Below are 115,343 nucleotides of genomic sequence, written 5' to 3' on the forward strand. Positions count from 1 at the left end.
TCGGGGTATCGTATTCAACGTGAGAGGTGTTGATGGTGATACCACGGGCTTTTTCTTCCGGCGCGTTATCGATCTGATCAAATGCGCGCGCAGCGCCACCGTAGGTTTTAGCCAGAACGGTAGTAATTGCTGCGGTCAGCGTTGTTTTACCATGGTCAACGTGGCCGATAGTACCGACGTTAACGTGGGGTTTTGTACGTTCAAATTTTTCTTTAGACACGGCGATATTCCTTACTCTAATGTTCTCTCCCTGTGGAGAGAGCACGGGATTAATGTGTTAAACCCAGATTATTTACCACGGGCTTCAATAACGGCCTGAGCAACGTTGTTCGGCGCATCATCGTACTTCAAAAACTCCATGGAGTAAGATGCACGGCCTTTGGTCAGAGAACGCAGTTGAGTTGCGTATCCGAACATTTCAGACAGTGGAACCTCAGCGTGAATCACAACGCCAGTAACGTTGGACTCCTGACCGCGCAGTAGACCACGACGGCGGCTAAGGTCACCGATAACGTCACCAGTGTTTTCTTCCGGCGTTTCAACTTCAACCTTCATGATCGGCTCAAGCAGAACGGGTTGCGCTTTCTTAAAGCCATCTTTAAAGGCAAGAGAAGCTGCCAGTTTAAACGCCAGTTCAGAGGAGTCAACGTCGTGGTAAGAACCGAAGTGCAGACGCACACCGAGATCAACTACCGGATAACCAGCCAACGGACCCGCTTTCAGCTGTTCCTGGATACCTTTATCAACGGCAGGGATGTATTCGCCAGGAATTACACCACCCTTGATGTCGTTGATGAACTCATAGCCTTTCGGATTTGAGCCCGGTTCCAACGGGTACATGTCAATAACAACATGACCATACTGACCACGACCACCAGACTGCTTGGCGTGTTTACCCTCGATATCGGTAACTTTTGCACGAATCGCTTCACGATATGCAACCTGCGGTTTACCAACGTTGGCTTCAACGTTGAACTCGCGCTTCATACGGTCAACGATGATGTCGAGATGCAGTTCACCCATACCAGCGATAATGGTTTGGTTAGATTCTTCGTCAGTCCATACGCGGAAAGACGGGTCTTCTTTCGCCAGACGGCCCAGAGCCAGACCCATTTTTTCCTGGTCGGCTTTGGTTTTCGGTTCTACCGCGATGGAAATAACCGGCTCCGGGAATTCCATACGTTCCAGAATGATCGGCGATTCTGGATCACACAGGGTATCACCCGTCGTTACGTCTTTCAGACCGATAGCCGCAGCGATATCGCCCGCGCGAACTTCTTTAATCTCTTCACGTTTGTTGGCATGCATCTGAACGATACGACCAAAACGCTCGCGTGCGGATTTCACCGAGTTCAGTATGGTATCACCGGAGTTAACCACGCCAGAGTAGACGCGGAAGAAAGTCAGGTTACCTACAAACGGGTCGGTGGCGATTTTGAACGCCAGTGCAGCGAACGGTTCGTCATCGTTGGCGTGACGCTCGGCCGGTGTATCTTTACCGTCATCCAAAATACCGTTGATCGCAGGTACGTCAGTTGGCGCCGGCAGGTAATCGATTACCGCATCCAGCATCGCCTGCACACCTTTGTTCTTAAACGCGGAACCACAGGTTATCAGGATGATTTCGTTGTTCAGAACGCGCTGACGCAGAGCTTTTTTGATCTCTTCTTCAGTCAGTTCTTCACCGCCGAGGTATTTCTCCATCAGATCTTCTGATGCTTCAGCGGCGGACTCGATCAGGTTCTGGTGCCATTCGTCGGCCAGCTCCTGCATATCAGCCGGAATATCTTCATAGGTGAAGGTAACGCCTTGATCGGCTTCATTCCAGTTGATAGCTTTCATTTTCACCAGATCAACAACACCGGTGAAATTTTCTTCAGCGCCAATAGCTAACTGAAGCGGTACCGGATTTGCGCCCAAACGGGTTTTGATCTGGCCGACCACTTTCAGGAAGTTCGCGCCCATGCGGTCCATTTTGTTAACGAACGCAATGCGCGGCACTTTATATTTGTTCGCCTGACGCCATACGGTTTCAGACTGCGGTTGAACACCACCGACAGCACAGTAAACCATTACTGCACCGTCGAGAACACGCATGGAACGTTCTACTTCGATAGTGAAGTCAACGTGTCCCGGGGTGTCGATGATGTTGATACGATGGGGTTCATACTGCTTGGCCATACCTGACCAGAAAGCAGTTGTCGCAGCAGAAGTGATGGTGATCCCACGCTCCTGCTCCTGCGCCATCCAGTCCATGGTGGCCGCGCCGTCATGAACTTCACCGATTTTATGGTTCACACCGGTATAGAACAGAATACGTTCCGTCGTGGTGGTTTTACCGGCATCGATGTGTGCACTGATACCGATATTGCGGTAGCGTGCAATGGGTGTTGTACGAGCCATTTGTTTCCTCTATATCCTAGGGCGTTCAATTAGTTAACCCAAGCGGGTCGGCTTTCGAAAGCGCCCGCCTGGTTAGCATAACTACAGCGAAGGGATTACCAACGGTAGTGAGCGAACGCCTTGTTGGCTTCAGCCATACGGTGAACGTCTTCACGTTTCTTGACAGCAGTACCTTTGTTTTCTGCTGCATCAGAAAGTTCGTTCGCCAGGCGCAGAGCCATGGATTTATCACCGCGTTTACGAGCAGCTTCAACGATCCAACGCATTGCCAGAGCATTACGACGAACCGGACGGACTTCAACTGGCACCTGATAAGTAGAACCACCAACGCGGCGAGACTTAACTTCGACAGTCGGGCGAACGTTGTCCAGAGCTACTTCAAAAGCTTCCAGATGATCTTTACCAGAACGCTGAGCCAGGGTCTCCAGCGCGGTATAGACAATTGCTTCAGCAGTAGATTTTTTACCATCTACCATCAGGATATTTACAAATTTGGCCAACAGCTCTGATCCGAACTTAGGATCCGGCAGGATTTTACGTTGACCAATGACGCGACGACGTGGCATGGAAATACTCCGTTGTTAATTCAGGATTGTCCAAAACTCTACGAGTTTAGTTTGACATTTAAGTTAAAACGTTTGGCCTTACTTAACGGAGAACCATTAAGCCTTTGGCTTCTTCACGCCGTACTTGGAACGGGATTGCTTACGGTCTTTGACACCTGAGCAGTCCAGCGCGCCGCGAACGGTGTGGTAACGCACACCTGGCAGGTCTTTAACACGACCGCCACGGATCAGGATCACGGAGTGTTCCTGTAGGTTATGACCTTCGCCACCGATGTAGGAGGTCACTTCAAAACCGTTGGTTAAACGAACACGGCATACTTTACGCAGCGCGGAGTTCGGTTTTTTCGGGGTGGTGGTATATACACGGGTACATACGCCACGTTTCTGCGGGCAGGCTTCCAACGCTGGAACGTTGCTTTTAGCAACCTTCAGAGCGCGTGGTTTGCGTACCAGCTGGTTAATTGTTGCCATTCAAAAAGCTCCTGGTTTTTGCTTCGTAAACACGTAATAAATCGTCTCGTACCCGCGCAAGGCAAAGTATGAGGACGCAGAATTTTAGGGCTGGCAGTGGAAGGAGTCAAGAAATATACAAAAATTCAGCGTTACCAAGCCAGCTGTTGCGGATGCCGAACCGTCAATTTAACAAACTCAGTATAGTCAATTAATGAAACATTGGTTGAAATTTGTGCGACCAAGCCGCGGGCATCCACATCATTTTTAAGCGCATACAAAGGGATAGCGGTTTTAAGCAGGCGGTTTAATACCGGGGTATCCGCCAGTGCGGCGATAACGCCGTCCTGCAATAATACCAGTGCGTCCTCCGGCCCCAGACAACGTAACAGCGTGTCCATGTCGCAGTGATAAGGAGAATGAGAAAGGGTGTGCAACATAAATAAAAACGCTCGCCGCTAAAATGAGATGATTGACGGGTAATCCGACAGCTCGCTTTTTAAGGCTTCCGGGCTCAGAAGCTCAACATCCACCACCCAATTGGTATCCAACGCAATACCGCGCTGCCGTAAAGATGTTTCGCACGCATAGCAGCGCTCGATGTCATACAGCGGCAGTACGCCAAAGGTGGAAATATAGTTACGCATCAGGATCTTTTCAGGCTGCTGTCCGGGTAATAACTGCAATACGCCATCACCGATAAAGAACACGCCGATTTCTTCCGTCAACGCCGATACCGCCAACAGGGCATCCAATCCTTCACGGCCGGCCGCGCTACCGTGAGGCGAGTGGGTAAAAACAAACGCAATACGCTTCATGACGCTACCTTAAAGACGCATTAAAACTGCACAACCCGATCGCAGGCCAGAACGGACTGAGCCAGTTCGCCAAGACCGCTTAAGGTAAAGCCATCCTGTAAATTAGCGGCGCCCAATTTAAGGTGTTCGGCCTGCTGCCGGTCAGTAACGCCACGCCGTAAGGCCGCGGCGATGCATACATTGAGCGCCACCTGATGTTCCTGGCCCAAGCGTTGCCAGCCACGCACCAGATCAAATTCATCATTCGCCGGAGAGGTGAGCTGATTGGCATTCAACACGCCCTCGCGATAAAAGAAAACGCAGGCCAACCGATGCCCCTCGGACAATAAAGCCTGAGCGAACTGCAACGCGCTGCTCGCTTGCTGCGTACCATAAGCAGGGCCGGTGACCAGCAGGCAATAGCTTAGCATCCGCGCTCGTGCCCGCTAAAATCGCCGCTTTTAAACTGGCGAATATAGAGATATACGGTGTGTTTGGAGATATTCAGGCGCTCGGCGACCTGGTTGATCGCGTCTTTAATATCAAAGATGCCCTTCTCATACAGGCTCAACACAATCTGTCGGTTTTTCGCATTGTTAGACACATTGCGGTCCGCATTCACTTCTTCAATGGAGAATTCCAGCGTTTGCGCCACCAGATCGTCAACCGACGATGCGAAGTTGACCGATGACGCCACTTCATGGGTTTCTGGTGGAATAAATGTCTGAACGATCTGTGAGAAAGGCACATCCAGGTTCATATTGATGCATAACAATCCAATCACCCGCTGATCGCGGTTACGAATCGCGATCGTCACCGATTTCATCAGCACGCCGCTTTTAGCCCGGGTGAAATAGGCCTTGGAGACGCTGCTGTCTTCTCCGGCCATGTCATGCAGCATACGCAATGCGAGGTCGGTAATCGGCGATCCGATTTTCCTGCCGGTATGTTCCCCATTGGCAATACGCACGGCGGAACATTTAAGATCCTCAAGGGAATGCAGCACAATCTCGCAGTGCTCGCCGATCAACATGGCCAAACCATCAACCACCGCTTCATACGATTTCAGGATCTCATAATCCGTCTGGCTAAACGGACGTTCATCCAGCAAATCAAGGTCATAAGATTCGCCGGATATAAGCGAAGTAGACATGGCAAACACCACCCTCAATGTGATCTATTTGTTGTATTGACAAGAGGCACAGTCTAGCAAATGTCCACTCACTCGTCCCTGAAATTAACAAGCCGCATGATAAGGTTGAATGAATGGAATCCCGCCAGCGACGGCCCCGGGTGACACGGCAACCATTGTTACAAGAGAGAAGCTGCTTGGAGAATCAGTTCCAGATTGGCAGACCTTATTGGAACAGCATAATGTTTGTGCCGATTTTTGCCGACTTTATCACACTTGCTTAAAACATTGCCTGCCGCCGGCAATGGCTATTGATGCCAGATTGACGTTGACGCTCACGTCAAGAGGAAGGTTCAGTCGGAAGCAGGCAAAAAAAACCGCAGGGCTGAACCTGCGGTTTATTATCGCTTGATAGGGATAAATTACTGGGCGCTTTTCTCAGCAGCGGCCGGTTTTTCCGCTTTTGCATCGTCGGCTGCTTTCACATCGGCTTCAGATTTGATATCCAGCAGTTCAACGTCAAAGACCAGCGTGGAGTTGGCAGGAATGCCTGGAACACCGGTTTCACCGTAGGCAAGGGCTGGCGGAATAACCAATTTAATCTTGCCGCCCTTCTTCACCTGTTTTAACCCTTCAGTCCAGCCGGGGATAACGCCGTCCAGACGGAAAGACAACGGCTCGCCGCGTTTGTAGGAGTTATCAAACTCGCTGCCGTCGACCAGCGTACCTTTATAGTTAACCACCACGGTGTCGCTGTCTTTCGGCGCATTGCCGCTGCCGCTTTTCTCAACCTGATACAACAGGCCGGACTCGGTTTTCTTCACGCCTTTTTCTTTGGCGAAAGTATCGCGATATTTGGTGCCTTTATCCGCGTTGTCTTTGGCGTCCTGCTTCATCTTGGTTTCAGCCGCGGCTTTTACCCGGCCTTCAAAGCTTTGCAGCGTCTTTTCAATCTCTTCGTCGCTCAGTTTGCTCTTATCGGCAAACGCGTCCTGAACACCGGCAATCAGCTGATCTTTATCCAGTTTAATACCGAGCTTTTCCTGCTCTTTAAGCGAGTTATCCATGTAACGACCCAGAGATGCGCCTAACGCATACGCCGCGGCCTGTTCATCATTCTTGAATTTGGCTGCCGTAGTACTATCGGACGCCTGCGCCTTATCTGCCGCCAGAGCCTGGCCAGCGTTCAGAGTCAGGGCCATCGTCGTTGCTAACAGCGTTACTTTAAACAGTGATTTCATCCATTTCTCCAGCATCTGGAGCAATACGCCCCAGCCATCATTAAAAATAAATTCGCGACTACTATAACTGCGCGCGTGAAGACAACACAACGACACGCACGACAAACTTTTGATAAAAACGCCCGCAGCGGTTTTTAATCGCCCGATTGGGCCGAGCCGTAAGATCAACCCCTACAGGACGGCTCAACATCCATAGATAGCCTATTGCGTCCTATTCCGACCGTTTTTACTACCAGAAGTTTCCGCTTTCTGACAAACTCACGGGGAACAGGAAGTAAAAGGAAAACCGATGTCACCGTCTTTACTTGAAGAACGGCTCGAATTACTGGAAAGTCGACAGGCCTTTCAGGAACTGACGATAGAAGAGCTGAACCAGACCATTATCCAACACGAGCGGGAAATTAGCCGCTTGCGCGAGCAAATGCGCTTGTTGACGGAAAGATTACGCACCCAGCAGACCTCGTTAGTCGCCCCGCAGTCTGAAGAAACGCCGCCGCCGCATTATTAATTAATGCGTCGACACCGCGGCAACGGCGCTCCGAAAAACCGGCGGCAGATGCCCACCATAAAAAAACCTCAGATCAACAACCGTTGATCTGAGGTTATCTGCAACGCCTGCCTTCCGCCGATAAAATCGGCGTTTATCCGCAATCAGGCTCGGATTAATGGCAACCGCAACCGCCGTTACCGCCGCAGCCGCCTTTACCGTGCTCATGCTCGTGGTCATGACCGTGACCGCCACAGCAGCCATCGCCATGCTCATGGTCGTGCTCGCCGTGAACATGGCCGTGAGCCAGCTCTTCTTCGGTCGCGTCACGGATCGCGATGACCTCAACATTAAAGCTCAGGTTCTGACCCGCCAGCATGTGGTTGCCATCAACCACGACGTGATCGTCTTCAACTTCGGTAATTTCGACCGGCACCGGCCCCTGGTCGGTTTCAGCCAGAAAACGCATACCAACCTGCAACTCGTCTACGCCCATAAAGACATCTTTGGGTACGCGCTGAACCAGGTTTTCGTCATAATTGCCATAAGCGTCGTTGGAAGCGATATTGACATCAAAGCGATCGCCCACGGCGCGGCCTTCCAATGCGTTTTCCAGACCGGAAATCAACGAGCCGTGACCATGCAGATAGTCCAACGGCGCACTCACCGGAGACTCATCAACCAACACACCGTCTTCTGTTCGTACCTGATAGGCCAGACTGACCACCAGATCTTTTGCTACTTTCATGATATCTCCTACCGTTGGAAATCAAACTGGCGCAAATTGTAGCTGAAAAAAATCCCTGTGTACCGTCCGGGATAAAAAAACGTCACGCAGCGACGGCCCGGAGGGTGGCGTACTTGATGCCGCCGGGGCGTCACCCGGAATCCCCCGCTTACTCGGGATGAAAAATGCCGATGATGTTGTCCGCCGGGCGCCCCGCCGTCGTGGCGGACTCATCCGTCCGGCTTTGTTGATAACCGCACTTCACACAGACAACCACTTCCGTCTGGTTTTCATGTCCGACGGCCAATGTATCCTGCGTTTGACATTTAGGGCAGACGGCCCCGGCAATAAAGCGTTTACGCATAGTGTTCCGACCTACTTTCGCTTCAGTATTATCCAATTTCATCCCAGTCGTCCGGCCGGCGGCGCTCATGCTGCATTTCCCGTTGGAAAATATCCTCCAGCTCGCGCCGCGCCTCTTTCACCCGGGATATCTGCGCCACATCGCTCTGTAACTGCGGCATCAACTCCCGCAACATCCGCATATCCAGACGGCGGAAATGCTGCTGGGCACGAAAAGCCTGATGGGGATGCATACCCAACGATATCAGCGATTTGCGACCCAACTCCAGCGCGCTGGAAAAAGTTTCGCGGGAGAAATGCCTGACCCCGGCCTGCAAAAGCTCATGCGCTTCCACCCGCCCACGGGCGCGGGCCAAAATTTCCAGATGAGGAAAATGCTGTTGGCACAGATGCACAATCGCCAGGGTATCTTCCGGCGCATTACAGGTAATGACGATCGATTGCGCCTTTGCCGCACCCGCCGAGCGCAATAGTTCCAGTTCCGTCGCATCACCATAGTATACTTTATAACCATAGCTGCGCATCAGGCTGACCGCGCTGATATCACGTTCCAGCACCGTAATGCGCATCTTATTCGCCATCAACAGGCGGCCAATCACCTGTCCGAAACGCCCAAACCCCACCACAATCACCTGCGGCTCGTCATCGGCGACGTAGGGCTTCTCGTCGGGCGCCTCCTGCATGTTGTAGCGGCGGGCCAGAATGCGGTCGATAAGCTGCATCAACAGCGGCGTCGTCATCATCGACAGCGTTACCGTCACCAACAGCATCGGCAGTTGGTCGCCCTGTAAAACCTTATAGGCTGACGCGGCTGAAAACAGAACAAAGGCAAACTCCCCGCCCTGACTCAATACGCCGGCGAACTGCAAACGTTCCGAGCGGCGCATTCTGTTAATCCGCGCCAGAACATAGAGCACCGTTCCTTTTACGGCGACCAGCACCACAACCGCAATCAATACGTCCACAATATGGGTGTAGAGAATGCCCAGATTGAGCGCCATGCCGACGGAAATGAAGAACAACCCCAGCAGCAATCCTTTAAACGGCTCGATGGCGATTTCCAGCTCATGGCGATATTCGCTCTCCGCCAGCAGCACCCCGGCGATAAACGTGCCCAGTGCCATCGAAAAACCCAGCGCTTCCATAAACAGCGCCGATCCCAACACCAGCAGCAGCGCCGCCGCGGTAAACACTTCACGCACGCCGGAGGCGGCGATAAAGCGAAACAGCGGGCGCACCAGGTAGCGGCCGCCGATCAGCATACCGGCAAAGGCCGCAACCTTGAGCGCCACATGGTTCCAGTCGTCCAGCTCGCCCTGAACGCCGGCCAGAATCGGAATTAATGCCAGAGCGGGAATAACCGCCAAATCCTGAAACAGCAGTACGGAAAAACCCAGTTGCCCGGACTCGCTGCGATTCATCCCCTTTTCGCGCATTAGCTGTAATGCCATCGCCGTGGATGACATCGCCAGCCCCACCCCGCCGATTAATGCGGATTGCCAGGAGAAATCGGTCAGATAAAGCGCCCCGCCCAACACCAGCGCACTTAGCCCGACCTGTGCAGCGCCAACGCCGAAAATGGAGCGACGCAGCGTCCATAATTTTTTCGGATTCAGTTCCAGCCCAATGATGAACATAAGAAAAACGACGCCAAGCTCGGAAAAATGCAAAATAGCGTCGACATCCCGAATAAACCCCAATCCCCAGGGGCCGATGGCGATCCCGGCAATCAAATAGCCCAATACGGCGCCAATGCCTAATCGTGCGGCAATCGGCACGGCGACCACCGCCACAAACAAAAACAGAACGCCGGCGGTAAGCAGTGCAGAACTTTCCATATCAGCGTTCCTCGCGATCGAAAGGGGAAGCCAACCATTGGGCATAGGCCAGCGCATGACTGGACAGCGCATCCGGCGGCAGACGGCGCGCCCAGTAAACAACCATCGGTTTCATCCAGCGCATGCGACATAAAGCGGCGGCCATTTCAAACGGCCGCAGCAGTTCATCCATGGAATAACCGCTGTTGCCGCCGGCCCGATAGGCTTCCTCCGGCTCACCGGTGGTGATCACCGAACGCCAGAGCTTTCCTGCCAGCGCATTTCCCCCGATGCCGTTGGCAAAGCCGCGCGATAACACCCGGTCGAGCCACTCTTTCAGTAAGGCCGGACAGCTGTAGGTATATAACGGATGCTGGAACACAATCACCTGATGCTCGCGCAGCAGCTGTTGCTCATGGTGAATATCAATAAAGAAATCAGGATAGTGCGCGTAAAGGTCGTGCACGGTGACATGATCTAACTGGTGCGCCGGTTGCAGTAAAACCCGGTTCGCCACCGAGTCCTGTGATTCCGGATGGGCATACAGCAGCAAAATCCTGGGTGGCTGCGACATCATTCCCCTCCAAAGCGTCGTCATGGTGGTCGTTTTCCGTTACCATGCAGCGCAACGACTAAAAACAAGACCTGTTGGTCCTGATATCAGGTCCATAATTTAACATACTCTGAACATACGGCGCTTTATGATTGTTTTCTCCTCGCTGCAAATTCGACGTGGTGTACATGTTTTGCTGGATAACGCAACGGCTACCATCAATCCCGGCCAGAAAGTCGGTTTAGTGGGTAAGAACGGCTGCGGTAAATCGACGCTGTTGGCATTGCTGAAAGGTGAAATCAGCGCCGACGCCGGTAGTGCGACCTTCCCTCAAAGCTGGGCGCTCGCCTGGGTCAATCAGGAAACCCCGGCGCTGGATGTCCCGGCGCTTGAGTATGTGATTGACGGCGACCGCGAGTTCCGTCAGTTGGAAGCGGCATTGCACACGGCGAACGAAGAGAACGACGGCCATGCGATCGCCACGCTGCACGGCAAGCTGGACGCCATTCAGGCCTGGACGATTCAGGCCAGAGCCTCAAGCCTGCTCAATGGCCTGGGCTTCTCACAGGAACAGTTGCGGCACCCGGTCAGCGCTTTTTCCGGCGGCTGGCGCATGCGTCTTAATCTGGCCCAGGCGCTGATTTGTCGCTCCGATCTGCTGCTGCTGGATGAACCGACCAACCACCTCGATCTGGATGCGGTTATCTGGCTGGAAAAGTGGCTGAAAAACTACCCGGGCACGCTGGTGCTGATTTCGCACGACCGCGACTTCCTCGATCCTATCGTTAATAAAATAATACACATAGAACAACAAACACTAAACGAATACACCGGCAACTACACCTCGTTCGAACGTCAGCGCGCCACCCGGCTGGCGCAGCAGCAATCATTATACGAACATCAGCAGGAACGCGTCGCCCATCTGCAACACTATATCGACCGCTTCCGGGCCAAGGCGACCAAAGCCAAGCAGGCGCAAAGCCGAATAAAAATGCTGGAACGGATGGAGATGATTGCCCCCGCCCATGTGGACAACCCGTTTCGTTTCAGTTTCCGGGCGCCGGAATCGCTGCCGAATCCCCTGCTCAGAATGGAAAAAGTCAGCGCCGGCTACGGCGATACGCCGATCCTCGAGTCGATTAAGCTGAATCTGGTGCCCGGCTCGCGCATTGGCCTGCTGGGCCATAACGGCGCGGGGAAATCGACGCTGATCAAGCTATTGGCCGGTACGCTGGCGCCGATGCAGGGTGAAATCGGCCTGTCCAAAGGCGTGAAACTGGGTTATTTCGCCCAGCATCAGTTGGAGTTTCTGCGCGCCGACGAATCGCCGCTACAGCATATGGTGCGGTTAGCCGAACGGGAAACCGAGCAGCAACTGCGCGATTACCTCGGCGGCTTCGGCTTCCGCGGCGACAAGGTGACGGAAATTACCGAACGCTTTTCCGGGGGTGAGAAAGCACGGCTGGTGCTGGCGCTGGTCGTCTGGCAACGTCCGAATCTGTTACTGCTCGATGAACCCACCAACCATTTGGATCTTGATATGCGACAGGCGCTGACCGAAGCGCTGATCGATTTTGAAGGCGCGCTGGTGGTGGTATCGCACGACAGACACCTGATCCGTTCCACCACCGACGATCTCTATCTGGTGCATGACCGGAAAGTCGAGCCGTTTGATGGCGATCTGGAGGATTACCAACAGTGGCTGCTCGACAGACAACGTCAGGATGGCGACGGCGATGAGACGCCGAAGGAAAACGCCGTCAACAGCGCGCAGGCCAGAAAAGACCAAAAGCGGCGCGAGGCCGAGCTAAGAACCCAGACGCAGCCTTTGCGCAAGCTGATCGCCAGGCACGAACAGCAGATGGAAAAGCTGGGCGTCGAGCTGGAAGCCATTGAGGCACGGCTGGCGGATAGCGCACTGTATGATCTCAGCCGCAAAGCCGAGCTTACCGAGTGTTTACAGCAGCAGATAAAAGTAAAAGCGGAACTGGAAGCATCAGAAATGGCCTGGCTGGATGCGCAAGAGCAGTTAGAGCAGATGAATCAGTCGCTGTCATAATTGACGCCGGCAGCGAGCGGATAAAACGCTTATCCGCTCGCCATAACAGGCCGTCAGTGCCAAATCAGCAACACACAGGCCGCCGTCAGCATGCCCATCGATACATTGAAGATAATCCAGGCTTTTTTACTGCGCAGCAGTCGGCCGATCAGCGTGCCGAACCCCAGCCATATCACGCCGGAAACCAGATTCACCAGCACGATGCCGACGCTTATCGCCACCACCGAATGATTGTATTTATCGCCCGCCAGACTGAAGCTGGCCACCGCGCCCAGCGCCATCAGCCAGGCTTTGGGATTCAGAAACTGTAGCAACCAGCCCTGATAAAGCCGGATAGGCCGCGGGGGGGCAATTTTTGTCTCAAGCTTTTCATAGGCCGCCGTGGCAATTTTCCATGCCAGCCACAGCAGATACAAACTGCCGAGGACTTTGAGAATGAAGTGCAGCGAAGGGTAGATCAGGATCAGACCGCCAATCCCAAACGCCACCAGCAGTAAAATACTCTGCATGCCCAACATGATACCGAGCATCAGCCACAGAGAGCGATAAAAACCGAAGTTGGCGCCCGACGTGGTCAGTAACATATTATTCGGACCCGGGGTAATCGCCGCCACCCACAGAAAACCCAGCATTGACAGAAACAGGCTCAATTCCATGTAATGGGTGCTCCTCACCCTGACGCATTTTTACGATATAGTTGATAATGAGTATCGAATTGCTGGTTAACCAACGGTATTGAAGCTAACAGTGTGATATTGATCGCACAAGATCCGGCAACAAGATTTTTATTCCTATCGGGACAACCTTTTTCTGGACAATCATCGTGATCATTCCCTGGCAACAACTCGATCCTGAAACAGTGGACAATCTCATCGAATCTTTCGTACTCCGGGAAGGAACGGATTACGGTGAACAAGAACGTACGCTGTCGCAAAAGGTCGCCGACGTTCGCCGGCAACTGGAATCAGGCGACGTGGTTTTGGTATGGTCGGAGCTGCATGAAACGATCAACATCATGCCGCGCAGTCAGTTTAATGCCGGCGAGTACCACCCTCGCTAAACGCGTGAAAAGTCATCAGAGAAGATGTATCTGTCTTATTAAACATGCTAACAATGATAAAAATATAAGCATCCGATCGGTGCCACTATTACGGAGTAAATCGTCTTATGTCGCATAAGCATCCGATTATTGCGGTTACCGGCTCCAGCGGAGCGGGAACCACCACCACCAGCCTGGCATTCCATAAGATTTTCCAGCAATTAAAAATGCGGCCGGCCCAGCTTGAAGGCGATAGTTTCCACCGCTATACCCGTCCGGAAATGGATATGGAAATTCGTAAAGCGCGGGATCTGGGTCGCCATATCAGTTATTTTGGCCCGGAAGCCAACGATTTCAGCCTGTTGGAACAATCCTTTATCGAATATGGCCGGCATGGGCGCGGTCTGACGCGTAAATACCTTCATACCTACGATGAAGCGATTCCCTATAATCAGGTGCCCGGTACGTTCACGCCGTGGGAACCCATGCCTGAACCCACGGATATCTTGTTTTATGAAGGGCTGCATGGCGGGGTCGTCACCGATCAGCACAATGTGGCGAAACACGTCGATTTACTGGTCGGCGTCGTGCCCATCGTCAACCTGGAATGGATTCAAAAACTGATCCGCGATGTCAATGAACGCGGGCACTCGCGTGAAGCGGTGATGGATTCGGTCGTCCGATCCATGGAGGATTACATCACCTATATTACGCCGCAGTTTTCACGCACGCATATCAACTTCCAGCGCGTTCCGACCGTGGATACCTCAAACCCGTTCGCCGCCCGATCCATCCCTTCATTGGACGAAAGCTTTGTGGTGATCCACTTCCAGGGGCTGGATAATATTGATTACCCTTATCTGCTGGCCATGTTGCAGGGGTCGTTTATTTCGCATATCAACACGCTGGTGGTGCCCGGCGGGAAAATGGGGCTGGCGATGGAGTTGATTATGGCGCCGCTGGTGCAGCGATTGCTGGAAGGGAAAAAAATCGAGTAGCCGGCGGCTAAAACCAGCCCGGCAGCCATACTCCGGGCGATACCGCCCAGGCTATGGCAATACTCTGACTTCATGGCTGTAAGTGACCTTGACCGTTTTATTCAGCATCAGCGCCACCGAGCAATATTTTTCCGCAGACAGTTCCACCGCGCGCGCGACCGCCTGCTCGGCCAATCCTTTGCCCGTCACGGTAAAATGCAGATTAATATGGGTAAACAAACGCGGCGCTTCCGTTCTCCGCTCCGAGGTCAGTTTAACTTCGCAATCCGCGACGTCATTACGCCCTTTCTGCAAGATCGACACCACATCAATCGCGCTACAACTGCCAATCGACATCAGCACCATTTCCATGGGACTTGGCGCTTTATCGCCCGAATTTCCATCCATCACCACCTGATGTCCGGAAGCTGATTCGCCCAGAAATGTTAAGTTTTCAACCCACTTCACCCGAGCCTGCATGCCGCCTCCGCTAAAAAATTTTTTAATATTTATATCGTTATTATACAAAAACAACCTATAACCACAGCTTTATCATGCTGACGCGAGACAACACAAGACACTTCCTCCAAGCTGTGTTAAAAATGAGAACAGAAGCTGTCTTTTCTGGACAAACTCAGATCGCGGGAAGATGATAACGTCGCCAGACAGAAGCTCCAGTATATTCCCTGACGGCCTACACGTAATTTGAATTTTTAGCAGTAAACACGCCGTACAGGGAACTCTGAGCCCTGTGATTTGCGCAGTGAATTACAACAGAGGATAATAGCGAATGGTTCTCGGCAAACCGCAAACAGACCCAACTCTCGAATGGTTCCTTTCTCATTGCCATATCCACAAGTATCCATCGAAGAGTACGCTGATTCACCAAGGTGAAAAAGCAGAAACGCTTTACTACATCGTGAAAGGCTCTGTCGCAGTGCTAATCAAAGATGAAGAAGGCAAAGAAATGATCCTCTCTTATCTCAATCAGGGAGATTTTATTGGCGAGCTTGGCTTGTTTGAAGAAGGCCAGGAGCGTAGCGCCTGGGTACGGGCGAAAACGGCTTGTGAAGTTGCTGAAATTTCCTATAAAAAATTCCGGCAGTTGATTCAGGTCAATCCCGATATTCTGATGCGTCTGTCCGCGCAGATGGCAAGCAGGCTGCAAGTGACCTCAGAGAAAGTCGGTAATCTGGCATTCCTTGATGTAACCGGTCGCATTGCCCAAACATTATTGAACCTGGCAAAACAACCCGATGCCATGACGCACCCAGATGGCATGCAAATAAAAATCACCCGCCAGGAAATTGGGCAAATCGTTGGCTGTTCACGCGAAACCGTGGGCCGCATTCTTAAAATGTTGGAAGATCAGAACCTCATTTCCGCACATGGTAAAACGATCGTGGTTTACGGTACGCGTTAAACCCGGCGATTACCCTACGACAAAAAAGCGTGAAGTCTCTTTCACGCTTTTTTTATAGCCATATAACACCGTAGCAAGGCGTATCAGGGCAGAACTTTGGCTGACTGGATCACGATCGGTTTGGTGGGCACATTTTGGTAAGGGCCGACGTTTTCGGTCTGCACCTGAGCGATTTTATCCGCCACGTCCATACCTTTTACCACTTTACCGAATACCGCATAGCCAAAATCACGCTGTCCGTGATCGAGGAAAGCGTTATCAGCCACATTGATGAAGAATTGACTGGTGGCGCTGTCTTTTTCCGCAGTCCGCGCCATGGAAATGGTGCCGCGCAGGTTGCGTAAGCCATTGTCCGCTTCATTTTTGATCGCCGGGTTGGTCGCTTTCTGCTTCATGTCGTCGGTAAAACCGCCGCCCTGAATCATAAAGCCGGGGATGACCCGATGAAACGTCGTGCCGTTATAAAAACCGTTATTCACGTACTCAACGAAGTTATTCACCGAAACCGGTGCTTTTTGGTTGTCCAATGCCAGCTCAATGTTTCCCGCCGAGGTCGTCAGCAAAACATGCGTTGTGCCGGAGGTAGCGAACACCGGAGAAAAAGCCGTAAGTGAAATAAAAGCCGCCGCAGCAGCCAGAGTACGTTTAAGCATGATAATTCCTTGTTGAAGAAACCGACCACTGAAAGCGTAATGATTGTAAATACCCACACCCGCCAACGCCACCCATTTACCTTTTTTTACGTATTATAAAAAGGCTGACGTTAAAGTCAGCCCAGACCATTGACAAAGCCCGTTATTAGGGAGAGCGTGGCGAGGGGCCGTAGCGGCGTAAGCCGCCGGAGCGCCCCTCGGTACGGTAGGCCCGGGTATCTCAGGCTTACAGACGACTTTGTCAGTAACCTCAGGCTGACGTTAAAGTCAGCACCCGCTTATTATCTGTCGCCGCACAGAACCTTAGCCCATACGCTCCGAACGCACCGCAAGGTCGCGGCTATACTGGCGGCTGGCCTCCACCAGCATGGTGGTATAGGCGTTCTTCGGCGTATCGCGGGTTAAGTCGCCGATATTCAGCGTTTCCAGTATCCGGCCATACTGCATCACCGCGACTTTATGACACAGATGGGAAATTACCCCCAGATCGTGCGTCACCAGCAGGTAGGTTAATTTCTCCTGCTGTTGCAGTTCAGCCAGCAGATTAAGAATTTCCGCCTGCACGGAAACGTCCAGCGCCGAGGTCGGCTCATCGAGCAACAGCACTCTGGGCTCCAGAATCAGCGCGCGGGCGATCGCCACGCGCTGGCGCTGGCCTCCCGAAAGCTGATGCGGATAGCGGCGGCGGAAGTGCGTGCCCAGCCCGACTTTCCCCAGCAGCGTATCGATACGGTCGTCACGATCGTTAAAACGGTGGATGGACAGCGGTTCTTCCAGAATCGACTCCACCGTGTGACGGGGATGCAGCGAACCATAGGGATCCTGAAAAATCATCTGCACTCGTCGGCAGCGCGCCTGATCGATACGATGCGCCAGTTGCTGGCCGTCAATCAGCAAGCTTCCCTGCCAGTGATTAAACAACCCGGCCAGACATTTCAGTACGGTGGTTTTACCCGAACCGGACTCGCCGACCAGACCGAAAATCTCACCGTCGTCCACGGTAAGGTTCACGTCATACAAAACCTGATTCTGCGTGCTTCCCTGACCAAACGACAGATTAAGATTGTTCACTTCAATCATGGATCGGTTCATATTCATAGATTCGCTCATCGGAAGGGTTGCCGTCGCCATACGTGCTCCTTACTCATTAATCCAGGCCGGATCGCGATTCATCACCGGCAGATGCGAACGCGGACGATCGATATCCGGTAACGAGTTCAGTAATCCGCGGGTGTAAGGATGCCGCGCATTATCCAGATCGGCGGCGGCAATCGACTCCACCACCCGTCCGGCGTACATCACCAGTACCCGATCGCAGAAACTGCGCACCAGATTGATGTCGTGGCTGATGAAAATCAGCCCCAATCCACGTTCACCCACCAGATCGTCGAGCATCGCCAACACCTGCAAGCGCACCGAAACATCCAGCGCCGAGGTCGGTTCATCGGCAATCACCACTTCAGGCTCGGTAATCAGCATCATCGCAATCATGATGCGCTGCCCCTGCCCGCCTGAAATTTCGTGGGGATACAGGCCGTATACCCGTTCCGGCTGGCGAATACGCACCACATCCAGCATCGCCATCACTTTTTCCTTCGCTACGCGCGCCGAAACGCGATGGTGAGCCAGATAGGCTTCTGCAATCTGATCGCCGACGCAGACCACCGGATTCAATGAGTATTTGGGATCCTGCATAATCATTGAGATGCGTTTGCCGCGGATCTGACGCATCCGCGCTTCGTCCGCCGTTAACAAATCGGTGTCGCCAAAACGCAGACGATCCGCCGTAATACGCGCGCTGTGCGGGTGTAAGCGCAGCAAGGCGCGCCCCACCGTGGATTTACCGGAGCCTGATTCGCCGACAATCGCCAGCTTTTCACACCCCAGCGTGAAGGAGACGCCGCGCACGGCATCGGTCACCACGCCGCCGTTGACGAAACTGACCCGCAGATCCGCGACATCCATCAACGGTGCGTTCTGCGGCGTACGGTGAGAAAGATTATTCAGTTCTGGGATCGAGGATGTCACGTAGGCCGTCTCCAAGGAAATTGAACGCCAGGCTGTTGATCAAAATCGCCAGCCCCGGAATAGTCACTAACCACCAGCACTCCATCATGTAACGGCGACCGGCTGAAATCATCGCGCCCCATTCAGGATCGGGCGGCTGCGCCCCCAACCCCAGGAACCCCAGCCCGGCCGCGGTCAGAATAATGCCCGCCATGTTCATGGTGATACGAATAATCACCGACGGCAGACACAGCGGCACAATGTGGTGCAGCAGGATGCGGATCGATGATGCGCCTTGCAGTTTCACGGCGGAAACAAAGTCGGCATGGCGCAATGACAGCGTTTCGGCCCTTGCCAGACGCGCAATCGGCGGCCAGGCGGTCAAGGTAATCGCGATCACCACATGCTCCAGCCCCGGGCCAAGCGCCGCCACGAACGCCAACGCCAGCACCAGACTGGGGAAAGAGATGAAAATATCGGTGATGCGCATCAGAATGGTATCGACGATGCCGCCGTAGTAGCCCGCCACCACACCCAGCAACAGACCGATCGGCCCGACGGTTACCGACACCAGCGCCACGATATACAGCGTGATGCGGGAGCCATAGACCAGTCGGCTAAAGACATCGCGGCCAAACTCATCGGTTCCGAACCAATGGGCCGCGCCCGGCGCCTGCAATGCATTGCCCAGATCCTGCGCCAGCGGGTCGTGCGTCGCGATCCAGGGGGCAAAAATGGCGACCAGCATCAGCATCAGGACGATGGCCGAACCAATGGCGGTCAATGGATTACGCATCATCAGCAGCAGAAAACCAGCGATACGCGCGCCGCGCAGCTTCAGGCGCCCCACCCGCTTTTCCGGTGACGTTCGCAGTACCGGTTCAGAGGAAATGTTCATGCGTTCGTCCTCGGATCAAAGATTTGATACAACATGTCCGACAACAGATTGAGGGTGACGAAGATCAGCCCTACCAGCAGGACACAGCCCATAACCGCGTTCATATCCCCCAGCAGCAAACTGCCGGTGAGATAGGAGCCGAACCCCGGCCAGGAGAACACCGTTTCGATCAGCACCGCCCCTTCCAGCAGCGAACCGTAAGCCAGCGCGACCACCGTCAGCAATTGCACCAGAATGTTACGAAACGCGTGCGCCCACACCACCCGGAATTCAGACAGCCCCTTGACGCGCGCGGTAATGATGTACTCCTGCGACAGCTGCGCCAGCATAAAGCTGCGCGTCATACGGCTGATATAAGCCAGAGAATGAAAACCCAAAATGGTGGCGGGCAACAGCAGGTGATTCAGCGCGCTGCGGAACACCTCCCAGTTGCCTTCCAGCATCGCGTCAAGCAACAGCAGCCCGGTGCGGTTCTCCACCAGGCCGTCATAGGCCATGTCCACCCGTCCGGCGCCGCCCACCCAGTTGAGCCAGGCATAGAACACCAGCAGCCCCATCATGCCGACCCAGAATATCGGGGTGGAATAGCCCGCCAGACTGATAAAACGCACCACGTAATCCGCCCATTTGCCGCGTCTTGCCGCCGCCAGAACGCCCAGCGGCACGCCCAGACCGGCGCCGACGATAATCGCCATCGTGGCGAGCTCTATGGTGGCGGGAAAGACACGGATGATATCGTCGACGACCGGACGTCCGGTCAGAAGCGCGTTGCCCAAATCGCCCTGCATAAGAGAGTTGAAGTAAATAAAAAACTGCGCATACAGCGGCTTATCCAGCCCCAACTGCTGATAAACCTGTTGATAGGTACTTTGATCGGCATCCTGTCCGACAATCGCCAGGACGGGGTCGATCGGCATCACGCGGCCGATCACGAATGTCAGGATCAGTAATCCGAACAGCGTGACCACGACCTGAAACAGACGTTTCGCCAACCGACGCAACACTCCCCCCGGTTTGATCCAATCAGAGAAAACCATGTTCTTTCTCCTGCTACTCCGGTTAGCGGCGACGTCAAACCGCCACTAACGCGGCTATTTCGTTTTTAACGTTCCAGGCGGGATGATTCGCCGGACACACATCGGCCAATCATCCGCTGAACGTGTGAAAACTAGCGCTGTTTAGAGACGTCCCGCAGTTGCGTCGTGGAAGACGGATGCGGCACATAACCTTTCACGTCTTTACGCAACACCACGGAGTCGATCATCTGCGACACCGGAATAATCGCCGGGAACAGTTCTTCATAACGATTCTGTACGTCGATATACATCTGCTTCTGTTGCTGGGGATCTTTCTCCAATAACGCCCGATCGATCATCTCGTTCAATGACTTATCGTAGAAAGAGGTGCGCCAGCCCTGGAAGTTGGTCAGTTTGGCTTCGTCGCTGTTATCGGGGTTATAGGCCACGGATCGCAGGCTGGAATGGGGATGCGGATCGACGCCGCCGCCGCCGCGGCCAACCAGCATATCGAATTTACGATCGCGCATGGCGCCATATACCTGATTGCCGGTGCCGGAAATAATCTTGGCTTTGATGCCGGCCTGCGCCAGCGTTGACTGCACGGAAGTCGCCAGATTGAGGAACGGTTGATCCGACAACACGCGCAGCGTGGTTTCAAAGCCATTCGGATAACCCGCTTCCGCCAGCAATGACTTGGCTCGGGCCACATCCAGCTTATAGCCCGGATTCGGCAACGTGGCATCCATCCCGGATTGAATCGGGCGTTGGTGATAGAAGCCGTAGCCAGGCATGACGGTTTTATTTACGCCATCATAATCAATGAGATAGCGAACCGCTTCACGCACTTTGGGTTGCGCGAAGTATTCATTTTTCAGACTCATGGCGACGTAATACAGCGTGCCCTTTTTCACCTCATCCACGACGACGTTCGGGTCGCGTTTCAGGGCGTTGATATCCGGCACCGACATGCCGGAGGCGACATCAATATCGCCTTTTTCAATCATCAGGCGCAGCGCCTGCGACTCGGTCATGTGGCGGAAAATGACGCGCCTCATTTTGGCGTCGCCGTGCCAGTTGCCCTCAACCCGACTGATGCGCAGCACATCTTTCGCCTGCCACACATCCAGCTTGAACGGGCCGGAGCCTGCCTCATTGGTCGTCAGCCAGCCGTTGCCCCAGTCGCCGTTTTTCTCGTGCTGCAAGACCGTTTTGCTATCCAGCACCGATCCGCTGCCCAAGGTCGCCAGCGAATAGATAATCAGTTTGGGATCGTTCGGCTTGGGCAGTTCGATTTCAATCGTGTGGGCATCTTTGGCGCGGATCATTTTCTCCACATTGTCCGCCGTGAAACCATAGGATTTCCAGGTGGTGGCCTGCGCCATATTGAGGTTAAGCAGGCGTTTCATCGACCAGGCGAAATCCTGCGCCGTAACCGGATTTCCTGAATGGAACGTCGCGTTGTCCACCAGATTGAAGGTAATGACCTTACCGTCTTCGCTCACGCTCCAGCTTTTCGCCAGAGACGGCAGGACGTTGCTCAGGTTTGCCGGATCGAGCACCACCAGCGAATCATACAGATTGACGATAATGCCCACTACTTCATTACCGGTCATCGCCGCCGGATCGAGCGACAACATGTTGTTCATATTCATCCCGACAATCAGCTGATCGTCAGGCGTTTTGGCGGACAGCATGGCGGGGGTCGCCGCCATGCAGAGGGTACTTAACAGTAGGGTACGGAGTATTGCGCGTGCTTTCATTATTCTTCTCCAGGTGTGGAAGTATGGAAGACGACAACTTTTTATTTTTTAAGTATTTTCTTTCAGACTGACGTTCTATTCTTTGCTTAAGGCATGCTCCTCAATCCAGTCAAAATTGATATCCTCGCCCAACCCCGGACGCTGCGGCAGATGCACGAAGCCTTCGCCGTCCATCGGATCGACGATGGAATTCAGGTAGGCGGCGGGTTCATCATAATCAAGGAAGGGATGCAGCAAGCCGCGTTCATACCAGCGGCAGTTCTTGATAGCGCCCACCACCGCCAGATTGGGGGCGCCATTGCCATGAATCTCGCAATCCATACCAAAGGCTTCGGCCAGACCGGCCACTTTCATACACGGCGAGAGACCGCCGACGCCCTGTACGCCAGCGCGCAAAATATCGCACGCGCCTTCTTTCACCCAGTCGGCCCGGCTGAAGTATTTGCCTGATAGACTTTCCGGCCCGATGACATCAATATCCAGGCTTTTGGTCAGCCAGCTATAGGAGGCCATGCTCTGTTCTTCCATCGGCTCTTCAAACCAGGTGAAATCCAGCTTCTGGAGTTCCCGGCCGATGTACAGCGCGTCGCTACGGCTATACCAGTGATAGCCATCCAGCATCAGGCAGATATCCGGCCCGACCGCTTCACGCACGGCGGCACAGGCTTTCACATCCATTTTCGGGCTGGGAGCAAAAGAAACCGGCGGCATCCAGGTGTGCAGTTTGATGGCTTTATAGCCGCGCTGAACCAGTTTTTCGGCGAACTGACCGTACTCTTCCGGCGTGGATAAACCGCCGGCCAGTTCGTCGCCGCACATGGTGCTGCCGTAGGCCGGCACTTTTTCCCGGTAACCGCCCAACAGCTTGTGGACGGGCATATTCAACATGCGCCCCTGTAGATCCCACAGCGCCGATTCAACAATCGATAGCGCGCGATCCGTCAGTTGGTTGGCGCTACCGCGCTGCCAGTGCACCAGATCCTGCCACAGACGCTCGCGATCAAACGGGTTTTGCCCGATCAGAACTTTACGGAAAAACGCATTCACGATATGCGGGCGAATCACTTCCGGCGGCGCGAACGCATAGCCTTTATGCCCCTCGTCGGTACTGATGGTTAACAGAGCCATTTTGGCCTGATTTTCCGCGCCTGGATGTGAATGCCCTGCGCTGTCAGACACCCGGCGCGTGGGATAAGTAAACACGGTGACATCAATTGATTCTATTTTCACGTTGTTACCTGCCTTGATGTTTAACACAACTCATGTACACGATTTACAGTTGGAAACTGCATGTATTAAAGGAACAATTTTGTATGCGTCGTCATTCTGTATAAGGGAAAAAGCAGATATATCTACCCGTTTTCTCTTACAGAGAGATCGGCATCACAAAAAAGGAATAATGTGTTAATTAAAAAAAAATAGCGTTTTATTTTTAATTATTAAGGTTGTTCCTGCGTTAGTCATTAGGCAATTTCTTTCATCTAAAAAGATTATGCGGCGGATAATTGTGCAATTGCCCATAACTTTGTGAGCATTATCACCAGAAAAATCGCATACCCTTCCCTTGACAAGGGAAATAGCGTGTTTTCAATCGCCGATGAGAAAGCCATACGCTCGAATTCCGGGCGCAAGATTAATGATGGTTTCCCGGCCGAGCGTCAAGGTGAGCGATGGGTCGCCAGCGCATTGAAAAAACAGCATTTTCACCTGTATGATGGCCCCTGCCTGGAAGACGAAACCCAATCCGCCGCGATAGACGGCATTCAGGTTCCCGATGGTAATGGGCAAATTGAATATTTATCCCGCCGTTGAGGGCATAATTGCCGTTGATGACGCGCCATCACTGATATAACGCTACGCCGCCTGCCTCACTGGCGGACGGCTTCTATTGACCTGAATTTATTAAGAGGCAACACATGGATTACCTGCCAATATTTTGCCAGTTACGCGACAAACCTTGCTTATTGGTCGGGGGAGGAGAAATCGCCGAGCGTAAAGCCAGGCTATTACTGGATGCCGGAGCGATTCTCACGGTGAATGCCCTCAGCTTTAATGAACAATTTATTGGCTGGCAAAAAGACGCGCGGGTCACCCTGGTACAGGGTCGGTTTAATTCAGACTTGCTGAACGGCGCATGGCTGGCGATTGCCGCGACTGACGATCGGGAAATCAACAGGCAGGTTTACGAAAGCGCCAGCAAACAACGGATTTTCTGCAACACCGTAGACGATGCCCGGAACACAAGCTGCATTATGCCTTCCATTATCGACCGATCTCCTATTATGGTCGCCATCTCATCCGGGGGAACCGCGCCGGTGCTGGCGCGTATACTGCGTGAGAAACTGGAAAGCATCCTGCCGCAGCATCTTGGCAAGCTGGCGGCTTTTGCCGGCGAACTACGCCAGCGCGTGAAAGGCCGCTTCAAAAATATGGGCGCCCGTCGCCGCTTTTGGGAAAAACTGTTTATTCACGACCGGCTGGCTCAATCGCTGGCGAATAACGACACCGCCAGCGTACAGCAGCTTACCGAGCAACTCTTCTCCGCGCCGTTGGATGACCGGGGTGAAGTCGTCCTGGTGGGCGCGGGGCCGGGAGATGCGGGATTATTAACGCTAAAAGGCCTACAGCAACTGCAACAGGCCGATATCGTGATCTACGATCGTCTGGTTTCAGAAGAGGTGCTTAACCTGGTAAGGCGCGATGCCGAACGTATTTTTGTCGGCAAGCAGTCTGGTCATTACTGTATTCCCCAGGAACAGATTAACCAGCTATTACAGGAAAAAGCGCTGGCGGGGAAACGGGTGGTGCGGTTAAAAGGCGGCGATCCCTTTATCTTCGGGCGCGGCGGCGAGGAATTGGAGCATCTGCAACAGGCGGGAATTCCTTTTTCCGTCGTGCCCGGCATTACCGCCGCCTCCGGCTGCTCCGCCTATGGCGGCATTCCCTTAACGCATCGCAATCATGCCCAAGGCGTGAGGCTAATCACCGGACATGTCCAACATGACGCCGAACTCGACTGGGCCAGCCTGGCGGCCGAAAAGCAAACGCTGGTGTTCTATATGGGGCTCCAGCAGGCTGATTATATTCAGAGCAAACTGATCGAACAGAAGCTTCCGGCCACCGTCCCTGTCGCGTTGATTGAAAATGGCACATCCACGGCGCAGAGGGTATTAACCGGACAGCTTTCCCAGCTTGATGAACTGGCGAAACAGGCTGTCAGCCCGAGCCTGATCATCATCGGCAGCGTCGTCAACCTGCGAAAAAAACTGAACTGGTTTATCCAGCGACCAGACTAACGACCATACCGTTCTTCTTTTATCGACGGCGGCCGGCGGAGGGATCATTCCGCCGGATCGCCGCCCGACAAATGCACCAATATAGTGCTTGGCACCAAATGGAAGCACCGCAATGCACTACTTTGTCACAATTCCTTCTAAAACATTATTTTGATGCTTTACCCGCTATGCGACCTGCCTTATGTTGGCTAATCTAATAGCGATTAATAAGCAATATATATGAATAAATAGTCAATTTAGGCACGGGTAAAATCTGGCCTGAATATTGCTTAGCATCCTAAGCACTTCGGTGCGAGCGAAGCTATACCTCTACATCGTCGTTCCCGAACAGGGTGTGCGGTTCTCCGATCACAAAAAACAGTTCTGCTCACGACATCATTAGAAGGCGGAACAATAAGCAGTTGGGAGCTATTTGTGGAAGAAGTGACTTTCTGGCAACTCATCAGTTTTGGTGAAAATGGCTGGGGGAAATTATTATTGCTCGGCGCTGGCATGACGATCGCGCTGGCAACCTGCGGGTTCCTGCTCGGCGCGCTCATCGGCACTGTCGGCGCCTGGTCAAAAATTTGCGGTAACCGTCCCGTACGTTATCTCGCTGACGCCTATACCACCATCATCCGCGGCATACCCGACCTGCTCATCATTTACCTGCTGTACTTTGGCGGAAGCTCGGCGTTAACCATGCTGGCCAGACTTTTCGGCAATGATGGCTTTGTCGGTTTTCCTGGCTTTCTGGCCGGGGTATTTGCCGTTGGCATCTCTTCAGGCGCACAGCAGACGGAAGTTTTCCGCGGCGCGTTTTACGCGGTTTCCACCGGTGAAATTGAAGCCGCCAAAGCCTGCGGTATGCCCACGATGCTCCGCCTGCGGCGTATTATCATGCCGCTCCTGCTGCGCCATGCCATCCCGGCATTAGGCAATGTCTGGCAACTGGTGTTAAAAACCTCCGCACTGGTATCGGTCACCGGCGTCGCAGAGTTGATGACCCAGTCTCAAACCGGCTCGGGTTCAACCGGCAAACCGTTTGATTTCTTTATGGCGGCGGCGATGCTTTACCTGGTTATCTCTATCTGTTCCGGCTGGATTATGCGTAGAACAGAGTCATATTATTCCCGGGGTGTGAAACGCTGATGGATTTTCCTTTTATTTATGCCACGTTTCTGGAAATCATTCCCGGCATTCCCCTGACGCTTCAGTTAGCCATCGGTTCTGTTTTTTTAGGGTTCTTTCTGGCTCTGGGGCTGGCGTTAATGCAGATATCCGGAAACCCGCTGCTAAATTCGATTGCCCGGACCTATGTGCTGTTTTTCCGCGGCACGCCGCTGCTGGTGCAACTGTTTTTAATCTACTACGGGCTGGGACAATTTCCCTGGATCCGGGAAAGTTTCCTGTGGCCGATGCTGCGCGAACCCTATTGGTGCGCCCTGCTGTCTCTCAGCCTGTGTACCGCCGCCTATGCCAGTGAAATCATCCGGGGCGGATTGCAATCCGTGCCTGCCGGACAGATAGAGGCCGCACGCGCCTGTGGCATGCCGTCCCTGATGATTTTTAAACGCATTATTTTCCCATTGGCTATTCGTCAGGCGCTGCCAGCCTACGGTAATGAATTGATCTCAATGATCAAATCAACCTCACTGGCTTCCATTATCACCTTGATGGAAATTACCGGTATTGCCGCCCGAATTATTGCGGAAACCTACCGGGCGCTTGAAGTCTTCATGGTTGCCGGCGCGATCTATCTGTTTATCAACCTTATTCTGACGCGTCTGTTGATATGGGCGGAGTTCACCGTCACCCCGCATTTACGGGCGCCCGGCGCCCCGTCGGCAGCAAAGAACATCAAGAAACTGGGAGACCTTAAATGACCACGCCAGCGATCTGCCTGCGCAATATTCACAAAAGCTTTGGCTCTCTGGAAGTGCTGAAAGGTATCTCTTTTGAAGCCAGTCAGGGCGAAGTTGTCTCGATCCTCGGATCATCCGGTTCAGGAAAATCCACCCTGCTGCGTTGTATCAATATGCTGGAACTCCCCGATCGAGGAGAAATTATCGTCGCGGGCGAATCCATTGAAATGAAACCAAACCGCAAGGGACAAAACCGCCCTTCCAATCCCAGGCAAATCGATCGGATACGCACTCAGCTAGGCATGGTGTTTCAGAGCTTCAATCTGTGGTCGCACAAAACGGTGCTGGAAAACGTTATTGAAGCACCGGTACATGTTTTAAAACGTTCTCATGCAGAAAGTGTGGAGCATGCCGAGCAGCTATTGGAAAAAGTCGGGCTGGCGGATAAACGACATTACTACCCTTCCCATCTTTCAGGCGGTCAGCAACAACGTGCGGCGATCGCCCGCGCATTGGCGATGGCGCCGAAAGTTATGCTGTTCGACGAGCCGACATCGGCGCTTGACCCTGAATTGGTCGGTGAAGTATTACGCGTGATGCGAACACTGGCGGACGAAGGAATGACTATGCTGGTCGTCACGCATGAGATGGATTTCGCCCGCGAAGTCTCGAACCGGGTGGTCTTTCTGCATCAAGGCGAGATTGAAGAACAGGGTACGCCAGAGCAGGTTTTCACCGCCAGTCAATCCGCCCGCTTCCGGCAATTCATTGCCAGCTGGTAAGTCACTATTAATGATTAATCAATAAAATAACACCGGGGAAATAGCCTTATGATGAAATCAAAATTAAAAATGATCGCCTGTTCGCTGTGTCTGGTAAGCACGCTGGCCGCGGCTTTCACCGCGTCGGCTGAAGAGAAAAAATGGTCGACGATACGTATCGCCACCGAAGGCAACTATCATCCTTACAACTTCACCAAGCCTGACGGTACGCTGGATGGTTTTGAAATCGATATGTACAAAGTCCTGTGCGAGAGCATGCAGGTTAAATGCGACATCATAGTACAGCCGTTTACCAGCACCATTCCGGCGCTGAACGCCGGCAAGTTTGACGCCATCATCTCTGGTATGTCAGCCACGGAGAAACGCCGTCAGGTTATTGATTTCAGCCAACCTTACACCCAGTCAGGGCAGACTTTCGCCGTGTTGAAATCCAGCCCGCTGGCGAAAGAACTGCCTGATGCAGGCAAACGCTTCTCCATCAATCCGGCTGATGAAGCCGTCGCATTAGAAGAAATCGAAAAATTAAAACCCCTACTGCAAGGCAAAACCATCGGCGTTCAGTCCGCCTCCATTGCCAGCGCGTTTCTGGATAAATACCTCAAGGGCGTCATGACCATTCGTGAATATAAAACCACACAGGAACACGATCTTGACCTGAAAGCCGGACGCGTGGATCTGGTCATTGCTTCCGCGCCTTACCTGAAAGGCATTACCGAAAAACCGGGCAATACCGACATCGTAACCCCGGGCCCGCAGTTCATCGGCGGCATTCTGGGCAGCGGTTCATCCGTCGGTCTGCGTAAAACCGATCCTGAACTGAAGGCCATGTTCAACACCGCCATTGAGCAAGCCAAGAACGACGGTACATTGAAGAAATTGAGTGAAAAATGGTTTGGCATGGATACCTCACCGCTCTGATTCACGATTGAGCTAGCCGGGGCGACGATGGCGTGAGGCATCCCTGTGGAAACCTCATCACCGTCTCCCCTCATATCGGACTTTGTCAGCGGTCTGTACCGTTTTTATCAGACAGCACGAGAATTTATCGCACATGAATGCAACACAAACTGAAGACACGTTGCCCGCCGTCGATCGTCAGACCGTAGAAGAAATCTGCGCGCTGATTGCGAACAAGCGCCAGCAGTTCTTCACCCTGAGCGACGGCATCTGGGATACCCCGGAGCTGAATTATGAAGAATACCGTTCGGCAGCCCAGCATGAGGCCATACTCAAAGCGGAAGGTTTCCGCCTGACAAAGGGCATCGCCGGCATGCCGACGGCATTATTGGGCGAATTTGGCGCGGGTTCGCCGGTCATCGCCATCCTTGGCGAATACGACGCCCTGCCGGGCTTGAGCCAGCAGGCAAACGTGACCGAACCCAAACCGTTGGAAAACGGCGGCAACGGGCACGGCTGTGGTCATAATCTGCTTGGCACCGCCGCCTTGCAGGCCGCGACAGCGGTAAAGGATTATCTGCAAAAACATGCCATTGCGGGGACGATCCGTTTCTATGGCTGCCCGGCGGAAGAAGGCGGCTCATCAAAAGGCTTTATGGTAAAAGCCGGCGTTTTTGATGATGTGGATATCGCTATCTGCTGGCACCCGGCCACCTTTACCGGGGTCAACAGCCCGGTATCACTGGCCTGTAATGAGCTGAACTTCTACTTTAAAGGCCGGGCCGCTCATGCGGCAAGTAGCCCGCATCTGGGACGCAGCGCCCTTGATGCCGTCGAATTAATGAACGTGGGCGTCAACTACATGCGTGAGCATATGCCTTCTTCCGCCCGCGTTCACTACGCCATTACCGACAGCGGCGGTCATGCGCCCAATGTGGTACAGGCCAATGCCACCGTGCGCTATCTGGTGCGCGCCAGACAGTTGCCGGAGCTGCACCAGTTGGTCACACGGGTGAAAAAAATTGCCGAAGGCGCCGCACTGATGACCGAAACCCAAGTCAGTTGTGAAGTGCTTAGCGGTGATGCCAACCTGCTGGGTAATCAACCATTGGAGCAACGGATGCATGAGCATCTGCTGACGCTGGGCCCCATTGAGTTCGATGAAAACGATCGCCAACTGGCGGCAAAATTTCAGACCGCGCTGACGGCCGAGGACATTGCCGAATCCTACGCCCGGTTTGGCGTCACGCCACGTCCGGGTTTAGCGCTGCATGACGGCATTTATCCGCTCTACAGTCCCAATGAGGCGTTTATCGGCTCAACGGACGTAGGCACCGTAAGCTGGGTGGTGCCGACCGTGCAGATCCGCAGCGCCACTTACGCTATCGGTACGCCGGCCCACTCATGGCAGTTGGTCGCTCAGGGCAAAACGCAGGCCGCTCACAAAGGCATGGAATATGCCGCAAAAGCGATGGCTTCGCTGGCTGTCGATTTACTGCTAACGCCCGATCTGGTCGCCCAGGCGCAAGCCGATCTTCAGGCTAAATTGCAGCAAACGCCTTTTGAAAACCCGATTCCGGACGATGTTTTTCCGCCGCTGCCGCAGTGATTAACGTTATAGGAAAGAAGTGAAAGACAGGTCATCAGGAGGAACCCCTCCTGATGACTTATAACACTCATGGACGGGAAACAAACCCAACGGCCTGGTACACTTTTTTCAGCGTTTCCTGCGCACGGGCGCTGGCTTTCTCGGCGCCGTCGCGCATCACCTGCTGCAAGAAAGCCTCGTCATTACGGAAACGATGATAGCGTTCCTGTAATTCCGTCAACATGCCGGATACGGCATCGGCAACGGCGCCTTTCAGGTGACCATACATCTGGCCGCTGAATTCCTGCTCCAGTTCGGCAATGGTTTTCCCGGTGACGGCAGACAGAATATCCAATAGGTTGGAGACCCCGGCTTTATTCACTAGGTCATAACGAACGACAGGCGGCTCATCAGAATCCGTCACCGCACGTTTGATCTTCTTCACCACCGACTTCGGATCTTCCAGCAGGCCAATCACGTTATTGCGGTTATCATCAGACTTGGACATCTTCCTGCTCGGATCCAGCAAAGACATCACCCGGGCGCCGGACTTTGGAATAAACGGCTCTGGCACCTTGAAAATATCCCCGTACAGCGTATTGAAACGCTGGGCGATATCGCGGCTCAATTCCAGATGCTGTTTCTGATCTTCACCCACCGGCACCTGGGTGGTCTGATATAACAGAATATCCGCCGCCATCAGCACCGGATAATCAAACAAACCGGCATTGATATTTTCTTCATAACGCGCTGATTTATCTTTAAATTGCGTCATGCGGCTCAGTTCGCCGAAATAGGCGTAGCAGTTCAGCACCCAGCTTAGCTGGGTATGTTCAGGGACATGCGACTGAACGAAGATAGTGCTCTTCTTCGGATCGATCCCGCAGGCCAGATACAGCGCCAGCGTATCCAGCGTCGCTTTTCTCAGCTGTTGGGCATCCTGACGCACCGTAATGGCATGCAGATCGACGATACAGTAGATGCAATCGTAGTCATCCTGCATATTCACCCACTGACGTAACGCACCCATGTAGTTACCAATGGTCAATTCACCAGACGGTTGTGCACCGCTAAATACAATGGGCTTACTCATACTAATGTTTCCTGATTTTTTGAAGATGACGGCCCGACGATGGGCAACAGGTCGGCAAAACGATCCAGCACAATATCCGGATGACTGAGTTCAACCGCTTCACCATAGTTATATCCGTAGGTCATGCCGACGCAGGGGCAACCGGCGGCCTGGGATGCTTGAATATCGTTACGCGAATCCCCCACGAACAGCAACTCGTTCGCCCGCAGGCCTAACTTGCCCAGCACCAGATACAGGGGAGCCGGATGCGGTTTCTTGGCGATGACATCATCACCGCCGATAATGAGGGAAAAATAGGCGTCAATGCCCAGCGACGCCAGCAAAGGCGCAACAAACGGCGTCGGTTTATTGGTCACCACCGCCATGGGAAATCCCTGGCGGGCCAGATGCGCCAGCGTCTCTTTTACCTGAGGAAACAGCCGGCTGCCGCCGTCAACCGTTTGCGCATAGTCGAGATCAAACTGCTTGCGGGTGTCGCGGATCCGCTGTGGCGTTGGCTCGACGCCGGCCCAGCGCAGCGCGCGCTCAACCAGAACATCGGCGCCGTTGCCAATCCAGGTGGCGACCTGCGCCTCGCCCGCGGCCGGCAGAGATTGCGCCTGTAACGCTAAATCTATCGCGGCGGCCAGCCCGGGCAAACTGTTAATCAGCGTGCCATCTAAATCAAACGCCAGCCCACGAATCAACGCCATGTCAGTCATGCGCCACCTTCGCCACTTCGCCGCGCATCTGCTCAATGACCGAGCGATAATCAGGCTGGCTGAAAATTGCCGATCCCGCCACAAACATATCGGCCCCCGCCGCGGCAATGGCGCCGATATTGTCGACCTTGACGCCGCCGTCCACTTCCAGACGAATATCATAGCCGCTGTCGTCAATCCGCTTGCGCACCTGCCGCAGCTTGTCCAGCGTGGACGGAATAAACGATTGCCCGCCAAAACCGGGATTGACCGACATCAGTAAAATAATATCCAGCTTATCCATGACGTAATCAAGATAGCTGAGAGGCGTTGCCGGGTTGAAAACCAGACCGGCCTTGCAACCGTGATCTTTGATCAGTTGCAGGGAGCGATCGATATGTTCCGAGGCTTCCGGATGAAAAGTAATGAAACTGGCGCCCGCCTGCGCAAAATCGGGAATAATGCGATCAACCGGCTTGACCATCAAATGAACATCAATCGGCGCAGTGATGCCATAGTCCCGCAAGGATTTCAACACCAGCGGGCCGATGGTCAGATTAGGCACATAGTGGTTATCCATCACATCAAAGTGAACCACATCGGCGCCGGCCGCCAGTACGTTAGCGGTATCTTCACCCAGTCGGGCAAAGTCAGCCGACAGGATAGACGGGGCGATTAAAAACGGTTTCATTCGGTTCTCCAAACGATAAGGTCTGAATTCCTGCTGTCGGGATGTTCTGGTCCGTCACCCGATAAGCGTTCGGTTGCTGAGCAACGCTAACTTCCAATCAATCATATTCATCTTGTGGCCGCACTGCCCTGCTTGTCATCCCATATCCGTTCACATGGCCGGTGCGGTTTATCAAACCGGATCAGGCATACAGCGCCAGAAGTTCGTTTACTTTACTACGACCCAGAATATTACGGCTAATCGTCCGGCGCGCTTTTACCACATAAAGTGAGGCGTCCTGATACCACTCGCGGGTCAACACCGTATCGTGATTCGAAATCAACACCGGGATCCGGTTTTCCACCGACAAACGATAGGCCAGCCTGGCCAGATCTTGCTGGTCGACGCTATTAAAATTGTTGGTGTGGTACGCCGTAAAATTAGCGGTCGCCGATAACGGCGCATAGGGAGGATCGCAATAAACCACCGATCCGGGCGCCGCTTTAATCAACGTCTGCTGATAATGTTCACAAACAAATGTTGCGTTCCGGGCTTTAAAAGCGAACCAGCGGATTTCTTCTTCCGGGAAATAGGGTTTTTTATAACGTCCGAACGGCACATTGAATTCGCCACGCATGTTATAACGGCACAGGCCGTTATAACAATGACGGTTCAGATACAGAAACAATACCGCCCGCCGATAGGCATCGGTGCAAAGATTAAACTCTTCGCGCAGCAGATAGAAAACCTCTGAAGTATTCACTTCGTCCGTAAAAAGCTTGCGGGAGTCGCGGACAAAATCGTCGGTATTCGACTTAACGATATTGTAAAGATTGATGAGGTCGCTATTAATATCAGCCAATATATAGTTGTCGTACTCTGTATTCAGAAATACAGAACCCGCACCGACAAAAGGTTCGATAAGGCAGTCTCCTGCGGGTAAATAGCGACGAATTTCTTCTACCAGCGGATATTTACCACCAGCCCATTTTAAAAAAGCGCGGTTTTTCTTCATGCCGTCGTTAGTTACTCATACTTTATCAGAGCCGCGGATTGTACTCTGTGTCAGACAGCACATCAGGGCTAAAATTGGTGTTACTTATTCAAGTCCTGCTTCACCTGACGGATCGGCTTAACCCATGGTTTTTTCGCTTGCACATCAGCAGGCAGCGTTGCAACCGCCCGCCTTGCTTCTGAAGAAGAAGCATAGACTCCACTCACTAATACATACCAAGGTTTTCCATCGCGTTTGGTTTCATACACCCATGAATGAGTCAGATTATGCTGCTTAGCGTAAGCTTGCAGCGTATCTGAACGGGAAGCGCTGCTCAGTTGCAAGGTAAAATGGCTGGCTGGCGCGCTTTGTATTGAACTGCTTTGACCGGCGGACGCATTTGCCGCAGGTTTGCCCGCAGCGGCTTTCTGAGTATTCGTCGCCGATGGTCTGGCGCCGCTGTGCGCCGAATTATTGTGCGTAGACCTCTCCGCGGGACGGGGCGCCGGTGTTCTGGTCGTTGGCGCCACCGTGGCCGGCGCGGTCGGCAGCGTAGAGCTACCTATCGCGCCTTGAGAAAATTCGTTAACGCGGCCCTGCTGCTGAGAAAGCGCGTCGGTAATATTACCTGGCAACTCGATACGTTGCTGGCCGCTAACCTGCGGTTGAACCTGTGCTTCCGTCGGCGTGCCGGCGATAGGCGGCGCGCTCAGCGTTTGCGGCGACTGTCCGGCGACGGCGGGAGAGGCCTCAACCGGCGCGGCGGTCTCTGTTTGCGTCATTGGCGATGATGAAGAAAGATCGATACTCTTTTCACCACCGGTTTGGCTCTGGGGCTGAGAAGTCTGCGGATGAGATGGCGCCTGTAAAGCAGAACCAATACCAATAATAATCAACAGCAATACCAATATCCCGATGGCGATCATCAGGTGCTGTTTGGAAAGCGCGATTTTCGGTACGGAAAAATGACTGCTTCTTTTTTGCTGACGTGTTGGTCGACGGTCACTGGCATCAGGCTTCAGCTCATCTTCCGGCTTAAACTCATCCATTTAAAACCCCCCAACTGAAAGGTTAAAATTCGCAACGTTATCCCCACAGCGAATTATTAAATCATAACGCATTGTATTTTATTAACCATAAACCATCAGAGCTTATCTGTCGTTAACGCATTTGTCGTTAACAAAACGGTAAAGCGCTTAGGCAAGACAATCAGCTATCGACGCGAGCACAATATCACGGGCTACGCCACCACGGACTTCGGAATGACCAATAGATGTCGGCAGCACAAGACGTAACTCACCGGCCAGCACTTTCTTATCACGCATCATGTGGGGAAGGTAAGATTCCGGCGCCATCTGTTCCGGCCCGTCAACAGGCAAACCGGCCCGAACGAATAGAGACTTGATACGTTCGATATCATCAGCGGAAAACTGCCCGAGACGCCGGGCGGTATGGGCGGCCATCACCATACCCGCCGCAATCGCTTCGCCATGCAGCCAGTTACCGTATCCCATTTCCGCTTCAATCGCATGGCCGTAGGTGTGCCCGAGATTAAGCAATGCGCGCATGCCGCTTTCGCGTTCATCCGCAGCAACAACCGCCGCTTTCAGTTCACAGCAGCGGCGGATACAGTAAGCCAACGCGTCATGCTGTAATCCGCGCACCGCCTCAATATTTTCTTCCAGCCAGTGAAAGAAATCGCGATCCAGAATAATACCGTACTTGATCACTTCGGCCAGTCCAGATGAAAGCTCCCGCGCTGGTAAGGTTTTCAGGCAATCCAAATCGACAACCACTGACGCCGGTTGATAGAAAGCGCCGATCATATTCTTGCCCAGCGGATGATTCACTGCGGTTTTACCGCCAACGGAAGAATCAACCTGCGCCAGTAGCGTAGTCGGCACCTGAATGAAACGAACGCCGCGCTGGTAGCTGGCGGCGGCGAAACCGGCCAGATCGCCAATCACGCCGCCGCCCAACGCAACAATCGTCGTATCGCGGCCGTGCGGTTTAGCCAGCAGCGCGGTAAAGACCTGATCCAGTACCGTCAGGGATTTATATTTCTCCCCATCCGGCAATATCACCTGATCGACATGCACACCGCTTTGCTCAAGCACGCGGCGGACATGGTCAAGGTAGAGGGGAGCCAAGGTCTGGTTGGTCACCAGCATGGCCTGTTCCCCGGCTTTCAACGGCATAAAAGAGGCCGAATCATTAAACAATCCGGCGGCTATCGTAATAGGATAACTACGTTCCGCTAATGTTACGGTAATTCTTTCCATGCTCGTTCAATAACCTGTTCAAAACCCGCATAACGCAGATGATGTATTACACTCAGTTACTTTCCAGCATATTGATAATCTGGTTAGCAACTACCTTGGCGCTTTGTTCATCGGTCCGGATAGTGACATCAGCGATTTCCTCGTACAGCGGATTCCGCTCTCTCGCCAACTCTTCCAGAACTTCACGCGGAGGCGTTTCAACCTGAAGCAACGGACGCTTCTTATCGCGCTGCGTGCGGGCGAGCTGCTTCTCAATCGTCGTTTCCAGATAAACGACGACCCCACGCGCGGAAAGACGATTGCGTGTCTCACGTGATTTGACCGAACCGCCGCCTGTCGCCAGCACGATACCTTGTTTTTCCGTCAATTCATTAATGACTTTCTCTTCGCGATCGCGGAAGCCTTCTTCGCCTTCCACATCGAATACCCAGCCCACATCAGCCCCGGTGCGTCGCTCAATTTCTTGATCGGAGTCGAAAAACTCCATATTGAGTTGCTGAGCTAACTGACGGCCAATAGTGCTTTTGCCGGCACCCATAGGCCCAACCAGAAAGATATTGCGTTTCTCTGCCATGTTTTTTGGTATTACTAAGACAATTCGTTAATGATAACCCGCCCCGCCAATCAACCCAGCGACGGGACCTAAACTGAAACCTCATGAGCGATAGTGCGAGAATCAGACAAAAAATTATCTCAATACTCAGGGTAGTTTGGCAACCGAATAAAATGCCACACGACATACAGGTGGTAATATCGTGTGTTTTATCGACATTTTCGGAGGAACAACACTTCTGTGCTCAATTCGCTAACCCTTGTAAGCTAAATCCGCCGCAGCGTCAAACTTAGAAGACATGAATCAATCAAAATGTTGCGCCATTTGCATGAAAACATCACGTTCCTTATTACTTATAAAGAGGGAATTAACGTCGGCGTGATAAAAATGACCAACTCCCGCCGGGTATGCTGCTGCGTGTTGTTTTTGAACAAATATCCCAGCAGGGGAATATTGCCTAAAGCCGGTATCTGGCTGCCGCCGTTTTTTTTCTGCTGCTGAAAAATACCCCCCAGAACGATGGTTTCACCATCGGCAACCGTAACCTGCGTTTGTATTTCCTGTTTATCGATCGCCAGCGCGTCGCCATTTTCGCCCTGTTTTATCACCTGCCCCGGCATATTCTGGCTGATTTTCAGATTCAGCGTAATCCGACCGGCGCGCAGAATGCTGGGGGTCACCTCCATTCCCAACACCGCTTCCTTGAATTCAATGGATGTCGATCCGCTGGCGCCGCTGGAAACCTGGTAGGGAATTTCCGTACCCTGTTTGATACTGGCGGTTTGCTGATGGGCGGTGAACAACCGCGGGCTGGCGATGATCTCAACCTGATTTTCCTGCTCTAACGCCATCAGCTCCAAATCAAGCAGACGCCCATTCAGCCGCGCCAAATGAAAGCCGGCGTTTATCGCTGGCGTCGTGACCGGCAAACTGATGTTGAAGTTATTCAACCGCGGGGCTTTATTGGCCGTGTCGCCGGCTCCCAGCCCCCAGTCGACGCCCAACGCCTGTAGGTGTTCACTGCTGATCGTCACAATATGCGCGGCCAGTCGCACCTGCGACAGCGGTAAATCCAGTTCGCTCACCCACGGTTCAAGCTGCGCCAGCGCCTCTTGCGTATCACGGATCAGTAAGGTATTGGTTCGCTTATCCACGGTCACGCTGCCCCGATCGGTCAGGAGCGCGCCGCGTTGCGCCTGCACACTGGCGGCCACCTCCGCGACATCAGCGTGCCGCAAGGTGACTGACAGATTGTGCAATGGTTGCTTTTGCGCCTGTCGGGCAAGATGCTCTTCTTTTTGTCGCTGCAATTCATCAAGGCGTCCGGCGGGATATATCAGTAAAACATTACCGTCCCGCTCCATCGTAAGCTGCCCCATATGTAAAACAATATCCAATGCCTGCTGCCAGGGAACCTCCGCCAACCGCAGGCTGATCGTCCCCTCAACGCCCGGCGCAACAACCAGATTTAGCCGCTGATGGTCGGCCAACGCCTGTAATATCCGCGATATGGGCGAGTCTTCAAACGCGATAGACACCGGCGCTTCACCTCTTGCCGGCCCCGACGCGGCGGCAAGAAGCAGTAAAGCCAGAACAAACATTTTCTGAAGCGATGGAAACGTCATAACCTTCCTTGTCGTAAAGAGTAGATAAAAGCCGTTTATGAAAGTGGAATTTCAGGTGGCATGACCGGTTTAGTAATAAAGGGAGATACCAGAGCAACGTCCGCCGGCGCGCCGTCACAAACGTCGGCCTGGTCTGTGGGCGTCAGGATAGCGCCGGATCTGTCCAGATGGCTGACCCGCCAGTTTCCCGGCGGAATCGCCTCCCCGCGAGTCAGCTTTAACCACTCGCCTTCCGATTGCGTCAGCCATCCCACCCATTTTTCACCGGAACCCATGACGCCTTTTAATTGCCATTTCTGCACGGAATAACGCTGGCTACAGCGTTGCGCAGAGACGGGACGAAAAGGATCGCGGCCGGCTTCCGCCGCCTCTGCCGGCCCGATGCTGAATAAAGCGATAACCAGCGATACGCGGGAGGTTCGCGCAATAATCCTATTCACCCTCTTCTCTCCGCTCAGCCATCGGTTTCACCCATGTCATGTCAATGTGTAAAGCCCCCTCCGTAGACTTCATGGCGAGGTGCTCAATCTTTAAAATATGCGGCTGCGCGATAAATTTACGCAACATACGCAGCAGCGCCGGGTAGTCGGCGCTAAAAGTTAACTGCCAGGCTTCGCGGTTAGCGGAAACCGGATTAAGGTCGGGTCGCCAGGAAAGCAATGACGCGCCGGATTGCGACAACAGCGCCGAGAGCCGTTGCGCCGGCATATCGGCATGAAAAGGCGCGGTTTCCGTCGCTACCCCGGCTAGCTGTTCCGTCAAAACGGTCAATGCGGGCATCGTCCCCAATTGTTGCTGAATATGCCGGATTGCGGCGTACTGCTTATCGATCTGCTGTTTCAGCGCCTCGGCTCGCTGTTGTCCGCCACTCAGCGCCAACACGATCCCCAGCCACGAAAAAATGACCATCGGCACAAGTTGCGCGCTTGCCAGTACCCACAGCGGCTTACTTATCCACACCGGCCAGTTAAGCATCGAATGAGTCACCGATGTTCCCCCTCGTCCGTCGACCCCGTTGCCGTGGCTCCCCAATCCGCCTGAAGAGAAAAACGCAATAACGACCGCGCGCTCTGCTGTCTTAACGCCTGAAGAACCTGTACTCGCCCCAGCGCCGGATGGCGGCCTAACGCACGATGTAAATCCACAATATCGGTATAATTCTCGCTGATTCCGGAAATCAACACATGTTCGCCGCGATCGACGATATCCGTCAGCCAGAGACGCCGGGGCATCATCGACGGCACCTGCTCCAGCAGGCGCAAATAGCGCTGGTTATGACGCATCCCTGCGGCATCGGCGTCACGCTGGGCCTGATAATGCCGCCACCTGCTCCACATCTGGCGGGTTTGCTGATATTGCATCGTCAATTGCCGCAACTGCGCCGATATGTCGCTCAGTTCGCGCTGCGACATTAGCCGTTGCTGATGCCGATGCGCAGAGATCCCAGCGAGCGTCGCCGCGACCAGCGCCAGTTGCAGCAGCAATGCCAGCAGCCAGTTACGCGCTCGCCGGCGTAAGCGCCGTTTACGCCAGGGCAAAAGATTAACCCGCGGCATGTTCAGCAATCCCCTGGGCGCACCGCCAGGCCGCCCGCGATAACAAAGGCCGATGGAAAATCAGGTAAGGGCGGCTGCATCTGGTTGAAAGCGGTCAGCGGAGACCACGGTTTCAGCACGTCGGCGGCACTGTTGGCTAAATCAGGTAACGTGCTGCTGTAATAGGCCGTATTATCAACATCTGGTAGATAGCGGGCGCTTACCAATGACAGAACGTTGGCGTCGGAAATCACCTCGTCAGGATCGATAACCCCAAACTGAAAAGGATGATTCAGCGGAGAGATCCATAGCCAACCGTCCGCCAGCCGATGCAGGAATAACCGGTTATATTCAAGTCCCGCCGCATCCGCCATACAACGAATCGCGCTGGTTGAAACATCGACCACTTCGGGATGTAAATCCGCACTACGCAGACAATCAAGCCAATGATTTAATTCACTTCGCCGCGCCGCCGTAATCACTAAAGATCCCGGCGAGTGCGGATCTTCACGATAGTCTATCGCTAACGAATCACTGCTGACCGGCAGCTTGCGGGCAGCCATATTTTCGATGTACCAACCGCGTTCAGGCTCTTGCAGCCGGCTGTCCGGCGCCGGCAGGCGTTGCTGTAATATCAGCTGCGCCGGAAACCCCACCCGCAGCGAAATATGACGGGGTAAGAGTCGGCGCCATTTCAGTAAGGTCTCACAAAGCGCTTCAGTATGGTGTAGACTACCTGCGCGTAAGGTGTCGCCCGGCAGCGGAAACTGCCACCAGTGACGAAGCTGCCAGCCGTAACGCCGGCGTTGTACCGCCAGCGCACGCATAAAGCCGTTTTGTATATCTAATCCAACCCGCCAGATGTGATAAGCCATGTTCAAATCGATCTCCTTATCTATTGCAAAGAACGCATCCACAGTTAAAAGAACGTATCCACAGTACTGGCTTACCTTTATACTAGCGCGCGATTGTTTATAAACTGTCCAAACGCTACTGAATGGAAAATCTCAGGTGAAGTTCGTAAAGTATTTACTCATCCTTGCAGTGACTTGCATCCTGCTGGGAGCAGCCTCGATATATGGTCTGTACCGCTATATCGAACCCCAGTTGCCCGATGTCACCACATTGAAAGACATCCGGCTGCAAACGCCCATGCAGGTATACAGCGCCGATGGCGAACTGATCGCCCAGTTCGGTGAAAAACGCCGTATCCCACTGAAGCTGGAACAGATCCCGCCGGTGCTGGTGCATGCCTTTATCGCCACGGAAGACAGCCGTTTCTATGAGCACCATGGCGTCGATCCGGTGGGGATCATCCGTGCCGCCTCGATTGCGTTAAGCTCCGGTCATGCTTCCCAGGGCGCCAGCACCATTACGCAGCAACTTGCCAGAAACTTTTTCCTCAGCCCGGAACGCACCCTGATTCGTAAGATCAAGGAAGTCTTTCTGGCCATCCGCATTGAGCAACTGCTCACTAAAGATGAAATTCTTGAGCTATACCTGAATAAAATCTACCTCGGATACCGCGCTTACGGCGTCGGCGCGGCCGCACATGTTTACTTTGGTCGTCCTGTCGATCAGCTTACGCTGAGCGAGATGGCGATGATTGCCGGTTTACCGAAAGCGCCGTCCACCTTTAATCCGCTTTATTCCTATGACCGCGCCATTGCGCGGCGTAACGTGGTTCTGGCGCGCATGAGAGATGAGAACTACATCACTCAGGCGCAATATGATGAAGCGCGGAATGAAAAGCTGGTGGCTGACTATCACGCGCCGCGGATTGCGTTTTCCGCGCCTTATGTGGCGGAAATGGTGCGTCAGGAAATGGTCAAGCGTTATGGCGATGATGCCTATAACGACGGCTATAAGGTCTACACCACCATCACCAGAAAACGCCAGTTGGCCGCGCAAGACGCGCTGCGCAATAACGTCCTCGCCTATGACATGCGCCACGGCTATCGCGGCCCGACAAAAGTGCTGTGGAAAATTGGCGAAAGCGCCTGGGATCAGGACAAGATCGTCGCCACGCTGAAAAGCCTGCCGGTTTACGGCCCGTTATTCCCGGCCGTCGTCACCGCGACGCAGGCCGACAGCGCGGTTGCCGTGATGTCCGACGGCAGTCACATCTCTTTGCCGATGGCCGGTATGCGCTGGGCGCGTCCTTATCGTTCCGATACGCAACAAGGCCCGACCCCCAGACGCGTGACCGACGTGGTGCAAGCCGGTCAGCAGGTGTGGGTGCGCAAAGTGGACAACGATTGGTGGCTTGCTCAGGTGCCGGATGTGAATTCGGCGCTGGTGTCGCTCAACCCGAACAATGGCGCCATTGAAGCGCTGGTGGGGGGATTTGACTTTAACCAAAGCAAGTTTAACCGCGCGACGCAGGCGTTGCGTCAGATTGGCTCCAACATCAAGCCGTTCCTTTATACCGCCGCGATGGACAAAGGCCTGACGCTCGCCACGATCCTGAATGATGTGCCGATTACGCGTTGGGACGCGGGCGCGGGTTCGGACTGGCGGCCGAAAAATTCACCCGCAACCTATGACGGCCCCATCCGTTTGCGTCAGGGACTGGGACAATCCAAAAACGTGGTGATGGTACGCGCCATGCGGGCAATGGGCGTGGATTACGCCGCAGAATACTTGCAGCGTTTCGGCTTCCCGAAACAGAACATTGTCTATACCGAATCGCTGGCGCTGGGCGCCCCCTCGTTTACGCCGCTACAGGTGGTTCGCGGCTATGCGGTGATGGCGAACGGCGGTTATCTGGTCGATCCCTATCTGATTACCAAAATAGAGAGCGAGGCGGGCGGCGCCGTCTTTACCGCCACGCCGAAAGTGGTCTGCGATACCTGTAATTTACCGTTGGTTTACGGTGAAACGCAGCGGGCCGCGACGCTGTCTGCGGATAGTATGGAAAATGTGGCGACGTCCAGAGAAAACCGGAACGCCTTACCCATGCCGCAACTGGAGCCGGTTACGCCGCAAGAAGCGCTGCAAAAGACCGCACCGCCTTATGCGCCGCATGTGATCAGCACGCCGCTGGCTTTCCTGATCAAGGATGCTCTGAACAGCAATGTGTTTGGCGAGCCGGGCTGGACGGGTACGGGGTGGCGCGCCGGCCGTGAACTGAACCGTCGTGATATTGGCGGAAAAACGGGGACGACCAACAGTTCCAAAGACGCCTGGTTTTCGGGCTATGGCCCAGACCTTGTCACCTCCGTGTGGATCGGCTTTGACGACCATCGCCGTACTTTAGGCACCAGCAGCGCGTCTGGCGCGATCAAAGATCAAATATCGGGTTATGAAGGCGGCGCGAAAACGGCGCAGCCCGCCTGGGATGATTTTATGAAAGCCGCGCTGGATGGGGTTCCCGAGCAGCCGCTGACTCCGCCGCCGGGCATCGTCAGCGTGTCTATCGATCGCAGCAGCGGCAAACTGTCCAACGGCGGCGGCAACAGTCGCGCCGAGTTCTTTATTGAAGGAACGCAGCCGACGGAATATGAAGTCCATGAAGTCGGCACGACCTTGATGGATAACGGACAGAGCGAAGAGCTGTTCTGATCGCTGTGGCGGAGTTGCCTACACAACAGGCGCTGAATACGGCGCCTTTTTTATTTTTGCCTGTCCGCAATAAGTTTACTGCCGGCCTAACCAATCCTGCGTTAAAAACAGCGCGCTGACATTACGCGCTTCCCGAAAATCCGGATCCTGTAGCAGCAACATCATATCGCTTATCGGCCAGCGCACTTTCGGCATCGGTTCCGGCTCATCACCCTCACGACTTTGCGGATACAGCCCGCGCGCGACGACAATGTTCATCTGGCTGGAAAAATAGGACGGCGCCATCGTCAATGTGGCTAACAAATCCATTTTTTCCGCACCAAATCCCGCCTCCTCCATCAGTTCCCGGTTGGCCGCTTCGAATACCGTCTCGCCCGGATCGATCAATCCTTTAGGAAACCCAAGTTCATATTGTTCAATCCCCACCGCATACTCACGGATCAACAGCAGTTCATCATCAATGATCGGCACAATCATCACCGCTTCCCGGCCGCTTGGCCGCATCCGCTCATAAACCCGTCGAGCGCCATTACTGAATTCCAGATCGATGGATTCAACATTGAACAAACGCGATCGCGCAACTGTTTCTACTTTGAGGATTTTAGGTTTTTGCAGGTTATGACTCATAATGGCCCCATAGAGAAATTACGACCGGAACGACACTTTCGCCCACCCCGAACGACGGTTTATGTTACCCTCACCATAGTTGCCGGCGTGTCGCAGAATGAAACGAAATCGTTAATATTCTTTTTTGATCTTGCTCACATTGTGCGTTAACAATGGCCTTCGCTGCAACTCTCATGAACATGAATGTACTTTTTCATAACATGAGGTAAACATCGCCGTTGAAGTAAAAATAAAAAGTCAATGACCTGTCAAAAAATCAGACTTTCCTCATTTCAGATGTTCCTGCTGAGAGTTACTATCATCGCCTTGCGTGGACAATTTCCGTTATTTTTTAATTAGTAATCTAATAAAACAAGACCATACGGGTTACCATCGATTGTATAAGTTTGTTAAAATTCGACACAAACAAGGAGCTAGCCGCTTTGGGATGGAGATGACATGAGCACAATATTTATCCTATTGGCTATATTGTTTGCCTGTCTGCTCGCCGTCGGAAGTTTCATTGGCTACCGTATGCGCCGACGCCTGCCATTCGCCAATCCCTTGCCGGTAACGCCATCGTTGCCCCGTCAACTGACACCGGAAGAACGCATTGCCGTTGAGCATTACCTTGCTCAGGAAAATAGTCAGACAACCACGCCGCTCGACACGCCGACCGACCAACCCAAGCTCCCCCGTTCATTACAAAGCAATCGGGTCTATCCGATCACGCATACCATTACGCGTTACGGCCTGAGCACCGACGCGCAAACGAAATGGCGCTACTATATCGATACGCAGGAGATTCATCTGCCCCCCAATTGGGAGCAGTATATTACCGAAAATAACACCGTCGAATTGATTAAAACCCGTTCAATCCCCCTGGTTATTTCCCTGAACGGGCACTCATTGGCGGAATGCGTCGATAACCGTCAGGTGATGCCCGCCCCTGAAATTCCGATGCCCAATGCCTCCATTCGTCAGGAAGAACATGAACACGCCGAGCTGGTGACCATTCGTAAGGAAACCAGAGAAGAGCATGCCATCCATCACTCCGCGGGGCTGAAAGAAGCCGGGGTTCTCTGTCTGGCATTCCTGTTGTTGCTCATCAGTCTTAACAGCCCGATAGCGCTGCTTCCCTGGCTGACCGGCTCCGCGGCGCTGCTCGCCGCCTGGAGTGTCTGGCAGCTCTTCCGCTCCCCCTCAGAGCAGGAACTGCGTGACGTCCACTGCCTGCATGGCACGCCGCAAAGTCTCGGGCTTTTTGGCGAATCCAACCAGGGGCAGTTCGGTAATATTTCATTGGGTAACATCGACCTTATTTATCCCCCCCACTGGCAACCCTATATCTCGCTGGATTTAGGCAGGAAAACCGATGTCGATATTTATCTTAACCGGCAGGTCGTCCGTCAGGGGGAACACCTTTCGTTGCATGACGAAGTAAAAAACTTTCCCCTGCAACGGTGGGGGAAAAATCTGCTGCTGGCGGCCGGATCGCTGTTCAGCCTGATCCTCTTATTGACCTACGTTCCCCTTGAACTGCCGTTAAAGCTCAGTATGGCCTGGATACAAGGCGCGCAACATATTCAGGTGACTCAGGTTGATGAACTGGAAAAAATACCGCTTAAAATCGGCGATGCCCTGAACGTTCAGGGCTCCGGAATGTGTTATGTCCCGTCCGGGATCCATCCCGCAAGCAGCAACTCTCCGCCCCATGCCTTTACGCCTTTTGACTGTTCCGCGATTTACTGGAATAAGGCCGACCCTTTACCCTTGCCGGAATCCGATATCATTGAAAAAACCTCGGCGCTGCTTAACGCGGTGAATAGTCAGTTACATCCCCAGACCGATAACGAAGGCCAGGTTAACTCGCAGCTTGCCACCGCCATTCAAAAATCCGGCATGATCCTGCTGAACGATTTTTCAGAGATTGTGCTGAAAACACAGGAACTCTGCGAGCAGGAGAGAGACTGTACCCGGCTGAAAAATGCATTGATTAATCTGGGCAACGTGAAGAACTGGGATACGCTGGTAAAACAGGCTAGATCGGGATCGCTGAAAGGCATGAACGTTCTGCTGCGCCCGGTAAGCGCGGAGACGCTGGAATCGCTCGTCAACAGCTCAACTGACTTTTTCTTCTATCAGGAAATCAATAACGCCGCTGATTTACTCAATAGCCCTCCTCCGGGCGGCTTTTTAATTCGCAGCGATGAAGGACGCCAATTCGTCAGTCACCCTTTGCCGCTCATGCCGCTGCATGAATACCGCCCCTCAGACCAATGGCAAGAACTCCAGCGGTTATCAGCCATGTTATTACACACGCCGTTTAATGCATCGGGCGTCATCACTCACCTCAGCACCGATGCCAATGGCACCCAGCATATTGGCCTGCACAGTGAACCCGATGTCATTACGCTGTGGCGTTATCTTGGCAGTTGTCTGCTGTTGCTGATCTTTTCCGCGACATTGATCGCCAACGCCGTGCTGTTGGGCATAAAAGTCCGTAAGAGTCGGCAGCGGGTAACCCATATTCAGCATTACTATGCCCAACGCTTTGGCCCCGCCGCCTCGCCGCCGCCCTTGCTCGACAACCGCATGGCCCAGCCCTGAACGTCGCGACGCGCAGCGCTGTTATGTTATTCTGATAGCGCTGCCGCCGACATCTCCCCCGCCAACGTTCAGGAATCGTTCGCTATCTGGAGTTATTTATGAGCCCCCCTATTAACTGGCAAGAAATTGATACCGTCATACTGGATATGGATGGCACGCTGCTTGATCTGGCGTTTGATAGCTATTTCTGGTTGCAACTGGTGCCGCAGTCGCTCAGTGAAAAACGCGGCATCAGTCTGGAACAGGCGCAACAGTTTATCGCAACGGAGTACCAGGCGGTGCAGAATACGCTCAACTGGTACAGTTTCGATTACTGGAGCGAGAAGCTGGGGCTGGACATCTATCAGATGACGACGGATATCGGCGCCCGCGTCCGTCTGCGCTCAGACACGACACCGTTCCTGTCGGCGCTGCGCGACAGCCGAAAACGAACTATTCTACTGACTAATGCCCACCCGCACAGCCTGGCGGTCAAGATTGAACACACCGGGTTGGATCAGCACCTTGATTTATTGCTTTCCACCCACACTTATGGGTATCCGAAAGAGAATCAGCGGTTATGGCAGGCCGTGCAGCGGCAAACCGGTTTCAATCCGGCCAGAACGCTGTTTGTTGATGACAGCGAACCGATTCTGGACGCCGCCAAAACGTTCGGCATACGCTATTGTCTGGGCGTCAGTAATCCCGATTCCAGCCAGCAGGAAAAATCATTCCGGCAGCATCCGGCACTGAATGATTATCTTGGGCTATTACCGTCGTTGCTGCGCTCGGTAAACCCCGGTAATCAGGAGAGTTCATGATGAAAGCAACCGAGAATGCCGACGAAGCCATCCGTCTGGATAAATGGTTGTGGGCCGCCCGTTTCTATAAAACCCGGGCTATTGCGCGTGAAATGGTTGACGGCGGCAAAGTCCACTACAACGGACAACGCAGCAAGCCCAGTAAGCTGGTTGAGCTGAATGCCGAGATCAAGTTACGGCAGGGAAACGACGAGCGTACGGTGATTGTTCGCGCGCTCAGCGGTCAACGCCGAACCGCCACTGAAGCCCAGTCGCTGTATCAGGAAACCACAGCCAGCATTGAAAAACGGGAAAAGCTGGCGCTGGCGCGAAAAATGAATGCGCTGACCATGCCGCACCCGGATCGTCGCCCTGATAAGAAAGAACGGCGGGATCTGATTAAATTTAAATACAGCGATCAGGAATAAACCCAATATGGCCACCCATGACCAACTACACCGTTACCTGTTTGAAAATTATGCCGTTCGTGGCGAATTGGCGACGGTAAGCGATACCTATAGGCACATTCTGACCAATCATGACTACCCTGCCGCGGTGCAAACGCTGCTGGGAGAAATGCTGGTCGCCACCAGTCTGTTAACGGCAACCTTAAAGTTCAACGGAGATATCACCGTGCAGCTTCAGGGAGACGGCCCGCTGAAGCTGGCGGTGATTAACGGCGACCATCGACAGCAAATGCGTGGCGTGGCGCGCCTGCAAGGCGAAATCGCGCCGGATAGCTCACTCAAAGACATGGTCGGTAACGGCTATCTGGTGATTACCATTACGCCGACGGAAGGCGAACGCTATCAGGGCGTCGTTGGCCTTGAGGGTGAAACGCTCGCCGATTGTCTGGAAAACTACTTCCTGCAATCCGAACAGCTTCCCACCCGGTTATTTATCCGCACCGGACGGCATGAAGGCCGCATGGCCGCCGCCGGTATGTTGTTACAGGTGCTGCCGGCGCAAAACGCCGGCCGTGATGATTTCGATCATCTGGCACAGCTAACAGCCACGGTCAAAGCCGATGAATTATTTACGCTTTCCGCCAACGATGTGCTTTACCGCCTCTACCATCAGGAACAGGTCACGGTATATGAGCCGCAGACGGTATCTTTCCAATGCCATTGTTCGCGCGATCGCTGCGCCGATGCATTAATGACGCTTTCCGACCAGGACATGGCCGACATGCTGGAGCAGGACGGCGAGATCGACATGCACTGCGACTATTGCGGTAGTCACTACCGCTTCAGTGCCGAAGAGATACAGGCGCTCAAACAGAATCCATCAGATAATCTTTTGCATTAATCCTTTCACGGGTACGTCAGGTACCCGTTTTATTCTCTTTATTAACAAAGCGATAAATTAACCTGTTCAATTTTACAACATATTGAATAAGCAAAGTAATTAACGAATTTATTCAATTTTATGATTGCTATCGCGGTTAAAATAAGCTTACTGCTTACAATGGTTCTCAGTATGACTATAACTATTGAGGAGTAGCGACATGCAGATCAAAGGTATGACACCACAAGCTCTCGCGGCTTATGGAATCCAAAATGTCCGCGGTATTGTCTACAACCCCAGCTATGAATTACTTTTTAAAGAAGAACTCGACCCAACCCTACAAGGCTATGAACGCGGCATAGAAACCAAACTGGGCGCCGTCGCCGTCGACACCGGCATTTTTACCGGCCGTTCCCCGAAAGACAAATACATCGTTCGCGATGACGTCACCCGCGACAGCGTGTGGTGGTCGGATCAAGGGAAAGGTAAAAATGATAACCACCCCCTGAGTCAGGAAACCTGGACACACCTGAAACAGCTGGTGACCACGCAATTATCGGGCAAGCGCCTGTTTATCGTCGACGCTTTCTGCGGCGCCAACCCGGATAGCCGCCTGAAGGTTCGCTTCATTACCGAAGTGGCCTGGCAGGCGCACTTCGTTAAAAACATGTTTATTCGCCCGAGTGATGAAGAACTACAGGATTTCGAGCCTGATTTCATCGTCATGAACGGCGCCAAATGCACCAACCCGCAATGGCAGGAACAGGGGCTGAACTCCGAAAACTTCATCGCCTTTAATCTGACGGAACGTATTCAGTTGATTGGCGGCACCTGGTACGGCGGCGAAATGAAGAAAGGGATGTTCTCCATCATGAACTACCTGTTGCCGCTAAAAGGCATCGCCTCCATGCACTGCTCGGCCAACGTCGGCGAACAAGGCGATGTGGCGATCTTCTTCGGCCTTTCCGGCACGGGTAAAACCACCCTGTCCACCGACCCTAAACGCCAGTTGATCGGCGATGATGAGCACGGCTGGGATGATGACGGCGTCTTCAACTTTGAGGGCGGTTGCTACGCCAAAACCATTAAACTGTCCAAAGAAGCGGAGCCGGATATTTATGGCGCCATCAAGCGGGACGCGCTACTGGAAAACGTCACCGTGCTGGCGGACGGCAGCGTCGATTTCAACGACGGTTCAAAAACCGAGAATACCCGCGTTTCCTATCCGATCTACCACATTCACAACATTGTGAAACCGGTCTCCAAAGCCGGGCATGCCACCAAGGTGATTTTCCTGACGGCGGATGCGTTCGGCGTATTGCCGCCGGTGTCCCGGCTGACGTCAGACCAGACCCAGTACCACTTCCTGTCTGGCTTCACCGCCAAACTGGCGGGCACCGAACGCGGCGTGACGGAACCGACGCCGACGTTCTCCGCCTGCTTCGGCGCCGCCTTCCTGTCGCTGCATCCCACGCAGTACGCAGAGGTGCTGGTCAAACGCATGAAAGCCTCCGGCGCTCAGGCGTACCTGGTGAATACCGGCTGGAACGGCACCGGGAAACGTATTTCCATCAAAGATACGCGCGGCATTATCGACGCCATCCTCAATGGCAGCATTGACGATGCGGAAATGCGGACGCTGCCGATCTTCAATCTGGCGATCCCAACCTCATTGCCGGGCGTTGATCCTGACATTCTCGATCCGCGCGATACCTACGCGGATCTGGCGCAATGGCAGGAAAAAGCGGAAGATCTGGCGCAACGGTTTATCGCCAACTTTGATAAATACACCGACGCGCCCGCCGGCGCCGCTTTGGTTACCGCCGGCCCTAAGCTGTAACCGGACGATAACGGGGAGAGGCAACAAAGGCGCGGGGTCCGCGCCTTTTACTTATCATGCCAGCTAGTCTTTATCCGTACTGCTCTCGGCGCTTACCCTATCAAACAGCAGCGGCAAATAAGCCCGGACGTACAGTCCGCCGCGCTCGTTGGCGCCCACGTCAAGTACGCCGTGATGCGCATCAATAATTCGCTGCACGATCGCCAGCCCCAGACCCGTTCCGCTGGTGCTGCGGGCGCTGTCGCCGCGGACAAAAGGTTGGAACAGGTGCTTAAGCTGCTCCGGATCGATGCCGGCGCCATCATCCTCAACCTGAAACCAGGCGCGCTGCAATTCACGGCCGGTGCTGACCTTGATCCAGCCGTTGCCATAACGGGCCGCGTTTACCACCAGATTCAGCGCCGCGCGTTTAATTGACAAAGGACTGACGCGAACCATCAATTCGCCTGAGGAAAAATCGCTGTCAATCTGGCGTTCATAGCCGCTTTCTGCCGCCACCACTTCGCCCATAATGGCGTTAAGATCCGCCACTTCGGTTTGCATTTCCTGACCGGTACGCAGGTAGTCGATGAACTGCTCGATGATCGCATTGCACTCTTCAATATCTTTATTGATCGACTCCGCCAGATAGTCGTCATCCTTGCTCATCATTTCCGTTGCCAGACGAATACGCGTCAGCGGGGTGCGTAAATCGTGACTGACGCCCGCCATCAGCAGAGTACGATCGTCCGCCAGCAGCTTCACGCCCGAGGCCATCTGGTTAAACGCCCGGGTCACCGAGCGCACCTCCGAGGCGCCATACTCACGCAACGGCGGCGGAATAATGCCTTTACCGACCTGTAAGGCCGCATGTTCCAGTTCGACAAGCGGACGATTCTGCACCCGAATAAACAGCCACGCGCCGCCAATCACCAAGAGCATAATCGCCAGCGTGTAGCGAAATAGCGGGGAAAAATCCCCCTGATGAATTTCGGTTAACGGCACCCGCACCCAGATATCCGGCGATAGCCAGGTTTTCAGCCACACCACCGGGGTATTTTTGTTCACCTCAACCCGCACGTCCGTCGGGCCGCCCAACTGTTGCGCCATCTGCTGGCTCAGAAACTTATAGTGCTGAGCCCACCGCAGGCCGCTCTCCTCCGCCGCCGCATTGGTATATAACGATATACCCAGCTCACGGTAAATCTCACGCCGGAACGCAGGCGGCACCTCCAGGGTGGTGCCGTCCTCCAGTTGCAGGCTGTCGGTCATCAGCATTCTTACTTCATAGGCCAGCACTTTATTAAACTGCTGTAAACTCGGCAAAATAGCGAAGTTCAGCACCACCAGATAGGTGGTGACCAGACTGACGAACAACAGCGTGACAATCAGCAACAATGTCCGGGCAAATGAGCTACGCGGAGAAAAGCGCCATCGCATCATGCCTTACTGCCGTCCGGCACAAAGACGTAACCCAGGCCCCAAACGGTTTGGATATAGCGCGGGTGCGCCGGATCCTCTTCCACCATGCGCCGCAGACGGGAAATCTGTACGTCGATGGAACGTTCCATGGCGCTGTATTCGCGGCCGCGCGCCAGATTCATCAGTTTGTCGCGCGACAGTGGCTCCCGCGGATGGCTGACCAGCGCTTTGAGCACGGCAAACTCACCGCTGGTTAACGGCATAGGCTCATCATCGCGGAACATTTCGCGTGTGCCCAGATTCAGTTTGAATTTACCAAAGGCGATAATCGCCTCTTCCTGCGACGGCGCGCCCGGCAGCTCATTTGCCTGACGGCGCAGCACCGCACGAATACGGGCCAACAGCTCACGTGGATTAAACGGTTTGGGAATATAGTCATCCGCGCCGATTTCCAGGCCGACGATACGGTCGACCTCTTCCCCTTTCGCCGTCACCATGATGATTGGCATGGGATTACTCTGGCTGCGCAAACGACGGCAGATGGACAGACCGTCTTCACCCGGCAGCATCAGATCCAACACCATCAGGTGAAATGACTCACGGGTCAGTAAACGATCCATCTGTTCAGCATTGGCAACGCTGCGTACCTGAAAACCCTGCTCGGTCAGATAACGTTCCAGCAGCGCGCGTAAACGCATATCGTCATCCACAACCAGAATTTTATAGTTCTCTTGCATTCTCTTTCTCCAAAGGCGCAATAGCCGCCGATGCCGCTATTGTTCAGAAACATTCGAATTACTGACAGTCGTTTCTGGTATACATTCTAGGCAAAATTGTTACAAAGCATATTAAAATACGCTTAATCAACCGTTTCCTTGCGTTAGTGATCGCTACCTTGCCATAAACCGACCGCCGTTCGCTATGCCAACGCATGGCGTTGGGCGTTAAAGCACACAATAGGTAATGGAATTCGCCGAAAGCGCATTTTATAAGCCCCAAAGGGATGCCGCACCGCCTCAGAAATACTTGATATAATGCCGGCCAATATCCCCAATAGCATGAGATTGAAAGCGAGTGAAAACCAAGCTGATCACCCGGGAAGGATACAACAAGCTCAAAGCGGAACACGACCATCTCTGGAATGTGAAACGACCCGAGATAACCCGGATCGTGTCATGGGCCGCCAGTCTGGGGGACAGATCTGAAAACGCCGATTATACCTATAATAAGCGTTTGCTACGCCAGATTGACCGCCGCGTCCGCTACTTGAGAAAGTGTCTGACCGAGCTACAGATCGTCGACTATTCCCCGCAACAGGACGGCAAGGTCTTTTTTGGCGCCTGGGTCGAAATTGAAAACGAAGAAGGCCGGACAAGACGCTTTCGCATCGTCGGGCCTGATGAAATTTATGGCGACGCTAAAGATTACATCTCCATTGACTCGCCGATGGCGCGGGCATTACTGAAAAAAGAGGTCGATCAGGCCTTCACCGTCACCACCCCGGAAGGCGCCAAAGAATGGTACGTCAATGCGATCGAATACATCACGCGCCAAAGCGAATAACCGGAAATTTTTTCGCTATCAAACGTTATGCTTCATTCAGCCGGGAAACATAATCCCGGCGCGGTTCGCCGATATAAATCTGCCGCGGACGATAAATCTTGATGTCCTGCTGATTGTGCATTTCATTCCAGTGCGCAATCCACCCGATGGTGCGGCCGACGGCGGAAATCACCGGAAACATCGAGGACGGCAGCCCCATCGCTTTGAGGATCACCGCGGTGTAAAAATCGGCGCTGGGATACAATTTGTTTTCCAGGAAATAGGGATCGGTGATGGCAATATGCTCCAGCTCGATGGCGACCTGAAGCAGGCTGTCTTCCATCCCCAGTTCACTGAGGACGTCGTAACAGGTTTTACGCAGGATGGCGGCACGCGGATCGAAATGTTGATAGATCGAATTGCCAAATCCCATCAGCCGCAGCGAGTCGCCCTGATCTTTTGCTCGCTTCAAAAACGCCGGAATACGATCGACCGTTTTAATCTCTTCCAGCATGCGCATGCAGGCTTCGTTGGCGCCGCCATGCAACGGCCCCCACATTGAAGCCAGCCCTGCGGCAATACAGGCAAACGGGTTGGCCCCGGATGAACCGGAAGCCCTGACCGCCATGGTGGACGGACACTGGCCGTGGTCGGCGTGCAGGATCAGAATCCGGTTCATCGCGTTTTCCAGCACCGGATTCACCTCATACTTTTCCGCCGGAATAGAAAACAGCATATGCAGGAGATTGCCGGTATAGGAAAGCGAATTGCGAGGATAAACGGCGGGCTGTTCGATAGAGTATTTGTAACACATCGCCGCCAGCGTCGGCATTTTCGACAACAGCCGGACGGCGGCCAATTCGCGATGTTCGGGATTGTTAATATCCAGCACGTCATGATAGAACGCCGCCAGCGCCCCGACGACCGCACACATCAGCGCCATAGGATGCGCATCGCGGCGAAAGCCGCTGAACATACGGCTGATCTGCTCATGCACCAGGGTATGGCGGGTAATGGTGTTGGCAAATCTGGCGTATTCGTCCTTTGAAGGCGCCTCGCCGTGCAGCAGGATAAAGCAGACTTCGGTAAAATCACAGTTATCCGCCAGTTGCTCGACAGGAAACCCCCGATGCAGCAACACGCTGTTGGCGGCGTCAATGTAGGTAATTTCAGATTCACACCCTGCCGTATTGGCAAAACCGGGATCGTAACTGCATAACCCCCGAGTGCCGAGCGGGCGAATATCCACGGCATCCCTTCCCATCACGCCGGAACGAATGTCCAGCGTGATATTTTCCTGCCCGTCTACAATCAGGGTGGACTTGCTTACTGTCATTGAACTCTCTCCTGCACGGATTGGTCATCGCGGTTGCTATAAACGGCCTTGACTATTTAATACGCTAAAAACGCCGCGCGGTTATAACAATCTTACGCAATATTGATTTAGATAAAGTTTACCTTACCCTCTACCTTGGGTTTTTACCATGCCGTAAACACGCCGCCGCCGCGATCGCGGTTTTCCCCGGCGGGTACGGCTGGCATTTTTGGTTATCAATCCGTATAACTGTCCTCCAGCTGTTTAACCCATTACTTGATGACTATTGATATCAGACCTATGAATGATTCGTTAAGCCAGATTATCGCCGGCGAATTGCAGGCGCGTACCGAGCAAGTGGACGCGGCCGTCCGTCTGCTGGACGAAGGAAACACCGTCCCTTTTATCGCCCGTTACCGTAAAGAAGTGACCGGCGGGCTGGATGATACCCAACTGCGTCAGTTGGAAACCCGTCTGAGTTACCTGCGAGAACTGGAAGATCGGCGCCAGACAATTCTGAAATCCATCGACGAGCAGGGAAAACTGACCGAACAACTCGCCAACGCGATCGGCGTCACGCTGAGCAAGACCGAACTGGAAGATCTCTATCTGCCGTACAAGCCTAAGCGCCGCACTCGCGGGCAGATCGCCATCGAAGCCGGGCTGGAGCCGTTGGCGGACAGTCTGTGGCAGGAGCCGTCTCAGGAGCCGGAGCAAACCGCTCAGGCTTACGTCAACGCCGAGCTGGGCGTAGCAGACGCCAAAGCCGCGCTGGATGGCGCGCGCTACATTCTGATGGAGCGCTTCGCGGAAGACGCCGCGCTGCTGGCCAAGGTGCGTCACTACCTGTGGAAAAACGCCCATCTGGTTTCCCGCGTGGTGGAGGGGAAAGAGGAACAAGGCGCGAAATTCCGCGACTATTTCGACCACCACGAGCCGATTGCCCAGGTGCCCTCTCACCGCGCGCTGGCGATGTTCCGCGGCCGCAATGAAGGGATTTTGCAACTGTCGCTGAATGCCGATCCGCAGTTTGAAGAAACGCCGCGCGAAAGCCATTGCGAACAGATTATTATCGATCATCTGAATCTGCGGCTGGGTAATGCGGCCGCGGACAGTTGGCGGCGCGCGGTCGTCAACTGGACCTGGCGCATCAAAGTGCTGCTGCATCTCGAAACCGAACTGATGGGCAGCGTGCGTGAAAAAGCGGAAGACGAAGCGATCAATGTCTTCGCCCGCAACATGCACGATCTGTTGATGGCGGCCCCGGCCGGCATGCGCGCCACCATGGGGCTGGACCCGGGTTTACGCACCGGGGTGAAAGTCGCGGTGGTCGATGCCACCGGCAAGCTGGTCGCCACCGACACCATTTATCCGCATACCGGTCAGGCGGCCAAAGCCGCCGCCATCGTTGCCGCCCTGTGCATCAAACATCAGGTCGAACTGGTGGCGATTGGCAACGGCACCGCCTCACGGGAAACCGAACGTTTCTTCCTGGATACGCAAAAACAGTTCCCGGATATCCGCGCGCAGAAAGTCATCGTCAGTGAGGCCGGCGCGTCCGTGTACTCAGCGTCGGAATTGGCCGCGCAGGAATTCCCCGACCTGGACGTTTCCCTGCGCGGCGCCGTTTCTATCGCCCGTCGTTTGCAGGACCCACTGGCCGAACTGGTGAAAATCGACCCGAAATCCATCGGCGTCGGCCAGTATCAGCACGATGTCAGCCAGAGCCTGCTGGCGAAAAAACTCGATGCCGTGGTGGAAGACTGCGTCAACGCCGTCGGCGTCGATCTGAATACCGCCTCTGTCGCCCTGCTGACCCGCGTGGCGGGCCTCACGCGAATGATGGCGCAGAACGTGGTCGCCTGGCGCGATGAAAACGGCCGTTTCCGCAACCGGGAACAGCTACTGAAAGTCAGCCGGCTGGGGCCGAAAGCGTTTGAACAGTGTGCCGGCTTCCTGCGCATCAATCACGGCGATAATCCGCTGGATGCGTCTACCGTTCACCCGGAAGCCTACCCGGTCGTGGAGCGCATTCTGGCGGCGACCGAACAGGCGATCCAGGATTTAATGGGCAATCCCGGCGCGCTGCGCAATCTGAAAGCGGCTGATTTTACCGACGCGCGTTTTGGCGTGCCGACCGTGACCGACATCATCAAAGAGCTGGAGAAACCGGGACGCGACCCACGTCCCGAGTTTAAAACCGCCAGCTTTGCCGACGGGGTGGAAACCATGAACGACCTGCTGCCCGGCATGATTCTGGAAGGCGCGGTCACCAACGTGACCAACTTCGGGGCTTTCGTGGATATCGGCGTCCATCAGGACGGACTGGTGCATATCTCCTCCCTCGCCGATCGCTTCGTTGAGGATCCGCATACCGTGGTTAAGGCCGGGGATATCGTCAAGGTGAAAGTGATGGAAGTCGATCTGCAACGCAAGCGTATCGCGCTGACCATGCGGCTGGACGAACAGCCGGGTGAAACCGCCGCGCGCCGCGGGGGCAATGGCGGCGCTCGCGACACTCCGGCTTCGCCGCGTCAGCCGTCAGGCAAGCCACGCTCTCGTCCGGCGGGCAACGCTGCCACGGCGGGCAACAGCGCCATGAGCGATGCGCTGGCGGCGGCGTTTAAGAAGCGCTGATCCGGTTGACCCCGGCCCCGCCGTTGGGACTGGAGAATCCCCACAAATTTGGGGAAGAATTTCTGTCAGTGCAGTGAACGTTTCGTGCGCACTAACCTCAGTCGATTGCTGCGACCGTCTCAGCCGCGCCCGGCACGTGGCGGCTCAATCACCGCCGCCCCGTGTCCCCAGGCATTTCGCGGAAAATGATGAACCCCGTTGGGGGTCACCCTACGGCTAACGCAAGCGTTGTTCCATTTTGCGTTGCAAAGTTGCAAAACGGTGTCGTCGCTATGCGATGCTTTCGGCGTTCGTGACCGCTGACCGGGAGAGAGAAAACCTCACCCTCACTCCCCGCGCAGCGCGGCGGCCGGCGACTGCCGGTAAGCCAGCATCGCGGGAACGGTCAACAGCATCGCGGCGACCAACAGCAGAATCAGCACAAAGGCAACGTCATCCTGTTCCAGCGTCACCGGCAGCACAAAGCCGCTTTTCTCGCTCATCGCCTGCGCAATGACCTGTGCGGCGGCATAGCCGATGCCGATACCCAGCAGCACGCCGGCGCTAACCAGCGACATCAAACCACACCAGACAAGCGCGAAAACGCCATAGCGCGGCGCGCCGAACGCCCGCAACGCCCCGATCTGTTTTTGTCGCTGCCGCAGGTGAACCACCGCCACCATCGCCACGGCGACGCCGACCAGCCCTTGCGTGCCCAGTGAGATATAAATCAACAACTGCCGAATATCCCCCAATAGGGAATAGAGCTTCACCAGCACTTCGCCGGGGAAGACGGCCTGCGTCGCGTGGGTGCGATATAACGAACGAAGCTGATAAGCCCCGGCAATGCTCTTGGGCTTCACCACAATCGCCGGCACGCCCGCCTGATGCGCATGATCGCCCGCGTCCCGCTCAGCGTGTTCGTCGTGCGAGTGCCCCTCATCCTGCGCGTCATCCGCAGGTGGCGGCTGCACGCCATGCACCCGCCACACCGCGCTTATCGGCACCAGAATCGCCTTATCCCATGCGCTGCCGTCGGCGGGCAGGATCCCCACCACGGTGTAATTGACCTCTTCATGCGCATGTGCGCCCTCTTGCCCCACCTGACCGTGAATCGGGCTGAACGTATCCCCCAACGCCAGGCCGGTATGCGCGCCCACCACCGCTTCGAAATCCGCGTTAAACACCCGACCGGCCAGCAATCGCCGCTTGCCGTTATCGGTCGCCAGCGGCGCAGTGGTGCCGACTATCGGCATGTCCTGATAAAAATCGCCGAACGCTACCGGCGCCGCCCAGGCCACCAGCGGATTTTTCGTCAGATCGTCCACGATATGCGCGGGGATCAGCGTCAACGCCGACGGTTGCAGGAAAACCGACGATAGCACCAGTTGCGTTTCGCTGCCCGGCGCGCCGACGATCAAATCAAAACGATCCGCCGCTTTCGCGCTTCCCATACGCAGCGCTCTTTCCTGTAGGCTGACGGCAATACTTAGCGCGGTAGCCGTCGCAATCAGCAACACCACCACCACGACCCCCGGCCATAAACGCCGCCAGTCAACCCAGATAAGACGCCACGGGATCATGGTGCAACCTCCTGTTGAGCGCTGTCGGCTATCAGCCGCCCTTTCTCCAATCGCAGACAACGCGTCATCCGTGACACCAGAAGCCGATCGTGGGTAATGGCAATCAACGTGGCGTTATTTTGCCGCGCCAGAGTCGCCAGCAGTTCGGCGATTTGCGCGCCGCTGTGCGCATCCAGACTGGCCGTCGGTTCATCCGCCACGATAATATCCGGCGATCCCAGCAACGCTCTGGCGACGGCGACTCGTTGCTTTTCCCCGCGCGACAGCATCTCAACCGGGCGATTACCGACATCCAGCCCGACCTGCGCCAGCAGATCGGCGGCGCGCTGTTTTAATGATGCCGGCAAGCGCCAGTGATGAAAGTTCGCCGGTAATAGCACGTTTTCCCGAGCGCTCAAGCCGGGAAAGAGATGGAAATCCTGCATTACCAACCCCACATGCCGCGCCCGCCAGCGATCCCGTTCGGTTTCATTTAACCGCCTGATGTCCTGCTGCGCCCAGTTCACGCTGCCCGTTCCCCGCGAATCCAGGCCGCTAATCGCATTGACCAGCGTGGTTTTGCCCGAGCCGGACGGCCCCATTACCGCCACCTGCGAACCGGCGGCGATGCGCAACGCCGGAATAGCCAGCACCGCATCCGGCGTATCGGGGAAAGTGACGCTCAGATCTTGAATCAATAACTCCACCATCAGTGCTCCTACAGGGTATCGAACGTCGCATCACGCAGCCGCAGCAGACTGACGAAACCGGTTTCCGCGTCGGTCCACGATCCGTGCTCCAGTACGCCTTTCACTTCAATAATGGTGTTGTTCTGGACGAAGGTTTGCCGTTTAGCCAGATAGACCACCACGATATCTTCCGGCCAGTCGGCATCGGAGGAACAGAAAGGACACAACGCCATCGGCATTTTGGTCAGCACGAAGAATTGGGCTTCCGCTTTCAGCGGCGGCGCCATAAAGCCGCGCATCGTCACCCGCTTGCCGGATAATGTTTTGACGTCATCGGAGAATGCCAGTCCCAGCACGCCGTAAGACGCATAAAGTTTGTCGAAAGACAGTTCAGGCGGCGCGGCTTTCGCTGGCGCGACGCACAATAGCGCAAGCACAATCGGCGCCGCGTTCAACCAGACAGAAAGCGGGGTTGCCCCCGCCGGGTTACATTTCGCGTTATTCATACCGGCCAATTATCTCTTGTCCTGCGGTTTTAGCGCCAACGCATCGACAATCACCCGGAACAGCGCCGTATTTTCCATATAACCCCGGATTCGCTCGGCCCCCGGCCCGCTGGCCTGGATCACCATATCGTCCACCGCGTGCACGCCGGTATCGGAAGAACGCGGCAGGATCCCTTCGCGGAATACCGCCCCCGGCACCGCCTCATAGGCTTTATTCGCCACGTATTCATCCTTTTCATTTTTCACCGCCGGCACAAAGCGCCCGTCCAGCTTCGGCCGGAAGGTTTCGTAATAGTCAGGGAAGTTGTTGAAGAACACCGCCAGACGTTTGGAGACATTCACCTCGTCGGGATAACCATCTTTATTGGCGTCCCGATAGTTCGGGTAGCCGGCGTCTTCATACACGCCGACTTTCTCGCGCATGTCGGCGCCCGGTTTTTCATCGTCCACCGTGCCGATAATGGAGAGACCGTGGGTATGGTCGCCGGTAACGACGATCAAGGTATCCGGGTGCCGCTCGGCGAATGTTTTCGCCAGCGCCACCGACTGATCCAGCATGATGGTGTTATAAAACGCGCGCTCCCAGTCCAGCGGATGCGAGGCTTTGTCGATCAGCGCGGATTCCACCATCAGGAAGAAACCATCCTGATTTTTGGACAGGACATCCAGCGCCGCCTGCGTCATTTCGGTCAGATCGGGCTGGTGGGGGAATTTTTTGGCGACGTCGTTTTTCAGGAAACGGCGATCCAGCACATCATCCATGTTGCCGGTATGGAACAGGCCCAGCAGTTTGGTGGCCTGAGCCGCATTTTCCTTCAGCGTTTGGGCATCGGTAGCCAGCGTGTAACCCGCCTGCTGGAATTTTTCGATATAGTTGTTTTCATCTTTGCGTTTTGAGCCCGGCGTGCTCTGCGGCAGGAAATAAGCTGAGCCGCCGCCCAGGATCACGCTGGGCTGCACGTTGTAGAACATCTCGACGATTTCCGCTTTATCCGCCCGACGGCGGGTATGGGCCACCACGGCCGCCGGGGTCGCGTCTTCAATTTCAGCATCGCTGACCACGCCGACCGCCATATTGGTTGAACGGGTAATCAGCTCGCCGAGCGTTTCCTGTTTCGGATGCTCCAGCGAGTTTTTACTGCGGCTGACGTAGACGCCCAGCGCGTTTACGCCGGATTTATGCCCGGTCATATAGGCGCTCATGGTATTGGCGCTGTCCGCCGCAATCGAGTCGGTACTGGAGGTGCCGGCAAACGCCATGTATTGCAGATCGTCAATCGCCAGACGGCCGTCCGCCTTTCCTTCGGTTATCCCTTTGGACAGAATACGGGCGCCGGTGCGGTGAGCGACGGACAACCCGTCGCCGATAAACAAAATAACGTTTTTGGCTTTGCGGGTATCCGGCGTCTGATAGACGTCCCAGGTTACCCGCGTCGTTTTCCCTTTGGCCTGCGCTTCCACGGCGTATTGACCGGCGGCGGGCAGATGCGCATCCCGCACCCACACGGTAGACGCCCCGGCGCCGTCTTCACGTTCGACGAACGTGGCCGATTTTCCCAACACCTGTTGATAATCTTTGCCGTTGATCAGGATACGGATCTCTTCCGGCTTGAGTACCTCGTCAAACTCGACTTTAAAATCGAATTTTCCCCCCGCCAGCATGGTCGCGCGGTCGATGGGATAAATAGCCTGTGCCTGAACCAGGCCCGGCAGTACGCCGGCCAACGCTAAAGGCAATAACCAATAAGCTTTCATCGTGATGTCCTTGATTGCGGAATGAACAGGACATAACGTAGTTATCTTTTCTTACAGTTTGATGAACATGGATATCAATTCCGAGCGGGGTTCACGCCCGCTCGGCCACGTCCGGCCGTTGGCTAAACGCCGTCAGTTGCGCAACAACCGTATCCGGATGGGAAATAAAGGGCGCATGCGCCGCTTTCGGGATCACCAACGATGAAGACCGCGGCCACTGTTCATCCAGCAAACCGGCCACTTTACGCGGCACCAATCCGTCCAACGCGCCATAGAGACGCAAAAACGGCAGCGGCAATGACGTCAGCGCCGGCCGTAAATCCGTCTGACGCAGAATTTCCAGACCGCCGTTCAGCACCTCGACGGAGGGCATGGGTTGCTCCAGCACCACGCGCTTCAGTAATCGGGCATCCTGTCGCGCGCTATCGGTTCCCAGCGTTTGCAGCGCCAGAAAACGTTCGACGGTGCGCTGGAAATCATCGCTGAGCTGCTGCTGGAACCCGTGCAACACATCGGATTTAATACCCGGCCAGCCCTCCCGCGCGCTAAAGCACGGCGACGACGCCAGCGTGATCAGCCCGCTCACCCGCTGCGGCGCGTTTAATGCAATCTGACTGGTCACCAACCCGCCCAGCGACCAGCCCAGCCAGACGGCGCGTTCAGGGGCCTGCGCCAGCACCGTCGCCGCCATGTCCTCCAGCGACATCGCGCCGAACCCCTGGCTTCGGCCATAGCCGGGCAAATCCACCAGATGCAGGCGAAAATGCGCGGCCAGTCGCGATGAAATGCCATGCCATACCTGCGCATTCAGTCCCCAGCCGTGCAGCAGCACAAGTTCCGTTTTTCCTGCGCCTTCAGTCTGCCAATACAACGGTTTCATAAGTTATCGTCCGCCTTAGAGAAATCCACTCTGTTCACTTCAGGGAAAAGCCTATGTTAACCATCGCCGCCCTGTGCTGGCTATGCCGGTCGCCGCTTTATCGCAGCCAGCAGGGAATTTGCTCCTATTGCCAGCGCCGCCTGTCGCCGACGCCGGTATGCTGCCCACGCTGCGGCTTGCCGACCGGCGATCCGACGCGGCAGTGCGGGCGCTGTCTGAAAAATCCGCCGCCCTGGCAATCGATAACGTTTGTCGGTGACTATGTTCCACCGCTCAACGCCTTAATCAAACAATTTAAATTTAACGGTAAAACGGAACTGGCCCCGGTGCTTGCCCGGCAACTCTTATTACGCTGGTTGGCCGCCTATCGCGAACAGGCGTTGCTGACGCCGCGCCGCCTGTTCCGGCCCGACCGGATAGTTACGGTGCCCCTGCACCAACGGCGTCACTGGTCGCGCGGATTCAACCAGACCGAATTGTTAGCCCGCCCTTTGGCGCATTGGCTGGGATGTGATTATGAACCTCGCGCCATACGGCGTATCCGCCGGACGCCTCTTCAGCAAAAGCTCAGCGCCAGCGCACGGCGCGGCAATCTGCGAGGCGCGTTTCGCTGTCACGCCTCGCTGCCGGGCAAACAGGTGGTATTGCTGGATGATGTGGTGACCACCGGCAGCACCGCGGCGGAAATCAGCCGGCTTCTGCTGGCGCAAGGGGCGGCGGGCGTTCAGGTATGGTGTTTGTGCCGAACCTTGTAGTTCAAGGGAGGATGGGCGTATTATAACCGATAAGCGTAGTCAACCATTGAGTTTAACATTATGATCCATATTACTGACGCTGCTCAGGAACACTTCCTGAAACTGCTGGCAAAACAGGAAGAAGGCACGCAAATTCGTGTTTTCGTCATCAATCCCGGCACACCCAATGCGGAGTGCGGCGTTTCTTATTGCCCCCCGGATGCAGTGGAAGCCAGCGACACCGAACTGAAATTTGAAAAAATTTCAGCCTATGTGGACGAACTTAGTGCGCCGTATCTGGAAGATGCTGAAATCGATTTCGTCACCGACCAACTGGGTTCTCAGCTTACGCTGAAAGCGCCCAACGCCAAGATGCGTAAAGTGGATGACGACGCGCCGTTGATTGAACGCGTGGAATATGTACTGCAATCGCAGATCAACCCACAGTTGGCAGGCCACGGCGGCCGCGTCACGCTGATGGAAATCACCGATGATAATCTGGCGATCCTGCAATTCGGCGGCGGTTGCAACGGCTGTTCGATGGTCGACTACACGTTGAAAGAAGGGATTGAGAAAGAATTGTTGCAAAAGTTCCCAGAGCTGAAAGGCGTGAGGGATCTCACCGAGCATCAGCGCGGTGAGCATTCCTATTATTAATGTCCTGATGATTAGGCCGGGTCATTGCACCCGGCATCCTCCTCGCAGACAGTCGCGGGCAACGGCGCGCCGCGGCGCAGATCGATGTCGCGAATCAGACGTTCAAGATAACGATCGGCAAAGATGGATTCCAGCGTGCGGCTAAGTTTCCGCCGCCAGTTCGGGTATTCCCGGCTCGTTCCGGGAACGTTCACCGGCGTCGCCATATCCAGCCAGTCTTCCAGTTGAAACCCGACCAACGCGCTGGCGCTGTCGGCCATATAACGTTGAACGCCCCGGTTAAGCGGTACGCCCATTGTCGTCAACGATGAATTCCTCCCCACCCGCTGCGGCAACAACCCGTGCTGATGTAATGCGTTCAACAAACCCTGTTTGGATTTTTCACGCAGCTGAATCTGCTGTTGCAATAACACGTCATCCGGGTACAAACCCAAATCCCTGCCCAACGACAAATCCACCGCCTGCCAGTACCCGCGCAGCGTGGGGAGATCGTGTGTGGTGATGGTGGCCATCGCCTGACGCGGATACCTGCCGGGTGAGCGGAAGCGATGCTGCTCGTCCTTTTCAAAAAACAGCACCTTATAGGAATAGACGCCGAAGTCATGCAGTTTGCTGACGATCTCCGGCGGCACCGTGCCCAAATCCTCGCCTATCACCAGGCAGCGATGACGCTGACTTTCCAGCGCCAGCACCGCCAACAGATCGTCCAGCGGATAGTGGACATAGGCACCGTCAACAGCCGATTCGGCTTTGGGTATCCACCATAAACGCAGGAGCGCCATCACATGGTCGATACGCAGCGCGCCGCAATTCGCCATGTTGCTGCGCAACACGTCGATAAACGGCTGATAGCCGCGCTGCCGCATCATGTTGGGATTCATCGGCGATAAGTGCCAGTTTTGCCCCAGCGGCCCCAGCGGATCCGGGGGCGCGCCGATGGAGGCATCCAGACAATAAAGCTGACGCTCATCCCAGGTTTCCGCGCCCCCCTGCGCGACGCCTACGGCCAAATCGCGATACAGACCAATAGGCAGACCGAGCTGCCTACTGCGCGCAAAGCATTCCGCCAGTTGCTCGTAAGCCAGCCATTGCAGCCAGCAATAAAAATTAATTTCATCCGCATGTTCCTGGCGAAACGACTTCACCGCCTCGCCGTGAACATCATGATAGCGGGTCGGCCACTGCAACCAGTCCGCGTAATTTTCTCCCTGACGTTTCAGGTAAGCCTGCAACGCATCGAATGTTGCCTGCAATTGCAGACTTTGCCCGCCATTGACCACAAACTGGCGAAAAGCGCTGATACGCGGGTCCAGCGCGCTGCGGGTGTTGAAATAGCCAAAGGCCAGCCGCAACGCGCTCAGCTTGAGGGTGGTGACCGATTCATAATCGACCCAACGTCCCGCCCGCAGCGCCGATACCGCTTGCTGCGTCTCCTCCAGCAGCCACCATTGTTGCGCCTCCGAACTCTGCTGAAAATCATCCACCTGATTGACGTCAATATAAATCACGTTCAGCCAATGGCGGGAAGAGGGACTGTACGGACTTGCCGCCTCCGGAACCGCCGGGTACAGCGAGTGCAGCGGATTCAGCCCCACAAACGCCCCGCCGCGGCGGGCTATCTGTTCCACCAACTGGCGCAAATCGCCGAAGTCGCCCACCCCCCAGTTATTTTGCGAACGCAGGGTGTAAAGCTGAACGGTCACTCCCCACCAGCGTTTGCCCTGCAACAGGGCTTCAGGCTCGTAACAACGGGGCGGCGCCACGGTTATCCGACAGTTCCAGCGCTGCTCGGCCTGCGTTAGCGTAAGATGATGATATCCCAAAGGAAGTGCTGCGGGGAGCGTCAGATTCGTACCGCCGGTCACCTGTCCCTGAACCTGTCCGCCGTTTTCATACATCAGCGTCCAGTGAAATTCGCCATTGCCGGCCAGCGCAATGACGGCGTCCCGTCCCTGAAGAAAAACTTTTACCGGAGGCAGGGGAGCGCCATCACTGCCTGAGATATCCATCATCGCCAGCAGTCGTTCTCTGATCGACGCATCAATCGTATGCTTATTGCCATAAGCATCCGTATATGTTTCCGCTATACCCATCTGTTGAATTGCCGAGTTACCCGCCTTGAATGCCATCTTCCTTTTCCTTAACGACGCACTTGCCAAATACGCTTCTGGTAATCATGAATCGCCCTGTCCGAGCTAAACATCCCCATTCTGGCCGTATTAAGTACACAACGACGCGTCCATTCCTCCGGTTCACGATATTGCGCATCCACCTGCTGCTGCACCTCACAGTAAGGTGCGAAATCAGCCATCAACAAATAGGGATCGCCCTCTTCCAGCAAACTGTTCAACAGCGGCGCAAACGCTTGCTTGTCCCCGTGACTAAAAGCGCCGCTGGCTAGTTCATCCAATATCTCGCGTAGCAAAGGCGTATCGGTAATGTAGTCCGACGGCGCATATCCCTGCGCCTGCAAGGCTTTTACCTGCTCAACCGTATGACCGAAAATGAACAGGTTTTCGGCGCCGACCTGTTGAGCCATCTCGACATTGGCCCCATCCCATGTTCCCACCGTCAGCGCGCCATTCAGCGCCAGCTTCATATTGCCCGTTCCGGAAGCTTCTTTGCCCGCCGTCGAGATTTGCTCGGACACATCGGTAGCGGGGATCATCCGTTCGGCCAGCGATACGCGGTAATCGGGAAGAAAGACCACCTTGAGACGATCGTTGCAGCGGCGATCCCGATTAATCTTTTCCGCCACCTGATTAATGGCATAGATAATATTTTTGGCCAGCGCATAACCCGGCGCGGCCTTGGCGCCAAACAAAAAGACGCGCGGAACTATATCCAGATGCGGGTTATCACGCAATTGCCGATAGAGAGAAAGGATATGCAGCAGATTCAGGTGTTGACGCTTATATTCGTGCAGCCGCTTGATTTGCACGTCAAACAGCGCCAGCGGATCGAGACTCACCCCATAATCACGTTGCAGGTGTTCCGCCAGACGCACCTTGTTGTCTTGTTTAATCCGCCGGTAACGCTCGCGGAATCCGGCATCGTCGGCATAGGGTTCCAGCCCTTGCAAGGCAGGTAAGTCATTCACCCATTCGATGTGTAATGTTTCATCAATCAGCGACGACAGCGCCGGATTACACTGCTTCAGCCAGCGGCGCGGCGTAATACCGTTGGTCACGTTGTGAAATTTGTTCGGCCATAGCCGGTGATACTCAGGGAACAGATCTTTCACCACCAGTTCCGAATGCAGCGCCGCTACGCCGTTTACCGCAAAGCAGCTCACCACGCACAGATTCGCCATGCGGATTTGCCGCCGGTGACGCACCGCCAGTTTCGCCCACACCTGACGATCGCCGGGCCAGTGTCGCTCCACCTGGATGTTAAAATGCGCGTCGATCTGCTTGATGATGGAAAGATGACGGGGAAGCAGACGGGCGAACAGCCTTTCGTCCCAGCGTTCCAGCGCTTCCGGCATCAACGTATGGTTGGTATAGGCAAAGGTGCGCCCGGTAATCGACCAGGCATCATCCCAGCTCATCCGGTGGTCATCCAACAATATGCGCAACATTTCAGGGATCGCCAGCGTCGGGTGCGTGTCATTAAGCTGGATCACTTCATAATCCGGCAACTCGGACAGCGCCCGTCCGGCCGCCAGATGCCGACGCAGAATATCGGCCACCGAGCAGGCACACTGGAAATATTGCTGCATCAGCCGCAGCCGTTTACCCGCGGCGTGGTTATCATTCGGATACAGCACTTTGGTCAGGCTGGCCGCCGCCACGCCGGCCTGCTCGGCCTTGAGATAGCGCCCCTCATTAAACAGCGTCAGATCAAACGGGTGACGATGGGTCGCCTGCCACAGGCGCAGCGGTTGAGTGATGCCGTTGCGATAACCAATCACCGGTAAATCACAGGCTTCGCCCCGCAGGCTAAAATCAGGCAGCCACACCTCACTGCCGTCAGCCTGCTGCTGCAACCGGCCGCCAAACCCGACATCCACGGCCAGCTCAGGCCGTTGAAAAAACCACGGATAGCCATCCCGGTGCCAATCATCGGGGGTTTCCTGCTGCTGTCCCTGCGTAAAATGCTGGCGAAACAGACCGTATTGATAATTGAGGCCATAGCCGGTCGCCGGCTGCCCGACCGTGGCCATCGAATCCAGAAAACAGGCGGCCAGCCGACCCAGACCGCCATTGCCCAAACCGGGATCGGTTTCCTGCTCCAGCACATCGCTCAGGTTAATCCGTTGTTGCGCCAATACCTCGGCGACGGCGTTGTACCATCCCAGATTCAACAGGTTGTTGCCGGTCAGACGGCCGGGGAGAAACTCCATGGAAAGGTAATTCACATGGCGTTGTTCCGACCGGCCATGCGTTTTATTCGGCGCAACGGCAAAGGCGGGCTGCGCCGCCAGTTGTTCGGCCAGCGCCAGACTGACAGAGCGCCAGCATTGCGTCGGCGTCATCTGTTGCAGAGAAGCAACGCCGTAGTAGCGCTGCTGGCGAAGCAGCGCGGCGGCGAACTGCGACGGATTGAATGCAAGCGATGGGTGCTCTGAAAACGATTGGTTATCTGGAAACCCTGACATGGCGCCTCTCTCCCCCTGTGATCCGTCGCGGAAAAAGGCACGTCTGGCTCAGCACAACTCCAACTGCACCTTATGTTGTTCAATGATTTTTAGCACGCCGGGCGGTGGCAATTGATCGGTAAAAAGATAGTCAATCAAATCCATGTTGCCCAGATTAACCATGGCGTTGCGGCCAAATTTGGAATGATCCGTCACCAGCATGACACAACGGGAATTTTCAATGATTGCCCGTTTGGTTCGCACTTCATGGTAGTCAAACTCCAGCAATGAGCCGTCCATGTCAATGCCGCTAATACCCAAGATACCGAAATCCAGACGAAACTGAGAGATAAAATCCAGCGTGGCCTCTCCCATAATGCCGCCGTCGCGGGTACGCACTTCACCGCCCGCCAGAATTAAACGGAAGTCTTCCTTTGCCGTCAGCAACGTCGCCACATTCAGGTTATTGGTCACAACGCGTAAATTCTTATGCTGCATCAGCGCATAGGCCACGGCTTCCGGCGTGGTGCCGATATCAATAAACAGCGTGGCGCCGTCCGGGATCTGGCTGGCGACCTTGCGCGCAATGCGCGCTTTCTCCTCGGACCACATCATCTTACGGTCATTATAGGCAGTGTTAACCGAGCTTGAAGGCAATGCCGCGCCGCCATGATGACGGTGGATCTTATTCTGTTCGGCCAAGTCGTTCAGATCGCGGCGAATGGTTTGCGGACTGACCGCAAAATGATCCACCAGTTCCTCCGTACTGACATAACCCTGACGACGCACCAGTTCAATAATGGCCTCATGTCGTTGTGTTTGCTTCACGTTCATCCCCTAGCATGTCCGGATTTACCGGGAGTTCGTTTTATTATAAGTATCCCAAAAGGCCATTAATATCCCTGCGACCAGCCCCGCCGCATGCGCGGCATTGGCTATCGACATCCCTAAAATATCGAAATATCCGGCTATCAGCCACAGTAAAGCAAACGCCATCAGGCTCCGCGGCATAAATAAATTGCCATTGGGTTCTCTTTCGCCACGCAGCCAGACATACCCCATCAGCGCATAAACGACGCCAGACAATCCGCCAAAGTAGATACCGCTAAACCAGGACTGCGCCCAACCGCTCACCAGCGATGAAATCAGGGTAATCATCAGCAGCTTACGGGTGCCCAGCACTTTCTCGACCGGCCCGCCCAGATACCACCACCACATCAGATTGAACAAAATATGCAAGACGGAAAAATGCAACAAGGCATGACTGAACCAACGCCAGAGCTGCCATTGCTGCCCGGCCTCGGGATAAGACAACCAGGCCATCACCCGATCGGCGCCCGATACCTGCATCAGTAAAAAGACCACCACGGCGACGACCATGATCGACAACGTCAACGGCCCTGCTTTCTGTTGCAGCGTTTGCCAATAGGAAAAGCGATGATATTGGATGCCCGAGTCCGTCGATCCCGACTGCCAGCTTGCCGCCTGATAGCGGGGATTCAGCGGATCGCGCAGAAAAATCTCCAGCGCCTGTTGTACTTTATCCAGTTGCTCGTCGTCAGCCAGCCACAGCTCGGCTTCTTGTCCGGTGGCGCGTATTTCCAGACCGACGTTCTGCGTCTGCATATAATCCACAAACGCCTGCGCCAGACGTGGATTGGATAGAGAGATAACGCGAATTGCCATAAAAAATTAATCACATCGTAGTGGGCGGATTGCGCGTAAAAATATCACATATCCCCAAAAGACGTGCGCGAGAATCTCTTTTCAACGCCAGAACCTTATCGTTTTTCCGACCTCCATTCCCCTCGACTCCGGCGATCCCCGCCCTTTTGATAACATAGTTATTTATTTTTGTTTACTTCCGTTTCACCTTATTTCCTATGACATCAGTCACTTTTTAATCAACAGGACTCTTTTACTCTCCCAGTATGTAGAGAGGTGATTATGTTTCTCGAAGAAAGGCGACATCAGATCCTGACCTATCTGGACAGACACGGGCGGGCAAGCGTGGAATTTCTGGCGAAGGAGTTTTCCGTGACCAGAGAAACCATCCGCAGTGATTTGAACGCGCTGGCGCGCATGAACCTGGTTCAACGCTGCCACGGCGGCGCTATCGTCATCCGTCGAAGTTTACAGTCCGAACTCATCACCTCCGGCCGGGAGAACATTGAGGCGCTGCTGAAACGGCTGGAAAAACACCCGCGGTATCAAACCATGAAAAACAGGGGAGGCAGAATGAGCGGTAAGGTCTGTATTCTGGGATCGTTTAACGTCGATATCGTCGCGAAAGTGGAGCGTTTTCCCAAAGGCGGGGAATCCTTGCTGGCGTTGGGCAGCGCGCTCGGCCCGGGAGGGAAAGGCGCGAATCAGGCCATGGCAGCCAGCCACGCGGGAGCCAACGTGCATTTTGTTTCCAAGGTCGGCAAAGATCAATTCAGCCAGTTTGCCTATGATCATCTTTCCGCCTCGGCAATACACTCTTTCAAACTTTACCAGTCAGAAACAGAACCGACCGGCAACGCGATTATTTATGTGTCGCAGCAAGATGGCGAGAATATGATCGCCATTTATTCCGGCGCGAATAAAACCATTACCGATGACGAGATCGCGGAGATGATGCCCGAGCTGTCCGACTCGGACGTATTATTGCTGCAACTGGAGAACAACTTCCCCGCCACATTAAACGCCATCAAGTTGGCTAACGCATTGAATATCCGCGTAGTGCTGAACCCGGCCCCCTATTCCCGCGACGTTCTGGACTGTCTGGAATATATCGACGTCATCACGCCGAATGAAACGGAAGCTTCTTTGCTCTCCGGCGTTGAAGTGCGCGATTTGGACAGCGCCAAGGACGCGGCGCAAAAAATCGTCGCGCTCGGCGCCCGACGGGTCATTATCACCATGGGTTCGCGCGGGGCGCTGCTCTTTGATAACCAGCAATTTCAATATATTCCGGCGTTTCCGGCGCTGAGCGTGGATACCACGGGCGCCGGCGATGCCTTCAACGGCGCGTTCGCCGCCGCGATTGCCACCGGACAGAATCTGGTGCAGGCCGCGACCTACGCCTCCGCCTTCGCATCGCTGGCCGTAGAACGGGAAGGCGCGGCGAATATGCCGGATCATCAGCAGGTTAAGGTCAGACTGTCCCAACGCTGATCCCTGAATTTACCCATACTGTAATTCCGCCAGGAGTGAACCATGAAAAAAATCGACGGCATTGTCCCGGTCATGCTGACCCCATTTACCGAACAAAACGCTATTGATTATCCCGGGCTGGCAAAACTGATTGACTGGTATCTTGAAAAAGGCGTCGATGCGCTATTCGCCGTCTGCCAGTCCAGTGAAATGCAATTCCTGAGCCTGCAAGAGCGTGTCGACCTGGCGCGTTTTGTGGTCGAAAAAGTCGCCGGCCGCATCCCGGTGATCGCTTCAGGGCATATCAGCGATGGTCTGAACGATCAGATCGCCGAGCTTGGCGCCATGGCGGCGACCGGCATCGACGCGCTGGTGCTGGTCACCAACCATCTGGATCCCAAAGATCAGGGCAGCGAGGTGTTTTATGCCACGCTGAACGCGCTGCTGGCCGCGCTGCCCGCGTCCATGCCGCTGGGGCTGTATGAGTGCCCGGCGCCTTATCGCCGTTTGCTGAGCGATGATGAACTGAGTTACTGCGCCAATAGCGGACGCTTTGTGGTGCTGAAAGACGTGAGCTGCGATCTGCCGACGGTGGCACGCCGGGTCAAACGGGTTGCCGACACGCCGTTGAACATCATCAACGCCAATGCGGCGATTGCCTTCGATGCCATGAAAGCGGGTTCAAAAGGTTTCAGCGGCGTGTTCACCAATTTCCATCCAGAACTCTATAGCTGGCTTTACCATCACCATTCCAGTAACCCGGAACTGGCGCAGGAGTTGGCGACGTTTCTTTCCCTCGCCGCCGTGACGGAAACCCTGGGTTATCCCAAAAACGCAAAAATTTATCACCAACGCCAGGGCACTTTCGGCAGTGCTTACTGCCGGGTCAATAAAGACAACGTGCTGGAAAAATACTGGGGATTGACGGTGATCCTCGAGCAAATCCGCAGCGGCACAGAGCATTACCAAAACAAAATAAATCGCATTAACTAGTCTCCCTTTTTCCTCATACCTCTACGAGAAGGAAGCACCGATTATGAAACTTATCCGGTTGACGGCGTTAAGTACCCTCTTACTCTCCTGCTCCGCCTTCGCAGCGTGGCCGGAAAAACCGATTACCATTATCGTCCCCTGGGGCGCGGGCGGAAATACCGACACCGTGGCCCGGCTGGTGGCCCAGGGTCTGCAAAAAGAGCTGGGCGTGAACGTCAACGTGGTCAACCGCACCGGCGGTAGCGGCGTCGTCGGCCATGATGCGATCCATCGCGCCAAACCCGATGGCTATACGCTGGGTATTGTGACGGTGGAAATCGCCATGATGCACCACCAGAAAATGACCACCCTCAGCTATCAGGATTACACCCCTATCAGCCGGCTGGCGGTGATTTATGGCGGGTTACAGGTCGCCAAGGATTCGCCCTATCAGGATGCCAACCAGTTAATCGAGGCCATCAAGCAGCAGCCTGGCAAATTGCGCGCCTCGGGCAGCGGTCTGAAATCCGTCTGGCACCTCAATACGCTGGGGATGCTGAAAAGCGCCAATCTGCCGGATAGCGCCGTTCGCTATATTCCCTCGCAGGGCGCCAGCGCCGCGCTGCAAGAGCTGGTTTCCGGCGGGGTGGACTTCGTGACCTCTTCGCCCGGCGAAGCCAAGAGCATGGTAGACGCCGGTATGGTGCGCCACCTGGCCATCATGTCCAATCAGGCCTCCGATCTCTATGCCGATATCCCGATCTTCAATCAGGCGACGCCGTATAACTGGTCGCTGACCACCTGGAACGTGCTGTCGGCCCCGAAAGGCCTCTCTACGGAGATTACCGACAAGCTGACCGCCGCGATGAAAAAGGTTTATGACTCTGGAGAACTACAGAAATTCGCCAACAATCAAGGATTCGAAGTCAGCGCGTTGTACGATGACGAACTTTATCAATTTATGAAAGAAGAAGATGCTCAGTTTGGGAGCCTACTTTCCGCAGATAAATAAAACAGGCGGGCGCCATGCAAATGGCGCCTGAACAACAATGCCGAAGTTATCCTTATTACTCCCGCTGCTTTTCCTGCTGTTCGGCGCCGGCATTGCCGCCTATGCCTTTATTCAGCTTGGCGATGTGGCCTCGTTTGGCGCGGGATTTATGCCCGCCATCGTCGGCTGCCTGATGGTATTGCTCTCCGTTCTGGATCTGATAACCGTGCGGTTAACAAAAGCGCATCGCCAGCCGGCGAATAGCGGGAAACGTGACCTCATAAGCGTCGGTATGGTCGCGATCACCGTCGTTTTCTATATTTATTGCGTTGAATTTCTTGGGTTTATCCTGACCACCAGCATCATTATGGCCGGCCTGCTGGTGCTTTTCCTGCCGAAAAACAAAGCCATTGCCGCTGTTGCCGCCGTGGGGCTTTCGACCGGCATTTATTACCTGTTTTCAAAAGTATTATTGGTGCCTCTCCCTTCCGGCAGCATTTTTTAAGGACCACCGACGATGGATATCCTGATCAACGCCAGTGAATACATTACCCTGAACGCCATCATCGCCATCTTTGCCGCCGGGCTGTTCGGCCTGTTTATCGGCGCGATACCCGGTCTGACCGCAACCATGGCCGTCGCCCTGCTGGTTCCTTTCACCTTTTTTATGGATCCCATCCCCGCGCTGGCGATGATGATCTCGGTCGGCGCTTCCACCATCTATGCCGGGGATATCCCGGGCGTACTGTTGCGCATTCCCGGCACCCCCGCCTCGGCCGCCTACGTGGACGACAGCTATGCGCTGAGCCAACAGGGGAAAACCAATCACGTCCTCGGCCTCGGCCTGAGCACCTCGGTCATCGGCGGCATCATTGGCGCCATTGTGCTCAGCTTCGCCTCACCGTTGCTGGCCTCATTCGCCATGAAATTCAGCTCGTTTGAGTACACCTGGCTGGCGCTGCTGGGGCTGAGTTGCTCAACGCTGATTTCAGGACAATATGTGGTCAAAAGCCTGATGGCGTTGTTGTTGGGGCTTGCTTTAGCCACCATCGGTTATGATGAGTTCACCGGGCAGCCGCGTTTCACTTTCGGTCAGGTCGCGCTATTGGAAGGGATCAGTTTTATCCCGGCGATGATTGGGATGTTCGCTATCGCCAACGCGATTGAATATTACGCCGGCCGCCACCGTGACCGCGTTAAGCCGGCAAACGCCGCGCCGCCGCCGGTGGAAAAATCGTCGTTAAATATCCTTGCCGGCATATGTCCGGCATTGAAAAAAAACCGGCTCGGCATTGCGCGCAGCAGCGCCATCGGCACCTTGATTGGGGTACTGCCCGGGGCGGGCGCCGATATCGCCGCCTGGATCTCCTACGCGGTGGCGAAAAAGTTCTCCCGCGAGCCAGAGAAATACGGCAAAGGTTCGGAAGAGGCCGTGATTAACGCCTCATCCAGCAATAATGCCAGCCTGGCGGGAAGCTACATCCCCACGCTGGTGTTTGGCATCCCCGGAGACTCCGTGGCCGCCATTGTGATCGGCGTACTCTATATGAAAGATATGCAGCCGGGGCCGTCCCTGTTTATCTTCCACCCGGAAAAGCTCTACGCCATTTTCATGCTGTTCTTTATCGCCAACCTCGCGTTGCTGCCGCTGGCGCTGATCGTGGTTAACTTCTTGAAGCGCCTGATTTCGGTAAATAAAGATATCGTGTATCCGGTGGTGATCGTATTCAGCATCGTCGGGGCATTCGCCATGAATAACTCCATGGCGTCGGTGGTGGTGATGCTGGTAATGGGGATTGCGGGTTATTTCCTACAGAAACATCACTACCCGATTGCGCCGGTGATTCTGGGCATGGTGCTGGGGCCGATGTTCGAGAAAAGCCTGCTGTCTTCGCTGCTGAAATCGGATGGCAACCTGATTGCCTTTGTGGAACGCCCGATCTCCGCTTTCCTTGCCGTGCTGTTTTTAATCGTGGTCATCATGCAGGCCAAAAGCATCATTCAGGTGTTCAAAAACAGCCGCGGGTAAAACCGCCACACCCTCATCGGGCCGGTATGACGCAGGCCCGATCAGTCGACGGATTCAGCATCCTGCGGATAGCGGTTTTGCCAGGCTTCAAAACCGCCGTCAATGCTGTATACCGACTCAAAGCCCAGGCTGATCAGGTACTGCGCCGCATTGCGGCTGCTGATCCCGTGATAGCACATCACCATGACCGGCGTATCCAAGTCCGCGCCACGCACAAAATCCGCCAACGTCTCGTTGGTCAAATGCGTGGCGCCGGGTACGTGGGCAACGGCAAAACTCTGCCCATCGCGGATATCGACGACGATGCCCCCCTGTTGCCAGCGGGAATAGGCTTTTTCTATGTCAATCGCTTCAAATTGTTCCATTAAGAGTTACAACCTTGTTAACCACAAAGAACATTATTGTAACCCTTAGAACGCCGGATAAAACCCAGCAAATGATATGGAATTAGTGAAAGCGCGGCGGTTTTCTTTCACCGTTAAAGCAACGCGCGCCGCTTGAAGTATGACGGGTATAGAGTCCCGCTTATTACAGTAACTTCCGCTGGCAGTAGCATGCCTATACCATCCACCGATGATCTCGCATCGGCTCTACTTAAGATCGTAGATCGGCCTCACCCTGCGGCGTTTTACCGCCCGTCCAACGTTGTACCGGGGAACTGGATAACAATCGCAACCGTAACTCGTTGATTGATGTGTCCCCTTGCGCAAAGCCGCTACACCAAAATCACCTCTACGTTCTGGCCGCGCAGTTGCGCCACGATCTGCGCATTCGCCTGTTTGCCGGTAATGACGACGTCAATCTGCTCCACCCGGCTGAACAGCATCCCGGCGCGTTGGCCGATCTTGCTGCTGTCCACCACCACCGCCAGCTTACCGACATAGTTAAGCATCTTTTGCTCCGCCATCGCCGTCAGCATATCGGTTTTATACAGCCCTTCCGCCGTCAGCCCCTTGCCGCTGGTAAACATCCAGTGCCCGGCATACAGGCTGGCATCCCCTTCCTGCGGCGCCAGCGTAATGGACTGACTTTTATTGTACTGCCCTCCCATGATGACGACGCTTTCATGTTCCTGCTCAATCAGGTAATTCGCCAGCGGAAGATAGTTGGTGATCACCTGAACGTCTTTGCCGCATATTTCCTGCCCCAGCAAAAAGGCGGTAGAGCCGCAGTTAATCACCACGCTTTCGCCCGGACGGCACAGTTGCGCGGCGGCTTTGGCAATGCGCATTTTCTCGTCCAGGTTTTGCGCCTGATAAATATTGAGCGGCGACCAGGCGGGACGCGGAACGCTCACCGCTTCGGCGCCATTGCGAACTTTCCGCAACTTGCCTGACTCATCAAGCTTGTTGATATCACGCCTTGCCGTGGCGGGCGAGACATCAAAGTGCTCGATAAGATCGGCAACGGTAAGCTGCTTTTGTCGTTGCAGAAAATCAATGATGGCGTTATGGCGCTGAGATTCAGTCATATTGGCCCCGTTAAATGGATTCTACTCACCGATTATAAGGAGCGCTTACGGTAATTTGAATCATAACTTGTCAAAAGTACGCACGGGATATCGTCCACGGATAAGAGCGCGATTGCAAAGCGAATGCTGGAAAGGGCGGCCCACGCCGCCCCGTGGTTTTACAGGAAAGATTTAAACGGCAAATCCGGTTCGATGGTGAAGCAATCGTCAAATCCGCGCGGATAGTGATATTCCAGATTATCTTTGTCCTGCGGCCAGGTGAACTTGCCGCCGACCTGCCAGATAAACGGTTTAAAACCATACTTCAGACGATCTTTTTTCATTTCCCACAACACGCGAATTTCCTGCGGATCGGCCTGAAAATTCGACCAGATATCATGGTGGAAAGGAATGACCACTTTGGTGTTCAGCGCCTCGGCCATACGCAGCATGTCGGAACTGGTCATTTTATCGGTGATGCCGCGCGGGTTTTCGCCATAGGAGCCCAGCGCCACATCGATCTGATGCTCGTTGCCATGTTTGGCGTAATAATTTGAATAATGCGAGTCCCCGCTGTGATAAAGATTGCCGCCCGGCGTTTTGAATAAATAGTTCACCGCCCGCCTATCCATGCCATCCGGCAGCACGCCCGCCGCTTTCTCCTCTGGCGGCAGCGTTATCAACGCCGTGCGGTCGAACGCATCCAGCGCATGAATTTCAACATCCTTGATAGAGATCACATCGCCCGGTTTGACCACGATACAGCGTTCACGCGGCACCCCCCAGCCAATCCACAGATTCACGCAGCTTTCCGGGCCAATAAACGGCACGTCGGCGTCGCAGTTTTTCATCACGGCGGCGGCCACATTCACATCGATATGATCGTTATGGTCATGCGTGGCGAGCACGGCATCAATTTGTCGAATGGCGAAGGGATCCAGAACGAATGGCGTGGTGCGTAAATTAGGCTGTAGTTTTTTCACCCCGGCCATGCGCTGCATTTGATGGCCGGATTTCATCAGCGGATTACCGTGGCTCTGTTTGCCCGTGCCGCACCAGAAATCCACACAAATGTTCGCCCCCTCTTCCGACTTCAACCAGATGCCGGTACAGCCCAGCCACCACATGGCAAACGAGCCGGGCGCCACCTGCTCTTGTTCTATCTCTTCATTCAGCCAGGTTCCCCATTCCGGAAAGGTATTCAGGATCCATGACTCACGGGTAATGCTCTCGATTTTACTCATAGTGTGAACCTCATCAGCGATCGGCGTGGTGCGTTATTGAACGTTACAATCATAAGAAATCATAAAATGAAAACAAGTGATTTTATTTTGCGAATCTATCACCATTTTTTTATGCCCGCAATCGACTATTGCGTGCGGCGATTTTTTATATGCTGCTGAAAAATCGGTTATAAATTGTGACATTGATTCAAATAAATACATAATCACATGAAAAATAACGACAAAAAAATAATGCCAAATTTTATGCGCTGAAAATGACGTCGGTAAAAAGGATAATTGCGAAGCTAATCACAAATAATCAATTAATGTCTTTTTATGATTATTTATGATTGCTAAAGTGTTCGTGCCTTACAAAAAAAGACCTGCCCGCGCCAAGGCAATTCGGACGTGGCGCGTAACAGAATGACCAAAGCCAGAACGGAGTGCTTATGGAAACCCTCTATAAAATCTTTACGATTTTCTTTAATCAGGTCATGACCAACGCCCCGCTGCTGCTGGGGATTGTCACGTTCATCGGTTATTTACTGCTGCGTAAAAGCGCCACTGTCATTATTAAAGGCACCATCAAAACGATCATTGGTTTTATGCTGTTACAGGCAGGTTCCGGCATTCTGACCAGCACGTTCAAACCGGTTGTCGCCAAAATGTCCGACGTTTACGGCATCAGCGGCGCCATCTCGGATACCTACGCGTCCATGATGGCGACCGTCGAACGCATGGGCGATGCCTACAGTTGGGTCGGCTATGCCGTATTGCTGGCGCTGGCGCTGAATATCGTTTACGTGCTGCTGCGCCGGATCACCGGCATCCGCACCATCATGCTGACCGGCCACATCATGTTTCAGCAGGCCGGGTTGCTCGCCGTGTTCTTCTATATTCTCGGCTACCCGATGTGGACCACCATCATCTGTAGCGCCGTGTTGGTTTCCCTCTACTGGGGCATTACGTCCAACATGATGTATAAACCCACGCAGGCGGTGACCGACGGCTGCGGTTTCTCCATCGGCCACCAGCAGCAGTTTGCCTCCTGGCTTGCCTATAAGATCGCCCCTTATCTGGGGAAAAAAGAAGAGAGCGTGGAAGATCTGAAGCTTCCGGGCTGGCTGAATATCTTCCACGACAATATTGTCTCCACCGCCATCGTCATGACGGTATTCTTTGGCGCGATCCTGCTCTCCTTCGGCCTGGACACCGTGCAGCAAATGGCTGGGAAAACACACTGGACGATTTATATCCTGCAAACCGGCTTCCAGTTTGCCGTCGCCATTTTCATCATCGTACAAGGCGTACGGATGTTCGTAGCCGAACTCTCCGAAGCGTTTAACGGCATATCCCAACGTTTAATCCCCGGCGCGGTGCTTGCCATCGACTGCGCGGCGATTTACAGCTTCGCTCCCAATGCGGTGGTGTGGGGATTTATGTGGGGCACCATCGGTCAGTTGATCGCCGTCGGCATTCTGATCGGCATCGGTTCCCCCATCATGATCATCCCCGGCTTTATTCCGATGTTCTTCTCTAACGCCACCATCGGCGTGTTCGCCAACCACTTTGGCGGCTGGCGCGCGGCGATGAAGATCTGTCTGGTGATGGGCGTGATCGAAATATTCGGCTGCGTATGGGCGATAAAACTGACCGGTCTGAGCGCGTGGATGGGCATGGCGGACTGGTCGATTCTGGCGCCGCCGCTGATGCAGGGGTTAACGCTTGGCCTGTGGTTTATGAGCGTCGTTATCGTGATTGCCTTGGTTTATATGGTCTTTGCCAGCCGCACATTGCGGGCTGAAGAAGATGCTGAAAAGAAACTCGCTGAGTCCATACCCTAAATGATTCGAGTTACAGAGCGCAGTCAAAACACATGCAACTTGCAGTATGACGGGTATACCACGAACGCATTCAGGAGAAATCATTATGACCGTACGAATTCTGGCCGTATGCGGCTGCGGGCAAGGAAGTTCCATGATCATGAAAATGAAAGTCGGCCAATTTTTAACCGAGCAGGGGATCGACCATAGCCTGAATAGCTGCGCAGTGGGCGAATACAAGGCCGAACTAAGCGGTGCAGACATCATCATTGCCTCTACGCACGTTGCCGATGAAATCACCGTCAGCGGCAACAAATATGTGGTCGGCGTACGCAATATGCTCTCGGCCGCCGACTTTGGCCCAAAGCTGCTGGATGTCATCAAAGCGCATTTCCCGGCGGACTTAAAGCAATAGGGAGCTTTTATGAAACTACGTGATTCACTGGCGGAAAATCGTTCCATTCGTTTGCAGGCGGAAGCCGGTAGCTGGCAGGAGGCGGTAAAAATCGGGGTTGATCTGCTGGTCGCCGCCGACGTCGTCGAACCCCGCTACTACCAGGCGATTCTGGATGGCGTAAAACAGTTCGGCCCCTACTTTGTGATTGCGCCAGGACTTGCCATGCCCCATGGCCGCCCGGAGGAAGGGGTGAAAAAAACCGGCTTTGCGCTGGTGACGTTGAAAACGCCGCTGATTTTCAACCACGAAGATAATGACCCGGTCGATATTCTGATCACCATGGCGGCCGTTGATGCCCATACCCATCAGGAGGTGGGCATCATGCAAATCGTGCAGCTTTTTGAAGACGAAGCCAATTTTGACCGCCTGCGCGCCTGTCGCACCGAGCAGGATGTACTGGATTTGATTGACCAGACCGCTACGGCGGCATGCTGATTAAGGAGCTTACCGATGTCTCATTTACCGATGTTACAGGTCGCGCTGGATAACCAAACGCTGGCCGATGCCTACCAAACCACCCGACTGATTGCCGAAGAAGTGGATATTATTGAAGTCGGCACCATTCTGTGTGTCGGCGAGGGGGTGCGCGCGGTGCGCGATCTGAAATCCCTTTATCCGCACAAGATTGTGCTGGCCGACGCCAAAATTGCCGACGCCGGGAAAATTTTGTCACGCATGTGCTTTGCCGCCAATGCAGACTGGGTGACCGTTATTTGCTGCGCAGACATTAATACCGCCGCCGGCGCGCTGGAGATCGCCCGCGAGTTTAAGGGAGACGTTCAGATCGAACTGACGGGCTTCTGGACCTGGGAACAGGCGCAAGCCTGGCGTGATATTGGCATTCAACAGGTGGTGTATCACCGCAGCAGAGATGCGCAGGCCGCGGGGATCGCCTGGAGCGAGACCGATATCAGCGCCATCAAGCGGCTGGCGGATATGGGCTTCAACGTGACCGTTACCGGCGGTCTGGCGCTGGCGGATCTGCCGTTGTTCGAAGGCATTCCCATCCATGTGTTTATCGCCGGCCGCAGTATTCGCGACGCGGCGGATCCAGTGGAAGCCGCGCGCGAGTTCAAGCGCCGCATCGCCCAACTCTGGGGCTAAGGTGATCTCATGCTCATGAAGGCTGTTCCTCTCGGTATTTATGAAAAAGCACTGCCGCCGGATGAAAGCTGGCTGGCGCGTCTGCAACTGGCGAAAGCGCTGGGTTTTGATTTTGTCGAAATGTCGGTGGATGAGAGTGACGGCCGACTGGCACGGCTTGACTGGAGCCCTGAGCAACGTCTGGAACTGGTCAGCGCGATTTCCGCCAGCGGCATCCGTGTCCCGTCCATGTGTCTGAGCGCTCATCGGCGTTTCCCGCTCGGCTGCGAAGATGACGACATCCGTAATCAGGGGCTGGAGATTATGCGCAAAGCGATCCGCCTTGCGCAGGATGTCGGTATTCGCGTTATCCAGCTCGCCGGTTACGACGTCTACTATCAACAGGCTAACGACCTTACCCGCGAGCGTTTTCGCCACGGTTTGCAACTGGCGGTGGAAATGGCCAGTCGGGCTCAGGTCACGCTGGCGATGGAAATCATGGACTACCCGTTAATGAACTCCATCAGCAAAGCGCTGGGCTATGCCAATTACCTCAATAATCCGTGGTTTCAGCTTTACCCGGATATCGGCAACCTGTCGGCGTGGGATAACGATGTTCAAATGGAGCTTAAAGCAGGGAAAGGCCATATCGTGGCCGTGCATGTTAAAGATACGCGGCCGGGCATTTTCAAAAACGTGCCCTTTGGCACCGGCGTGGTCGATTTTGCGCGTTGTTTCACCACCCTCAGAGAGAGCGGCTACTGCGGCCCCTATCTGATTGAAATGTGGAGCGAAACATCGCCCAATCCGCTAAAGGAAATCACCGCCGCGCGCGACTGGGTTAAACAGCGGATGGCCCAGGCCGGTTTGCTGGTGGAGGAAGTCGCATGACAGAACAGCTAAAACAGCAGGTTTTTGAGGCGAATATGGCGCTTCCGCGTCATGGTCTGGTGACCTATACCTGGGGCAACGTCAGCGCCATCGATCGGCAACGGCAGCTCATCGTCATCAAACCCAGCGGAGTGGCGTATGACGTTATGCAGGCCGACGATATGGTGACGGTGGATATGCAGGGCAACGTACTGGAAGGCAAATATCGCCCTTCCTCCGATACGGCCACCCATCTGGAACTCTATCGCCGCTATCCGCAAATCGGCGGGATCGTCCATACCCATTCCACCCACGCCACCGCCTGGGCGCAGGCCGGGGTGGCGATCCCCGCGCTGGGCACCACGCATGCCGACTACTTTTATGGCGATATCCCCTGTACCCGCCCCTTAACGTCGCAGGAGGTGGAAGCGGAATATGAGAAAAATACCGGCGTGGTGATTGCCCAAACGCTTGGCGACGCTAACCCGCTGCATACGCCGGGCATCATCGTTTACCAGCATGGACCCTTTTGTTGGGGTAAAGACGCGGATGAAGCGGTGCACAATGCGGTGGTGATGGAGGAAGTGGCGAAAATGGCGTGGCTCACCGGCTCGATTAATCCACAACGGCACCCGATTGACGGCTATCTGATGAATAAGCACTTCAGCCGTAAACACGGCCCTAACGCCTATTATGGGCAGCGGTAGTATAATCCCCGTTTATGCCCGCGAAAGCGGGCATCTCATGCACTGCGCCGTCAGGCAACGCAAATCTCCGTCAGCGCAAAAACAGCGGAAATAAGTCTTCTGTTACTGCGCCGCTCCTAAAGCCCGCCGCTGTCTTATGCTTTTATCGCGCTTAATACCCATTATTTTAATGTGACAATTATCATCAAATTGTTAGCTACATCACGCATAAATGTTTTTATTCGGTTAAGTGTTAGCTGTATTGTTTGTTTTCGATTATTATAATGCTCGAAAACGAACATTTTTTGCTTTTATTTTAATGGTGGAGGAAAAAACGTGGAAACCAAAGATCTAATTGTGATCGGCGGCGGCATTAACGGTGCAGGCATAGCCGCGGATGCGGCCGGGCGCGGCTTATCCGTGCTGCTGCTGGAAGCGCAGGATCTGGCCTGCGCCACCTCCTCCGCCAGCTCTAAATTGATTCACGGCGGCTTACGCTATCTGGAACATTATGAGTTTCGTCTGGTCAGCGAAGCGCTCTCCGAACGTGAAACTCTGCTGAAAATGGCTCCCCATATTATTTTCCCCATGCGTTTCCGCTTACCGCATCAACCACACCTGCGTCCGGCATGGATGATCCGTATCGGTTTGTTTATGTATGACAATATTGGCAAACGCGTCAGTCTACCGGCCAGTAAAGGGGTGAAATTCGGCGCCGAATCAGTCTTAAATCCTCAACTGACCCGCGGTTTTGAGTATTCAGACTGTTGGGTGGATGATGCGCGTTTGGTGGTGCTGAATGCGCAGGAAGTCACCAAGCGCGGCGGCGAAGTGCGCACCCGCACCAAGGTCGTCAGCGCCCGTCGCGAACAAGGCTTGTGGGTAGTTGAAGCGATTGACTCACTCAGCGGCGAAACGCTCACCTGGCGTGCCAAAGGTCTGGTAAACGCCACCGGCCCGTGGGTGAAAGCGTTCTTTGATGATGGCTTGCATCTGAAATCCCCATATGGCATCCGCCTGATCAAAGGCAGCCATATTGTCGTGCCGCGCGTACACGATCAGCCTCAGGCTTATATCTTGCAGAACAAAGATCACCGCATTGTGTTTGTGATCCCCTGGCAGGATGAATTTTCGATCATCGGTACTACCGATGTGGAATACCAGGGCGAACCACATAATGTGCAGATCGACGACAACGAGATTAGCTATCTGTTGGACGTATATAACGATCACTTCAAAAAACAGCTCACCAAAGAAGATATCGTCTGGACCTATTCCGGCGTGCGCCCGCTGTGCGATGACGAATCGGATTCGCCACAGGCTATCACCCGTGATTACACGCTGTCGGTGGATGATGAGCACGGTCAGGCTCCGCTGCTGTCCGTATTCGGCGGTAAGCTGACCACTTACCGTAAACTGGCGGAACACGCACTGGATAAACTGCAAAAATATTACCCGCAGGCCGGCAAAGCCTGGACTAAAAATGCCGTTTTACCCGGAGGCGATATCGCAGGCACGCGGGATGACTACGCCGCGACGCTGCGCCGCCGCTTTAACCTGCCGGAAGCGCTGGCGCGCCGCTATAGCCGGACATATGGTTCAAACAGCGAGCTGATTCTTGCTAATGCGCAAGGCCTTGCTTCCCTGGGCGAGCATTTCGGTCATGACCTGTATGAAGCAGAGCTTCGTTATCTGGTTGAAAAAGAGTGGGCGGTAACGTTGGATGATGTTATCTGGCGGCGCACCAAACTCGGTATGTGGTTAACTGAAGCGCAGCAACAGCATATCAGCGAATGGCTGGACGCTTATCGTCATCAGGTAGCAAAAGTCAGCTAATCCTCCTTTGCAGAACGTTTACATTTTGGTAAACGTTCTGTATCTTCGAAAAACATCAAATCATTCCCAGGGTTATTTTTCTGGCTGAAAACCACGTTTTGAACCAGAATCTCCCCAAAACCGTATGTATATCATTTTCAACCCATCGTCTTAATTCTGTATATTTCGGCATAAATCAAAAATACCGATATTCGGTATTATTCAGATATAACATTTCACCTGATAAATTAACCTCGCCAGAAATAAACCATAGATAATCATTCTTAATCATTATTATATTTATTTATGGTTTAAAAATACGCATTGATATCTCATTATGAAATTATCAAATAATAATAAGAATCAATAACAACAATTATATTTAAAATAAATAATTTATACGACATTAATCACAGAATAAAAAATAACCTAACCACATTATTTATATGGTTAACGAGCTGTATAAAAATGACCTATAGCGAACAGATTGAAAAATCGTGAAATTAAAGAGGATGGCGCAATCGTTATTTGTTTTTTATATAACGCTATTCAATGCCGCTTCTCATTCTATTTTCCACTAAATTGCCTTTGATGTTTTGCTATGGGTTGGGTATGCGGGGGATAAGAATTAAATGCCTAATCAGGTTGAACGTCCTTTATTAGATCTGGGGTTAACAAGACTGGAGTTCCTGCGTATTTCAGGCAAAGGCCTGGCGGGGATCACCATCGCGCCGGCATTGCTTTCTTTGCTGGGGTGCAGACAGGAAGAGATTAACAGCGGCGCCATCGGGCTGACGACCACGCCGAAAGGGGTGCTAGTGACCAAGAGAGCCCGCTGCACAGGCTGTCACCGCTGCGAAACCTCCTGTACAACCTATAACGACGGCAGCGTCGGCTCTTTCTTCTCACGGGTGAAAATCCACCGCCATTTTTATTACGGCGATGGCGGCATAGGTTCCGGCGGCGGGCTGTATGGCGATCTGAATTTTACTACCGACACCTGTCGGCAATGTAAAGATCCCGAATGTATGAAAGTCTGCCCGATAAACGTGATCGCCTATAACGAGGAGCGCGGCTGTATTACGGTGGACGCCCGGCGCTGTATCGGCTGCGCCGCCTGTACCACCGCCTGCCCGTGGATGATGGCGACGGTAAACCCGCAGATCGAAAAATCCGGTAAGTGTAATTTATGTGGCGAATGCGCTACCGCTTGCCCTACAGGTGCATTGAGTATCATCGACTGGGAAGAGATTACGGTCTGAGCAGCCGGACGTTATCCCTATCTATTTATCCATGTCGATGCTTCACACTCGGGAAAATAAATTATGATCAACGGTTGGACGGGCAATATATTACGCATCAACTTAAGCACCGGCGCGATCGCTAAAGAAGATTCCAGCAAATATAAGCCGTTTATTGGTGGAATGGGCTTTGGTTATAAAATCATGTACGACGAAGTGGCGCCGGGAACCAAACCTTTTGACGAAGCCAATAAGGTGGTATTTGCCGTCGGGCCATTAACCGGTTCCGGCGCCCCCTGCAGCTCACGGGTTAATATCACCACGCTGTCTACTTTTACCCGCGGTAATTTAGTCATTGACGCGCATATGGGCGGTTTCTTTGCCGCTTATATGAAATATGCCGGTTATGACGCCATCATTATTGAGGGGAAATCGGCCACGCCGGTGTGGATTAATATTCAGGACGATAAAGTCAGCATTGAAAATGCCGCTTTCCTGTGGGGGAAAGGAACCCGCGCCACCACCGAAGAGATCTGCCGCGCCACCAATGTGGAAGCCTGCGTCGCCGCTATCGGTCCGGCGGGGGAAAATCTGGTTCCTTTGTCCGGTATTCTGAACAGCCGCAACCATAGCGGCGGCGCCGGTACGGGCGCGGTACTCGGCTCGAAGAATCTTAAAGCCATCGCCGTCATCGGCACCCGGGGCGTCAACGTCTCGAATCGGGAAGCGCTGAAAAACCTCAACGATTACATGATGACGCAGTTAATCGGCGCGAATAATAACCATGTGGTGCCGAGCACGCCGCAGGCCTGGGCCGAATATTCCAATCCGCGCTCCCGCTGGACGGCGCGCAAAGGGTTGTACTGGAAAGCCGCCGAAGGCGGCCCGATTGAAACCGGCGAAATTCCCCCCGGCGACCAGAATACCGTTGGCTTCCGTACCATGAAATCGGTATTCGACCTGGGGCCGGCGGCTGAAAAATATACCGTGAAAATGGGCGGATGCCACTCCTGCCCCATCCGCTGTTCGGCGCAGTTGAAAGTCCCGCAGGCCGGCGAATACGGCGTGCCGACCACCGGAGGCAACACCTGTGTCGCTCAAACCGCGCATAGCTCGATGTACCCGAACGGCCCCAAAGATTTTGAGGAAAAAGGGGACGGCAAGGTTATCGCCAATTTTGTGGCGTTAAACGTGTTTGACGACATGGGGCTGTGGTGTAACTACGCCCAGTTACAACGCGATTTTGTTTACTGCTATTCACACAATGTGTTCAAACGCGTACTGCCTGCGGAGGAATACGCTTCAATCCGTTGGGATCTGCTGGAAGCGGGCGATCCGGCGTTTATCAAAGATCTCTACCTGCGTCTGGCGCACCGGCAGGGTGAAATCAGCCACCTGGCCGACGGATCTTATCTGCTGGCGCAAAGGTGGGATCTGGGCGAGGAATACTGGGCGGCCGCCAAAAACAAACTGTGGTCGCCGATGGGCTTTCCGGTGCATCACGCCAATGAAGCCTCGGCCCAGGTCGGCGCGCTCGTCAACTGCATGTTCAACCGCGATGCCATGACGCATACCCATATCAACTACATCGGCAGCGGGTTGCCGTTAAAACTGCAAAGAGAGGTCGCCGCGGAGCTGTTCGGTTCGGCGGATGCCTATGACGAAACCAAGAACTATACACCGATCAATCCGTACAAAATCAAATACGCCAAATGGTCAATCCTTAAAAGTTGTCTGCATGACGCGGTGACGCTGTGTAACTGGGTCTGGCCGATGACCGTCTCGCCCTTGAAAAGCCGTAACTATCGCGGCGACCTGGCGCTGGAAGCCAAATTCTTCGCGGCGGTGACGGGCGAAACCACCACGGAAACGAGTCTGGATCTGGCGGCGGAGCGTATCTTCACGCTGCACCGCGCCTACACCGTAAAGCTGATGAACACCACAGACATGCGTCATGAGCACGACCAAATCTGTTCGTGGGTATTTGATAAAGACCCAGACATCCCGGTGTTTACCGAAGGCACCGACAAGATGGAGCGGGAAGACATGCAAAAAGCGCTGACCCTGTTCTATACGGAAATGGGCTGGGATCCTGAACTGGGCTGTCCGACCAGAGCAACGCTGGCCAGGCTGGGTATGGAAGACGTCGCCGACGATCTGGCGTCACGGGATTTGCTCCCGGCATAAGCGGTATTGATTATGAATACGACACCATCATTTACATCAGGGCCATCATCCGAGCCAGAAGCACGGCATGACGCCCAGCCGGATTTAACCAAAAGACGACTGCTGCTGCCGTTATCCCGTCAGGCGGCAGATAACGATGTCACGGCTGATGAGCCCGCCGAACAAAAAGCGCCGTATTTAGTCGTGGCGGGTTATATCCGCCAGCGTTCGGCGGCGGGCGAACTGGTTGACGCGCGGAACTTTCAGGCAGCCCCCTACTCGCTGGATGCGGAAACCCTCGACCGGCTGTTTGAACAGATTAATCACAGTCAGGATTGTGCGGACCTTCTCTCCATCAGTAACGATGAAGCGCGGTATTACTACTCCGATCGACATATGAGCCATAACTACGCCCGGCTCCTGGTTTTCACGCACCAACAGGATATCTGCAAAACCATTGCGGACACCGTTCGTTTCGAGTGCCAGACCTATCCGCGGCCTTACAAGGTGCAGATGCTGCGATTGCCGCCCTATGCTTTGACACAGGAAAAAATTGACGGCGCAATGCGCTTTTTCGAACAGTCCGATGCGTTTCAGGATATTCGCCTCGTCGCGGCGTCTAACGGCGCGTCCTATTTATTCAGTGAACGTTTCATGAGTTACGGCAAAGCCAGGGGGCTATGTGAGTGGATTGAGGTCGAACAGTATGAAAACCCTTAACCCTTTTCCCGGCAACGCACGACAAAAAGAACAGCCGCCTCGTGCCGCCGGGGAACTGATGAAAAAACGCGCTTTGACGCCGCGGATAACACCGACTTTGAACGACTTTTGTTCCGGGAGGCAAGGAAAATGACATGCTCACGCCGTAAATTTGTCCTCGGCATGGGATCGGTGATTTTTTTCAGCGCCCCGCTGTTCTCCGCTTTGGGCGGAACCGATAAAAACAAACCCGGGCGCTACGCCATGATCCACGATGAAGTGCTGTGTAACGGCTGCAATATTTGCACCGTGGCCTGCCATAAAGTGAACAAAGTCCCGGTCGGCGCGGCGCGCATGAGTATCGCTCACATTGCGATGACGCCCCCCGAGCAGGGGAATAGCTATCACTTTTTTCGCCATTCCTGCCAGCAGTGTGAAGATGCTCCGTGCATCGCCGTGTGCCCGACCGGCTCCTCTTATCGGGATGAAAACAACGGTATCGTGCGGGTGAACCAGGCGAAATGCATCGGCTGTAGCTACTGTATTTCCGCCTGTCCCTATCAGGTGCGCTACCTCAATCCGCGCACCCGCGTGGCCGATAAATGCGATTTTTGTCTGGAATCGCGGCTGCAAAAAGGCTTCGCGCCGATCTGCGTCAGCGCCTGTCCGCAAAATGCGCTTATTTTCGGACCTGAGGACAGCGAACCGGTTCAGACCTGGCTGAAAACGCATGAGTATTACCAGTATCAACTCCCCAATGTCGGTAAGCCGTATCTTTATCGTCGCCCTGGCCCCTACGATATCGAAAAGGTGACTGTATGAATATTATGCCGAATGCCGAGCAGTTTCAGGCTCAGCTTTATCAATATGTTTATATCTATACGCCCGATTTCTGGCCGGTATGGCTTATTCTGGCCGGGGTGTTATTGGTCGGTATGCTGGGCGTACTCACGCTGCATGGGCTACTGCGTTACAAATTCGCGTCGCCGCACGCCGTTTCACATGAAGAGAAGGTATACCTCTATTCACGGGCCATCCGTTGCTGGCACTGGAGCAACGCGCTGCTGTTTATTTTGCTGCTCGGCAGCGGCTTGCTGAATCACTTTGCCATTGGCTCGGTCAACGACACCGTTACGCTGGCGGCGCTGCATGAACTGTGCGGCTACCTGCTGTTGGTAAGCTGGGTCGCGTTTGTCCTGATCAACGCGTTTGGCGGTAACGGCAAGCACTACATTATCGACCGTAAAAGCTGGGGGCAGCGCGCCTTTCTACAGGTGCGTTTCTACCTGTACGGCATCATCAAAGGGGAAGACCATCCGTTCCCGGCAACGCCGCGCGCCAAGTTTAATCCGCTGCAACAGGCGGCTTATCTTGGCGTGATGTACGCGCTGCTGCCGGCGTTGCTGGCGACGGGGGTGCTGTTAAGCAACCCGCTGTGGCTCCCGGCCGATTTTGTGCTGGTCAAAGCCTGGCTGCTGCCGCTGCACCTGGCGCTGGCCGTCGCCAGCCTGTTCTTCCTTTGCGGGCATATCTATCTGTGCACCACGGGGCGTACGCCCACCCAAACGTTCCGCTGCATGATCGATGGTTATCACCGGCACTGAGCGGGAAAATAAGCGACGCGGATATCAGGCGAGAATGAACAAAATTACCCGGCAGCAATTACATTCATTACAGGTCAGCCCGCGGATTTATCGCTGGTTTCTGCGCCGTTTCCCGCAGGGCGGGGATTATCAGGATATTCACTATGCCCTGATGTGCGACGGGTACGTTGAATGGCTGGAAAGCCTGGTGGAGTACGGCTATTCATTGGGCTTCGACTCGCCGCAGTTTATCCGGCAGGAAACCAAGGCCACGCGGGCGATGATTGATCGACTGACCACCGGCCACGCCGGGATCATACAGGTCACGCCCCGTTATCGCTCGGTAAAACATACGCCGGAAATCCCCGATGAGGTGCAGTTAGCCACCGGCGACCAGGCGCTAGATATCGGCTGCATCGGCCTGCAAAGCAAAGTCGCGACGTCAGGCGCCTATAACTTTATCGGTCATTCAGGCGAAAACAGCGCCATCGCCAGCGTCGGCTACGCCTGCCAACTGGTCAGTTCCGGCTTTGCCGTCAAGATCAGCAATACGGGTCAGCACTGTCGAATCGGCAGTCTGGGCGGGCGGGCGCGCATCAGCAACAGTGGAAACTCCGCGAAAATCAGCGGAGCGGGCCGGGGAACGCATATCGCCAACAGCGGCATGCGCAGCTATATCAGCGGCACGGGCGAAGCAACGAACATCGCCAACGCCGGCGATATGTGCAAAATCGGCCTTGCCGCGCATGAAAGCCGAATCGCCAATACGGGCGACAACGTCGCCATCAGGGTAACGGGCGAAAACGCCGTAGTCGTCTCGTCGGGTAGTCTGCATACGCTGGTTCTAGGGAAAGGCGGCTGCGCCGCATTGACCTATCACGATGGCGCCCGCACTCGCTTTCTGGTGGTATATGAGGGTGAGAATGGCATCACGGCGGGAGTAAAATATCGCCTTAACGCCCGGTTTCAGTTGGAAGCGTTCGAATGATGCCGCGCGCAGCGGCGCAAGTCCCCCCTCCGGGCCTCTCCCTTGTTAAGGAGAGGCCCGGAGGGGGATTACAAACGGCTATAGCCGTATCGGTTTGATATTCCAGATTTCTTCCGCGTATTCAGCGATCGTTCTGTCCGACGAAAAGTAGCCCATATTGGCAATGTTATGCACGGTGCAGCGCGTCCATTCGTCTTCATTGCGGTACAGTTCATCCACCCGGTCCTGCGTATCCACATAGCTGCGGTAGTCCGCCAGCAGTTGATAGTAGTCGCCAAAGTTCACCAGCGAATCAAACAGGTCGCTGTAGCGTCGGGTGTCCTCCGGGCTGAAGATCCCCGTCGCGATCTGCGTCAGCACCCGATGCAACTCATCATCGTTATTGTAGTATTCACGCGGGTTGTAACCATTTTGCCGCAGATCTTCCACTTCATCCGCCGTGTTGCCGAAGATAAACATGTTTTCTTCACCAATATGCTCCAGCATTTCAACGTTCGCGCCATCCAGCGTGCCGATGGTCAAGGCGCCATTCAAGGCGAACTTCATGTTGCTGGTGCCGGACGCCTCGGTTCCCGCCAGCGAAATCTGCTCGGAGAGATCCGCCGCCGGAATAATGATCTGCGCCAGGCTGACGCCGTAGTTGGGAATAAACACCACTTTCAGACGATCGTGCAAAGCCGGATCGTTGTTGATCACCTTCGCCACGTCGTTGATCAGATTGATAATATGCTTCGCCATGTAATAGGCCGACGCCGCTTTGCCGGCGAAAATCGCCACCCGCGGCACCCGATCAAGTTCCGGATCGTCCTTGATGCGGTTGTAGAGCGTGATAATGTGCAACACGTTCAGCAGTTGCCGTTTGTACTCATGAATGCGCTTAATTTGCACGTCAAACAGCGCTTCCGGGTTGACGACAATATTCAGGTTTTCCGCAATGTAGTCAGCCAGACGTTCTTTATTCTCCAGTTTGGCCTGACGGACTTTCTGCACAAAAGCCGGGTAATCAATATGCTGCTTAAGCTCGCTTAGTTGACTCAGGTCGGTACGCCAGTTATGCCCGATGGTCTCGTCCAGCAGTTTAGATAACGGACGATTCGCCAACGCCAGCCAGCGTCTGGGAGTTACGCCGTTGGTTTTATTACAGAAGCGGTTGGGGAACAGTTTGGCGAAGTCGGCAAACAGCGACTGCACCATCAGATCTGAATGCAACTCCGACACCCCATTCACTTTGTGACATGCCACCACCGCCAGCCAGGCCATGCGGACTTTACGCCCGTTGGTTTCTTCAATAATGGAAACCCGCGCCAGCATATCGTTGTCGCCGGGAAACTGCTGTTGGACGAAGGCCAGAAAATGCTCGTTAATCTCGAAAATCAATTGCAGATGGCGCGGCAGAATCTTGCCCAGCATATCCACCGGCCAGGTTTCCAGCGCTTCCTGCATCAGGGTATGGTTGGTATAGGAAAAGACCTGAATAACCACGTCCCAGGCGTCCTGCCATTTGAACTTATGCTCATCAATCAGCAGGCGCATCAATTCAGGGATCGCCAGCACCGGGTGGGTATCATTCAGGTGGATGGCGAATTTCTCCGCCAGATTGTCGTAGGTTTTATGCATCATCCAGTGGCGGTTGAGAATATCCTGCACCGTGGCGGAAACCAGGAAATATTCCTGACGCAGGCGCAGCTCGCGCCCTGAATAGGTTGAATCATCAGGATAAAGCACCCGGGATACGTTTTCCGAATGGTTTTTATCTTCAACCGCCGCGAAATAGTCGCCCTGATTGAATTTACCCAGATTGATTTCATTACTGGCCTGCGCGCTCCACAAACGCAGCGTATTGGTGGCATCGGTGTCAAAACCGGGAATAATCTGGTCGTAAGCGCAGGCGATGACCTCTTCGGTTTCCAGCCAGCGGGCTTTGGTGCCCTCCTGTTGAATACGCCCGCCGAAGCGCACTTTGTAACGCGTGCTGTGACGGGGGAATTCCCACGAATTGCCATATTCCAGCCAGTAATCCGGCGACTCCGCCTGCTGCCCGTTAATGATATTCTGCTTGAACATGCCGTATTCATAACGGATACCGTAGCCGCGCCCCGGCAGCGCCATAGTGGCTAACGAATCCAGAAAACAGGCCGCCAGCCGCCCAAGGCCGCCATTGCCTAAGCCGGGATCGTTCTCTTCCTGTAAAAGCTCATCCAGCTCCAGCCCCATACCATCCAGCGCGGCTTTTAAATCGTCGTACAACCCCATCGCCAGTAACGCATTGGATAACGTGCGCCCCAGCAAAAACTCCATGGAAAGGTAATAGACCTGGCGGACATCCTGCGACAGTTGCGCCCGGTTAGAGCGTAGCCAGCGCTCAACCATGCGATCGCGCACCGCCAGCAAAGTGGCATTCAGCCAGTCATGCTTGGTAGCGATGGCCGGATCTTTACCCACGGCGAACATGAGTTTGTAAGCGATAGAGTGTTTCAACGCTTCCACACTGAGCGTTGGTGAAGCATAAATAAACGGCGTGTTCATAATATTCATTCCCCAGTGAGTGTCACGATACCCGCCTTCGTTCAAGCCGACGCACTCCGGCGTCTTGAAAGCCATCAGGTATATAAGCGTTGATACAGCGTACGATAAGCCTGCGCGGCCACCTGCCAACTGAAGTCCATCGCCATCGCCTGACGCTGTACGTAGCGCCAGAGCGTCGGACGGGCCCACAGTACAAATACGCGACGAATTGCCCGGGATAGCGATCCAACGTTGCAATCGTTAAACACAAAACCACTCGCCAGACCGTCCGCCAAATTTTCCAGCGAGCAGTCCGCCACCGTGTCCGCCAGACCGCCGGTACGGCGCACCAGCGGCAACGTGCCATATTTCAGTCCATACAGCTGCGTTAACCCACAGGGTTCAAACCGACTGGGCACCATGATGACATCCGCCCCGCCGATAATTCGGTGAGAAAATGCTTCGTGATAACCAATCTGCACCCCGACCTGACCATGATATTTTGCGGCGGCGGCCAGAAACCCTTCCTGTAAAGCCGCATCCCCCGCCCCCAGCACCACCAGTTGTCCGCCCTGATCCAGCAAATCAGGAACCGCGCTCAATGCGACATCCAGCCCTTTCTGGCTGGTAAGACGACTGACGATGGCGAACACCGGCGCTTTGTCATCCACTTTAAGCCCCATCGCCGTTTGCAGATGCCGCTTATTTTCCGCCTTGTTTGCCAGCACATCCCGGCTGTAATGGCTGGTCAATAAGGGATCGTGCGCCGGATCCCAGATGGCGCCATCAACCCCGTTGAGAATGCCGGATAAACGCCCTTCCTCTTCACGGGTTTTCAATAGCCCTTCCATGCCGTAACCGTATGCCGGCAAGGTGATTTCATGTGCATAGGTCGGGCTGACCGTGGTGATGTGATCGGCGTAATACAGCCCCGCTTTGAGATACGAAATCTGCCCATAGAACTCCAGCCCATAGACCTGAAAGAAATCCGGCGGCAGTTGCAGCTCAGCCATATGGCGGGCATTAAACAACCCCTGATAGGCTAGATTATGGACGGTAAATACCGATTTTGCCGGATGATTGCGGGCCGCCAGATAGGCGCAGGTCAACCCGGCGTGCCAGTCATGGGCATGTACCACGTCAGGCCGCCAGTAATGATCCAGCCCGCAGGCTATTTCACTCCCCATCCAGCCCAGCAGCGCAAAACGTAAATAGTTGTCCGCATAGGCGTACAACGCAGGATCGTGATAAGGGCTGCCCGCGCGCTGGTACAGCGCCGGCGCATCAATCAGATAGATACCGACGCCGTTAAAATGACCGTACAGCAGGGTGACTCGCCCGGCGAACGTGTCCAGCTCACGCACCACCTGCGTATTGGCGATCCCTTTTTTCAGATCGGGAAACGCCGGCAATATGACCCGGACATCCATGCCGGCCTCAATCTGCGCCGCCGGCAACGCCCCGGTCACATCCGCCAGTCCCCCGGTTTTCAATAGCGGAAACAACTCTGAACAAACGTGTAATACCTGCATTATCACTCCTGTTTTAACCGATGGTTTTGCGCGGAGAAGACGACGTGAAGACGCATGTCCGGTTGCCCATTACTGGTTTTCCAGCATCGCCCTCGTCACCAGCACAATCCCCTCTTCCGAGCGATAAAACCGACGTTTATCTTCTTCTGCATTTTCACCAATGACCGTGCCTTCCGGGAGTTGGCAGGCACGGTCGATGACACAGCGGCGTAAACGACAGGAGCGCCCGACGGTGACGTCCGGTAACAACACCGTTGAATCAATGCTGCAAAACGAATTCACCCGCACCCGGGGAAACAACACCGAATGCGTCACCACCGAGCCGGAAACAATGCTGCCGCCGGAAACCAGCGAGTTCATGGTCATACCGTGGCTGCCGGAATGATCCTGCACGAACTTCGCCGGCGGCAACGACTCAATCGCCGAGCGAATCGGCCAGGTACGGTCATACATATCCAGTTCCGGCGTCACCGACGCCAAATCAAGATTGGCCTGCCAATAGGCTTCCAGCGTACCGACATCCCGCCAGTAAGGTCGCCCGCTCTCGCCCGACGTCACGCAGGACAGGGTGAACGGATGTGCCCAGGCCGAACGCTGCGCGACAATTTTCGGGATCAGATCCTGACCAAAATCGTGATTGGAATCTGACGCGTTGAGATCCTCTTCCAGCAGGCGATACAGGTAGTCCGCATTAAAAACATAGATCCCCATGCTTGCCAGCGCCATCTCCGGGTTATCCGGCATCGGCATCGGTTGCTCCGGTTTTTCCGCGAAATCGAGGATACGGTGCTGTTTGTCGACGCTCATGACGCCAAAGGCGCTGGCCTCTCGCAGCGGTACGGGCAGGCAGGCCACGGTGCACTCCGCCCCTTTTTCGACGTGGTCGATCAGCATGCGTGAATAATCCATCTTGTAGATATGATCGCCTGCCAGTATCACCACGTATTCCGCCTGATAACGGCGGATAATATCCAGATTCTGACACACCGCATCGGCGGTGCCGCGATACCAGTGTTCGGTGGCGTTACGCTGCTGCGCCGGCAGCAGATCGATAAACTCATTCATTTCCACATTCAGGAAAGACCAGCCGCGCTGAATATGTTGCACCAGCGTATGCGACTGATACTGCGTAATCACGCCGATACGCCGTATGCCGGAATTGAGGCAATTGGACAGGGCAAAATCGATAATGCGGAATTTGCCGCCAAAATGAACGGCGGGTTTGGCTCTCAACGCCGTCAAACCTTTTAAACGTGTTCCCCGGCCGCCGGCCAAAATTAACGCCACCGACTTCAGCGGTAATTGTCTTGCCAGCATCAGGGGATCGTTCTTGTCGTTATTCACCATGGCTAACTCCTTTTTATTTATCTTGTAAGGATACAGACCGCTTGTGCATTCCCTTGCCATATCCCATCGCTGATATGATGCTCTTGCTCATCAAACGGTGGCGATACCTCCCACTGTCCCGCCGGCAGGGTGAAATCTCCCGGGCGCACGCTGGCGTTAATCACCAATAGCCAGCGCTCGGACAGCAGAATCTGTAGCTGGCGTTCCCCCTGCTCCCACTGCCGCGGGGTCAGCGGTTGACCGTTGATATCCAGCCATTGCACGGCGTTATCGCCCTCCCGCCACCATTCTTCCTGCCGCAACGCCGGTATCGCGCGGCGCAGCCGGATTAACCCGGCGGTAAAGCGGCTCAGGGCCTGGTCGGCGTCATCCCAGTGCAGCCAGGTCAGTTCGTTGTCCTGACAATAGGCGTTGTTGTTGCCCCGCTGGCTATGCCCCAGCTCATCCCCGGCCAGCAGCATGGGGGTTCCCTGGGATAACAACAGCGTCGTCAGCAACGCCCGCTGGCTGGCGCGACGGCGCCGTTGCGTCTCTTCATCGGCGTCCGGCCCTTCCGTGCCGTGGTTATGACTGAAATTACCGTCAGTGCCGTCGCGGTTATCCTCGCCGTTCGCCTCATTGTGTTTATGGTTAAAACTGACCAAGTCGCGCAGGGTGAAACCATCATGGGCGGTCAGTTTGTTGACCGAGGCGTAAGGCAGACGCTGGCGATGCTGGAAGATGTCGCTGGAGGCGGCAAAACGGCGGGCAAAAACGCCCAGCGGGATATCGCCGTGCAGCCAGAAGCGGCGCATGTCATCACGATAGCGGTCGCTCCATTCGGCAAACGGCGCGGGGAATTGCCCCAGTTGATAGCCGCCGTGGCCCAGATCCCACGGCTCGGCGATCAGCTTACAGCCCTGAAGCCGCCGATCGTTTTGCATTGCGGCGAATAACGGCGCGGAAGCGGTGAAATCAGGGGTGCGCCCCAACACTGTCGCCAGATCGAAACGGAAACCGTCAACGTGGCAGACGTCGCGCCAGAAGCGCAGACAGTCCATCACCCAGTCGATAACCGCCGGATGATTAAGCCGCAGCGTGTTGCCGCAGCCCGTCCAGTTGTGATACTCGCCCTGCTCGTTCAGCCAGTAATAGCTGCGGTTATCAATGCCGCGCAGGGAAAGCGTCGGCCCTTCCACATCCAGCTCGGCGCTGTGGTTGAACACCACATCCAGAATGACTTCGATACCGGCTTTGTGCAGGGCTTTTACCGCGTCCCTGAATTCGTTCAGGGCGTCTTCACCGGCGGCCAGACCGTTATCCGCCGCAAACGGCAGCAATACGTTATAGCCCCAGTAATTACGCAACCCCAGCCGTTGTAGCCGCGGTTCGTCGACATGTTGCTGGACGGGAAGCAACTCCAGCGCGGTAATGCCCAACGTTTTCAAATAATCGATAATCGCCGGGTGGCCCAGCGCGACATAGCTGCCGCGCATCGCCTCCGGGATATCGGGATGCAGTTGGGTCAGCCCACGCACGTGAGCTTCGTAAATGACGGTCTGTTGCCAGGGGGTCTGCGGGTAGCTGTCGTCCTGCCAGTCGTAATCCTCATTGGCGACGACGCACTTGGCCATCACCTCCGCGCTGTCGCGCTCATCACGCCGATCGACGCCGCCTTGCAGGCATTCGTCATCGACGACCCAGCCATCCAACTGACGGGCGCAAGGGTCAAGCAACAGTTTGTGCGGATTAAAACGTAAGCCGCGCGCCGGCTCAAAAGGGCCGTCCACCCGGAAGCCATAGCGTAATCCCGGCTGCCCGCCGGGCAGATAGCCATGCCAGATGTCGCCGCTGCGCGCGGTCAATTCCAGCCGTTGCTCCTGCTGGCGTTCATCAAACAGGCAGAGTTCAACCCGCTCGGCATCCGCCGAAAACAGCGCAAAATTGACGCCTTCGCCATCAAAGTGCGATCCCAGCGGAATAGGGCCGCCCGCCTGCAATACCGTCATTCATACCTCCCTCTCCAGATACAACGTCGCCAATGGAGGAATGGTCAGCACCAGCGATTGCGGCCGCTGATGACTACCGATATCTTCGCTGTGCACCGAACCGCCATTACCCAGATTGCTGCCGTGGTAGTACTCGGAGTCTGTATTGACGATCTCCCGCCAGCAGCCGGGCTGATTTATACCGATGCGATAGCCGTAGCGCGGCACCGGAGTAAAGTTGCTGACCACCAGAATTTCATTGCCCTGCTCGTCACGGCGCACAAAGGCGAACACCGAGTTTTCGCTGTCGTCCACCACCAGCCACTCGAACCCCTGCGGCTGGAAATCCAGCTGATACAAGGGCGGCTGCCGGCGATAGCAGTGATTGAGATCGCGCACCAGATGCTGAACGCCGCGGTGCCAGCCTTCCGGTTCGTCCAGCAGATGCCAATCCAGGCTGGCGTCGTAATTCCATTCGCGCCCTTGCGCAAACTCACATCCCATAAACAACAGCTTTTTACCGGGATAAGCCCACATAAAGCCGTAGTAAGCCCGCAGATTGGCGAATTTCTGCCAGGCGTCGCCGGGCATTCGGTCAAGCAGCGAACGCTTGCCGTGCACCACCTCATCGTGCGAGATCGGCAAAACGAAATTTTCGCTGTAGGAATACAGCATGCCGAACGTCAGCAGATGATGGTGATATTTGCGATGAACCGGATCGAGCTGCATATAAGACAGGGTGTCGTGCATCCAGCCCATGTTCCACTTGTAGTGAAAACCCAGGCCGTTGCAGTCGGGCGGCAACGTGACCCCGGGATAGTCCGTCGACTCTTCCGCGACGGTAATCGCGCCGGGAGAGGCATGACCCAGCATCTGATTGGTATAACGCAGGAAAGCAATCGCTTCGAGGTTCTCTCTGCCGCCATAGTAGTTCGGCACCCACTGCCCTTCATTGCGGCTATAGTCGCGGTAAATCATCGATGCGACGGCATCCACCCGCAGCCCGTCGATGCCATAGTGCTCCATCCAGAACAGGGCGTTGCCTGCCAGATAGTTACGCACCTCATGGCGACCATAGTTGTAAATCAGGGTGTTCCAGTCCTGATGATAGCCTTCACGCGGGTCGGCGTACTCATACAGCGCCGTGCCGTCAAACTGCGCCAGACCATACTCATCGCCGGGGAAATGCCCCGGCACCCAGTCCAGCAGGACGTTAATGCCCGCGTCATGAAAGGCGTCGATGAATTTTCTAAACTCTTGCGGCGTGCCAAAGCGGCGCGTCGGCGCATACAGACCGAGCGGCTGATAACCCCAACTGCCGTCAAACGGATGCTCATTGATCGGCATCAGCTCGATATGGGTAAACCCCATCTCTTTCACATAGGCGATAAGCTGTTCCGCCAGCTCCTGATAGCTGAGCCAGAAATTGTTATCCGTATGCCGCCGCCAGGAGCCGAGATGCACTTCATAAATGGAAATCGGCGCCTGTAGCCCGTTCGCCTGACGGCGCGCGTCATCAACCGGCACTTTCTCCGGCAAAGGCGCGATCAGGGAGGCGGTATCAGGACGCATTTGCGCTTCAAAAGCATAGGGGTCGGCTTTCAGACGAACGTTGCCGTGGCAATCGATCATCTCATATTTATACAGTTGCCCGGCGGTCACGGCGGGAAGGAACAACTCCCAGACACCGTTTTCTCTTCTAAACCGCATGGGATGACGGCGCCCGTCCCAGAAATTGAACTGCCCGACGACGGAAACACGTTGGGCATTCGGCGCCCAGACGGCAAAACGCGTCCCTTGCACGCCATCCAGCGTGGTCAGATGCGCCCCTAAACGCTCGTAGGGACGTAAATGCGTGCCTTCCGCCAACAGCCAGATATCCAGGTCCTGCAACAGCGGGCCAAAGCGATAGGGATCTTCAATCAGCCAGGTCTGCTGCTGCCAGGTGACTTCAAGCTGGTAGCGAAAGGTCTTTTTGCGACGGGGCAACACGGCATAAAAAAACCCCCGCTCATCATAGCGCTCCAACTGCGCCACCTTACGGCCATTACCGCTCTCAACCACCCACACGTCCTGAGCATCGGGCAACAAGGCCCTCACTTCGATTCCCTGTGTGGTTTGGTGCATTCCCAAAAGCGAAAATGGATCAGCGTAATGCCCGTCAATAAGTGAATTAATCGCATCGGAAAAATCTGGCATGGTATCCATCCTCTGATTAACCATTTGAATTAAATAAATATGTTATATAAAAAAGTCATGACGATGCGATTACACCCCCCGGTACAATTAAAAAAATCAATAAAAAACAGAAAGATAGAAAAACAACCAATCATTGAATTTGTAAAAAAATAATTTACAGCGTGAAATAAATCATTTAATAACAACCTACTATTTAGCGTAGCCAAAGAATGATGAAATATCTGAGACGCCGCCAAATTTTTTCCGTTTATATTTATACAAATAAGTTATGGAAAAATATTTTGGCCTATATTGCGCCGGTTCAATTCGCCACAAACGGAAAAACGCTATCTTCCTGACATAATTGAGCCGATGCCCTGGTAAATGATTGGGGAGCTAATGCCTCGCCTCATGCTGCAACTTCAGGCAAGAAGGGTATAATCCGCCGGAGTAAATATAATTAAGAGTGATTCCCCATGGTCAGCCAGGTCGATCTGATTCTTTCGTTACTGCAACAGATGTGCGTTTATCTGGTTATCGCCTATCTATTAAGTAAAACTCCGTTATTCATTCCTTTGATGCAGGTCACTATCCGCTTGCCCCATAAGCTGGTGTGCTATCTGGTTTTCTCCATGTTCTGCATCATGGGCACCTATTTCGGTCTGCATATTGATGACTCCATCGCCAATACCCGGGCCACCGGCGCGGTGTTGGGCGGGATGCTCGGCGGCCCGTCGGTCGGCTTTCTGGTCGGGCTGACCGGCGGACTGCATCGCTACTCCATGGGGGGGATGACGGCGCTGGCCTGTATGCTGTCGACGATTGTCGAAGGCCTGATTGGCGGGCTGCTGCATCGCTATCTGGTGCGACGCAATCGCATTGACCTGCTGTTTCAGCCGATGGTGGTCGGGTTGACCGCGCTGGTGGCTGAAATACTGCAAATGGTTATTATCCTGCTGGTGTCGCGCCCATTCGGCGACGCCGTGGAACTGGTGAAAGACATCGCTCTGCCGATGATGATCACCAATACTATCGGCTCCGCCATGTTTATGCGTATTCTGCTCGACAGACGCGCTATTTTTGAAAAATATACGTCCGCCTTTTCCGCCAAGGCATTGCAAATCGCCGCCCGGGCCGAAGGGGCGCTGCGCCAGGGCTTTAACGCGCAAAACAGCATGCGCGTCGCCCGTATTTTGTATGAAGAGCTGGGCGTGGGGGCCGTCGCCATTACCGATCGCGAAAAACTGCTGGCGTTTATCGGACTAGGCGACGACCATCATAAGGTCGACTCCCCAATCACCTCCCGCCATACCCATCGGGCCATTGAAAAGAATCAGGTGGTCTATGCCGATGGCAATGAAGTGCCATACACCTGTTCGATTTCTCCCCATTGCAAACTGGGTTCGACGCTGGTTATTCCGTTACGCGGTGAAGAACAACGCGTTATCGGCACGATTAAGCTGTATGAACCCAAAAACAAACTGTTTTCCAGCATCAACCGGACGCTGGGGGAAGGGATCGCCCACCTGCTCTCCGCGCAGATTCTGGCCGGACGGTTCGAAGGACAAAAACAGCTGCTGGTGCAATCGGAAATCAAGCTGTTACACGCTCAGGTTAACCCGCATTTCCTGTTTAACGCGCTCAACACCTTATCCGCGGTGATTCGCCGCAACCCTGACCATGCCCGGCAGTTGGTGCTATCCCTGTCGACATTCTTCCGCAAGAACCTAAAACGCAGCAATGATGAAGTGTCGCTCAGCGACGAACTGGAACACGTCAATTCTTATCTGGAAATCGAGAAAGCGCGTTTCGCCGATCATCTGACCGTGGAAATCACGCTGCCAGACGAACTGCTGGAAGCGCGATTACCGGCGTTTTCCCTGCAACCGATTGTCGAAAACGCCATCAAGCATGGTATTTCACAAATGCTCGAATGCGGTCATATCCATATCAACGGGCGCCTGCACGCCAATACGCTGGAGTTGACGGTGGAAGACAATGCGGGCGCCTATCAGCCCCACAGCGGCGGCGACGGACTGGGCATGAACCTGGTGGATCGACGGATTAAAGCCCGCTACGGCAACCGCTATGGCATTACGGTGGTCTGCGAAGCCGATAAATTCACCCGGGTCGAGGTACGCGTACCGTTGATTTCACCGCGCAAGGCGCTGGCGGATAGTGAAAAAGCGGCCTGATGTCATTGCCCCATTAAAAACAATCTGAACATAACCGAAGAGAGCCGAGCGACGATTTAATCGCCGCCGGCTCCCTGCTTATCCAGCACGTCACGCAAAAAATCGCCCAGATAGTTGAAGGCGGCCACCACCAGCACAATGGCGAGTCCGGCAGGCAGCATGTGTTCCGGGTGCGTCAGCATCACGTCTTTCGCTTCGCCCAGCATCGCGCCCCACTCCGGCGTCGGCGGCTGAACGCCAAGTCCGATAAAAGACAGCGCCGACAGCAGCAGGATCACCGCGCCGCTGTCGGTGGTCGCCAGCACCGTCATTTCGGCGGCGGTGACCGGCAGCACATGCCGCAGGATGATATGCCGCGATGGCCCGCCGATAATTTTAGCGTAATGAATATAATGCTTATCGCTATATTGCAGCACGATGCCGCGGATCATCCGGGCGTACCAGGCCCATTTCACCAATAATACAGCCAGAATAATATTCTCCAGCCCCGGCCCCAGGATCCCCACCAACGCAAAGATCATCACTTCGCCGGGAAAGGACAGCATCACATCGGACAAGCGCATCAGAGCCGTATCAACGCGCCCGCGAAAATAGCCCGCCAGCATGCCAATCAACATGCCGAGCGCCAGCGTAACCGCCATCGCCAGCAGCGATACCCACACCGTGGCGCGAATACCGTATAACAGGCGGGAAAACACGCACCGTCCCAGACGGTCGGCGCCCAGCGGATAATACCAGCTGATGGCATGATATTTATCACGCCATGACACCAGCAAAGGATCGTGCGGGGCAATCCACGGCGCCAGCAGCCCCGCCAGCAGAATTACGGCGAGAAAAATCAGACACGCCAGCGCCAGTCGATCCCGCTTCAGCCGCAACCAGAGATGCCGCGTCATCCGGCGATACCGTGACGCAGACGTGGATCGAGCCACATTTGCAGGATATCAATCAGGAAATTCGCCGCCACAAACAGCAGCGCCATTAACAGCACATAGGCCTGAATCACCGGGTAATCACGGTTGAAAATAGCGCTGACGCACAGACGCCCCAGACCGGGCCAGGAAAAGAGGTTTTCGATAATCAGCGTGCCGGCCAGCAGCCTGGGAATACTCATGCCAAGCGCCGCCAGCGGCGAGTAGAGCGCGTTAATCAGCACATGCCGCCACAGGATACGCCACGCCGTCAACCCGCGGGTATTGGCATAATCGACATAAGGCTGGTTAAGCTGCCCCAGCATATTGTTGCGTAGCAGACGAACATAAGTGCCGATATATCCCAGCGCCAGCGTGAGCGCCGGTAATATCACCGCGCCGGGTTGCTGAATACCGCCGGCGGGCAGCCAATCCAGCCTGACCGCCAGCAGCCAGATAAGCAGCAGACCAATCCAGTAATTCGGCATGGCGGTGAGTAAAAAAAGCAGGCTGCGCAGCAGCTTATCCGGCCAGCGCCCTCGGGTTGCCACACACAGCATAGCCAGAGACAGCGACGACAGCAGGATCATGACCAGCGCAGCGGTCGCCAGCCGTAGCGTGGCCGGCAATGCTTGCATTAGCTCGCGCCCTACGCTGGCGCGGGTGACGAACGACGTGCCGAAATCCAGATGCAGGCTGCGTTGCAGCCAGGAAACGTATTGTCGCCAGAGCGGTCGATCCAGACCTAGCTCATGGCGCATCGCGGCAATGGCTTCATCGGTGGGCACGATCATATTCACCCGCAGCGCGACTTCGGCGGGATCGGACGGAGAAAGTTGAATCAGCGCAAACGCAACCCATGATATCGCCAGCAACAGCGGCACCATCATCAGCAGCCGGCGGAGGATATAGCGCGTCATCACCTCTCCCCTAACCTAACGCAACGACATCTTTTCAAATGGAATTTCATACTGCGAGGGATTGAACGTCACGCCTTGCAAATGGGGACTGAATACCGCTTTGGTACGGAAATAGGTCAAAGGAATGTAGACCCCTTCCTGCGCCAGCGTGAGCAATATCCGCCGGTAAAGCGCCCGGCGTTGCGCGTCATCCGGCGTAATCAACACCCTGCCAATCAGCGCATCCAGCTCAGCCTTGTTCGCCAGCCCCTTTTGCCCCTGATAGTCGGCATGGGCGGGTATACGAAACGAGGAAACGTAAGACTGCGGATCGTAAGGTTTTCCCCAGGACAAGGAATATTGCAGATCGAAATCGCCGGATTTTTGCCGATCGAGATAAGCCTGCTTTTCCTCGCCGATCGGCGTGACATCCACCCCGATCCGCCGAAAATCGCTTTGCACCACCTCGGCGATCTGCCGCTCGCCGGCGTTACTGGTGTTGTAAGAGAACACCAGCCGCAGAGGCCGTCCCTGCTTCTCACGGATCGTCCTGCCCGCGGGCAACCGCCATCCCGCCTCGTCCAACAGCGCGCCGGCCTTCGCCATGTCGTAGCGATAGACAGGCAGGTCGGCGATGTCGGCATAAGGAACATTACGGGACAGCAGCGTGTCCGCCACGCTCTCACCGCCCGCCATCACCCCTTCCGCAATCGCCTGCTTGTCCACCGCGTACTGCAAAGCGAGGCGCACCCGGCGATCGGCGGTGATTTCCCGACTGCTGTTCAGTATCAGCGCGCGTGAGGCGACCGGTTCGCTGATGGCGGAATGAAATTTGCCCGCCGCCTGCAACGCCGCAAAATTATCGCTGTCGATCATGTCGCCATCTGCGCCGAAAATCAGCTGAATATCGCCCTTTTCCAGGGCCAGCAACATACTTTGTCGATCCGGGATCGTTTTCCAGACCACGCTTTTCAACTGCGGCGGCGTTCCCCAGTAATGCGGATTGGCGTTAAACACCGCATACTGATTTTTCACCTGTTCCGCCAATAGCCACGGCCCCGTGCCGGCATAGCCGCTAACGCCGTTTTTAGTCTGACCATCGATAAAATTTTTAGGCGAGATAAATCGGAAAGGACGCGTCAACCCCAACTCCACCAGTGTGGGATAATAAGGGTTTTTCAGGTGTACGACGAAAGTGCCGTCATCCACCACCTCCGTTCGTTCAATCTGCCGCACCAGTTCCAACCAGGCATGACGCTGATAGTTCGCCAGGATGGCGTCAAAATTCTGCTTCACCGCCTGCGCATCGAATTTCTCACCGTCGCTGAACGTTACGCCCTGACGCAGATGAAAAATATACCGCTTACCGTCCGGCGATATTTCCCAGCGTTGCGCCAGCCACGGCTGAACGCCCTGCTCGGTATTGACGACCAGCGGCTCAAACACCATATTTTGCGCCGCCATCTCACCGCTGTAGAGGTGCGGATTAATATCGCGAATATCTTTGGTGCTGGCATAGTTCAGCGTGTTATCCGCGGCTAATGCCCCGCAGGCCATTAAACCAAGCAGCATGCAACATCCGGCTTGCACACACTGGAAAAAGGCCGCACGCCAAACGGTTCGAATGCCTATCATCTCTTTCCCCGCGGCTATTTCTCCGCACACACCAGAAACATCGGCGTCGAGGCGTAATTCACTTTTTCCGTCTCGTCCCACAGTTCATCGCCCACGCGGGTATCCAGCATAATCTTGCGGTAGCCGCACTCGAGCAATGCCTGCGTATCCCACTGCGGACGGCGTTCACGGCTGAGCGGCAACTGGCGGGCGATATTTTCCATCGCGGTGGTATCGGTGTCGACATAGTGATCGTCCAGCCCCAGATAGCGCGCATTGGCACGGTCTTGCAGATAGCCAAGCCGACTCGTCTCATCAAACAGTTGCCGATACCAGTTGGCGTCAAAGTTCACCAACCGTCCCCCGGCGGCCAGCACCCGGTGCCATTCCTGATAGGCGCATTGCGGATCGTCCAGATTCCAGGTCACATTGCGCGTGACGATCAGATCAAAGCTCTCATCCGCAAACGGCAGCGCATGCACATCCGACAACACCAGGTTCACCTCGACGCCGTACTGCGCCGCGTTCTCGCCGGCCTGATCCAACATCGCCTGCGTGATATCCACCGCCGTCACCTGATGCCCGGCCAACGCCAGCGTGATGGCAAAGAACCCCGGCCCGGTTCCCATATCCAGCACTTTCAACACCGGTTTATCCGGGGCATATTGATGGATTTTTTTCAGCCAGGCGGCGCGTTTGGCGTTGGCCAGCTCGGCGGCATTCAGTTGACTGTAGCTCGCGGCGCGGGATGTCCAATAGCACTGCACATCATCCAATAGCTCACGATTTTCATTTTCGACAAGGAGTTGGCTCACGCGGATCGTCCTGTTAAAGCATTCAGACCAGCATGTACGCCATCAGCAGCACACCGGCAACGAACGGGAATGGATTCTCTTTATGTCCGACTTATAACAGATAGAATTGGCTAATTTAACCGCAGGGTATGAACTTTATAAAAAAGTTCATACTTTTTTGATCTGGCTTAATTTAGGCCGCCCAGGCGGGAGACGTTTCTAAGCGCTAGAAAGAAATGAATATCATTTCGCGAAGGTAATAATGAAGATAGTTTTACAATCTGGCGCTTATTGATAGGCCACAACTGCCAACCTGACGACCGCTATAACCTCCTAACTCAAACTTTCAGAATAAATGCAAAATCTGCGTAACTTCTTGCTCAAATTTGGCTTAGGGAAAATTTAATTTAAGGAAATTTCCTTAAAAAAACAAAAAGATAAAATTTTGCATGGTCATTGCTATACGAGCCGGTGCAATCAAGCACCTGTTCAATCAACGTTTTTAATCAACAAGGAGCAAGACCATGCCAACCCCATGTTATATCAGCATCGAAGGGAAAACTCAGGGCAATATCACCGCCGGCGCCTTCAGCGTGGACAGCAACGGCGATTTGACGTTGCAAAGCGGCAGCAAACTGACATTGCGGGTTGGCGGCAGCTTTGTCGTGTTACACGCAGGCGGCGTGGATATCAAAGGGCCAGTTATTAACCTGAACTCCGGGGGCAGCCCGGGCGATCTGGCGTTGCCGGCGGATCCGGCGATTTTGAAGGCGGCCGCGGCTCAGGGGACGATGTTTGTGGCTCATTGTCCGCCAGAGGAGAAGAAGGATGAGTGAGTCGACAAGCTGGGCAATCGTCGATACCGCAGCGGAACCTGAATTGTTCTCTATGTTGGAACAATGGGATCCGCCACATGTCAGTTTATACACCCAGCCTGTACAGGAGGAAATTGGGCATTTGGCGCCGTATCTGGTACAGATAAATGAAGCGGTGCTGCTCTGGCTGACGCGGCGGGAAACAGCCTGGGGGATCCTGCTGGAAAGCAAGGCGGAAATGAAAGTGTTACGTCAGCATCTGCGTAAATATCTGCATGTGAAGATCCCAGGAGAGGAAAAACCGGTGTTTTTCCGTTTTTATGACCCGCGTAATATTTGGCCTCTGTTGGCAATACTTTCTCCCTGGGAGCAACACGCATTTTTAGGTCCAGTAGAGGCAATAACGACAAACTGGAAAGGGATACAGCGGTGTGAAAATTTTGCGGCCTTAAGAGCAAAATTTCCTGCGGGAAGTACTTCCCGGCGAAAAATAATGCGGATATCGTCAGAGCAAATGGATAAACTGACGCTGATTTTTGAACAACGTTATGTCGAAGATCTGGTCGGGAAAATCGAAACCTGGCGCAAGGGCGAAAGCCAAATTGGCGCGCAAAAGGTTGGTGAAATATTTCGTTGGCTGAAGCGGCAAGGAATAACGGATGACCGAAGTATTCGCGGATTGTTCTATTTGTTTCATGAACGGGGATGTTTGGCGCTGGAAAATATACCCGAAAATTTCAGGGTCGTTCTCTGTGCAAAAGAAGAACAAGGCGTATTCAAAGCGGAAACACTTTTACTTCAGGAATTGGGTAATGTTCCCCTGTAATAACAAGGAAAAGATATGCTCAGTTTAACGGCAGGGTCACCAACGTGTAATTGCAAAAACCCGGACACATGTATTCATTCTCTCTTAAGGTCAAAGATCGCGTTTTTACCTACAAGCAGGATAACTTTATTGCCGCGGTAGAAACCATAGATGAAGGGAATAATGGCGTTCCCGTTTCACTTTCGCTGACGGGAAAGCAATGTGTTTCACATAATCCTTTATGTCCCCAGGGGGTCATTTACAATCTTGAACACAGTCACTCACTTAAATCCTTTAACCAGGGAATAACCGATTATAACGCGCGTTATGACTCCAATGATGTTCAGTTTATTGAAGCATATGATTCAATAGACTTTCTGGTGGATTATGTTCTGGCCAAAAATATCAGGGAGGTTTTGCCGCAAACGTCATACCTGTTACGTGTCGGCCAGTGCCGCGGCGAACCTTTCGTCAGTAAGCCTCTCAGTTTTATGGATGGTATTTCACAGATATTTAATTTCGCCCCCAGGGATGCGCTCTGGACATACATTACCACCTATGCGGAATTTAAATGGGAAGCCAATCTGACGATCGCAGCCGCTCAGGAGGTGACGGAATATACCGACAAAGAATTAAGGAAGCAGCAGAAGACCCACAATGCGGATAATGGACTGGCGCAGCGCAGACACCGCGGATGGACGAAGCGCCCTCGCTACTCAATAGAGAATTCACTGGAGATTGAGGGAACGCTGACATTTAACGACCATGATTATTCCGTTACCTTAAAGAAGGATTTTGAGCGGAAAGCGAAAAAAATTTCGTTGCTGAATAAAGCCGTGAAAACGCTTGACCTGGTCAGTATCACGCTCTCAACAACGAAAGACAAGAGCGCGAAGATAACGTTGCTGGATACCGAAATCATCTATCCCGCGCTGGAGATTAAAAGCAGTGGTGAATTAAAGGAAGATACCGCGTCGAATACTATTTATTATATCGAAAGACAGTTATCGCTTGGCCTGGCTCCCCTGATAGGAATGAAAATGACATTGGATTTGTTCCAGGCATTTGCCGCATGGTATCACGCGGATGTGCTGCTGGCGGCAGTCCGGGAAGGGTTGATGTCGCAAGAGCAGGCATATGAAGAAGGTCATAATGCTGCGTTTTTTGGCACCAAGTTTCAGTTGGTTGCCGAGGGTAAAGTGGATTTCACGCTCACATTCGTGTCTGATGCGGAAAATAAGTGGAAGTGGCAAAAAGCTGATACGGCAGAAGCTAAGCTGTCGTTGACACTTGACGCTAATGTCCGCGCAGGCGTACGTTTTTATATTGCAGAAGGCGCTTTAGAGATCGGTGGCAAGGCGATCGCGGAAGGATGTTTAGGTTTAGATGACACTGCAAAAGATAAATTGGATTTGGTATTTTATCATAACGGGATTACGGCCAAGGTGTATGTGAGTTATACGGCTGGGATATCTTTGAATCAGGGTGGGACTGATGGTCCCCGTAGATTTCCTGGAAAAAACTCAACCAGCCAACCCATTAACAAAAATGAACAATTTGAGAAGGAGTGGATCATTCATGGTCGGTTGGAAAAAAACAATTCAAAATATCGGTTTAATTTTATTTGATGGGGCTTTTTGTTTTTTATTATTGGTGGTTTTTCCAGTTAGGGCTGATGAAATGAATAGTGAAAAATATCTTTTTTCTTTCAAAACTTATAAAAGTTCATGCCTTTTGCGTGTAAATAACTTTCCTGCAATTGACAATGCTACTATTTATTCTGGAACAATGTCGGCAGGTTTTAATTTTACGGCATTTTTGGAAAATGGCGCCAATGATATCGAACTATTAATGGGGCCGCAGAATATTGAAGATTCCAATACCCTGTTTACGGATTCGTCCTGCCAGGTGATCATCAGCAAGGAGACGAGAAATACCAGTACAGAAATAGCAAATTTTACATTAAGCGTGAATAATCAAGGTAAAATTACGGCGAATGGGTCAGCTAACTATACCAGCGGGGTCTCAAGTGGGATCTTTAATACAGAAATATGGGAAGGCTATACTAATGATGAAAATGATTATGACATGTATAAGCTCAGAAGCAATCTAATACTTAGAGACTTACCGAGATGGTCCTGGGTGAATGCGACTCCGGTGACGGAACGTGACCTCCTGAAAATCAGAAAAGCTTATGCGGATATTTGGCTGATGATGAAAGAGCGTGATATCGAAGGCCTAAAACAAATCACACGGATCTCTAATCAGGAGATGGCATTTGCCGAAGGGGTTACAACCGGGATGATATTTATTTCTACCGGCTTTCCTCAACATGTTATTAATAAACAGTTATCGCCTATTCCTATAGTATGGGATGAGTATGAATTGATAACATATCGAGGCGGGCGTCTTTTTCGTCTGGGGGCCGGGTTCTTTCAAGTTTCACCATTACAATTCAAAGATTCTAAGGGTAATGTTGTTTTTAGTTATAACCCCTATTTTTCCATAATTGACGGCAAGGTAACATTGGTCAGGTAATCCATGATGGCGAAGCTGTAGTGAGCTACTTAGTACTACTATTAAAACAAATAGATTAAAATAAATATATTCATTATTATGTTGAAAATAAAATATCATAATTTAAGTTTTCCATTACTTAATATGGCCTTATTTTCACTATTGGCGTTATACTTTTATATCAGAGCCATTCTCTGTGCAAAAGAAGAACAAGGCGTATTCAAAGCGGAAACACTTTTACTCCAGGAACTGGGTGATGTTCCCCTGTAATAACAAGGGCACGCTCTCAACAACGAAAGACAAGAGCGCGAAGATAACGTTGCTGGATACCGAAATCATCTATCCCGTGCTGGAGATTAAAAGCAGTGGTGAATTAAAGGAAGATGCCGCGTCGAATACTATTTATATTGAAAGACAGTTATCGCTTGGCCTGGCTCCCCTGATAGGAATGAAAATGACATTGGATTTGTTCCAGGCATTTGCCGCATGGTATCACGCGGATGTGCTGCTGGCGGCAGTCCGGGAAGGGTTGATGTCGCAAGAGCAGGCATATGAAGAAGGTCATAATGCTGCTTTTTTTGGCACCAAGTTTCGGTTGGTTGCCGAGGGTGAAGTGGATTTCACGCTCGCATTCGTGTCTGATGCGGAAAATAAGTGGAAGTGGCAAAATGAAGATGCGGCTGAAGCTAAGCTGTCATTGGCTCTTGACGCTAATGTCCGCGCAGGCGTACGTTTTTATATTGCTAATGGTGCTTTAACGATTGGTGGTAAAGGTATTGCGGAGGGATGTTTGGGGTTATATTCTCCTGAGAAAGATAAATTGGATTTGGTATTTTACCATAACGGAATTACGGCCAAGGTATATGTCAGTTATACGGCTGGAATATCTCAAGGATCGAAATCGGGTTCTGATGAGGAAAACGAAGTTTTTGGAAGTGTATCTAGCAAGCCAAAAGCTAACCGAAATAATAAATCCGAAAAGGAGTGGATTATTCATGAAAAGTTGGAAAAGAAAAATTCAAAATACAATATTAATATTTTTTAAAAGCATTTTCATTATCATTTTTATGACTGTTTTCTCAGTTAAGGCTAAAGAAGTGATTAATACTAAATATCTATTTTCTTTTAACTCACATAAGAGTTCATGCATTTTAAGAGTTAACAATTTCCCCGCTATTGATACTAGTAATGCTGAGCAAGGTACGATGTCGGCAGGGTTTAATTTAACGGCATTTTTAGAAAATGGCGCCAATGATATCGAACTGTTAATGGGCCCTCAGGATCATAAAGATCCTAACACCCTATTTGCGGATTCGTCCTGCCAGGTGATCATCAGTAAAGAGACGGAAAATACCAGTACAGAAATAGCAAATTTTACATTAAGCGTGAATAATCAAGGTAAAATTACGGCGGATGGGTCAACTAACTATACCAGAGCGGTCTCAAGTGGGATCTTTAATACAGAAATACGAGAAAACTACACTAAGGATGAAAAAGATCATGGTCTGTATAAGCTCAGAAGCAATATAATACTGAGAGACTTACCGAGATGGTCCTGGGTGAATGCGACTCCGGTGACGGAACATGACCTTCTGAAAATCAGAAAAGCCTATACGGATATTTGGCTGATGATGAAAGAGCGTGATATCGAAGGCCTAAAACAAATCACACGGATCTCTAATCAGGAGATGGCATTTGCCGAAGGGGCTACAACCGGGATGATATTTATTTCCAGCGACTTTCCCCAGCATGTTATCGATAAGCAACTCACTCCTCTTCCAATTGAATGGAACAAATATAAGCTGATAACATATCGTGGCGGGCGTCTTTTCCGCTTGGGGGTTGGTTACTTTCAAAATTCGCCACTACGATTTATAGATGCTTATGGCGACATTGCTTTTGCTTACAACCCCTATTTTTCCATAATTGACGGCAAGGTAACATTGGTCAGGTGATTATTAATGATGACAATCTTATAATTCATTTATCACAATACGTAAACGCACAAAGTAGAAAGAGACTAAAAATATGGGTAATGCCGTTAAATTAGGGAATTCCGATACCGGCCACGGCAGTCATCCGCCTACGCCGGTCATTGCCGGCTCTCCAACCGTTAACGTGGATGGTCTGCCGCTCGCCCGGCAAGGCGATCCTCTGGCTCCTCATGGTCATAGCCGAAGCATCAGCGGCGGCTCATCCAGCGTGTTCATTGATGGTAAACCGGCGGCGCGTAGCGGTGATGCCGTTAGCTGCGGTGGGGTGTTGATCGGCGGCGGCAGCGTAAATATAGGATGAGGTTTTAAGCCATCCGGAGCTACGCTTTGGGGCGATAACCGACATGGAAGGCGTTGCCTGGTTGCTGCTGCTCGACATCCTGATAGCGCGCCGGCACAGTGGCCTTTTATAGCGGGATCAGATTCAACCGTCCGTGCCGTACGCCCGTTTGCGCCATGACGGATTCGGCGAAATGCTCAACCTGTGACGCCGTACCGCGCAAAATAATCGTTTCCACACACTCTTCATGGCTCAAATGCGTGTGCATGGTGGAAACCGTTAGATCATGATGGTCGTGTTGCATTTCCGCCAGCCTGCTGGAGAGCTGACGTTCGTGATGATCGTAGACGTAGCTCAGCACCGCCACGCATGCCCCATTTTTATCCGTTTCGAGCGTCATTTCACCCAGTTCACGGCGCAGCATATCGCGGAAGGCCTCAGAACGGTTGGCATAACCCTTACGCCGCATCAGTTCATCAAAGTCCTGCGCCAGTCGATCATCCATTGAAATCGTCAGTCTTTGCATCAAAAGCCTCGTGGAAGATGGCAGGGGTCATGGCGTCGACAGGAAAATACCAGCGGTAAAACCATGCTGGCGCGCCCCATAAAGGAATAGCGCCAGCGCGGCAAGGTTACAGTAGGAT

Annotated in this window: 108 protein-coding genes and 1 pseudogene (1 of these 109 running past the window's edge); 48 read left to right on the forward strand and 61 right to left on the reverse strand. The window is 54.0% G+C overall.

The features are described 5' to 3' along the window. From JG725_RS13785 to fkpA, 9 genes are all read right to left on the reverse strand, one after another. Window positions 1–220 (reverse strand): GTP-binding protein (locus JG725_RS13785; RefSeq protein WP_000031664.1); only part of this gene is annotated, 220 nt, incomplete at its 3' end. A gap of 68 nt (window positions 221–288) precedes the next feature. Next, on the reverse strand, window positions 289–2,403 hold the full coding sequence (gene fusA, locus JG725_RS13790; protein ID WP_172291252.1) for an elongation factor G: 2,115 nt from the start codon (window positions 2,401–2,403) through the stop codon (window positions 289–291). 95 nt (window positions 2,404–2,498) lie between these two features. Further along, entirely contained in the window at window positions 2,499–2,969 is a 471-nt protein-coding gene (gene rpsG, locus JG725_RS13795; RefSeq protein ID WP_009111198.1) for a 30S ribosomal protein S7, read from the reverse strand. A 96-nt stretch (window positions 2,970–3,065) separates the two neighbouring features. Continuing rightward, window positions 3,066–3,440, reverse strand: a complete 375-nt coding sequence (rpsL, locus tag JG725_RS13800; protein ID WP_021013355.1) for a 30S ribosomal protein S12 — start codon at window positions 3,438–3,440, stop codon at window positions 3,066–3,068. Window positions 3,441–3,571: 131 nt separating this feature from the next. Next, complete coding sequence (gene tusB / locus JG725_RS13805; RefSeq protein ID WP_172291253.1) at window positions 3,572–3,859, reverse strand: sulfurtransferase complex subunit TusB; 288 nt, start codon at window positions 3,857–3,859, stop codon at window positions 3,572–3,574. 18 nt (window positions 3,860–3,877) lie between these two features. Then, window positions 3,878–4,237 carry a sulfurtransferase complex subunit TusC gene (gene tusC, locus JG725_RS13810; protein ID WP_199378498.1) on the reverse strand — a complete coding sequence of 120 codons (360 nt, stop codon included), beginning with the start codon at window positions 4,235–4,237 and terminating at the stop codon, window positions 3,878–3,880. A gap of 20 nt (window positions 4,238–4,257) precedes the next feature. Next, entirely contained in the window at window positions 4,258–4,647 is a 390-nt protein-coding gene (tusD, locus tag JG725_RS13815; RefSeq protein WP_199378500.1) for a sulfurtransferase complex subunit TusD, read from the reverse strand. Beyond that, window positions 4,641–5,369, reverse strand: coding sequence for a transcriptional regulator (locus JG725_RS13820; RefSeq protein ID WP_199378502.1), 729 nt, complete (start codon window positions 5,367–5,369; stop codon window positions 4,641–4,643). The genes tusD and JG725_RS13820 overlap by 7 nt, the downstream gene beginning before the upstream one ends. A 401-nt stretch (window positions 5,370–5,770) precedes the next feature. Further along, window positions 5,771–6,589: an FKBP-type peptidyl-prolyl cis-trans isomerase gene (fkpA, locus tag JG725_RS13825; protein WP_172291257.1), complete on the reverse strand. Its 819-nt coding sequence runs from the start codon at window positions 6,587–6,589 to the stop codon at window positions 5,771–5,773. A 289-nt stretch (window positions 6,590–6,878) separates the two neighbouring features. Between fkpA and JG725_RS13830 the strand changes: the two genes are divergently transcribed. Next, window positions 6,879–7,097, forward strand: a complete 219-nt coding sequence (locus tag JG725_RS13830; RefSeq protein WP_172291258.1) for a SlyX family protein — start codon at window positions 6,879–6,881, stop codon at window positions 7,095–7,097. A gap of 154 nt (window positions 7,098–7,251) precedes the next feature. On the opposite strand, the gene slyD is transcribed toward JG725_RS13830, so the two are convergent. The 4 genes from slyD to kefG form a co-directional block, all read right to left on the reverse strand. Further along, complete coding sequence (gene slyD / locus JG725_RS13835) at window positions 7,252–7,824, reverse strand: peptidylprolyl isomerase (protein WP_172291259.1); 573 nt, start codon at window positions 7,822–7,824, stop codon at window positions 7,252–7,254. Between the two features lie 148 nt (window positions 7,825–7,972). Next, entirely contained in the window at window positions 7,973–8,167 is a 195-nt protein-coding gene (locus tag JG725_RS13840; RefSeq protein WP_172291342.1) for a YheV family putative zinc ribbon protein, read from the reverse strand. Window positions 8,168–8,195: 28 nt separating this feature from the next. Next, complete coding sequence (gene kefB, locus JG725_RS13845; RefSeq protein WP_172291260.1) at window positions 8,196–10,004, reverse strand: glutathione-regulated potassium-efflux system protein KefB; 1,809 nt, start codon at window positions 10,002–10,004, stop codon at window positions 8,196–8,198. A 1-nt stretch (window position 10,005) separates the two neighbouring features. Continuing rightward, on the reverse strand, window positions 10,006–10,557 hold the full coding sequence (gene kefG / locus JG725_RS13850) for a glutathione-regulated potassium-efflux system ancillary protein KefG (protein ID WP_172291261.1): 552 nt from the start codon (window positions 10,555–10,557) through the stop codon (window positions 10,006–10,008). Window positions 10,558–10,684: 127 nt separating this feature from the next. On the opposite strand from kefG, the gene JG725_RS13855 reads away from it, so the two are divergent. Next, window positions 10,685–12,595: an ABC transporter ATP-binding protein gene (locus JG725_RS13855; protein WP_199378503.1), complete on the forward strand. Its 1,911-nt coding sequence runs from the start codon at window positions 10,685–10,687 to the stop codon at window positions 12,593–12,595. A gap of 53 nt (window positions 12,596–12,648) precedes the next feature. On the opposite strand, the gene JG725_RS13860 is transcribed toward JG725_RS13855, so the two are convergent. Beyond that, entirely contained in the window at window positions 12,649–13,251 is a 603-nt protein-coding gene (locus JG725_RS13860) for a LysE family translocator (RefSeq protein WP_199378505.1), read from the reverse strand. Between the two features lie 167 nt (window positions 13,252–13,418). Here JG725_RS13860 and JG725_RS13865 point away from each other — a divergent pair, with 167 nt between their 5' ends. Both JG725_RS13865 and JG725_RS13870 read left to right on the forward strand, forming a co-directional pair. After that, window positions 13,419–13,655, forward strand: a complete 237-nt coding sequence (locus JG725_RS13865) for a YheU family protein (RefSeq protein WP_172291264.1) — start codon at window positions 13,419–13,421, stop codon at window positions 13,653–13,655. A gap of 107 nt (window positions 13,656–13,762) precedes the next feature. After that, window positions 13,763–14,632 carry a phosphoribulokinase gene (locus JG725_RS13870; protein ID WP_172291265.1) on the forward strand — a complete coding sequence of 290 codons (870 nt, stop codon included), beginning with the start codon at window positions 13,763–13,765 and terminating at the stop codon, window positions 14,630–14,632. A gap of 51 nt (window positions 14,633–14,683) precedes the next feature. Here JG725_RS13870 and JG725_RS13875 read toward each other — a convergent pair whose 3' ends face one another. Continuing rightward, window positions 14,684–15,091, reverse strand: a complete 408-nt coding sequence (locus JG725_RS13875; protein WP_172291266.1) for an OsmC family protein — start codon at window positions 15,089–15,091, stop codon at window positions 14,684–14,686. Window positions 15,092–15,401: 310 nt separating this feature from the next. Here JG725_RS13875 and crp point away from each other — a divergent pair, with 310 nt between their 5' ends. Further along, complete coding sequence (gene crp / locus JG725_RS13880) at window positions 15,402–16,034, forward strand: cAMP-activated global transcriptional regulator CRP (RefSeq protein ID WP_004090925.1); 633 nt, start codon at window positions 15,402–15,404, stop codon at window positions 16,032–16,034. An 83-nt stretch (window positions 16,035–16,117) separates the two neighbouring features. On the opposite strand, the gene ppiA is transcribed toward crp, so the two are convergent. The 7 genes from ppiA to JG725_RS13915 all read right to left on the reverse strand — a co-directional run bounded on the left by ppiA (window position 16,118) and on the right by JG725_RS13915 (window position 23,601). Then, window positions 16,118–16,687 carry a peptidylprolyl isomerase A gene (gene ppiA / locus JG725_RS13885; RefSeq protein ID WP_199378507.1) on the reverse strand — a complete coding sequence of 190 codons (570 nt, stop codon included), beginning with the start codon at window positions 16,685–16,687 and terminating at the stop codon, window positions 16,118–16,120. A gap of 303 nt (window positions 16,688–16,990) precedes the next feature. Further along, window positions 16,991–17,767: an ABC transporter ATP-binding protein gene (locus tag JG725_RS13890; protein ID WP_172291343.1), complete on the reverse strand. Its 777-nt coding sequence runs from the start codon at window positions 17,765–17,767 to the stop codon at window positions 16,991–16,993. A 60-nt stretch (window positions 17,768–17,827) separates the two neighbouring features. Further along, a complete protein-coding gene (locus JG725_RS13895; protein WP_370541752.1) occupies window positions 17,828–18,715 on the reverse strand; it encodes an ABC transporter ATP-binding protein in 888 nt (295 codons plus the stop codon). After that, window positions 18,687–19,493, reverse strand: coding sequence for an ABC transporter permease (locus JG725_RS13900; RefSeq protein ID WP_370541757.1), 807 nt, complete (start codon window positions 19,491–19,493; stop codon window positions 18,687–18,689). Before JG725_RS13900 ends, JG725_RS13895 begins: the two co-directional genes overlap by 29 nt. A 95-nt stretch (window positions 19,494–19,588) precedes the next feature. Beyond that, window positions 19,589–20,629, reverse strand: coding sequence for an ABC transporter permease (locus JG725_RS13905; RefSeq protein ID WP_172291269.1), 1,041 nt, complete (start codon window positions 20,627–20,629; stop codon window positions 19,589–19,591). Between the two features lie 131 nt (window positions 20,630–20,760). Then, window positions 20,761–22,371, reverse strand: coding sequence for an ABC transporter substrate-binding protein (locus tag JG725_RS13910; protein ID WP_199378509.1), 1,611 nt, complete (start codon window positions 22,369–22,371; stop codon window positions 20,761–20,763). 75 nt (window positions 22,372–22,446) lie between these two features. Then, window positions 22,447–23,601, reverse strand: coding sequence for a mandelate racemase family protein (locus JG725_RS13915; RefSeq protein ID WP_199378511.1), 1,155 nt, complete (start codon window positions 23,599–23,601; stop codon window positions 22,447–22,449). A gap of 351 nt (window positions 23,602–23,952) precedes the next feature. Between JG725_RS13915 and JG725_RS20665 the strand changes: the two genes are divergently transcribed. From JG725_RS20665 to JG725_RS13950, 7 genes are all read left to right on the forward strand, one after another. Then, window positions 23,953–24,183, forward strand: a complete 231-nt coding sequence (locus JG725_RS20665) for a nitrite reductase (NAD(P)H) small subunit (RefSeq protein ID WP_172291272.1) — start codon at window positions 23,953–23,955, stop codon at window positions 24,181–24,183. A gap of 104 nt (window positions 24,184–24,287) precedes the next feature. Beyond that, complete coding sequence (gene cysG, locus JG725_RS13925; protein ID WP_199378513.1) at window positions 24,288–25,667, forward strand: siroheme synthase CysG; 1,380 nt, start codon at window positions 24,288–24,290, stop codon at window positions 25,665–25,667. 414 nt (window positions 25,668–26,081) lie between these two features. Continuing rightward, window positions 26,082–26,798, forward strand: a complete 717-nt coding sequence (locus tag JG725_RS13930) for an ABC transporter permease (RefSeq protein WP_172291274.1) — start codon at window positions 26,082–26,084, stop codon at window positions 26,796–26,798. Continuing rightward, the gene (locus tag JG725_RS13935) at window positions 26,798–27,532 is read left to right on the forward strand and encodes an ABC transporter permease (RefSeq protein WP_199378515.1); all 735 of its coding nucleotides are present in this window, start codon (window positions 26,798–26,800) and stop codon (window positions 27,530–27,532) included. Before JG725_RS13930 ends, JG725_RS13935 begins: the two co-directional genes overlap by 1 nt. Beyond that, window positions 27,529–28,293 carry an ABC transporter ATP-binding protein gene (locus JG725_RS13940; protein WP_172291276.1) on the forward strand — a complete coding sequence of 255 codons (765 nt, stop codon included), beginning with the start codon at window positions 27,529–27,531 and terminating at the stop codon, window positions 28,291–28,293. The genes JG725_RS13935 and JG725_RS13940 overlap by 4 nt, the downstream gene beginning before the upstream one ends. A gap of 48 nt (window positions 28,294–28,341) precedes the next feature. After that, window positions 28,342–29,211, forward strand: a complete 870-nt coding sequence (locus tag JG725_RS13945) for a transporter substrate-binding domain-containing protein (RefSeq protein WP_172291277.1) — start codon at window positions 28,342–28,344, stop codon at window positions 29,209–29,211. Between the two features lie 133 nt (window positions 29,212–29,344). Further along, window positions 29,345–30,799 carry a M20 family metallopeptidase gene (locus JG725_RS13950; protein ID WP_199378517.1) on the forward strand — a complete coding sequence of 485 codons (1,455 nt, stop codon included), beginning with the start codon at window positions 29,345–29,347 and terminating at the stop codon, window positions 30,797–30,799. 67 nt (window positions 30,800–30,866) lie between these two features. Here JG725_RS13950 and trpS read toward each other — a convergent pair whose 3' ends face one another. From trpS to pilM, 12 genes are all read right to left on the reverse strand, one after another. Next, the gene (gene trpS, locus JG725_RS13955) at window positions 30,867–31,871 is read right to left on the reverse strand and encodes a tryptophan--tRNA ligase (protein ID WP_172291279.1); all 1,005 of its coding nucleotides are present in this window, start codon (window positions 31,869–31,871) and stop codon (window positions 30,867–30,869) included. Further along, window positions 31,868–32,572, reverse strand: coding sequence for a phosphoglycolate phosphatase (locus JG725_RS13960; protein WP_199378519.1), 705 nt, complete (start codon window positions 32,570–32,572; stop codon window positions 31,868–31,870). The genes trpS and JG725_RS13960 overlap by 4 nt, the downstream gene beginning before the upstream one ends. After that, a complete protein-coding gene (gene rpe / locus JG725_RS13965) occupies window positions 32,565–33,242 on the reverse strand; it encodes a ribulose-phosphate 3-epimerase (protein ID WP_199378521.1) in 678 nt (225 codons plus the stop codon). The genes JG725_RS13960 and rpe overlap by 8 nt, the downstream gene beginning before the upstream one ends. Window positions 33,243–33,423: 181 nt before the next feature. Further along, window positions 33,424–34,236 (reverse strand): adenine-specific DNA-methyltransferase, encoded by an 813-nt coding sequence (gene dam / locus JG725_RS13970; RefSeq protein WP_199378523.1) that lies wholly within the window; start codon window positions 34,234–34,236, stop codon window positions 33,424–33,426. Window positions 34,237–34,316: 80 nt separating this feature from the next. Beyond that, window positions 34,317–35,264, reverse strand: coding sequence for an SPOR domain-containing protein (locus JG725_RS13975; protein WP_172291283.1), 948 nt, complete (start codon window positions 35,262–35,264; stop codon window positions 34,317–34,319). Window positions 35,265–35,411: 147 nt separating this feature from the next. Next, window positions 35,412–36,497: a 3-dehydroquinate synthase gene (gene aroB, locus JG725_RS13980; protein WP_199378525.1), complete on the reverse strand. Its 1,086-nt coding sequence runs from the start codon at window positions 36,495–36,497 to the stop codon at window positions 35,412–35,414. A 52-nt stretch (window positions 36,498–36,549) separates the two neighbouring features. Beyond that, window positions 36,550–37,071: a shikimate kinase AroK gene (gene aroK, locus JG725_RS13985; RefSeq protein WP_113867471.1), complete on the reverse strand. Its 522-nt coding sequence runs from the start codon at window positions 37,069–37,071 to the stop codon at window positions 36,550–36,552. A 332-nt stretch (window positions 37,072–37,403) separates the two neighbouring features. Then, on the reverse strand, window positions 37,404–38,675 hold the full coding sequence (gene hofQ, locus JG725_RS13990; RefSeq protein ID WP_172291285.1) for a DNA uptake porin HofQ: 1,272 nt from the start codon (window positions 38,673–38,675) through the stop codon (window positions 37,404–37,406). A gap of 35 nt (window positions 38,676–38,710) precedes the next feature. Then, window positions 38,711–39,115, reverse strand: coding sequence for a HofP DNA utilization family protein (locus JG725_RS13995; RefSeq protein ID WP_330529049.1), 405 nt, complete (start codon window positions 39,113–39,115; stop codon window positions 38,711–38,713). Further along, a complete protein-coding gene (locus JG725_RS14000) occupies window positions 39,108–39,662 on the reverse strand; it encodes a hypothetical protein (RefSeq protein WP_172291286.1) in 555 nt (184 codons plus the stop codon). The genes JG725_RS13995 and JG725_RS14000 overlap by 8 nt, the downstream gene beginning before the upstream one ends. Then, window positions 39,659–40,231 carry a PilN domain-containing protein gene (locus JG725_RS14005; RefSeq protein ID WP_199378527.1) on the reverse strand — a complete coding sequence of 191 codons (573 nt, stop codon included), beginning with the start codon at window positions 40,229–40,231 and terminating at the stop codon, window positions 39,659–39,661. The genes JG725_RS14000 and JG725_RS14005 overlap by 4 nt, the downstream gene beginning before the upstream one ends. Window positions 40,232–40,233: 2 nt before the next feature. Beyond that, window positions 40,234–41,085 carry a pilus assembly protein PilM gene (gene pilM, locus JG725_RS14010; RefSeq protein WP_172291288.1) on the reverse strand — a complete coding sequence of 284 codons (852 nt, stop codon included), beginning with the start codon at window positions 41,083–41,085 and terminating at the stop codon, window positions 40,234–40,236. A 136-nt stretch (window positions 41,086–41,221) separates the two neighbouring features. Here pilM and mrcA point away from each other — a divergent pair, with 136 nt between their 5' ends. After that, on the forward strand, window positions 41,222–43,774 hold the full coding sequence (gene mrcA / locus JG725_RS14015) for a peptidoglycan glycosyltransferase/peptidoglycan DD-transpeptidase MrcA (protein WP_199378529.1): 2,553 nt from the start codon (window positions 41,222–41,224) through the stop codon (window positions 43,772–43,774). A gap of 75 nt (window positions 43,775–43,849) precedes the next feature. On the opposite strand, the gene nudE is transcribed toward mrcA, so the two are convergent. After that, window positions 43,850–44,401, reverse strand: a complete 552-nt coding sequence (nudE, locus tag JG725_RS14020; RefSeq protein WP_199378531.1) for an ADP compounds hydrolase NudE — start codon at window positions 44,399–44,401, stop codon at window positions 43,850–43,852. Between the two features lie 438 nt (window positions 44,402–44,839). Between nudE and JG725_RS14025 the strand changes: the two genes are divergently transcribed. The 5 genes from JG725_RS14025 (at window position 44,840) to pckA (ending at window position 50,896) form a co-directional block, all read left to right on the forward strand. Next, window positions 44,840–46,990, forward strand: a complete 2,151-nt coding sequence (locus JG725_RS14025) for an intracellular growth attenuator family protein (protein WP_172291291.1) — start codon at window positions 44,840–44,842, stop codon at window positions 46,988–46,990. Window positions 46,991–47,088: 98 nt separating this feature from the next. Beyond that, window positions 47,089–47,790, forward strand: coding sequence for a GMP/IMP nucleotidase (yrfG, locus tag JG725_RS14030; protein WP_172291292.1), 702 nt, complete (start codon window positions 47,089–47,091; stop codon window positions 47,788–47,790). Further along, window positions 47,787–48,197, forward strand: a complete 411-nt coding sequence (hslR, locus tag JG725_RS14035) for a ribosome-associated heat shock protein Hsp15 (RefSeq protein ID WP_172291293.1) — start codon at window positions 47,787–47,789, stop codon at window positions 48,195–48,197. The genes yrfG and hslR overlap by 4 nt, the downstream gene beginning before the upstream one ends. A 7-nt stretch (window positions 48,198–48,204) precedes the next feature. Continuing rightward, window positions 48,205–49,077, forward strand: a complete 873-nt coding sequence (hslO, locus tag JG725_RS14040) for an Hsp33 family molecular chaperone HslO (protein WP_172291294.1) — start codon at window positions 48,205–48,207, stop codon at window positions 49,075–49,077. A gap of 199 nt (window positions 49,078–49,276) precedes the next feature. Continuing rightward, entirely contained in the window at window positions 49,277–50,896 is a 1,620-nt protein-coding gene (gene pckA, locus JG725_RS14045; RefSeq protein WP_172291295.1) for a phosphoenolpyruvate carboxykinase (ATP), read from the forward strand. A 63-nt stretch (window positions 50,897–50,959) separates the two neighbouring features. On the opposite strand, the gene envZ is transcribed toward pckA, so the two are convergent. Then, window positions 50,960–52,318: a two-component system sensor histidine kinase EnvZ gene (gene envZ, locus JG725_RS14050; RefSeq protein ID WP_199378533.1), complete on the reverse strand. Its 1,359-nt coding sequence runs from the start codon at window positions 52,316–52,318 to the stop codon at window positions 50,960–50,962. Then, complete coding sequence (gene ompR, locus JG725_RS14055) at window positions 52,315–53,034, reverse strand: two-component system response regulator OmpR (RefSeq protein ID WP_005969424.1); 720 nt, start codon at window positions 53,032–53,034, stop codon at window positions 52,315–52,317. Before ompR ends, envZ begins: the two co-directional genes overlap by 4 nt. Before the next feature lie 337 nt (window positions 53,035–53,371). Here ompR and greB point away from each other — a divergent pair, with 337 nt between their 5' ends. Beyond that, the gene (gene greB / locus JG725_RS14060; RefSeq protein WP_172291297.1) at window positions 53,372–53,860 is read left to right on the forward strand and encodes a transcription elongation factor GreB; all 489 of its coding nucleotides are present in this window, start codon (window positions 53,372–53,374) and stop codon (window positions 53,858–53,860) included. Window positions 53,861–53,885: 25 nt separating this feature from the next. On the opposite strand, the gene JG725_RS14065 is transcribed toward greB, so the two are convergent. Next, window positions 53,886–55,175, reverse strand: coding sequence for a citrate synthase (locus JG725_RS14065; RefSeq protein ID WP_199378535.1), 1,290 nt, complete (start codon window positions 55,173–55,175; stop codon window positions 53,886–53,888). Window positions 55,176–55,454: 279 nt separating this feature from the next. Here JG725_RS14065 and JG725_RS14070 point away from each other — a divergent pair, with 279 nt between their 5' ends. Beyond that, complete coding sequence (locus JG725_RS14070) at window positions 55,455–57,791, forward strand: Tex family protein (RefSeq protein WP_199378537.1); 2,337 nt, start codon at window positions 55,455–55,457, stop codon at window positions 57,789–57,791. A gap of 326 nt (window positions 57,792–58,117) precedes the next feature. Here JG725_RS14070 and JG725_RS14075 read toward each other — a convergent pair whose 3' ends face one another. The 5 genes from JG725_RS14075 to bioH all read right to left on the reverse strand — a co-directional run bounded on the left by JG725_RS14075 (window position 58,118) and on the right by bioH (window position 63,162). Continuing rightward, window positions 58,118–59,353 (reverse strand): ABC transporter permease, encoded by a 1,236-nt coding sequence (locus JG725_RS14075; RefSeq protein ID WP_199378539.1) that lies wholly within the window; start codon window positions 59,351–59,353, stop codon window positions 58,118–58,120. Beyond that, window positions 59,350–60,042: an ABC transporter ATP-binding protein gene (locus JG725_RS14080; RefSeq protein WP_199378541.1), complete on the reverse strand. Its 693-nt coding sequence runs from the start codon at window positions 60,040–60,042 to the stop codon at window positions 59,350–59,352. The genes JG725_RS14075 and JG725_RS14080 overlap by 4 nt, the downstream gene beginning before the upstream one ends. An 8-nt stretch (window positions 60,043–60,050) precedes the next feature. Next, window positions 60,051–60,527: a hypothetical protein gene (locus JG725_RS14085; RefSeq protein WP_199378544.1), complete on the reverse strand. Its 477-nt coding sequence runs from the start codon at window positions 60,525–60,527 to the stop codon at window positions 60,051–60,053. A gap of 9 nt (window positions 60,528–60,536) precedes the next feature. Further along, window positions 60,537–62,282 carry an alkaline phosphatase gene (locus JG725_RS14090; RefSeq protein ID WP_199378546.1) on the reverse strand — a complete coding sequence of 582 codons (1,746 nt, stop codon included), beginning with the start codon at window positions 62,280–62,282 and terminating at the stop codon, window positions 60,537–60,539. 91 nt (window positions 62,283–62,373) lie between these two features. Continuing rightward, window positions 62,374–63,162 (reverse strand): pimeloyl-ACP methyl ester esterase BioH, encoded by a 789-nt coding sequence (gene bioH / locus JG725_RS14095; RefSeq protein ID WP_199378548.1) that lies wholly within the window; start codon window positions 63,160–63,162, stop codon window positions 62,374–62,376. Window positions 63,163–63,215: 53 nt separating this feature from the next. Here bioH and gntX point away from each other — a divergent pair, with 53 nt between their 5' ends. Together gntX and nfuA are read left to right on the forward strand one after the other, a co-directional pair. Then, a complete protein-coding gene (gene gntX / locus JG725_RS14100; RefSeq protein WP_199378550.1) occupies window positions 63,216–63,917 on the forward strand; it encodes a DNA utilization protein GntX in 702 nt (233 codons plus the stop codon). 60 nt (window positions 63,918–63,977) lie between these two features. Beyond that, window positions 63,978–64,553 (forward strand): Fe-S biogenesis protein NfuA, encoded by a 576-nt coding sequence (gene nfuA / locus JG725_RS14105; RefSeq protein WP_172291306.1) that lies wholly within the window; start codon window positions 63,978–63,980, stop codon window positions 64,551–64,553. Between the two features lie 11 nt (window positions 64,554–64,564). Here nfuA and malQ read toward each other — a convergent pair whose 3' ends face one another. The 4 genes from malQ to glpG are packed head-to-tail and all read right to left on the reverse strand — an operon-like array spanning window position 64,565 to window position 70,818. Further along, window positions 64,565–66,682 (reverse strand): 4-alpha-glucanotransferase, encoded by a 2,118-nt coding sequence (gene malQ, locus JG725_RS14110; RefSeq protein ID WP_199378552.1) that lies wholly within the window; start codon window positions 66,680–66,682, stop codon window positions 64,565–64,567. Between the two features lie 11 nt (window positions 66,683–66,693). After that, entirely contained in the window at window positions 66,694–69,153 is a 2,460-nt protein-coding gene (gene malP / locus JG725_RS14115; protein WP_199378554.1) for a maltodextrin phosphorylase, read from the reverse strand. A gap of 48 nt (window positions 69,154–69,201) precedes the next feature. Then, window positions 69,202–69,960 carry a DeoR/GlpR family transcriptional regulator gene (locus JG725_RS14120; RefSeq protein WP_172291309.1) on the reverse strand — a complete coding sequence of 253 codons (759 nt, stop codon included), beginning with the start codon at window positions 69,958–69,960 and terminating at the stop codon, window positions 69,202–69,204. A 24-nt stretch (window positions 69,961–69,984) separates the two neighbouring features. Further along, a complete protein-coding gene (gene glpG, locus JG725_RS14125; RefSeq protein WP_172291310.1) occupies window positions 69,985–70,818 on the reverse strand; it encodes a rhomboid family intramembrane serine protease GlpG in 834 nt (277 codons plus the stop codon). A gap of 261 nt (window positions 70,819–71,079) precedes the next feature. Between glpG and rbsK the strand changes: the two genes are divergently transcribed. Genes rbsK through JG725_RS14150 form a run of 5 tightly spaced genes read left to right on the forward strand, consistent with a single transcriptional unit; the run spans window position 71,080 to window position 76,262 of the window. Next, window positions 71,080–72,291, forward strand: coding sequence for a ribokinase (rbsK, locus tag JG725_RS14130; protein ID WP_199378556.1), 1,212 nt, complete (start codon window positions 71,080–71,082; stop codon window positions 72,289–72,291). 42 nt (window positions 72,292–72,333) lie between these two features. After that, on the forward strand, window positions 72,334–73,263 hold the full coding sequence (locus JG725_RS14135) for a dihydrodipicolinate synthase family protein (protein WP_172291312.1): 930 nt from the start codon (window positions 72,334–72,336) through the stop codon (window positions 73,261–73,263). A gap of 43 nt (window positions 73,264–73,306) precedes the next feature. Continuing rightward, window positions 73,307–74,254 (forward strand): tripartite tricarboxylate transporter substrate binding protein, encoded by a 948-nt coding sequence (locus JG725_RS14140; RefSeq protein WP_172291313.1) that lies wholly within the window; start codon window positions 73,307–73,309, stop codon window positions 74,252–74,254. A 37-nt stretch (window positions 74,255–74,291) separates the two neighbouring features. After that, window positions 74,292–74,738 carry a tripartite tricarboxylate transporter TctB family protein gene (locus JG725_RS14145; RefSeq protein ID WP_199378558.1) on the forward strand — a complete coding sequence of 149 codons (447 nt, stop codon included), beginning with the start codon at window positions 74,292–74,294 and terminating at the stop codon, window positions 74,736–74,738. Window positions 74,739–74,750: 12 nt separating this feature from the next. Then, window positions 74,751–76,262, forward strand: a complete 1,512-nt coding sequence (locus tag JG725_RS14150) for a tripartite tricarboxylate transporter permease (RefSeq protein WP_172291315.1) — start codon at window positions 74,751–74,753, stop codon at window positions 76,260–76,262. Window positions 76,263–76,303: 41 nt separating this feature from the next. On the opposite strand, the gene glpE is transcribed toward JG725_RS14150, so the two are convergent. The 3 genes from glpE to ulaG form a co-directional block, all read right to left on the reverse strand. Continuing rightward, window positions 76,304–76,627: a thiosulfate sulfurtransferase GlpE gene (glpE, locus tag JG725_RS14155; protein WP_199378560.1), complete on the reverse strand. Its 324-nt coding sequence runs from the start codon at window positions 76,625–76,627 to the stop codon at window positions 76,304–76,306. A gap of 350 nt (window positions 76,628–76,977) precedes the next feature. After that, complete coding sequence (gene ulaR, locus JG725_RS14160) at window positions 76,978–77,733, reverse strand: HTH-type transcriptional regulator UlaR (protein ID WP_199378562.1); 756 nt, start codon at window positions 77,731–77,733, stop codon at window positions 76,978–76,980. 158 nt (window positions 77,734–77,891) lie between these two features. Continuing rightward, window positions 77,892–78,956: an L-ascorbate 6-phosphate lactonase gene (gene ulaG / locus JG725_RS14165; protein WP_172291318.1), complete on the reverse strand. Its 1,065-nt coding sequence runs from the start codon at window positions 78,954–78,956 to the stop codon at window positions 77,892–77,894. Between the two features lie 428 nt (window positions 78,957–79,384). On the opposite strand from ulaG, the gene ulaA reads away from it, so the two are divergent. The 13 genes from ulaA (at window position 79,385) to ydhT (ending at window position 92,346) form a co-directional block, all read left to right on the forward strand. Next, a complete protein-coding gene (gene ulaA / locus JG725_RS14170; protein WP_199378564.1) occupies window positions 79,385–80,779 on the forward strand; it encodes a PTS ascorbate transporter subunit IIC in 1,395 nt (464 codons plus the stop codon). Between the two features lie 85 nt (window positions 80,780–80,864). Next, window positions 80,865–81,173 (forward strand): PTS ascorbate transporter subunit IIB, encoded by a 309-nt coding sequence (ulaB, locus tag JG725_RS14175; RefSeq protein WP_109054777.1) that lies wholly within the window; start codon window positions 80,865–80,867, stop codon window positions 81,171–81,173. A gap of 9 nt (window positions 81,174–81,182) precedes the next feature. Then, entirely contained in the window at window positions 81,183–81,650 is a 468-nt protein-coding gene (gene ulaC, locus JG725_RS14180; protein WP_199378566.1) for a PTS ascorbate transporter subunit IIA, read from the forward strand. A 15-nt stretch (window positions 81,651–81,665) separates the two neighbouring features. Beyond that, window positions 81,666–82,319: a 3-keto-L-gulonate-6-phosphate decarboxylase UlaD gene (locus JG725_RS14185; protein WP_199378567.1), complete on the forward strand. Its 654-nt coding sequence runs from the start codon at window positions 81,666–81,668 to the stop codon at window positions 82,317–82,319. 9 nt (window positions 82,320–82,328) lie between these two features. Further along, window positions 82,329–83,189: an L-ribulose-5-phosphate 3-epimerase gene (locus JG725_RS14190; protein ID WP_172291322.1), complete on the forward strand. Its 861-nt coding sequence runs from the start codon at window positions 82,329–82,331 to the stop codon at window positions 83,187–83,189. Next, complete coding sequence (locus JG725_RS14195; RefSeq protein WP_199378570.1) at window positions 83,186–83,875, forward strand: L-ribulose-5-phosphate 4-epimerase; 690 nt, start codon at window positions 83,186–83,188, stop codon at window positions 83,873–83,875. Before JG725_RS14190 ends, JG725_RS14195 begins: the two co-directional genes overlap by 4 nt. Window positions 83,876–84,190: 315 nt before the next feature. Next, complete coding sequence (gene glpD / locus JG725_RS14200) at window positions 84,191–85,690, forward strand: glycerol-3-phosphate dehydrogenase (protein ID WP_172291324.1); 1,500 nt, start codon at window positions 84,191–84,193, stop codon at window positions 85,688–85,690. A 611-nt stretch (window positions 85,691–86,301) separates the two neighbouring features. Further along, complete coding sequence (locus JG725_RS14205; protein WP_172291325.1) at window positions 86,302–86,931, forward strand: ferredoxin-like protein; 630 nt, start codon at window positions 86,302–86,304, stop codon at window positions 86,929–86,931. A 63-nt stretch (window positions 86,932–86,994) separates the two neighbouring features. Continuing rightward, window positions 86,995–89,097, forward strand: a complete 2,103-nt coding sequence (locus tag JG725_RS14210) for an aldehyde ferredoxin oxidoreductase (RefSeq protein ID WP_172291326.1) — start codon at window positions 86,995–86,997, stop codon at window positions 89,095–89,097. A gap of 12 nt (window positions 89,098–89,109) precedes the next feature. Further along, on the forward strand, window positions 89,110–89,796 hold the full coding sequence (locus tag JG725_RS14215) for a YdhW family putative oxidoreductase system protein (RefSeq protein WP_199378572.1): 687 nt from the start codon (window positions 89,110–89,112) through the stop codon (window positions 89,794–89,796). Window positions 89,797–89,925: 129 nt separating this feature from the next. After that, window positions 89,926–90,597: a 4Fe-4S dicluster domain-containing protein gene (locus JG725_RS14220; RefSeq protein ID WP_199378574.1), complete on the forward strand. Its 672-nt coding sequence runs from the start codon at window positions 89,926–89,928 to the stop codon at window positions 90,595–90,597. Next, the gene (phsC, locus tag JG725_RS14225) at window positions 90,594–91,379 is read left to right on the forward strand and encodes a thiosulfate reductase cytochrome B subunit (RefSeq protein ID WP_172291329.1); all 786 of its coding nucleotides are present in this window, start codon (window positions 90,594–90,596) and stop codon (window positions 91,377–91,379) included. The genes JG725_RS14220 and phsC overlap by 4 nt, the downstream gene beginning before the upstream one ends. A 34-nt stretch (window positions 91,380–91,413) precedes the next feature. Then, a complete protein-coding gene (gene ydhT / locus JG725_RS14230; protein ID WP_199378576.1) occupies window positions 91,414–92,346 on the forward strand; it encodes a protein YdhT in 933 nt (310 codons plus the stop codon). Window positions 92,347–92,424: 78 nt separating this feature from the next. On the opposite strand, the gene glgP is transcribed toward ydhT, so the two are convergent. From glgP to glgB, 5 genes are all read right to left on the reverse strand, one after another. Continuing rightward, window positions 92,425–94,872, reverse strand: coding sequence for a glycogen phosphorylase (gene glgP, locus JG725_RS14235; RefSeq protein WP_172291331.1), 2,448 nt, complete (start codon window positions 94,870–94,872; stop codon window positions 92,425–92,427). A 74-nt stretch (window positions 94,873–94,946) separates the two neighbouring features. Further along, complete coding sequence (glgA, locus tag JG725_RS14240; protein ID WP_199378578.1) at window positions 94,947–96,383, reverse strand: glycogen synthase GlgA; 1,437 nt, start codon at window positions 96,381–96,383, stop codon at window positions 94,947–94,949. Between the two features lie 69 nt (window positions 96,384–96,452). Then, entirely contained in the window at window positions 96,453–97,730 is a 1,278-nt protein-coding gene (glgC, locus tag JG725_RS14245; protein ID WP_172291333.1) for a glucose-1-phosphate adenylyltransferase, read from the reverse strand. Between the two features lie 17 nt (window positions 97,731–97,747). Further along, complete coding sequence (gene glgX, locus JG725_RS14250; RefSeq protein ID WP_199378580.1) at window positions 97,748–99,718, reverse strand: glycogen debranching protein GlgX; 1,971 nt, start codon at window positions 99,716–99,718, stop codon at window positions 97,748–97,750. After that, window positions 99,719–101,896: a 1,4-alpha-glucan branching enzyme gene (gene glgB, locus JG725_RS14255; RefSeq protein ID WP_199378582.1), complete on the reverse strand. Its 2,178-nt coding sequence runs from the start codon at window positions 101,894–101,896 to the stop codon at window positions 99,719–99,721. A gap of 455 nt (window positions 101,897–102,351) precedes the next feature. Between glgB and JG725_RS14260 the strand changes: the two genes are divergently transcribed. Further along, window positions 102,352–104,070 carry a sensor histidine kinase gene (locus JG725_RS14260; RefSeq protein WP_172291336.1) on the forward strand — a complete coding sequence of 573 codons (1,719 nt, stop codon included), beginning with the start codon at window positions 102,352–102,354 and terminating at the stop codon, window positions 104,068–104,070. 56 nt (window positions 104,071–104,126) lie between these two features. Here the strand turns inward: JG725_RS14260 and opp1C are convergent, their stop codons facing one another. From opp1C to JG725_RS14280, 4 genes are all read right to left on the reverse strand, one after another. Next, window positions 104,127–104,966 (reverse strand): nickel/cobalt ABC transporter permease, encoded by an 840-nt coding sequence (gene opp1C, locus JG725_RS14265; protein WP_199378585.1) that lies wholly within the window; start codon window positions 104,964–104,966, stop codon window positions 104,127–104,129. Next, window positions 104,963–105,901 carry a nickel/cobalt ABC transporter permease gene (gene opp1B, locus JG725_RS14270; RefSeq protein ID WP_199378587.1) on the reverse strand — a complete coding sequence of 313 codons (939 nt, stop codon included), beginning with the start codon at window positions 105,899–105,901 and terminating at the stop codon, window positions 104,963–104,965. Before opp1B ends, opp1C begins: the two co-directional genes overlap by 4 nt. Window positions 105,902–105,916: 15 nt before the next feature. Continuing rightward, complete coding sequence (gene nikA / locus JG725_RS14275; RefSeq protein ID WP_233356433.1) at window positions 105,917–107,452, reverse strand: nickel ABC transporter substrate-binding protein; 1,536 nt, start codon at window positions 107,450–107,452, stop codon at window positions 105,917–105,919. 77 nt (window positions 107,453–107,529) lie between these two features. Continuing rightward, window positions 107,530–108,309, reverse strand: coding sequence for a class I SAM-dependent methyltransferase (locus JG725_RS14280; RefSeq protein WP_199378591.1), 780 nt, complete (start codon window positions 108,307–108,309; stop codon window positions 107,530–107,532). 557 nt (window positions 108,310–108,866) lie between these two features. On the opposite strand from JG725_RS14280, the pseudogene JG725_RS20830 reads away from it, so the two are divergent. From JG725_RS20830 to JG725_RS14315, 7 genes and pseudogenes are all read left to right on the forward strand, one after another. After that, window positions 108,867–109,124: pseudogene (locus JG725_RS20830) on the forward strand (type VI secretion system tip protein VgrG); the annotation flags it as partial. Then, entirely contained in the window at window positions 109,117–109,929 is an 813-nt protein-coding gene (locus JG725_RS14290) for a DUF4123 domain-containing protein (protein ID WP_199378595.1), read from the forward strand. The pseudogene JG725_RS20830 and the gene JG725_RS14290, both read left to right, overlap by 8 nt. A gap of 68 nt (window positions 109,930–109,997) precedes the next feature. Next, on the forward strand, window positions 109,998–111,536 hold the full coding sequence (locus JG725_RS14295; protein ID WP_233356434.1) for a hypothetical protein: 1,539 nt from the start codon (window positions 109,998–110,000) through the stop codon (window positions 111,534–111,536). Beyond that, entirely contained in the window at window positions 111,487–112,446 is a 960-nt protein-coding gene (locus tag JG725_RS14300) for an IdsF (protein WP_199378597.1), read from the forward strand. The genes JG725_RS14295 and JG725_RS14300 overlap by 50 nt, the downstream gene beginning before the upstream one ends. A 235-nt stretch (window positions 112,447–112,681) precedes the next feature. Then, window positions 112,682–113,470, forward strand: a complete 789-nt coding sequence (locus JG725_RS14305; protein WP_199378599.1) for a hypothetical protein — start codon at window positions 112,682–112,684, stop codon at window positions 113,468–113,470. Beyond that, a complete protein-coding gene (locus JG725_RS14310; protein ID WP_199378601.1) occupies window positions 113,421–114,380 on the forward strand; it encodes an IdsF in 960 nt (319 codons plus the stop codon). The genes JG725_RS14305 and JG725_RS14310 overlap by 50 nt, the downstream gene beginning before the upstream one ends. 73 nt (window positions 114,381–114,453) lie before the next feature. Further along, window positions 114,454–114,720, forward strand: a complete 267-nt coding sequence (locus JG725_RS14315; protein ID WP_199378603.1) for a type VI secretion system PAAR protein — start codon at window positions 114,454–114,456, stop codon at window positions 114,718–114,720. Between the two features lie 106 nt (window positions 114,721–114,826). Here the strand turns inward: JG725_RS14315 and nikR are convergent, their stop codons facing one another. Together nikR and asd are read right to left on the reverse strand one after the other, a co-directional pair. After that, window positions 114,827–115,225: a nickel-responsive transcriptional regulator NikR gene (gene nikR, locus JG725_RS14320; RefSeq protein WP_172291351.1), complete on the reverse strand. Its 399-nt coding sequence runs from the start codon at window positions 115,223–115,225 to the stop codon at window positions 114,827–114,829. 106 nt (window positions 115,226–115,331) lie between these two features. Then, a protein-coding gene (gene asd / locus JG725_RS14325) for an aspartate-semialdehyde dehydrogenase (RefSeq protein ID WP_172291352.1) crosses the window boundary here: on the reverse strand, window positions 115,332–115,343 show its end. The gene runs 1,092 nt beyond the window's last position; the window shows 12 of its 1,104 coding nt (coding positions 1,093–1,104); its start codon lies off the right edge, out of view — the gene reads right to left on this strand; the stop codon is at window positions 115,332–115,334.

Origin of the sequence: Brenneria sp. L3-3C-1, from assembly GCF_016456245.1 — a bacterium.
Lineage (GTDB): Bacteria > Pseudomonadota > Gammaproteobacteria > Enterobacterales > Enterobacteriaceae > Brenneria.

Coding starts and splice junctions, on each gene's coding strand:
- fusA (WP_172291252.1), bottom strand. CDS start 2,403: ATGGCTCGTACAACACCCATTGCACGCTACCGCAATATCGGTATCAGT.
- rpsG (WP_009111198.1), bottom strand. CDS start 2,969: ATGCCACGTCGTCGCGTCATTGGTCAACGTAAAATCCTGCCGGATCCT.
- rpsL (WP_021013355.1), bottom strand. CDS start 3,440: ATGGCAACAATTAACCAGCTGGTACGCAAACCACGCGCTCTGAAGGTT.
- tusB (WP_172291253.1), bottom strand. CDS start 3,859: ATGTTGCACACCCTTTCTCATTCTCCTTATCACTGCGACATGGACACG.
- tusC (WP_199378498.1), bottom strand. CDS start 4,237: ATGAAGCGTATTGCGTTTGTTTTTACCCACTCGCCTCACGGTAGCGCG.
- tusD (WP_199378500.1), bottom strand. CDS start 4,647: ATGCTAAGCTATTGCCTGCTGGTCACCGGCCCTGCTTATGGTACGCAG.
- JG725_RS13820 (WP_199378502.1), bottom strand. CDS start 5,369: ATGTCTACTTCGCTTATATCCGGCGAATCTTATGACCTTGATTTGCTG.
- fkpA (WP_172291257.1), bottom strand. CDS start 6,589: ATGAAATCACTGTTTAAAGTAACGCTGTTAGCAACGACGATGGCCCTG.
- JG725_RS13830 (WP_172291258.1), top strand. CDS start 6,879: ATGTCACCGTCTTTACTTGAAGAACGGCTCGAATTACTGGAAAGTCGA.
- slyD (WP_172291259.1), bottom strand. CDS start 7,824: ATGAAAGTAGCAAAAGATCTGGTGGTCAGTCTGGCCTATCAGGTACGA.
- JG725_RS13840 (WP_172291342.1), bottom strand. CDS start 8,167: ATGCGTAAACGCTTTATTGCCGGGGCCGTCTGCCCTAAATGTCAAACG.
- kefB (WP_172291260.1), bottom strand. CDS start 10,004: ATGGAAAGTTCTGCACTGCTTACCGCCGGCGTTCTGTTTTTGTTTGTG.
- kefG (WP_172291261.1), bottom strand. CDS start 10,557: ATGTCGCAGCCACCCAGGATTTTGCTGCTGTATGCCCATCCGGAATCA.
- JG725_RS13855 (WP_199378503.1), top strand. CDS start 10,685: ATGATTGTTTTCTCCTCGCTGCAAATTCGACGTGGTGTACATGTTTTG.
- JG725_RS13860 (WP_199378505.1), bottom strand. CDS start 13,251: ATGGAATTGAGCCTGTTTCTGTCAATGCTGGGTTTTCTGTGGGTGGCG.
- JG725_RS13870 (WP_172291265.1), top strand. CDS start 13,763: ATGTCGCATAAGCATCCGATTATTGCGGTTACCGGCTCCAGCGGAGCG.
- JG725_RS13875 (WP_172291266.1), bottom strand. CDS start 15,091: ATGCAGGCTCGGGTGAAGTGGGTTGAAAACTTAACATTTCTGGGCGAA.
- crp (WP_004090925.1), top strand. CDS start 15,402: ATGGTTCTCGGCAAACCGCAAACAGACCCAACTCTCGAATGGTTCCTT.
- ppiA (WP_199378507.1), bottom strand. CDS start 16,687: ATGCTTAAACGTACTCTGGCTGCTGCGGCGGCTTTTATTTCACTTACG.
- JG725_RS13890 (WP_172291343.1), bottom strand. CDS start 17,767: ATGATTGAAGTGAACAATCTTAATCTGTCGTTTGGTCAGGGAAGCACG.
- JG725_RS13900 (WP_370541757.1), bottom strand. CDS start 19,493: ATGATGCGTAATCCATTGACCGCCATTGGTTCGGCCATCGTCCTGATG.
- JG725_RS13905 (WP_172291269.1), bottom strand. CDS start 20,629: ATGGTTTTCTCTGATTGGATCAAACCGGGGGGAGTGTTGCGTCGGTTG.
- JG725_RS13910 (WP_199378509.1), bottom strand. CDS start 22,371: ATGAAAGCACGCGCAATACTCCGTACCCTACTGTTAAGTACCCTCTGC.
- cysG (WP_199378513.1), top strand. CDS start 24,288: ATGGATTACCTGCCAATATTTTGCCAGTTACGCGACAAACCTTGCTTA.
- JG725_RS13935 (WP_199378515.1), top strand. CDS start 26,798: ATGGATTTTCCTTTTATTTATGCCACGTTTCTGGAAATCATTCCCGGC.
- JG725_RS13940 (WP_172291276.1), top strand. CDS start 27,529: ATGACCACGCCAGCGATCTGCCTGCGCAATATTCACAAAAGCTTTGGC.
- JG725_RS13945 (WP_172291277.1), top strand. CDS start 28,342: ATGATGAAATCAAAATTAAAAATGATCGCCTGTTCGCTGTGTCTGGTA.
- JG725_RS13950 (WP_199378517.1), top strand. CDS start 29,345: ATGAATGCAACACAAACTGAAGACACGTTGCCCGCCGTCGATCGTCAG.
- trpS (WP_172291279.1), bottom strand. CDS start 31,871: ATGAGTAAGCCCATTGTATTTAGCGGTGCACAACCGTCTGGTGAATTG.
- JG725_RS13960 (WP_199378519.1), bottom strand. CDS start 32,572: ATGACTGACATGGCGTTGATTCGTGGGCTGGCGTTTGATTTAGATGGC.
- rpe (WP_199378521.1), bottom strand. CDS start 33,242: ATGAAACCGTTTTTAATCGCCCCGTCTATCCTGTCGGCTGACTTTGCC.
- dam (WP_199378523.1), bottom strand. CDS start 34,236: ATGAAGAAAAACCGCGCTTTTTTAAAATGGGCTGGTGGTAAATATCCG.
- JG725_RS13975 (WP_172291283.1), bottom strand. CDS start 35,264: ATGGATGAGTTTAAGCCGGAAGATGAGCTGAAGCCTGATGCCAGTGAC.
- aroB (WP_199378525.1), bottom strand. CDS start 36,497: ATGGAAAGAATTACCGTAACATTAGCGGAACGTAGTTATCCTATTACG.
- aroK (WP_113867471.1), bottom strand. CDS start 37,071: ATGGCAGAGAAACGCAATATCTTTCTGGTTGGGCCTATGGGTGCCGGC.
- hofQ (WP_172291285.1), bottom strand. CDS start 38,675: ATGACGTTTCCATCGCTTCAGAAAATGTTTGTTCTGGCTTTACTGCTT.
- JG725_RS14005 (WP_199378527.1), bottom strand. CDS start 40,231: ATGCCGCGGGTTAATCTTTTGCCCTGGCGTAAACGGCGCTTACGCCGG.
- pilM (WP_172291288.1), bottom strand. CDS start 41,085: ATGGCTTATCACATCTGGCGGGTTGGATTAGATATACAAAACGGCTTT.
- nudE (WP_199378531.1), bottom strand. CDS start 44,401: ATGAGTCATAACCTGCAAAAACCTAAAATCCTCAAAGTAGAAACAGTT.
- JG725_RS14025 (WP_172291291.1), top strand. CDS start 44,840: ATGAGCACAATATTTATCCTATTGGCTATATTGTTTGCCTGTCTGCTC.
- yrfG (WP_172291292.1), top strand. CDS start 47,089: ATGAGCCCCCCTATTAACTGGCAAGAAATTGATACCGTCATACTGGAT.
- hslR (WP_172291293.1), top strand. CDS start 47,787: ATGATGAAAGCAACCGAGAATGCCGACGAAGCCATCCGTCTGGATAAA.
- hslO (WP_172291294.1), top strand. CDS start 48,205: ATGGCCACCCATGACCAACTACACCGTTACCTGTTTGAAAATTATGCC.
- pckA (WP_172291295.1), top strand. CDS start 49,277: ATGCAGATCAAAGGTATGACACCACAAGCTCTCGCGGCTTATGGAATC.
- envZ (WP_199378533.1), bottom strand. CDS start 52,318: ATGATGCGATGGCGCTTTTCTCCGCGTAGCTCATTTGCCCGGACATTG.
- ompR (WP_005969424.1), bottom strand. CDS start 53,034: ATGCAAGAGAACTATAAAATTCTGGTTGTGGATGACGATATGCGTTTA.
- JG725_RS14065 (WP_199378535.1), bottom strand. CDS start 55,175: ATGACAGTAAGCAAGTCCACCCTGATTGTAGACGGGCAGGAAAATATC.
- JG725_RS14070 (WP_199378537.1), top strand. CDS start 55,455: ATGAATGATTCGTTAAGCCAGATTATCGCCGGCGAATTGCAGGCGCGT.
- JG725_RS14075 (WP_199378539.1), bottom strand. CDS start 59,353: ATGATCCCGTGGCGTCTTATCTGGGTTGACTGGCGGCGTTTATGGCCG.
- JG725_RS14080 (WP_199378541.1), bottom strand. CDS start 60,042: ATGGTGGAGTTATTGATTCAAGATCTGAGCGTCACTTTCCCCGATACG.
- JG725_RS14085 (WP_199378544.1), bottom strand. CDS start 60,527: ATGAATAACGCGAAATGTAACCCGGCGGGGGCAACCCCGCTTTCTGTC.
- JG725_RS14090 (WP_199378546.1), bottom strand. CDS start 62,282: ATGAAAGCTTATTGGTTATTGCCTTTAGCGTTGGCCGGCGTACTGCCG.
- bioH (WP_199378548.1), bottom strand. CDS start 63,162: ATGAAACCGTTGTATTGGCAGACTGAAGGCGCAGGAAAAACGGAACTT.
- gntX (WP_199378550.1), top strand. CDS start 63,216: ATGTTAACCATCGCCGCCCTGTGCTGGCTATGCCGGTCGCCGCTTTAT.
- nfuA (WP_172291306.1), top strand. CDS start 63,978: ATGATCCATATTACTGACGCTGCTCAGGAACACTTCCTGAAACTGCTG.
- malQ (WP_199378552.1), bottom strand. CDS start 66,682: ATGGCATTCAAGGCGGGTAACTCGGCAATTCAACAGATGGGTATAGCG.
- malP (WP_199378554.1), bottom strand. CDS start 69,153: ATGTCAGGGTTTCCAGATAACCAATCGTTTTCAGAGCACCCATCGCTT.
- glpG (WP_172291310.1), bottom strand. CDS start 70,818: ATGGCAATTCGCGTTATCTCTCTATCCAATCCACGTCTGGCGCAGGCG.
- rbsK (WP_199378556.1), top strand. CDS start 71,080: ATGTTTCTCGAAGAAAGGCGACATCAGATCCTGACCTATCTGGACAGA.
- JG725_RS14135 (WP_172291312.1), top strand. CDS start 72,334: ATGAAAAAAATCGACGGCATTGTCCCGGTCATGCTGACCCCATTTACC.
- JG725_RS14140 (WP_172291313.1), top strand. CDS start 73,307: ATGAAACTTATCCGGTTGACGGCGTTAAGTACCCTCTTACTCTCCTGC.
- JG725_RS14145 (WP_199378558.1), top strand. CDS start 74,292: ATGCCGAAGTTATCCTTATTACTCCCGCTGCTTTTCCTGCTGTTCGGC.
- JG725_RS14150 (WP_172291315.1), top strand. CDS start 74,751: ATGGATATCCTGATCAACGCCAGTGAATACATTACCCTGAACGCCATC.
- glpE (WP_199378560.1), bottom strand. CDS start 76,627: ATGGAACAATTTGAAGCGATTGACATAGAAAAAGCCTATTCCCGCTGG.
- ulaR (WP_199378562.1), bottom strand. CDS start 77,733: ATGACTGAATCTCAGCGCCATAACGCCATCATTGATTTTCTGCAACGA.
- ulaG (WP_172291318.1), bottom strand. CDS start 78,956: ATGAGTAAAATCGAGAGCATTACCCGTGAGTCATGGATCCTGAATACC.
- ulaA (WP_199378564.1), top strand. CDS start 79,385: ATGGAAACCCTCTATAAAATCTTTACGATTTTCTTTAATCAGGTCATG.
- ulaB (WP_109054777.1), top strand. CDS start 80,865: ATGACCGTACGAATTCTGGCCGTATGCGGCTGCGGGCAAGGAAGTTCC.
- ulaC (WP_199378566.1), top strand. CDS start 81,183: ATGAAACTACGTGATTCACTGGCGGAAAATCGTTCCATTCGTTTGCAG.
- JG725_RS14185 (WP_199378567.1), top strand. CDS start 81,666: ATGTCTCATTTACCGATGTTACAGGTCGCGCTGGATAACCAAACGCTG.
- JG725_RS14190 (WP_172291322.1), top strand. CDS start 82,329: ATGCTCATGAAGGCTGTTCCTCTCGGTATTTATGAAAAAGCACTGCCG.
- JG725_RS14195 (WP_199378570.1), top strand. CDS start 83,186: ATGACAGAACAGCTAAAACAGCAGGTTTTTGAGGCGAATATGGCGCTT.
- JG725_RS14205 (WP_172291325.1), top strand. CDS start 86,302: ATGCCTAATCAGGTTGAACGTCCTTTATTAGATCTGGGGTTAACAAGA.
- JG725_RS14210 (WP_172291326.1), top strand. CDS start 86,995: ATGATCAACGGTTGGACGGGCAATATATTACGCATCAACTTAAGCACC.
- JG725_RS14215 (WP_199378572.1), top strand. CDS start 89,110: ATGAATACGACACCATCATTTACATCAGGGCCATCATCCGAGCCAGAA.
- JG725_RS14220 (WP_199378574.1), top strand. CDS start 89,926: ATGACATGCTCACGCCGTAAATTTGTCCTCGGCATGGGATCGGTGATT.
- phsC (WP_172291329.1), top strand. CDS start 90,594: ATGAATATTATGCCGAATGCCGAGCAGTTTCAGGCTCAGCTTTATCAA.
- ydhT (WP_199378576.1), top strand. CDS start 91,414: ATGAACAAAATTACCCGGCAGCAATTACATTCATTACAGGTCAGCCCG.
- glgP (WP_172291331.1), bottom strand. CDS start 94,872: ATGAACACGCCGTTTATTTATGCTTCACCAACGCTCAGTGTGGAAGCG.
- glgA (WP_199378578.1), bottom strand. CDS start 96,383: ATGCAGGTATTACACGTTTGTTCAGAGTTGTTTCCGCTATTGAAAACC.
- glgC (WP_172291333.1), bottom strand. CDS start 97,730: ATGGTGAATAACGACAAGAACGATCCCCTGATGCTGGCAAGACAATTA.
- glgX (WP_199378580.1), bottom strand. CDS start 99,718: ATGACGGTATTGCAGGCGGGCGGCCCTATTCCGCTGGGATCGCACTTT.
- glgB (WP_199378582.1), bottom strand. CDS start 101,896: ATGCCAGATTTTTCCGATGCGATTAATTCACTTATTGACGGGCATTAC.
- JG725_RS14260 (WP_172291336.1), top strand. CDS start 102,352: ATGGTCAGCCAGGTCGATCTGATTCTTTCGTTACTGCAACAGATGTGC.
- opp1C (WP_199378585.1), bottom strand. CDS start 104,966: ATGACGCGGCATCTCTGGTTGCGGCTGAAGCGGGATCGACTGGCGCTG.
- opp1B (WP_199378587.1), bottom strand. CDS start 105,901: ATGACGCGCTATATCCTCCGCCGGCTGCTGATGATGGTGCCGCTGTTG.
- nikA (WP_233356433.1), bottom strand. CDS start 107,452: ATGCTGCTTGGTTTAATGGCCTGCGGGGCATTAGCCGCGGATAACACG.
- JG725_RS14290 (WP_199378595.1), top strand. CDS start 109,117: ATGAGTGAGTCGACAAGCTGGGCAATCGTCGATACCGCAGCGGAACCT.
- JG725_RS14295 (WP_233356434.1), top strand. CDS start 109,998: ATGTATTCATTCTCTCTTAAGGTCAAAGATCGCGTTTTTACCTACAAG.
- JG725_RS14300 (WP_199378597.1), top strand. CDS start 111,487: ATGGTCGGTTGGAAAAAAACAATTCAAAATATCGGTTTAATTTTATTT.
- JG725_RS14305 (WP_199378599.1), top strand. CDS start 112,682: ATGTTCCCCTGTAATAACAAGGGCACGCTCTCAACAACGAAAGACAAG.
- JG725_RS14310 (WP_199378601.1), top strand. CDS start 113,421: ATGAAAAGTTGGAAAAGAAAAATTCAAAATACAATATTAATATTTTTT.
- JG725_RS14315 (WP_199378603.1), top strand. CDS start 114,454: ATGGGTAATGCCGTTAAATTAGGGAATTCCGATACCGGCCACGGCAGT.
- nikR (WP_172291351.1), bottom strand. CDS start 115,225: ATGCAAAGACTGACGATTTCAATGGATGATCGACTGGCGCAGGACTTT.